The sequence below is a fragment of the Nonomuraea sp. NPDC052265 genome (assembly GCF_044547985.1).
GTDB lineage: Bacteria > Actinomycetota > Actinomycetes > Streptosporangiales > Streptosporangiaceae > Nonomuraea.
The window spans coordinates 111,693-202,991 of the sequence record NZ_JBIUBJ010000017.1; the positions used below are offsets into that span (position 1 = coordinate 111,693).

Sequence of the window (91,299 nt, forward strand, 5' to 3'; positions counted from 1 at the left end):
GCTCCTCGGCACCCGGACGATACCGGTCACGCCCTGGCTGGCCAGGACGCTGATGTCGGCCGGCTGGCACCTGCGGCTGGTGCCCGCCTCGCCCGGCCTGCTCGAACTGGCCCTGCGCATCCCCGTCATGAAGACCGACAGGGCCAGGGACGTCCTGGGCTGGCGGCCGCGGCACTCCTCCTGGGACGCCATGCGCGAGCTCCTCGACGGCCTGCACGACGGCGCCGGCATGGAGACCCCGCCGCTCGCGCCCGACCGCGGCCCGGTGGGCCGGGCCAAGGAACTGGCCACCGGCGCCGGCGGCCGTGCCTGATCCGGGGGTGTAACGTCCCCGGTCCGGGGAAGGGGACGGGCCTCTACGCAAGGTCCAGAGGCGTGGCCTGCGTGTCGTGACGACACGAGGGAGCGCCATGGCCCTTCTCCTGACCCAGCTCTTCACCCTCCACGACGTCACCGAGCTGCGCCGCACGGTCGCCGAGCAGGCCGAGAACTGCGGGCTGCGCGACGGGCGGCTCGACGACTTCGTCCTCGCCGTGCACGAGAGCGTGGTCAACGCCGTGGAGCACGCGGGCGGACGCGGGCAGCTGACGTTGTGGACGGTCGACGGAGTCATCCGCTCGGAGACGGCGGACCAGGGGGCGGGCATCCCTGGGACGTACCTCGACGGGGCCGTCCGGCCGTCCACCCTCTCCCACACCGGCCGCGGGCTCTACCTGATCCGGCGGTTGTGCGACGTCGCCGACTTCCGTACCGGCCCGGACGGCACCACGGTCCGGCTCACCATGCGCCTGCCGCACGCGCCCGCCTTCCCGCGCACCATGAAGCGGATCCGGGTCACCGGGGGCGGTGGGCCGTCCGGGCACTTCCAGGGCTGAGCGCAGGCGCGCCCGACCGCCCCGCCGCGCCCCCAGGTAGGCTCGGCAGGAGACGGAAGGGGCCACTACGTGAGCGGCGGAAACAATCCCCCCGAGATCATCTCCCCGGTCCGCCGCATCGGGCGGCGGGAGTTCGATTTCGAACGCCAGGTCGCCATCATGGCCATCGTCAACCGGACCCCCAACTCCTTCCACGACCAGGGGCGCACGTACGAGCTCGACCGCGCGGTCGCGGCCTGCGTGCGGGCCGTCGAGGAGGGGGCCGACTGGGTGGACATCGGCGGGTTCGCCTTCAGCGCGGCCCAGGCCGCGATCGGCGTCGAGGAGGAGATCGAGCGGGTGGTCCCGGTGATCGCCGAGGTCAGGGCCGCGACCGACGCCGTCATCTCGGTCGACACCCACCGCCCCGACGTCGCCAGGGCGGCCGTCGAGGCCGGCGCCGACGTCATCAACGACACCAACGGCCTGCGCGAGCCCGGCCTGGCCGAGGTCGCGGCCGCGACCGGCGCCAGCGTGGTGGTCACCCACAGCCTCGGCGGCCCCGGCAGGCGGGTCTTCCGCCCGAGCTACGACGACGTCGTCGGCGAGGTCGCCGGCTTCCTGCGCGAACGGGTCGCCTTCGCGCTCAAGGCCGGCATCGCCCCCGACCGGATCATCATCGACCCGGGCCACGACCTGAACAAGAACACCTTCCACTCCCTGGAGCTGACGCGGCGGCTGGAGGAGATCACCGCGATCGGCTACCCCACCCTGGTCGCGCTGTCGAACAAGGACTTCATCGGCGAGACCATCGACCGCCCGCAGGGAGAGCGCAAGGAGGGGACGATCGCCGCGAACGTCGTCTCCATCCTCAAGGGCGCCCGGATCCTGCGGGTGCACGACGTGGCCGCGACGGTCGCGTCCGTGCGCATGACCGAGGCCGTGCTCGGCTGGCGCGGGCCGGTCGCGCCGAGCCACAACCTGGCGTGAGAGGAGCCGTGTCCGTGACCGACCGCAAGCCGCTGGGCATGCCGTTCGAGAGCTGGATCGACAGGCAGATCCGCGAGGCTGCCGAACGCGGGGAGTTCGACGACCTGCCCGGCGCGGGCAAGCCGCTGCCCGGCCTCGACCGGCCGCACGACGAGATGTGGTGGATCAAGCAGAAGCTGGAGAGCGAGGGGCTGTCCATGCCACTGCCCCCGACGCTGGCGCTGCGCAAGGAGGCCGAGGAGGTGCTGCGGCAGGCCCGCGGGGCCAGGTCCGAGACCGAGGTGCGGCGGCTGCTCGAAGAGGTCAACGAGAAGATCCGCGAGGCGATCAGGAAGGGCCTGCCGGGGCCGCCGCTCAACCTGATGCCCTTCGACGTCGAGCGCGTCGTGTCGGAGTGGCGCGCGAGCCGCTGAGCGGCGCGCGAGCCGTCGGGGAAGGGGCCCGGGCTCCGGCCCGGGCCCCTTCCCCGGGCGAGGGGCCCGGGTCAGGCGGGCCCCTCGCCCGGAGGCCGGGGGCCCCGGAGCCCCCGGCCGGCTCAGTGATCTAGCTGACGGGCGGGTAGGCGTTCCTGACCAGCTCCTGGAACTGGGCGGAGAACCACTGGCCCGACAGCGGGGCGCCGGCGAGGGCGCCCGACATGTTGTTGCCGTTGAGGTTGTTGCCGGTGTAGGTCGGGTCGCACATCCGGTCGAACTTCTTGCCCTCGTCGTTCGGGATGTCGGTGCTGGCGCCGTCGGACTCGCCCGGAGGCTTGATCCAGACGTAGGCGTCGAAGCCGGCCTCGGGGCTGGCCGTCGGACGGGCGCCGAGACCCGCGCCGCTCTGGTTGCACCAGTTGCCGGCGTGGATGCGGCGGTCGACGCGCGACTGGTTGACGAACGTGTTCACGTCCGTCGAGCTGCTGGCGCCGCCCGGACGGGCGGCGCCGCCCCAGCCGTTGCGCGAGGTGTCGACCAGCATGCCGAGCCCGGACTTGAAGCCCTTGCTGACCAGCGCGGTGCGCAGCGCCGTGGCGAAGGTGGACTCGTCCACGTAGTAGTTCCAGTCGACCCACTTGGACTGGCGGACGGACTGGCCGTTCACCAGGGTGTTGATCGTGTAGTAGGGCTCCTTGGTGGCGGAGTAGTTGGCGGTGTTGACGATGAAGCCGTCCACGCTGTCCACGCCGGCCGTGGTGCCCGCGGCCATGGTGTAGAAGAGGTTCACGGCGGGGCCGAAGTTCGAGTCCCAGCCGAGCCAGGCGTGGTGGGCGGCGTCCACGTAGGTGTAGACGTTGGTGATCGCGTGCAGCTTGTTGAGCGCGTACCGGACGCCGTCCACGTAGCCGCCGGCCTGGTTGGCCTCGGCGCACTTCGGGAAGTTGTTGATGTTGGTGATCAGGTTGGGCAGCGAGTCGGGCTCGATGATCGTGACGATGCGCAGGTTGGCGTACTTGGGGTCGCGCAGGATGTTCGCGATCACGTCGATGTACTCGGCCTTGTAGCGGTTGAAGCCGTTCTCGGCGATCAGCAGCTCGCCGTTGGAGGCCAGGGCCGAGCAGTCGCGGTTGGGCAGGTCGTAGACGACGAACTGCACGGCCAGCGGGGCCGAGCCGTTGAGGGCGTCCTGGGCCACGGCCTCGTCCAGGTGGGCCTGGAGGCCCATGGCCGAGGAGGAGCCGGCGATGGCCGCGATGCGGTCAATCCACACGGCTGTGGAGGTGTTGGCGACGGCGGCGCCGCCGGGCTCGGCCGCGGCCTTGGCCTTCCACTGCGGGTTCACGTAGCCGGTGGCGCCGGCGTACGGGTTCTCGACGTGGCCGGTGGGCGGCTGGCCGTCGTCGTCGGCCTCGGTGGCGGTGACCGTCTTGGAGGTCAGGCCGGTGGAGGCGACGGTGAAGGGACGGGTGCCGTTGGCCGTGTCGGAGTCCTGCGCGGCGGCCAGGGTCACCGTCTGGGCGGTGTTCCAGTTGGCCGGCGTGAAGGTGAGGCTGCCACCGCCGGAGACGGTCAGGTCGGCGTCGCCGCTGCCCGCCGTCGAGGTGACGGTCACGTTCGCGGACGGCTGCGCGGCCAGCTTGACCGTGTACGTCGCCGTCCCGCCCTCGGGCACGGTCACCGACGTGGGCGTCACGAGCAGCGCCTGCTCCACGACCGCGTCGTCGTCCACCTCGGTCGCGTTGACGGTGGCCGAGGTGACGCCGGTGCCGCCGACGGAGAAGGCCGCCGTGCCCGCGGTGGTGTCGGCGTCCTGGGCGGCGGCCAGGGTGACCGTCTGGGCGGTGTTCCAGTTGGCCGGAGTGAAGGTGAGCGAGCCGCCCGCGCTGACGGTCAGGTCGGTGTCACCGCTGGTCCGCTGGGTGGTGACGGTGACGTTCGAGGAGGGGGCGGAGGACAGCTTGGCGGTGAAGGTGGCGGTGCCGCCCTCGTTGACCGCGACCGAGCTGGCGGAGGTGACCACCGAAGGGGTGGTGGGGGTGACGCCGCCGCAGGTCACGCCGTTCACGGTGAACGAGGTGGGAGGGTTGTTGCCGCCCGTCCAGGTGCCGTTGAAGCCCATGGTGGTGGAGGCGCCGGTGGCCAGGCTGCCGTTGTAGGGCATGTTCGTCGCGGTGACGCGGGTGCCCGACTGCGTCCAGTTGGCGCTCCAGCCGGTCGGGGTGTACTTCTGACCGGTGCTGGGGAAGTCGAAGCCGAGCGTCCACGACGTGATCGGGTCGCCGGTGTTCTTCAACGTGATGTTCGCGGTGAAACCGCCCTGACCGGGGCTGCTCGTCCACGAGTTGGCGGAGTAGGTCACGTCGCAGTTCACCGCGGCGTTGGCGGCCGTGGTCTGACCGGCGACGAGGCCGAGGGCCGCGACGCTCGCGGCGGTCATGGTCACGGCCCATCGGCGCGGGCCGCTGTGGAGTCTCACTAGCGATCATCTCCAGAAACTCAGTTGGCTGGGAGCGCTCCCATAGTGAGACGCCCTCACAGCCCTGTAAATGAGCGCGGCTCCGCGCGGGCCGTCCCCGGGCCACATGCTCGCCGAATGCCCCCGAAGGTGGATGAAACTTTCATCATCGGCAGCCTGGTGAGAGGAAACGCGGGGGCCGCCGGACGGCCGATCCGTTGACATACGCCGCGGGGCACCCACAATCCCCCTTGGGAGCGCTCCCATACCCCCTACTCCCATGGAGATCCCGTGAACCACAGACCTCCTTCCCGTCTCTCCCGATTGTCGAGGCGGCTCGCCGTGGCCACGGCGGTCGTCCTCGCGGCGGGCACGACCACGACCCTCGCGGCGCTTCCCGCGCACGCCGCCGTCGCCTGCGACGTGACGTACACCGCCAACCAGTGGACGAGCGGCCCAGGTCAGGGCGGGTTCACCGCCAATCTGACCCTGAAGAACACCGGCGACCCGATCACCTCGTGGACGCTCGGCTTCGACTTCCCGACCGCGGGCCAGAAGTACACGCCCACCGGCTGGAGTGCCAACTGGACGCAGTCCGGCACCCACGTCACCGCGACCAACATGCCGTGGAACGGCAGCCTGGCCACCGGCGCCTCGACGACGCTCGGCTTCAACGGCACCTGGACGGGCAGCAACCCGAACCCGACCTCGTTCACCGTGAACGGCGTGACCTGCGGTGGCGCCAACACCCCGCCCACGGTCGCGCTGACCTCGCCCACCGCCGGCCAGACGTACACGGCCCCGGCCACCGTGGCCATCGCCGCGAACGCCGCCGACACCGACGGCACGGTCTCCAAGGTCGACTTCTACCAGGGCTCGACGCTGCTCGGCACCGACACCTCGGCGCCCTACGGCTACACCTGGCAGAACGTGGCCGCGGGCAGCTACTCGATCACCGCGAAGGCCACCGACAACGGGGGCGCGACCACGACCTCGGCCCCCGTCGGGATCACCGTCTCGCAGAACACCGGGCCCGCCCTCGTGGTGAGCCCGGCCACGATCTCCGTGCCGGAGAAGGGGACCGCGAGCTTCGGCGTGAAGCTCTCGCAGGCGCCCTCCGCGAACGTGACCGTCACCACCGCCCGCACCAGCGGTGACAGCGACCTGACCGTCGGCTCGGGCGGCTCGCTCACCTTCACGCCGGCCAACTGGAACACCGTCCAGAACGTCACCCTGGCGGCGGCGGACGACGCCGACACCACCAGCGGCACCGCCGAGTTCACGGTGAGCGCGACCGGATACACCTCGGTCAAGGTCACCGCCAGCGAGGCGGACGACGACCTCGGCGGCGACAACGAGTACGTCAAGCGCTTCGTCGAGATGTACAACGAGCTGCACGACCCGGCCAACGGGTACTTCTCGCCCGACGGCGTGCCGTACCACTCGGTGGAGACGTTCATGGTCGAGGCGCCCGATCAGGGGCACGAGACGACGTCCGAGGCCTACAGCTACTACCTGTGGCTGGAGGCGACGTACGGGCAGGTGACCGGCGACTGGGCGAAGTTCAACGACGCGTGGGCCTCGATGGAGAAGTACATCATCCCCTCGACCGCCGACCAGCCGACGAACTCCTTCTACAACCCCTCCAAGCCGGCCACGTACGCCGGTGAGTGGAACGACATCAAGCAGTACCCGACGCAGCTCGACTCCGGGGTGTCCGTGGGCTCGGACCCGCTGGCCAACGAGCTGAAGAGCGCGTACAACACCAGTGACGTCTACGGCATGCACTGGCTGCTCGACGTCGACAACACCTACGGCTTCGGCCACTGCGGCGACGGCACGAGCAAGAACACCTACATCAACACCTACCAGCGCGGCCCGGAGGAGTCGGTCTTCGAGACCATCCCGCAGCCGTCCTGCGACACGTTCAAGTTCGGTGGCCCCAACGGCTACCTCGACCTGTTCACCAAGGACAGCAACTACGCCAAGCAGTGGAAGTACACCAACGCCCCCGACGCCGACGCGCGGGCCGTCCAGGCCGCGTACTGGGCGCAGACGTGGGCCAAGCAGCAGGGCAAGGAGTCGCAGATCTCCGCGTCGGTCGCCAAGGCCGCCAAGATGGGCGACTACCTGCGGTACTCGATGTACGACAAGTACTTCAAGAAGCCCGGCTGCACCAGCACCTCGTGTGCCGCGGGCACCGGCAAGGACGCCTCCAACTACCTGCTGTCGTGGTACTACGCCTGGGGTGGCGCGAGTGACACCAGCGCGGGCTGGGCCTGGCGCATCGGCTCCAGCCACAACCACTCCGGCTACCAGAACCCGCTCGCGGCCTGGGCGCTGGCGAACGTGGCCGAGCTGAAGCCCAAGAGCGGCACCGGCGCGGCCGACTGGAGCACCAGCCTGACCCGCCAGCTCCAGTTCTACACCTGGCTCCAGTCGGCCGAGGGCGCCATCGCGGGCGGCGCGACCAACAGCTGGGAGGGCCACTACGCCACCCCGCCGACCGGCCTGCCCAAGTTCCACGGCATGACCTACGACTGGCAGCCCGTCTACCACGACCCGCCGTCGAACCAGTGGTTCGGGTTCCAGGCGTGGACCATGGAGCGGGTGGCCGAGCTCTACTACGCCTCGGGCAACGCCGACGCCAAGGCGCTGCTGGACAAGTGGGTCTCCTGGGCGATGGCCAACACCAAGATCAACGCGGACGGCACGTACCAGATGCCGTCGACGCTGAAGTGGACCGGCCAGCCCGTCGGCGACTTCAGCGCGGTCAGCGGCATGCCGCCGGCCAACCCCGGCCTGCACGTGACGGTCGCCGACTACACCAACGACGTCGGCGTGGCCGGCTCGTACGCCAAGGCCCTGATGTACTACGCGGCCAAGGCGAACGACACCGCGGCCAGGACCATGGCCAAGGCGCTGCTGGACGGCGTGTGGAAGAACCGGGACGCCAAGGGCGTGTCGGTGTCGGAGACCAAGACCGACTACAAGCGGCTGAACGACCCGGTCTACGTGCCCCCGGGTTGGACCGGCAAGATGCCGAACGGCGACACGATCAACTCCAGCTCGACGTTCATGTCGATCAGGTCCTTCTACAAGAACGACCCCGACTGGCCCGAGGTGAACGCGTACCTGCAGGGCACGGGCCCCGCGCCCACCTTCAACTACCACCGGTTCTGGGCGCAGGTGGACGTGGCCGTGGCCCTGGCCGAGTACGGGCGGCTCTTCCCGTGAGAAAAGCGGCGATGATCGCCGCGGCGTCGCTGGTCCTGCCCCTGCTCGCAGGGGTGGGGCCGGCGGCCCACGCGGCCGCGCCCGCCTTCGCCTACGGCGAGGCGCTGCAGAAGTCGCTGTGGTTCTACGAGGCCCAGCAGTCGGGCGACCTGCCCGCCTGGAACCGCGTCTCCTGGCGCGGCGACTCGGGCATGAACGACGGCAAGGACGCCGGACTGGACCTGACCGGAGGCTGGTACGACGCGGGCGACCACGTCAAGTTCGGCTTCCCGATGGCCTTCTCGGCCACGATGCTGGCCTGGGGCGGCGTGGAGTACCGCGACGCCTACGCGGGCTCCGGCCAGCTCACCCACCTGCTGAACAACCTGAGGTTCGTCAACGACTACTTCGTCAAGGCCCACCCGTCGGCGAACGTGCTGTACGGGCAGGTCGGCAACGGCGGCACCGACCACGCCTGGTGGGGCCCGGCCGAGGCCATGCAGATGAACCGGCCCGCCTACAAGATCGACGCCTCCTGCGGCGGCTCTGACCTGGCGGGGGAGACGGCGGCGGCGATGGCGGCCTCGTCGATCGTCTTCCGCCCGACCGATCCGGCGTACGCCGACAAGCTGGTGACGCACGCCAGGCAGCTCTACTCCTTCGCCGACACGGTCAGGAAGAAGTACAGCGACTGCATCAGCGACGCCCAGGGGTACTACAACTCCTGGAGCGGCTACAACGACGAGCTGGTCTGGGGGGCGATCTGGCTCTACCGGGCCACGAACGACGCCGCCTACCTGGCCAAGGCCGAGGCCGGCTACGACAACCTGGGCAACGAGCCGCAGACCACGACGAAGTCGTACAAGTGGACGATCGCGTGGGACGACAAGTCGTACGGCGCGTACGTGCTGCTGCACAAGCTCACCGGCAAGCAGAAGTACCTGGACGACGCCAACCGCTGGCTCGACTGGTGGACGGTCGGCGTCAACGGCTCCAAGGTCAAGTACTCGCCGGGCGGCCAGGCGGTGCTGGACCGGTGGGGATCGCTGCGGTACGCGGCCAACACCTCGTTCGTCGCGCTCGTGCACAGCGACGCGATCACCGATCCCGACCGCAAGGCCCGATACCACGACTTCGCGGTCCGGCAGATCAACTACGCGCTCGGCGACAACCCGCGCAAGTCCTCGTACGTGATCGGGTTCGGGGCCGGCCCGCCGAAGAACCCGCACCACCGTACGGCGCACGGCTCATGGACCGACCAGATCACCAACCCGGTCGACAGCCGCCACACCCTGTACGGCGCGCTCGTCGGCGGCCCGCCCGACCCCGACGACGTCTACACGGACAAACGCGACGACTACGTCATGAACGAGGTCGCGACCGACTACAACGCGGGCTTCACCAGCGCCCTGGCGCGGCTCTACAAGGAGTACGGGGGAGCGCCCGCGGCGGACTTCCCGCCCGCCGAGACCCCGGACGGCCCGGAGATCTTCGTCGAGGCCGGCGTGAACGCCTCCGGCACGAACTTCACCGAGATCAAGGCCATCGTCCGCAACCAGTCGGCCTGGCCCGCCCGGGTCCTGTCGGACGGCTCGTTCCGCTACTACTTCACCCTCGACGGCTCGACGACAGCCTCGCAGATCGGCGTGTCGTCGGCCTACACCCAGTGCAGGGCCCCCACGCTCGGCTCGGCCGGCGGGAGCGTGTACTACGTGAACATCGACTGCTCCGGGCAGGCCATAGCCCCGGCCGGGCAGTCGCAGCACCGCAGGGAGGTGCAGTTCAGGATCACCAGCGCGGGCGCCTGGGACCCGTCCAACGACTGGTCCTACAAGGGCATCCCGGTCACGCCGGGCGCGACGCCGGTGCTGACGAAGAACATCACCCTCCACAGCGGCGCCACCAAGATCTGGGGTGAGCCCCCGGGTCCGGAGGAGCAGGACACGACAGCGCCCAGCAAGCCGGGCAAACCCGCGGTCTCCGGGATCACGGGCACGACGGCGAAGCTGAGCTGGACGGCCTCCACGGACAACGTGGGAGTGACCGGTTACGACGTCTACCTGGGGTCCACCAAGGCGGGCACGGCCACCGGCACCTCCTTCGACCTGAGCGGGCTCACCCCTGCCACGGCCTACGCCGCCCACGTGGTGGCCCTGGACGCGGCGGGCAACAGCTCGGCGGCCTCCGACGGCACGGCGTTCACGACCGCGGACGCGCCGACCGGCGGCTGCGCGGCCACGTTCAAGGTCACCAACTCCTGGAGCGGCGGGTACCAGGCCGAGGTGACGGTCAGGAACACCGGCGCAGCGGCCGTCACCGGCTGGACGGCCGCCTGGTCGTCGGCCGGCCAGATCACCCAGCTCTGGGGCGGCAGGCTCACCCAGACCGGCTCGACCGTGTCGGTCAGGAACGAGGCGTGGAACGGCGGGCTCGCCGCCGGCGCCACGACCACGTTCGGCTTCATCGCCAACGGCGCCCCCGTCACCCCCGACCCGATCACCTGCACCCCCGTCTGAGCCGAGACCCCGCCCCCGCCGCAACGGCGGCGGGGGCGGTTCCACGGTTCGGTGAAAGGCAGCCCATGCGATCACTGTTCACCGCGCCGGCCCTCGCCGCCGCGCTCGTGGCCGCTTCCTTGATCCTGCCCGGCACTCCGGCGCAGGCCGCCACCGGCATCCACGTGAGCGGCACGAAGATCCTGGAAGGCAACGGCCAGGAGTTCGTGATGCGCGGCACCAGCCACGCCCACACCTGGTACCCGACCCGGACCAAGGCGTTCGCCGACATCAAGTCGCTGAAGGCCAACACCGTGCGCGTCGTGCTCAGCGGCGGCCGGTGGAGCGCCAACTCCGTCTCCGACGTGGCCGACGTGGTCTCCCTGTGCAAGCAGAACAAGCTCATCTGCGTGCTGGAGGACCACGACACCACCGGGTACGGCGAGCAGAGCGGCGCGTACACCCTCGACCAGGCCGCCGACTACTGGATCAGCGTCAAGAGCGCCCTGGCCGGTCAGGAGGACTACGTCGTCGTCAACATCGGCAACGAGCCGATCGGCAACAACGCCACCACCCCCGGCTGGGCCGACGCCACCAAGGCCGCGATCCAGAAGCTGCGCGCCAACGGCCTGCACCACGCGCTGATGGTGGACGCCCCCGCCTGGGGCCAGGACTGGCAGAACGTCATGCGGGACAACGCCACGTCCGTCTTCGACGCCGACCCCGACAAGAACACGATCTTCTCCGTGCACATGTACGGCGTCTACGACACGGCGGCCGAGATCACGTCGTACATGGACGCGTTCAGGACCGCCGGGCTGCCGCTGGTCGTCGGCGAGTTCGGGTTCAACCACTCCGACGGCGACCCCGACGAGGACACGATCATGGCCCAGGCCGTGAGCCGCGGCCTGGGCTACCTCGGCTGGTCGTGGAGCGGCAACGGCGGCGGCGTCGAGTACCTGGACCAGGTCACCGGCTTCGACGTCACCCAGCTCACCTCGTGGGGCCGGCGGCTGTTCAACGGCGCCAACGGCATCGCCGCGACCGCCAGGCAGGCGTCCGTCTACGGCGGCGGCACCACCGACCCGACCCCGCCGAGCGCCCCCGGCACCCCGTCGGCCTCGAACGTCACCTCGTCCGGGGTCACCCTGACCTGGCCGGCCTCCACCGACGACGTGGGCGTGACCGGGTACGACGTCTACACCTCGACCGGCACCCCGCTCGGGGCGACGGCCACGACCTCGATCACGCTGACCGGCCTGTCGCCCTCGACCGCCTACCAGGTGTACGCGAAGGCCAGGGACGCCGCGGGCAACCAGTCGGCCGCCTCGCCCACGGCCTCCTTCACCACCCTGGCCGGCGGCGGCGACGGCGGCTGCACGGCCGCGGGGACCGTCCAGAGCCAGTGGGGCAACGGGTACGTCCTGCAACCCGTCACGGTGACCAACACCGGCACGACCACCAGGAACGGCTGGACGGTGACGTTCACGCTGCCCGCGGGGCACACCGTGACCGGCTTCTGGAACGCCGCGGTGACGGTCAGCGGGCGGACCGTGACGGCGAGGAACCTGAGCTACAACGGCACGCTCGCGCCCAGCGCCGCCACCAGCTTCGGGGTCCAGGCCGGCCGTCCGAACGGCGACACGTCCGTTCCGTCCGGCTACACCTGCGCCGGCTAGAGAAGGAGGAGGTGAGGCCGATCGGCTGACCCAGCCCGCGACACCATCCCGCCCGGATGGGACGGACGCGGCCGGCGAACCCCCAGCCGGCCGCGTCCGTTTGCCCAACCCCACCCCCGCGCCGGGGGGCGTCGGATCAGCGTGGGTCGAGGACGTGGGTGAAGCGGTCGCGGGCCGCGTCGATGGCCGCCTCGTCCGAGAACTCGGCGAACGCCTCCTCGTGATAGCGCCCGGGGATCAGCTCCCTGACCCGCTCGGGATACCCGGGCCCGGCCACCGGCACCTTGACCTGCGGCGGCACGCCCAGCCGTACGGCGATGGGCCCCGACGCCCGTACGGACATGGCCCAGTCGCGGCTCTCGCCGACGATCGCGCACAGATGACGCGCGTAGACCCAGCGCACCTCGGCCAGGCTGGAGGCGTCGGGCGGGTCCGTCCCGAACGGCTCCACCGCGCACACCACCCGCGACTCGAACCCGTGCCCGTGGTCGTGGTGCTCCTCGGGCGTGGCGCGTTCGAGGATCAGCGTCACCTGGGCGGCGAGCTCCTGGTCGAGTCGCGCCGACTTCTGGTGGGCGGCGGACAGCGTCACCCCGGCCAGCGCCAGGCCGGCCAGGGCGACGCCTGCCGCGATCTGCCCGCGACGGGTTCCGATCACGGGCTCGTGCAGGTCAGCACGGGTGCGGGGCTCGGGATCGAGCCGGTGGCGTTGAAGCCGAACGTGGTGGTCGCGTTCGGCGCGAGCTGGCCGTTGTAGGAGGCGTTCTTGACGGACACGTTCGGTGGCTGGGCGGACAGCACGCCGTTCCAGGGCGCGCCTTCGAAGCCCTGGCCGCCGGCGTAGGTCCACTTGACCGTCCAGCCGTTCAGCGAGGCGGTGCCGGTGTTCTTCACCGTCACCTCGCCCTGGAAGTGACCGGCCCAGCCGGTGTCGGTGGCCTTCCAGGTGGCGGTGCAGCCGCCAGGAGGGGGCACCGTCGGGGTGACGGTCGGGGTGACAGTGGGGGTGGCAGTGGGCGTGCCTGAAGGCGTGCCGCCGCCCGGGCCGACGCCGGTGACCTGGCCGTTGCCGCCGTCGAAGACGACGTCGGAGCAGCTGTAGAAGTTCTCGTTGCTGTCGGAGCGGATCCAGTGCGTGTAGATGATGTGGCGCCCGGTCTTGCCGGAGGGGAGCTGGGTGTTCCAGTAGTAGTAATTGAGCGCGCCGGGGCCGCCGCTGGCCGGCGGGTTGGTGACGCTGCCGAACGACTCCAGGTCCGACCACTTGAGCGGGCCGTCGGGGTTCCAGCCGTTCTTGGTGACGTAGTAGACGAACGTGCCGGGGTGCTGGGCCCAGTTGCTGTGCCGCATCTGGATGGTCGCGCCCGAGGTCAGATGCGTCTGCGGCCAGTCGGAGCGTACGGCGTTGTAGGCGGTGAAGTCGTAGGGGCCGCCGGTGCCGCCGCTGCAGAGCTGGCCGTCGGGGATGAAGCCGCTGGTACGCCCGGCGCCGTCGGAACGCAGCACGGCGAACCAGTTGTACAGCGGGGTCGCGCCGCTCTGGGCGACGGCCGCCGCGCAGGCCGGGTTGTAGGACTGGATCTGGCCGTTCTCGCGCAGGCCGTCCTGCCAGCACAGGAAGGTCCGGGCCCCGGGGAACATGGAAACGCCGTGGGCCTGCGCCTGCGGCGGCGCGATCAGGACGGTGGTCAACAGGACCAGGGCGGCGGTGAGCGCCGCCGTTCGGAAGTGTTTCATGGGGATTCCTTCGCACAGGGGAACACAGGAATCTGCCCACGATCAGCCCGCCCGGCCAGCGCATTGAACCACGGCGACCGGCGTCCCGACAACGCGCGGTGAAACTTTCAGCCGATCTCGCAGGATCACACGGTCACCGGCCCCTGGGCGCGAACGTCTCCGTCAGCGGCGGCGTCGTGACCGCGCGGAACCTCTCCTCCAACGGCAGCCCGGCCCGTACCCCTCAGCCGGGCTTCATGGCGCGGTCGATCACCTTGAGTCTGGCCTCCAGCTCCGCGCGGCAGGCGGGGGCCAGTCGTCCCTCCCGGGCCCGGTCGGCGACCTTGCGCCGCAGCTCGGCCATCCCGGTGACCTCGGGGCCGCGTACCACCGAGTCGAGCACCTGTTTGAGGTCGAGCACCACGTCCGCGTCGGTCGCGTCGCACGGCTCGCCGTCTTCGAGCGAGTCGTGGAAGCCGTCCACCGCCTGATCGACGGTGACCGACCCGGCCGGCGAGCTCTCGATCACCCGCGAGGCCGGCGCCGAGGAAGACGGCCCGGCGGATGGCGCGGCGGACGGTGTGGCGGACGGTGTGGCGGACGGTGTGGCGCGCGGCGACAGCACCGGTTCCGGCGCGGACCGCTGGAACCACAGCAGCACGATGAGCGCCACCAGCGCCGACCCCGCCGCCGTCAGGCCGCGCCGCACCTGCCGGGCGATCCCGGCCGTGCCGAGCGCCGAGGTCAGCGCGGCGACGATGTCCTCGGCCGTGGGCCGCTCCTCGGGCAGGTGCGCCAGGCAGTTCTGGCAGAGCGAGGCGACGCCGTACGGCACGCCGGTCACCCGAGGCGGCGGATCGGTCCGGCGTGCCGCCTCGATCTCCTCCCACGTGGTCTCCGGGTACGGGGTGCGCCCCGCGAGCATGGCGAACAGCAGCACGCCCAGGGCGTACACGTCCACGGCCGGGTGGGTGGGGGCGCCGAGGAGGCGTTCGGGGGCGACGTAGGGAGGGGTGCCGCGGTCGTCGTCGGGGTCGCCGGCCCAGGCCGCGATGCCGAAGTCGAGCAGCTTCGGGCCGTCGGCGGTGAGCAGCACGTTCTCGGCGGTGACGTCCCGGTGGACCAGGCCGCGGGCGTGCCCGGCCATCAGCACGCGGGCCAGCCGCAGGGCGATGGCCGCCGCCTCGGTCCACGGCAGCGGCCCCTCGGCGATGCGTTCGGCCAGCGGGGTGCCGTCGAGCAGGGGCATCACCACGTACGCGGCCACGCCGCCCTTGGCGGTGACGGTCTCGCCGTAGTCGTAGATCTCGATCGAGTCCCGGTGGATGAACCGGGCCGCGGCACGCGCCTCGCTGCGCACCCGGACGCGTTCGCCGTGGTCGGTGTGCAGCGAGGCGGTCAGCACCTTGACCGCGACCAGCCGCTGCAACGACTGGTCGAAGGCACGCCAGATGACCGACATGCCGCCGTGGGCCAGCGGGTCCAGCAGCAGGTACCGCCGGGCCAGCACGTCTCCCGGCTCAAGCTGACTCACGGATGACCAGTTCCGTTGGGAGGACGGGGTCGATCCCCGTCGCCCCGGTCAGGAGCAGGCGGGTGGCGACCGTGGCGAGCTCCTCGACGGGCTGGCGGATCGTGGTCAGTGCCGGGACGGTGTGCCGGGCCACGGGGGCGTCGTCGAAGCCGATCACGGCGACGTCCGAGGGGACCTTGCGGCCGGCCCGGCGAAGGGCCTGGATCGCGCCGGCCGCCATCAGGTCGGAGGCGACGAAGACGGCGTCGAGGCCGGGCGCGTGGCGTAACAACCATTGCATGGCGTGCGTCCCCGAGGCCGCGGTGAAGTCGCCATAGGCCACGGGCACGTCGGGGGCGCCGGCCGCCTGAAGGGTGCGGACGAGCCCTTCGAGGCGGTCGCGGGCGGCGGGCAGGGAGGGCGGGCCGCCGATGGCCGCCACGTTCCTGCGGCCCTGTAACAGCAGGTGTTCGGCCGCCTGCCGGCCGCCGTCGAGGTTGTCCACGTCGGCGTAGGGGAGCCTGAGGTCGTGCGGCGGCCGGCCGATGTTGCGGACCGGGATGCCCGCGGTGGACAGCTTGATGGCCAGCGGATGGCGCTCGCGCGCGCCGACGATGAGCACGGCGCCCGACAGCGCCGGGAGCGTCGAGGAGGTGGGCGTCACGGTCGTGACCATGAGATGGGTGCCGTGCTCGGCGATCACCGCTCCGGCGGCGGACAGGAGCCTGGCGTAGTACGGCTCGGAGAACAGGCGGGGGAGATGGTCGCAGATCACCGCCGTGACGCCGTCGGTCAGCGTCTTGGCGGCGCTTCCCCTGGGCGCGCGTTGTCGGACGTAGCCCATGCGGGAGACGGCGTCGTACACTTGCCGGCGGGTCGAGGTACTGACCCGCACCGAGCCCGTGAGGACTCGAGATGCGGTCGCGGGGGAAACCCCTGCAGCGGCCGCCACCTGTGCCAGTGTGGGCTGCTCGGTCATGGAGCACCTCGCGGAAAGATCCTGGGAGCGCTCCCACGTTACCAATGTTTCGCCGCTGTTAATAGGGCCTTTGCAGGGGGTGCGTCCGCTTGTGCGAACGCCCTCCGAATCTGCTCAGGTAGAGGCGGTGGTTACCGTCCGAGGTTTTTGGGCCGGATGTGGATCACGACATATTGCCCATCCGTTAGGGGTATCCGAGACGCGCCGGATACCCCAGACGTCCGTCTCTAGCGCCTGCCCCGGCCGCGCCCGTGGCCGTTGCCGTCGCCGTTCTGGTAGCCCTGGCCGGGGCCGAAGTCGCCGTCGGGGTTGGGGTTGACGTCGACGAGGCCCTGGCCCCTGTCGTCGGGCTCCTGCCTGCGGGGGGCGCAGCCCTGGCCGCAGCCGCCGAAGCGGGAGGAGTCGACCGGGGTGAAGTCCGTCGCCGGGGTGCCCTTGAGCGCTGCCTTCATGGTGGCGTTCCAGATCGGGCCCGGGATGGAGGCGCCGAAGACCGAGGAGTAGTACTGGCCGCCGATGGTGATGCCGTTCAGCTTGTGGGTCGTCGAGCCGCGCGGGTCGCCGATGCTGACCGCGCCGGCCAGGTCGGGGGTGAACCCGGCGAACCAGGCGGTGGCCTGGTCGTCGGTGGTGCCGGTCTTGCCCGCCGCCGGACGGCCGATGCCGCCGACCCCGCGCATCGTGCCCTTGGTGAAGACGCCGGACAGGATGTTCGCCGCCGCGTCGGCGACCTCGGGATCGAACGCCTGCGTGCACTTGGGCTTGTACTCGGTCACCTTGCCGTTGCGGTCGGTGATCTGGGTGATGGCCGTCGGCGGGCAGTACTTGCCGCGCGCGCCGATCGCCGCGTAGGCCGTGGCGACGGTCACCGGGTCCATCTCGTTGATGCCGAGCGTGAAGGTCTCGAACTCCTGGAGCTTGTTGCCGTCGGAGCGCTTGATGCCGAGCGACTTGGCGGTCTCGACCACCTTGCAGAGGCCGACCTTCTGCTCCAGCGTCATGAAGAACGTGTTCACCGAGCCCCACGTGCCGGTGGCCAGCGACTTGAAGCCGCCGCCGCCCTCGTCGTTGGTGACGGTGTGGCTCGGGTCGCCGACGTTCTGGTTCTTGCAGTTCTTGAACGCCCAGTAGTTGGGGGCGGTGTAGCCGCTGCCGACGTTGAAGCCGTCGTTGATCTTCATGCCCTGCTTGAGCGCGGTGAGCAGGGTGAACGTCTTGAACGTCGAACCGGCCTGGAAGCCGATGCCGCCGCCGTGCACCGCGTCGGCCACCACGTTGTACGACATCTCGTGCTTGCGCTTGGAGTTGCCGTACTTGCGGCTGGCGGCCATGGCCTTGATCTCGCCCGTGCCCGGCTTGATCAGCGCCTCGGAGGCCACCGGGTTGTCGGAGGCGAAGACGTGCTTCTTGATGGCCTGCTCGGCGGCCTCCTGCATCTTCGGGTCGATCGTGGTCTTGATCTCCAGGCCGCCCCGGTTGAGGAACTGGGTGCGGGCCTTCTTGGTCTTGCCGAAGGCCGTGTTGCTCAGGATCTCGTTGCGCACGTACATACAGAAGTACGGATACTGGCTGGCGCCGCAGCCGCCGGGCAGCGGGGTGCCCTTGTAGCCGAGCTTCTTGGCCCTGGCCTCCTCGTGCTGCTCAGGCGTGATCTTCTTGAGCTCCAGCATCCTGTCGAGCACCACGTTGCGCCGGTTGAGCAGTTGCGCGCGGGAGTCCTTGCCCAGGTTGGGGTCGGTCCGGTTCGGGTCCTGGACCGCGCCGGCCAGCGTGGCCGCCTGGGACAGCGTCAGCTCGGCGGCCGACACCCCGAAGAAGCGCTTGGCCGCCGCCTCGACCCCGTACGCGCCGGCGCCGAAGTAGGCGATGTTGAGGTACTTGCCGAGGATCTCGTTCTTGCTGTACTTCTCCTCGACCGCCATCGCGTAGCGCAGCTCCTTGAGCTTGCGGGCGTAGCTGGCTTCGAGGGCCGCGTTCTTCTCCTTCTCGGTGGAGGCCGAGTTGAGCAGCACCTGCTTGACGTACTGCTGGGTGATGGAGGAGCCGCCCTGGGCGATGCCGCCCCTGCTGAGGTTCTTGGCGAGGGCGCGCACGGTGCCCTCGATGTCGATCGCGCCGTGCTCGTAGAAGCGGTAGTCCTCGATGGAGATGATGGCCGTCTTCATGATGTCGGCCACCTCGTCGAGCGAGACGTTCTCGCGGTACTCCTCGTAGAACTGGGCGATCTGGTTGCCCTTGGCGTCGAGGACCGTCGTCTTCTCGGCGAGCGGGGGTTCCTTGAGGTCTTCCGGCTTGATGTTCAGTTCCTCGGACGCCGAGACGAACATCGCTCCGGTGCCTCCGACCGCCGGCAACGCGATGGCCGCGGCCACCACTCCCGCGGCCATCGCAGCCCCGGTCAGGCGCACGATGCTCGACATTCGGGAACCCATGCGGAAAAACCTCCCCATCTTGGCATTTGGGTGCATCCTAAACCCGCCCATGACCTGCTCTCTGTAAAAAGACGAAGCGCGCGGCCGACGGTGGATGCCTCTACCCCGGGTGAGACGTCGAAGCACTGCTTTTGGTTCGCCGTGTTTCCCGGTGAATTCGTTTCCTGTGGGTCTGCGGGGATAGGGCGTGGTCATGACTTCTCACCGAGTGATGCCACGCGAGCAGACGCGGGTCCGTGAGCCGGTCACCGCCCCCCGCCGGAGGCCGGTCCTGGACGACACCCTTACCTTGCTGCTCGACCCGTACCGCTTCATCGGAGACCGGGCGCGGCGGCTCGGCTCCGACGTCTTCGAGACGCGGCTCCTCCTCCAGCCGGCCATCTGCATGACCGGGGCCGAGGCCGCCGAGGTCTTCTACGACCCCGAGCTGTTCGTCCGGCACGGCGCCGCGCCCCGCCGGCTCCAGGCGACGCTGTTCGGCAGGAACGGCGTGCAGGCGCTCGACGGCGAGACGCACCGGGCGCGCAAGGCCATGTTCATGTCGCTGATGGGCAGACAGGGCCGCGACCGGCTGACGGAGCTGGCCGGCCGGCGCTGGCGCGAGCGCATCCGCGCGTGGGAGCGCATGCCCAGGGTCGTCCTGTACGAGGAGGTCAGCGAGCTGCTGTGCCAGGCGGTCTGCGACTGGACGGGCGTGCCGCTGCCGCCCGCTCGGGTTCCCGCCGCCACCGCCACGTTCCAGGCCGCCATCGAGGGCGCGGGCGGGCTCGGCGCCCGCTACCTGCGCGGCCGGTACGCCAGGATCAAGGGCGACCTGTGGCTGTCCGGCCTGATCCGCTGCGCCCGCGACGATCCCGGCCGCTTCGCCGGCACGGTGACCGGCCTGATCGCCGGCTACCGGGACCCCGACGGCACCCTGCTCCCGGCCAGGACCGCGGCCGTCGAGCTGCACAACGTGCTGCGGCCCACGGTGGCGGTGGCCAGGTTCGTGACGTTCGCGGCCATGGCCCTGCACGCCCGCCCGGAGTACCACGAACGTGTCCGCGAGGGCGACGAGCAGTTCGTCGAGCACTTCGTCCAGGAGGTACGCCGGTTCTACCCGTTCTTCCCGTTCGTCGCCGCCAAGGTGGCCAAACCGTTCACCTGGAAGGGCCTGGACTTCCCGCGGGGCCGGCGGACCCTGCTCGACCTGTACGGCATCGACCACGACCCGCGCCTGTGGGACCGTCCCGGCGAGTTCCGCCCGGAACGGTTCGCCGAGTGGGACGGCGGCGAGTACGACTTCGTCCCCCAGGGCGGCGGCGACCACTACGAAGGGCACCGGTGCCCCGGCGAGTGGATCACCGTGGACCTGATGAAACAGGCGGTGACCGCGCTGACCCGCTGGATGACGTACGGGGTACCGGCCCAGGACCTGCGCATGCCGTCGTGGCGCGCCCCGGCCGTCCCCAACAGCCGTTTCGTCATCGACCAGGTCGAGGCCGTCTGAGATTCGGCCAGCGCCGGGCAAAGAAGCGTGTTGTCGCGCGGGTGCGCGCGCGAGCGTCTGGCAACGTCTGCCAGGGCGATTCTTCCTGGCCTTGGTGGAGGGTTTCATGCGTCGTGTCGTGGACGACGAGGATCACGTCGATCAGCTGGTCCCGGTCGCCAAGGCGTACTGGGGGGACAGCGCGGGCGACACGGGTTGCGTGGTGGCGGAGGCGTTCGACGAGGACGTCCGGGTGGTGGTGCGTACCGTCATGGTCGCCAAGGCCGTGTGCGGGCTGCTGTCGGCCCGGCTGGTCGTGCTCACCGACCCGCGATGGCGGCCGCTGGCCGAGGCGTTCGGCGCCGCCGCCGATCTCGGGCCGCCCGACGCCCTGGTCACCAGCCGGATGGATCGCGGCGTCCGCACCGACATTCCCGTCGTGCACGTGCACGGCACGGGGTCGTTGCAGGCGTACGCGCTGTTCCCCGGCCAGACTCCCAGTTCCTTCGGCGAGGAGCTGCCCGGCCGGGTCGCGGAGTTCTTCGACCGCTGGGTCTGGCCCAACCGGGAGGTGATCCGGCAGAGCGCCGAGCGTACGGCCTGGCGGGCCAAGGAGGGCTACCAGGTCCGCACGGACACCGAACGCCGCCAGCTCCGCCTGTACGGCTGCTCCAGGCTTCGCCTCGACCCCGGCCGGCCCACGATCACGGTGTTCGGCCACATGCCGGGCCGCGACACCGAGCTGTTCGAGGAGACCGAGCGGTTCGCGGAGGCCGAGGAGTCGGCCAACTGGCTGTTCCTCGACCGCCTCCGGTCCGGTCTGCTGTCGACGAACATCCTGTGGAGCATGACCGACGTCGCGGTCACGTTCGGCGGCAGCGACCTGCCCGCCTTCGGCGTCCCCGTCGTCCAGGCCGGATGGTCGGAGGGCGCCGCCTGCGGGTCCACGTACCACGTGCGCACGCCGGAGGAGCTGCGCGACCGGCTCGGCGAGGCCGTCGCCGTGCACGGCAAGGCGGAGACGATCCTCGGGCCCGAGCAGCGCGAACGCGCCCGCCTGTGGTTGTGGCTGCGCCGCTGCGGCGCCGACGTGCCGACCCAGATCCTGCCGCGCTGGGAGCTCGGCCCCGACTACCCGCGTGCCCTCACGGTCGCCCTGCGGCACGTGGAGCGCGACGGCGATCCCCTCTTCGACGCGGTGCGCCGCATGTGGGAACGCCGCGACCCCGTACTCACCCGATTCGACTTCCAGGACCTGGCAAGGACCACACTGACCCCCGCGAGGAGCGCCCGATGACCGGAACAGGACCCAGCACCGAGCTCGACCCGGTGATCCTCCCCGCGATCCCGCCCGTCCACGTGACCAGCGGGCGGTTCCCCGCCCTGCAGGTGATCGACCGGCTGCATCGCGGCAGCCAGATCGTGGGCAGGTTCGAGACCTCCGGGCTGGTCGGCGTCAAGGTCTCCGCGCAGGGACGGCCGCTGCGGGTGCAGATGTCGCTGTCCATGGACGAGCGGTCGGTCAGCGGCTGGCACAACGGCAGGACCGGCGCAGACCTCACGTTGCCCCGGTGCGTCCAGATCCGTTCCCAGGGACGCCTGCGCCAGTGCGTGCTGCTGCGCGGCCGGAACCCGCACGCCCGCGTGGCCTTCGACCTGACCCCCGAGGAGATCCCCGACGACGGGCTGATCTGCGTCGAGGCCCTGGACATCATGGAGGGCGACGGCGTCTGCGACGAGGTGCGCACGTTCCTGACCGGCCGGGTCCAGGCCGACGGGGTGGCCGGGCTGCGCCTGAACAAGATCGTGTTCGAGGAGCCGCCCGCCGTCGACTACGACCCCGACACGCTCGACGGCGCCCGCTGCGAGCTGTCCTCGCTGATCAGCGGCGGCGGCCTGGCCAACGTCAACCGGCAGGGGGTCCGCGTCCTGCGGTCGGGCATGTTCATGGTCAACCCGGTGCTGCGCGACACGTTCGGGTCCAGCGGCCGGATCACGCTGCGGCTGGGCACGAAGGCGGAGGCGGCCAGCATGATCCCGGCGACCTGGCGGCGGGTCAACAGCGAGCTGCGCTGGCTGCGGCACGCCACCAGGAAGCTGCTCGGCACGGCGGCCCCCACGGTGGAGCAGGTCTACAGCCTCAGGGACGGCGTGGCGGGGCCCTTCGGGCAGACCATCCACGGGAACGTCACCGAGCTCGTGCTGCCGAGCCCCACGGTCTCGCCGTTCCTCGTGGTGATCGAGCGGCTGCCGGGCGTCCTGCCGACGCTGGAGTCCGGCACCTCGGACTAGCGGGAGCTCCGGATCCCTTGGCCCGCTTGACCTGCGACAGCCGGTGAGAATGTGCCATTCTGGCGGGAAAACTGGCGATCACCTGTGAAAACGTCGCTCTGCGGGCAGTTGTCATAGGTGGGCGGGAACGGTTTGAGCATCGAGACGATCCGGCATCTTCAGTGCACGGTCATGCGCGCCACGGGTGAGCTCGACCATGTCGGACGGGTCCGGTTCAGCGCCCACATCCACACGGTGTGGGACTGGTCGCCCGGTCCCGTCCTCGTCTTCGACCTGGCCGATCTCGTCTTCTACGACTCCTCCGTCATCGGCGTGCTGGCGACGGCGATGCAGCGGATGGAGGCGGAGCCGGGCGGCCGGATCATCGTGGTCCGCCCGTCCGAGCACCTGCTGTCGGTGCTGCGGCTGACGGACCTGCTCTCCCACGTCGAGCTGCGCGGCAGCGTCGAGGAGACCGTGGCGGAGCTGATGGTGGACGCCGCGGCGCCGTCCGTCCCCCCGCCGTGGCCCGGGGGGACGTCGGGGGTCGCCTACAACCCGTAGGTCTCCAGCAGGCGCAGCCAGATCTCGCTCACGGTCGGGAACGACGGCACGGCGTGCCAGAGCCGGTCGAGCGGCACCTCGCCGGTGACCGCGATCGTGGCGGCGTGCAGCAGCTCGCCGACGCCGGGACCGACGAAGGTGACGCCGAGCAGCACCTTCCTGTCCTCGTCCACCACGGCCTTGGCACGGCCCCGGTAGCCGTCGCCCAGCAGGTACGCGCCCGACACCGAGCCGAGGTCGTACTCGACCGCGCGCACCCGGAAGCCGGCCTTCCCGGCCTCCGCCTCCGTACGGCCGACCGCGCAGACCTGCGGGTCGGTGAAGACCACCTGCGGCGCGCCGAAGCCGCCGGCGAGGTCGCGCACGGCGGGCAGGTCGTCGCCGTGCGCCCGCGCCGCGATCACGTCACCGCAGATCCTGGCCTGGTACTTGCCCATGTGGGTGAGGAGCGCGCGGCCGTTGACGTCGCCGACGGCGTAGAGCCAGCCGCCCGGCACGCCGGTGGCCCGCATGCTGTCGTCGACCTCGACGGGCGCGTCGTCGGGCAGGCCGACCGTGTCCAGCCCGATCCCGCGCGTGGCGACCTTGCGTCCGGTGGCCACCAGCAGCTCGTCGGCCTCCAGCGGCGGGCCCTCCGACAGGTGCACGGTCACCTTGCCGCCCGGCTCGGGCCGCTCGACCCCGACCACGTCGGTGTGCATGCGCACGTCGATGCCCGCCTCGGCGAACGACCGCGCGAGCAGCTCGCCCGCGAACGGCTCGATCCTGCCGAGCAGCGTGCCGCCGCGCACCAGCAGGGTCGTCTGCCGCGCGCCGAGCCCGTGCATGGCCTGCGCCATCTCGCAGGCGACCACGCCGCCGCCGATCACCACCAGGCGTTCGGGCACCTTCGTCGCGGCGGTGACCTCGTGGCTGGTCCACGGCTTGGCCTCGGCCAGGCCCGGCACCGGCGGGACCGCCGCCGTGCTGCCGGTGGCGAGCACGACGGCCTGCCTGGCCGTGAGCACCCGCTCGCCGCCGTCGGGGGTCGTGACGACCACCCGCCGCTCGCCGTCGAGCCGCCCCCTGCCGCGGACGAACTCCGCCGGCACGCCCTCGATCCAGCCCACCTGCCCGGAGTCGTCGTAGCGCGAGACCGCCTCGTCGCGCCGGGCGAGCACCGCGGCCACGTCGATCGGCCCGAGCGAGAGCCCGGGCACCCGTGACACCTCGCCCGCCAGGTCGACCGGGCGCAGCAGCGCCTTGCTCGGGATGCACGCCCAGTAGGAGCACTCGCCGCCGGCCAGCCGCTCCTCGACGATCGCGGCGCTCAGCCCCCCGCGCACGGCCCTGGCGGCGACGTTCTCGCCCGCCGGACCGGCCCCGATCACGATGACGTCGAACTCCTCAGCCACACTGCCTCCCCACACTCGTCCTCGATCCGCACTCTTTCATGCCCTGCTCGCGCCACCCGAGGTGGCCACGGGCGTGAACCCTTTCGGCCCGCGACGGAGAGACCGGGTAGATGCCCGCGCCGTCCGGGGGAGCCCGCTCGGCACCCTCATGAAGGAGCTTCCCCATGCCGGCGCCGTCTGCTGTGTTCGTGCTGCCCGGAAACGCCCTGGGGCGGCATCGGGCGCTGCTGGTCGCGCTGGTGCCCGCCGTCGCGCTGCGGCTGCTCGCGATGGCGGGGTACCGGCCCGCGCTGTGGTTCTGGGCGGACTCGTTCTCCTATCTGGAGGCCGCGGGCGACCCCGTGCCCGGGACGTTCCGGCCGCTCGGGTACTCGCTCTTCCTGGCCGCGCTCGGGCCCGGGAAGAGCCTGGCGCTGGTGGCCGCCGTGCAGCACGCGCTCGGGCTGGCGCTCGCCGTGGCCGTCTACGCCCTGCTGCGGCGGCGCGGCCTGCCCGGCCGGGGCGCGACGGCCGCCGTCGCGCCGCTGCTGTACGACGAGTTCCTGATCCTGCTGGAACACATGATCATGGCGGACGCGCTGTTCACCGTGCTGGTCACGGCCGGGATCCTGGCGCTGTCGTGCCGGCTCACCCCGGTCACGGCGGCCGCCGGCGGCGTGCTGCTCGGCCTGGCCGCCGTCACCCGCACGATCGGGGTGGCCGTCCTCGTGGTGGCCGCCGCCTGCCTGCTGCTGCGCCGTCCCGGGCCGCGGGCGCTGCTCTGTCTGGTCCTGGCGGGCGCGGCGCCGCTGCTCGGGTACGCCTCCTGGATGTGGGCCACCAGCGGCACCTTCGGCCTGACCAGGGCCGACGGCCTGTTCCTGTGGGCCCGCACGATGACCTTCGCCGACTGCTCGGTCATCAGGCCGGAGCCCGAGCTGGCCCCCCTCTGCCCGAGGACGCCGGTGGCCGGGCGGCCCTCTCCCGCGCACTGGATGTGGGGGCCCACCCTGGCCGCCGTCCCCGGCGACCGGAACGCGCTGGCCGGCCGCTTCGCCCGCGAGGCCGTCCTCGCCCAGCCCGGCGACTACCTGGCCGCCGTCGGGCGCGACCTGCGGTGGCTGCTGCGCTGGGAGCGCACCACGGCCAGGAAGGTGTCGGTCAGGAAGACCAATCCGTACTGGTTTCCGTACGAGGAGCGCCCGCTGCGCGCGTCCGTACGGCGGATCGCCGGGGCGTACGAGGGCGGGCCGGCGGACACGCGGATCGTCGAGCCCTACGCGGGCTGGCTGCGGGCCTACCAGCGCTTCGGCTACCTGCCGTACCCGGTGCTCCTGGCGCTGCTCGGGGGCGCGCTCGCGGTGGCGGCCGTACGGCGGCGGCCGGACGCGCTGCTGCCCGGCGTGGCCGCCGCCGTGCTGGTCGTGGCGCCGTCCTTCCTGAACGGGTACGACGTGCGGTACGTCGTACCGGCTCTCCCGCTGGCCTGCCTGGCCGCCGGGCTGGCACCGGGACGTCCGCCGGAGGTCGGGAGACGTTCACCTGCGGGGCCCGGCGTTCGCGCATGACTCCTTACCCCACGTCGGTGGTGTACCGGGCGAGGGTTATCACACCTTCCGCGGGTCCGCTGGTGACTCGGGCCACATCGACCTGGCGCTCAGGCGGTCGGCCGACGGCGGGCTGACGTGGGGTCCCCTTCAGGTGGTCGCCACCGGACCGCGCCGCGGCACCGTGGGCAACCCCGCGCGGTGGTCGAGGGCAGCGTGCTGTGGTGCGAGCCGCCCGGCGTGCTGCTGTTCTCCGGGCCGGCCGCCCGTTCCTTTCCCCGAGCCCTGTGCTGACACAGGGCTGTGCTGACTACGCTGAGACAACCACTGTGCGACCGCGTGTGCGGAGTGTTCCGTATTACGCGCTAGCATTCCGATCAGCGGAACGGGCGAGGGAGAGTTCAGTGGCTGAGACCCAGTCCCCTGTGGGGAGCGTCGATCGTGCCCTGCTGATCCTGCAGGAGATCGGGAAGCACAGCAGGGGGGTGACGCTCGACGAGCTGGCCACCAGGCTGGGGCTGCCGAAGAGCTCGCTCCACCGCCTGCTCGGGGCGCTGAAGCACCGGGGCTTCGCGGCACAGCCGGAGCCGAGCGGGCCGTACTTCCTCGGCACCGAGATGCTGGCCACGGCCTTCCGGTTCTACGAGACCATGGACCTGCGCACGCTCGTACGGCCGCTGCTGCTGCGGCTGAGCGAGGAGTTCTCCGAGACCGTGCACATGGCGATGCTCGACGGCGGCGAGGTCGTCTACCTGGACAAGGTGGAGGCGGTGCGGTCGATCACCATGACCTCGGTGGTCGGCGGGCGCAACGCGGCCCACTGCACGGGGGCCGGCAAGGCGCTGCTGGCCTGGACGTACCCGACGGACGAGGCGGTCAAGGCGTGGGCCGAGCGCTACGGGCCGCTGTCCACCAGGACCAGGAACACGATCACGAACCCCGCCAAGCTGGCCATCCATCTCGACCAGGTCAGGCGGCGCGGGTACGCGCTCGACCTGGAGGAGAACGAGCCGGGGGTGCGGTGCGTGGCGGCGCCGGTCTTCATGGGCAAGACCGCGCCGGTGGCGGCGGTGAGCGTGACCGCGATCAAGGACCGCATGTCGGTCGCCCGCCTCGAAGAAGTCGGCCACGGCCTCCGCCGCGCCATCTCCGCCCAGGCCTGACCCACCCCGCCCCCGCTCCCACCCTGAGCGCCGGCCCCCGAAGGCCGAGCCCTCGAACGGCGGCCCCAATAGGCGGGCTCCATGAGCCGGGACCCCCAGGGTTGGGACCCCCGGGCGGGTTCCTGGCCACGTTGGGGGCCCGGGAGCCGTACAGGTAGGCGATGTCGGGGTAGGCGTCCGAGGTGAGCGCGGCGGTGATCTTGGGTAGCATGCCGTCTGCGGTCGCGCCGCCGGACTCGGTGCTGACCTTGATGTCGGGGTGAGTCTGGTTGAACCGGGCGACCAGCTTCTCGATCGACTTCGCCGAGGTGTCCTCCTGGCCGTGCCAGATGGTGATCTCGACCGGGCCGCTCGCCCGTTCCTGCCCTCCGCCGCCGCAGCTCGCCGCGGTCAGGGCCAGGGCGACGACGGCCAGCGTCGTACGGGGCCTCATCGGGCGGTCTCGCGGATGTGGTGAATGAGTCGTGCCATGGGGTTCCCTCCACAGAGCACGGCGGGCGTGGCGGCCCGCTGCGTGCGGCGAGTATAGTCACGCATCCACGATGCAGACTAGAGTTCCACCAGACGGAATGAGGGCGAACATGCGAACCATGACTCTCTTAGCTCGGCTGGCCGCGGTCGCGGCCCTGAGCTGCGCGCCGCTGGCGGCGCTCGCCGCGCCGGCCACGGCGGAGGCGGGGCCGTGGCAGCCGCCGCTGCAGAGCCGCTGGCAGTACCAGCTCCAGGGCAACGCCAAGTACGCCGCCACCGGCGGCGTCAACGTCGACATCTGCGTGGTCCCCCAGTCGGGCGGCGCCTGCGTGAAGCCGGCGGTGTTCGACATCGACCTCTACGCCGACGGCGACGTGGTGGGGAACAACACCACGCTCAACACGGCCGCGGTGAAGGCCGTTCACGCCCGCGGGGCGAAGGCCGTCTGCTACGTCGACGCCGGTTCGATCGAGGAGTACCGGCCCGACTACCAGCAGTTCGTCGCCTGGCACAAGAGCCACGGCAACTCCCTGCTCGGCAAGCCGTTCAGCGCGGAGTTCCCCAACGAGCGCTGGGCCAACATCAACAACGACCAGGGCCAGCGGGACTTCCTGCTGAAGATGATGGAGGCCCGGGTCGACAAGTGCGCCCAGGCCGGCTTCGACGGCGTCGAGTTCGACGTCGTCAACGCCCACGAGGAGGGCAAGTCGGTCACCGGCTGGACCGTCAGCCCCGCCACCCAGCTTCTCTACAACCGGGCGCTGGCCGACCTGGCCCACCGCAAGGGCCTGTCCGCGGCGCTCAAGAACGACCTCAGCCAGGCGGCCGAGCTGGTGTCCAGCTTCGACTACGCCGTCAACGAGGAGTGCTTCCAGTACGACGAGTGCGGCGACCTGAGCGTCTTCGTCAAGGCGGGCAAGCCGGTGTTCCAGGTCGAGTACGAGACGGCGCCGGCGTCCTTCTGCCCCAAGGCGGCCAAGCTCGGCATCAACGCGATCAAGAAAGCCGTGGACTACTCGCTGAAGGACACGCCGTACAAGCCGTGCAAGTGAGGGGGCGCGGGACGGGCGGCGTGATCGTCAACATGTCCTCGACCAACGGCCTCGGCGGCGAGGCCGACTACGCCCACTACAACGCCTCCAAGGGCGGCGTGCTGTTGCTGACCAAGACCATGGCCGTCGAGCTCGGCGGGCACGGCATCCGGGTCAACGCCCTGTGCCCCGGCTACATCCGGACCCCGCTCAACGCCTCGATCTCGTCGGGGCTCGCCGACGACTTCCTCTCCTCCTACGAGCGCGAGCACATCCCGCTGGGCCGTGCCGGGCTCGCCGAGGAGGTCGCCGCCTTCATCCACGGCACCGAGCTGGTGATCGACGGCGGGCGGCTAGCGATCATGTGAGTCACCGGGGCGCGGCACCTTCATGGCGATGATCAGGCCGTGCCCGGAGTCGTCGTCGGTGGCCAGGTGGGACAGCTCGACGGTGAGCGGTGTCGGCCGGCCCCGGTCGTTGACCGCGTCGAGCGCGACCCTCCTGGCCCCGGCCCGTCTCGTGCCCCCGGCCAGCGTGTCGCGTACGAGCGGGACGATCATCTCCACCGGTAGCCCCGTGCCCAGCGAGGCCAGCGGACGGCCCACCGCCTCGCCGGCCCGCACCCCCCACAACTCCTCGGCCCCCGCCCCCCAGATGAGCACCCGCATGTCGGCGTCGAGCACCATCACGGCGTCGCCCAGCCCGTGGACCAGCGAGGCGGTGAACCGGCTGACCTCGTCGAGCTCGGCCGTGCGCGCGACCAGCGTGTCGTTGACCCGGCGCAGCTCGGCGGCGCGGGCGATGAGCGTGTCGTTGGTGTGGCGCAGCTCGGCGTTGGCCGACCGCAGCTCCTCGTTCGCGCTCTCCAGCTCCGCGTTGGCCGAGCGGAGCCGGTGGACGATCGTGGACCAGCGGCCGGGTGGCGGCAGGTTCTCCTGGCGGTCGGGCGTGATGGGCGTCTCCTCCCGCTGCGGGCGCAGCCGGCGGATGCCGTGGTGCGCTTCGGCGCGGGGGTCGCGGGCCCGGCGGAAGCACGCCAGATGACGGCTGACCGGTCGGGGCGGCCCGGTCTGCTCGTAGATCTCGACGCCCGTCCCGGCCAGGGCGTCGGGCATCGTGCTGAACAGGGGGATCGCGGTGCCGCCGTGCTCGGTCATGAGCGCGACGAGGCGGCACAGCGCGGGCTGGGCCTCGGCCACGGCCAGATGGCCGCCCTTCTCCTGCATGGCCCGGTGGGTGATCGCGAGCTGTTCGAGGCCGTTGAGGTCGCAGAACCAGAGGTCTCCCGCCGCCACGATCACGTGTTTCACCCGCGAGCGCGGCAGCGGGTCGAGGAAGGCGGCCAGGATGGGGCTGGTGGTCGAGTCGAGCTCGCCCGCCAGGGCGACCACCAGGGTGGTGTCACCGACGGGCACGAGCCGTACAGAGAGCTGCATCATCGGATTCGCTCCTTCCCTGAACTCTGCGTGATCGGAGATCGACGCGCCGCAGGGTCCGGCTGCATGCCCCATACTCCTCCTCCTTCGGGAAAAGAGCCAGGCGCTCACCGTGCGTGAGCGAGGATCCAGGAGGCTCCCTGGGTGAGGGGGTTGGGCAGCGACGTCCAGCTGTCGCCGGGTGGGGAGCCCGCGAGCTGGGCGAGCAGGTGGGCCTTCACCCGGATCCGCTCGCCGAACAGGGCCGCGCGGTCGGCGCGCACGTCGGCGGTGTCGGGGAGCGCGTCGAAGGCCCGCCGCGCGGCCTCCGCCACGACGGCCCACAGAACTGACTCGGCGGTACGGTCACCCTCTCCCAGCAGGGAGACGAGACTGCCGAACGTGGTGCCGACGAGCGAGCCGAAGAGCTTGGCGTGCAGGACCCCGGGGTCGTCGCTGAGCAGCCGGGCGCTGACGGGCGGCGTCCCGAAGCCGTTGCGGGCCAGCCTGGCCGGGCTGATCCTGACGTCGGCCAGGTCGCGGTAGACCAGCTCGACCGGGTGGCCCCGCCGGTCGAGCACGACCAGCAGGTTCTGGCCGTGGGCCTCCAGCGCGACCCCGAGTGCCAGCAGCCCGAGCGCCGCCGCCGTCGCCACGTCGGCGAATTCCGCCAGCCACTCGCGGGCCTCCGCACCTCGTGGCACGTCCCACTGGGCGCCGGCGGTGAGGGCGGCGACGGGCAGCACGGTGTGGCCGGGCACGCGGGGCGTCGGCTCGCGCAGCATGACGGACAGGTCGGCGGTGTGCTCGCCGTTCACCGTCCCCGCGGCCCCGGACAGGTAGCGGGCGATGCGCGGGCGTCCGCCGAGCCGCGCCGACAGGGCGGTGAGCAGGTCCGACAGGGGGACGCAGTCGCGTACCGAGCCGGGCGAGATGTCCCTGACGCCGGAGGTCATCCGGGTGGTGAACGCCGTCTTGAGGTGCGGGCCGCCGTCCAGGGGGGCGAGGGTCCGTACGGACATCAGCGGATGGCAGGGCAGCACGCCCGTCGCGTACGGCCGCACCCCCGGCCCGGACAGCACGTGCCGGGTCTGCCAGGGGTGGACGGGCAGCAGCAGCCGGTCGCCGTCCATGAGCGAGGCCGGCCACGGCCCGGTGACCAGGCATTCGGCGGCGGGCACCGCCGCCAGGTCGAGCGCGACGACGGGCCGGTGCTCCGGCATGTACGCCAGTTGCTCGGCCACCGACACCCCCGGCCGGTTGCGGCAGCCCGGATGGTAGGGATGGCCGTCGACCACGCTCTGCTCGTACCGTTCGGGGCCCGGCTCGCGGACGGGGGAGCCGGACGACAGCGCCGCGCCCGCGCGGGACAGCGCCAGGGAGGCGACGCTGTTGTCCAGGTCGCCGACCAGCCCTTCCGCGCCGGGCAGGCCGAGCGCGGCGAGCAGTTCGGCCGGATCCGGGTACGGGACGCCGTCCAGCAGCAGCACCGGCTCGTCGGCCAGGTCGTACGGCAGCCGGGCCCGCCCCGTCAGGTCGCGCCCGTCCGCGAGCCGTACGCGGAGGTCTTTGCCCGCGGCGACCGGCGCGGCGAGGCCGGGCAGGGGCTCGCAGAGCAGGCTCCGCCACAGCCGGCCCATGACGGCGGCCCGCGCGCCGGGCAGCGCCGCGGCGTAGCCGGGCGAGAGATCCGGGCGCACGGCGGCCAGCTCCGTCGCGAACCGTGCCGTCGAATGCCGCATGAACCCCCCCGTATCCAGGAACATGCCCAGGTGACAACCCTGTGGACACTGATCGGTACAAAAGGGTAGGACAGGTCGCCATGGCATATATCGACGGCCTCCTCCCACCGGCCGGGCCGGCCCGCGAGGCGCAAGACGGCCAGGCGGCGGACGAAGCCGAAACCCTCGCGGTGACGGCCCTGCTCAACTGCGTGCTCCGCGAGGTGGCCGAACCCGCGAGCGGCGGCCTGTGGGTGCTGCCCGCGACCGGGCACGTGCTGCACGTCCGCCCCGGACGCTACCCCGGCGCCCCCGCCCTGGGCACCCCCGAAGGCCCGCGCCCGCTGTCGCTGGCCGGCCTGGTCGCCCTGGCCGAGGACGAGCTGCGGACGGGCACCGGCCACGCCAACCCGTCCCTGGCCAAGGAGATCATGGACAGCAGGGACGTCATGGCCGCGCTGCTGTCGGCCCGGCGGACCGCCATCCCGCCCGCCGACCCGTACCTGCGCTCGGAGCAGGCGCTCGTCGCCGGTCACCGCTACCACCCGGCGCCCAAGGCGCGCGGCGGATCCGGGCCGGACTCCTGGCTGGCCTACTCGCCCGAGGCGCACGCGAGCTTCGCCCTGCCGCTGCTCGGGGTGCCCGCCGAGGCCCTGGTCGAGCAGGGCGACGCGAGCGCGCTGGACCGGCTCGGCCCGCCCGCCCCCGACGGCCTGACGCTGCTGCCCGCCCATCCCTGGCAGGTGGAGCTGCTGGGCGGCCTCAAGGAGCTGCGCCACCTCGGCGTCACGTCCGCGCGGGCGGTGCCGACCGCCTCGGTCCGGACGGTGTACCTGCCGGAGGCGGATCTGTTCTGCAAGTTCAGCCTGGACGTGCGGATCACCAACGACATCCGCCGCCTGTGGCTGCACGACCTGCGCTGGCTGGGCCTGATCGACGACCTGCTGCGCGTGGCGTTCGACGACCTGCCGGCGCACCGGCCGCGGCCGGCCGTCCTCAGCGACCGCGGTTACCGCAGCCTGGAGCTGGGGCTGGACGGCGGCGAGGCGCTGGCGGTGATCGTCCGCGACGGGCTGGGCGGGCACCTGCGGCCGGGGCTGACGGCGCTGCTGACCGCGGGGATCAGCGAGGGCTTCCCCGGCAACCCGCTGGACGGCCTCGGCGCCGGCCAGGCGCTCGTGTGGTGGCGGCGCTACCTCGACCACGTCGTGCCGCCGGTCCTGCACGCCTACTTCCGCCACGGCGTGGTGCTCGAATGCCACCTGCAGAACGTCGTCATCGGCGTGGACGCGCGGGGCCTGCCCGGCCAGGCGATCTTCCGCGACCACGAGGGGGTCAAGCTGACCGCGGACCGCCACAGCCTGCCCGGCGCCCGCACGCCCGTCGTGAGCGCCGCCTACGGCTGGGAACGGCTGCTGTACTGCCTGGTCGTCAACAACCTCTGCGAGATCGCCGGAGCGGTGGCCGAGCGGCACCCGGAGCTGCGGGCCGAGCTGTGGGACCAGGCCAGGTCGGTGTTCACCGGCTGCGCCAAGGACCACGACGAGCCCGAGGAGCTGCGCGAGCTGCTCGCCGGCGCGTCCGTGCCCGCCAAGGCCAACCTGCTGCTGCGCTGGCTGGAGGCGGACGGCGCGGACATGCGGTGCGTGCCGATGCCCAGCCCTTTGCGACTCTTTACGCCATAAGCTATCCTCGCCGAGGAGAACAGTTTACGGCGTATCGAATTCAGGGAGGTCCCCGTGCCCACGGCGACGCTGCACGACGGAAGCACCATCGAGGTGGAGGTCCACGGCGCGGGGCCGGTCCTGCTCCTGGCCGTCAACCCCAAGCCCGTCGAGGGCGCACTGGCCGAGGAGATGCTGAAGTGGGGGGCCGACCCCGCGCTCGGCCGCTCGCTCATCGACGGCCTCTCCGACGCCTTCCGCGTCGTGGCCTTCGACTACGAGGGCCACGTGCTGGCGAATCCGAAGCCGGACACGCTCACGCCCGACAACGTGGCGGCCGACCTGCTGTCGGTGGCCGACGCGGTGGGGGCCGACCGGTTCGCCTACTACGGCTACTCCTGGCTGGCGCTCAGCGGCCTCCAGCTCGCCGTGCGCACCGACCGGCTCTCGGCGCTGGTCATGGGCGGGTTCCCGCCGCTCGGCGGCCCGTACGCCGAGATGCTGCGGGTCACCGAGGCCACGTACGAGATGGCCGTCGCGCCGAAGACCGCCACGCCCCCGGCCACGGGGACGGGCGAGCCGGGGGACTGGTCGTCGACCGAGGTGACCCTCAGCGAGGGGCAGGCCCGGCAGTTCGCCACCCTCTACCGGGCGCTGCGCGGGTTCGACGACAGCCAGGTGCGCCTGTCCTGCCCCCGCCTGTCCTTCGTCGGCTCCGCCGACGAGATCGTCTACGACGAGCGGTGGGGCGGCACCCACGTCAGCATCGCGGGCCCGGTGGTGCGGAACCGGGCCGCCATCGAGGCGCTGGGCTGGGACGTCGAGGTGCTCGACGGCCTCGACCACGCCGGGGCCATGCAGGCGGCGAACGTGCTGCCGATCCTGCGGCCCTGGCTGGGCAGGGCGCTGTTTCTCCCCGCCTGAGCTGGGCAGTTGCCCGGCGGGGAACGGGGGGAACATGGCGAAGGGGAACGGTCACGACGGCGTTCAGCCGGTCGATGAGCCCATCGGGAAGCTGGAACTCGTGCACGCCTTCGGATCCGGTCCGATGCCGACCGGCGTCACGGTCTCGCGCACCGGCCGGATCTTTGTGAACTTCCCCAAATGGGGTGACGACGTTCCGGCGACCGTGGTCGAGCTGCGGGACGGCAAGCCCGTCCCCTACCCGGACCGGGAGTGGAACACCGAGGCGGACGAGCCGTCGAAGTGGCTGGTCTCGGTGCAGAGCGTCGTCGTCGATCCCATGGACCGGCTGTGGATCCTCGACACCGGCAGCCCGATGTTCCGGCCCACCAGGAAGGGCGGCCCGAAGCTCGTCTGCGTGGACCTGGAGACCGACACCGTGGTCAAGGTCATCCTGTTCGACCGCAACGTCGCCCTGGAGACCTCCTACCTCAACGACGTGCGGTTCGACCTGCGCAAAGGGGTCGCCTACCTCACCGACTCCGCCGACAAGGGCCCCAACGGGATCATCGTGGTGGACCTGGCCAGCGGGCAGGCGTGGCGCCGGCTGCACGACGACCCGAGCACCAAGGCGCAGCGTCCGCCGGACTTCCTGCCGATCGTGGAGGGGCGGCCGTTCCTGGAACGGCCGCAGGACGGCCCGCCGTCGCCCGTCCTGATGGGCGCGGACGGCATCGCGCTCCCGGCCGGCGGCGAGCGGCTCTGGTACTGCCCCCTGCTCTCCCGCCGCTGGTACAGCGTGTCCACGGACGCCCTGGTGGACCGCACGCTGGACGACGCCGAAGTGGCCGCGACGGTCAGGGACGAGGGCGACAAGGGCGGCTCGGCCGACGGCCTGGAGGCCGACGACGCCGGGCGCATCTACCTGACCGACTGGGAGCACAACGCGGTGCTGTGCCGGATGCCCGACGGCACGATCGACACGCTGGTCCACGACGCCCGCCTGCTGTGGCCCGACACGCTGTCGGTGGCCGACGGCCACCTGTACGTGACCGCCAACCAGTTGCACCGCCAGGCGAGGTTCCAGGGCGGGCTGGACCGGCGGCGGTACCCGTACGCGCTGTTCCGGGTGCCGATCGACGCCGGGCCGGTCCGGCTGGTCTAGCGCTCGCGGCGCGGGCGGGAGCGGGCCGAGGAGGCCACGACGGCGCCGTACAGGAGGTGGTCGGCCAGCAGGGCCAGGCGCTCCGAGGTGGTGTGGCGGCTGCGGGGCAGGCCGAGCGCCGGGGCGATGCCGGTCTCGAAGGCGGCCCAGGCGAGCACGCCGTAGACCGGGCCGGTCCAGCGCCGTTCGCGCACCGCGCGGGGCAGGAGGCCGAACGCGGCGCCGCCGGCCGCGCCGTACAGCCAGTGGGCCGCCTCCACCAGCGCCGGGCGGCGTTCCGTCGGGACGTCGCGGAAGAGCTGCGGCGCGGTCTTCTGCAGCACCGATTCCGGCGGCGTGCGCTCCACCATCCCGAGCGAGACGGTGAGCTGCCGCAGCCCCGACATGGCCATCGCGCCGACGGCGCCGCCCGCCATGGCGCGCAGGATCGGGTGGCCACGCTTCCCCTTCTCCTCCGGTTGAGCCTCTTCGGACAGCTCAGGGCGGGTGGGCAGGGTCTGGGTCATGGTTTGCCGCCTTCGTCGACGCGGTATGCCCGCTACGTAGAGGTACTGATCGGATACCAAACGACGCCATCGCTAAACCTCTGCAATGGCCACTTGGGGGGCTTAAGGCCGATGAATGCCGCTAAATACGACAGGTTTCCCGACGGCGTGACCGTCCTGGGGGCGTCATGTCGCTGAACGCACGCATCGGCAGGATCGAGAGCCTGCTCGAACGGGCCGAACCGCCCGCCGTCGAGCTGGCCGAGGCCCTGCTCGACCTCTACGGCGAGGGCCTGACGCGGATCATGGCCGCGGCCGACGACGACCTGGCCGCCCGGCTGGCCGCCGACGACGTGGTCGCGCACCTCCTGCTGCTGCACGACCTCCACCCGATCGACGTCCGGACCCGGGTCGAGGACGCGCTGCGCGGCACCGGCGCCGAGGTGGTCGCCGTCGAGGGCGACCTCGTACGCCTGCGGCTCGGCGGCGGCTCGGACGGCGGCGGCTCGGACGACGACGGCTCGGCGGACGCGGTGCGCCGGGCCGTGCGCGACGCGGCGCCGGAGGTGGAGCAGGTCGAGATCGTCCGGTCCGCGCCCGGCGTGGGGGCCGGCAGATGGACCATGTGAGGCGCATCGCCAGGGCCGTCCTCTACGGCGGCTACCTGCTGTGGCCCAGCCGCCGCTCGTCCTCCGACCGGCGGCGCTGGACGTTCGGCGGCGTGCACCCCGAGTCGTACGGCCGGGCGCACGAGGGCAACCCGTGGCTGACCCAGACCCAGTGCCTGCTGGAGGCCGACGCCGACGACGTCGTGGACGTGCACGTTCGCTTCCTGCACCTGGTCACCTGCGAGGTGGCCGTGCAGCGCGAGGGCGAGCTGGTCTGCGTGCCCGAGCTGACCGTCGGCGGCGTCCGCCACCGGCCCAGGGAGGAGGCCAAGGAGCGCGAGGTGGCCGAGACCGGGCTGCGCCTGGCCGACCTGCTGGGCCGTCCGGCCGGCATGGAGATCCACGTGCCGCCGGGCCAGCGGGCCGAATGGCTCGACGGCGAGGGCGTGCTGCTGCGCGGCTGGGAGGCGCTGAGCGGCCGGGCCGAGGTGTTCGCCGAGCGGCTGCGCGAGGGCCTGTTCCGGATCACCGTCCGGGTGGCGAACACCAGCCCGTGGCAGGGCGACTCGCGCGCGGAGGCCATGAAGCACACCCTGATCTCCGCGCACACGGTCGTGAGCTCGCCGGGCGGCCGGTTCGTCTCGCTGATGGAGCCGCCCGACGCGCTGCGCGCGCTCGCCGCGGGCTGCCACAACATCGGCACCTGGCCGGTGCTGGTGGGCGAGGAGGGCGACCGGCACACGATGTTGTCCGCCCCGGTCATCCTCTACGACCATCCCAAGGTGGCGCCCGAGAGCGGCACGTTCGACGCCACGGAGATCGACCAGCTCCTCGACCACTGCGCCGCGCTCACCCCCGAAGAGCTCATGCGCCTGCACGGCACCATGCGGGAGACGTGACATGGACACTCGGTCCCACCCCGAACGGCTCGGCCCGGCCGAGGCGATCGTCGACGGCGTGCGGCTGGCCCCGGGCAGCCGGGTGCGCCTGCGCCCCAAGAGCCGCGCCGACATCCTCGACCTGGCGCTCAACGGCCGCCTGGCGGTCGTCGAGAGCGTCGAGCGGGACGACGACGGCGGCTTCCACGTCGGCGTCACCCTCGCCGGCGACCCGCTGCGCGACCTGGGCGAGTCCAGGCTGCCGTGCCACCGGTTCTTCTACTCGGCCGAGGAGCTCGAACCCGTCGGAGGCGGCTGCCGCCCGCGCTTCCTGGTGGCCGGCATCGGGAACGTCTTCCTGGGCGACGACGGCTTCGGCGTCGAGGTCGTGCGCCGCCTGGCCGACGACGACCTGCCCGCCGACGTGATCGACTTCGGCAGCCGCGGCCTCGACCTGGCCTACGCGCTCCAGCGCGACTACGAGGCCGCGATCCTCGTGGACGCCGCGCCGCGCGGCGAGCAGCCGGGCACGCTCACCCTGCTCGAACCCGACCTGCGCGACCTGCCCGGCCCGGGCGGCGCCGGGGCCGAGAGCCATGGCCTCGACCCGGTCAAGGTGCTGCGCATGGCGCGGGAGCTCGGCCGGGTGCCCGCGCGGGTGCTCGTGCTGTGCTGCGAGCCGGCCCGGCTGGTCACCGACGACGTGCTGGTGGAGCTGAGCGAGCCCGTGCGCGGGGCGGTCGAGGAGGCCGTGCGGATGGTGCGTTCACTCGTCATGGACGTGCTGGCGGAAAGGGCCTGAGCCCGTCCGGTTCGCCGGGCACCGAGCGCATGCGGCCGATGAGGGCGGTCGTCGAGCGGTCGGGCAGGTAGTCGAGCACCAGCACCTCGCCGCCGAGCGAGCGCACCAGCGGCGCCTCGGCCAGCATCTCCGGGGTGTAGTCGCCGCCCTTGACGTAGATCTCCGGCCTGATCAGCCTGATCAGCCGCTCCGGGGTGTCCTCGTCGAACTCGGTCACGTAGTCCACGTCGTTCAGCGCGGCCAGCACCGACATGCGGTCCTCGCAGGGGTTGAGCGGGCGTCCCGGGCCCTTCAGCCGGGTCACGCTCGCGTCGCTGTTGACCGCGACCACGAGCACGTCCCCGAGTTGCCCGGCCTGTTCCAGGTAGCTGACGTGACCCCGGTGCAGCACGTCGAAGCAGCCGTTGGTGAACACGACCCGCTCGCCCCTGCGCCGGTGCTCGTCCAGGAGCTGGGCCAGGCGCTCGGGCGCCTGCACGGTGCCCTGCTGGCGGCGCAGGGCGCGCAGCAGCTCGTAGCGGGTGCAGACGGCCGTGCCGGGGCGGCGGACGACCACGCCTGCGGCGGCCTGGCCGGCCTCGGCGGCCTCCTCCGGCGTCGCGCCGCCGGCCAGCCAGAGCGAGAAGGCCGCGGTGAAGGTGTCGCCCGCGCCGGTCGCCATGTGCTGCGGCGCGGGCTGGGCGTAGGTCCGGTACGGCGGGCGGCCGGCCCTGTGCAGCAGCGTGCCCTCGCCGTCCACGGTGGTCACCACGATCCGGGCCCGGGTGGCGGCCAGGATCCGCTCCGAGCGCGCCATCAGGTACGCCGGCCGGTCGGCCGCGTCGTCCACCTCGCCGAGCAGGCGCACCACCTCGGCGTAGTTGGGCAGCACCGCCGCCGGGCCGCACTCGCCCCAGGGCGCGACCGCGTGCGCGTCCACCACGAGCAGCGGCAGCCCGGCCAGCGCCCGCCGCACGGCCGGGGTGAACACGCCGCCGCCGTAGTCGCAGGCCACGACGACGTCGGCGCCCGTCACGGCCTCCGAGAGCCGGACCAGCAGGTCCCGTTCGGTCTCGGGCGGGATGACCTCAAGGTCCTCCTCGTCGTAGCGGGCGGTGAGCTGGCCGCTGGTGACCAGGCGCCGCTTGTGCGCGGTACGCCGCCCCGGCACCGTCAGCAGGTCCGCCTCCACCCCGAGCAGCCGCAACGCCTGGACGAGCTGGTCGCCGCAGGAGTCGTCGCCCATGACGCCGAAGAGCCGGACGCGGGCGCCGAGCGCCACCAGGTTGGCCGCCGTGTTGGCGGCCCCGCCCGGCGCGTCCTCGACCGCCTCCAGGTTCATCACGGGCACCGGCGCCTCCTGGGCCAGCCGCTTGGCCGAGCCGAGCAGCCACGAGTCGAGCATGACGTCGCCGACGACGACCGCGCTGACCGTCTCTTCCCTCTCGGTGCCCATAGAGGGCGAATACCTGCGAAAGCCCAGCTCAAACGCGTATCGGCTCAAATAGGTTCGTCCCATAACCGAAGTTATGGGCCATCCCTGCCGGGTAGCCCGGCCAAGGACCGGCCGGCCGTGGGGGAGCTGGGCTGCGGGCTGCCGACCACCGTTGTGGACAGGAGCGCGGAATGCTACGACTACATGCCGGAGACCCGATGACGGCCCGGCCCGGCCTGGTCGGGGACGTGCGGAGCATCGCCGTCCTGCGGGCCAACGCGATCGGCGACTACCTGCTCGCGCTGCCGGCCATCGAGGCGATCGAGCGTGCCTACCCCGAAGCCGCGATCACCCTGCTCGGCACGCCGTGGCACGCCGAGTTCCTGTCCGGGCGGCCGGGGCCGGTGGACGACGTGGTGGCGCTGCCGCCGATCTCGGGGGTCTCGACGTCGGAGCCCGGGTACCCGGTGCCCGACGAGACCTGCGCCGAGCTGCGGGAACGGGAGTTCGACCTGGCGGTGCAGATCCACGGCGGCGGACGCTTCTCCAACCCGTTCCTCCGGTCGCTCGGGCCGCGGGTGACCGCCGGGCTGCGCTCCCCGGACGCCGAGGAGCTGGACCGGTGGGTGCCGTACACGTACTTCCAGCACGAGACGCTGCGCTTCCTCCAGGTCGCCGAGCTGGTCGGCGGGCTCGCCGAGCGGCTCGAACCGCGGGTCGCCGTCACCGGCCGCGACCGGGCGGAGCTGGCCGAGTCGTTCGGCGAGCCGCCGTCCGGGCTGGTCGCGCTGCATCCGGGGGCGACGGACCCGCGGCGGCGCTGGCCCGTCGAACGCTTCGCCGAGGTGGCCGACCGGCTCGGCCGGCCCGTCGCGGTGACCGGGAACTCGGCGGAGAAGGACCTGGTGGAGGCGACGATCGCGGCCATGCGCGGGCGCGGGTACCCGGTGATCCCCGTCGTCGGCACGCTCACCCTCGGCGGCCTGGCCGCCCTGTACGAGCGCTGCGACGTGGTGGTCGCCAACGACACCGGCCCGCGCCACCTCGCCGCGGCCGTCGGCACGCCCACGGTCGCCGTCTACTGGTGCGGCAACCTCATCAACGCGGGGCCGCTCACCAGGACCGCACACCGGCCGCTGGTCTCCTGGACCACCCGGTGCCCGTCCTGCGGCGTGAGCGGCGTGGACGTGGTGGCCGAACGCTGCGAGCACGACGGGACATGGGTCGCGGACGTCTCGGTGGACGACGTGACCGAGCAGGCCGAAGACCTACTGAAGGAGTACGGAAATGGCTGATCAGGCTGTGCTGGACGAGCTGCAGGAAGCCCTGGACGAGGCGTTCCAGGGGCGGGACCGGGTGGCGATGCGCGAGGTGTACGCGCGGGTCTCCGCGCACGTGCGCCTCCCCGCCGACATGCTGGCCCATCTCAACGAGCTGCCCGAGGGCAGCTACTCCAGGGAGGAGATGGCCGAGGCGATCAACGACGTCATCAGGCGGCGGGGCGAGCAGGACAGCCTCGGCCTGCTGCGCATCCCGCGGCAGCGGCCCGTGGAGGAGAGCGCCGCCGCCGAGCGGGCCGTCGCGGACGACACGCCGCTCGACTCCCTCAACCCGCCCCCGACCCGGCCGGACGACGGCCAGGCCCCGGAGTTCCGCGAACCGGGCGCATAGAGCGGCAGGCTAATTAGACCGTTCGTTCTTGAATGTGGTAACTTCGCCGCGTGGCACGGAGCAAGGAGTTCGATCCCGAGGTCGCGCTGGACCGGGCGCTCGACCTGTTCTGGGAGCGCGGTTACGAGGCGACCTCGATGGCCGACCTGGTGGAGCGGCTGGGGCTGGCGCGGGCCAGCATCTACGGCACCTTCGGCGGCAAGCGGGAGCTCTACGTCAAGGCGCTGGAGCGCTACCTGGCCCGGCGTAACGTGGTCGAGCCGCTGGCTCAGCCGGGGCCCGCGGTGCCGGCCGTACGCGCCTTCCTCGACGCGTACGTGGCCGAGATCCTCGCCGACGAGCTGCGGCGCGGCTGCATGGTCGTCAACACGGCCGTGGAGTTCGCCTCCCGGGACGCCGAGCTGTCGCGCCGGGTGACGGCGAGCTGGGCCGAGCTGGAGACGGCGCTGGCCGCCGCGCTGGTCCGCGCCCGCGCCCAGGGGGAGATCCCCGAGTCGAAGGATCCCTACGCGCTGGCCAGGTTCCTGCTCGTGCTGCTCCAGGGGCTGCGCGTGCTCGGGCGCGCCGATCCGGACCCGCGCCGCCTGCGTGACGCGGTCGAGCAGGCTATGGTTGCCGTCCAAATTTGAGACCGATCGTTCTAGGAGTTTGCGGTGTTTGAAGGAAAAGTCGCGCTTGTCACCGGGGCCACCGGGGTCGTGGGCCGGGCCGCCGCGCTGGCGTACGCCAGGAAGGGCGCGTCCGTGCTGGTCGCCGGGCGGGACGCCGGACGGCTCGGCGAGGTGGTCAAGGAGATCGAGGCCGAGGGTGGGCGGGCCACCGGTTTCACCGCGGACGTCACCGACTCGGCCTCCGTCGCCGCCATGGTGGACGCCGCCGTCACCCGCTACGGCGGGCTCGACGTGGCGCTGAACGCCGCGGGCGTCTTCGGCATGCTGGCCCCGGTGGCCGACTACGACGAGGACACCTGGGACACCGTGCTCGCGGTGAACCTCAAGGGCGTGTTCCTGTCGATGAAGCACGAGATCGCGTACATGCGCGAACACGGCGGCGGGACGATCGTCAACGTGGCCAGCAACCTGGGCGCCCACTGGCGCCTGCCCGGGGCCGCCGCCTACGCCGCCTCGAAGGCCGCGGTGAGCCACCTGACCCGCACCGCCGCCCGCGACCACATCGCCGACGGCGTCCGCGTCAACGCCGTCAGCCCCGGCCCGATCGACTCGCCCATGTCCATGCGCCCCGGCGAGACGCCCGCCGAGCGCGACGAGCGCATGCGGGACGCCCTGCCGATCGGCCGCGTCGCCACCCCGGAGGAGATCGCCGCGGCCGCGCTGTGGTTGTCCTCGCCGGAGTCGAGCTTCGTCGTCGGCCAGGACCACGTGATCGACGGCGGCGCCACGGCCTGACTCAGCCGGCCGCCGCGGGCGTACGGGTCTCCTGCATGGCCGGCACCGCCACCAGGCTGATCAGCCCGACCCCGGCCATGTACGCCGACACCGACAACGACGTGCCGGTCGACTCGTGCAGGGCCGTCGCGACCAACGGGGCGAACCCGCCGCCGAGCAGCGCGCCGACCGCGTACGAGAAGGAGACCCCGCTGTAGCGGTAGCGGGCCTCGATCATCTCGGCGAACAGCGCCGACCGGGGCCCGTACGTCGCGGCGAGTCCCAGGGCTCCTGTTCCGTTCGCGATCACCCTACAAGCGAACCTGGAACGCCACCCCGCACCGCAGGATCACGTTCGCGTACGGCGTGGCCTCCCCCGTGCGGACGGCCAGCCGCACCCCCGCCGACAGCCGCTTCAGCTCCTCGTGCGGCACGTACGCCAGCCCCGGCAGCCGGGCCGAGAGCAGCTCGGCGCAGCCGGGGTTGCCCGCGCGCACCTCCTCGGCCGCCGTGCCGCCCTCGACGACGAGCTCGGCCAGCAGCCCGTCGAGCACGTCGGCGAAGGCCGGGATGCCCGGCAGGAAGGCCAGGTCGACGACCCGCACGCCGGGCGGCACGGGCATCCCGCTGTCACAGACCAGCACCTGGTCGGTGTGGCCGAGCCGGGCCATGGCCCCCGCCAGCTCGGCGTTCAGTATCCCCGCGCGTTTCACTGGAAGTCCGCGACGTTCTCCTTGGTCGCCACCTTGACGGGCACGGCCACCGTCTTGTCGATGGTCTCGCCCTTGGCGGCCTTGACCGCGGCCTGCACCGCCTGCTGGCCGAGCAGCGACGGCTGCTGCGCGACGCTGGCGGCCAGCGTGCCCGCCTGGACCGCCTTCAGGCCGTCGGGGGTGCCGTCGAAGCCGACGACCTTGACCTGCTGGCCCGCCTTGGCGCCCAGGGCCTTGATCGCGCCGAGCGCCATCTCGTCGTTCTCGGCGAAGACGCCGGTGATGCCCTGGTTCGACTGGAGCATGTTGGTCATGACGTCCAGGCCCTTGGTGCGGTCGAAGTCGGCCGGCTGCTTGGCCACGACCTTGATGTTCGGGTACGCGGCGATGCCCTCCGCGAAGCCCTGGCCCCGGTCGCGCGAGGCGGACGTGCCCGCCGTGCCCTGCAGCACGACCACGTCGCCCTTCTCGCCGAGCTGCTTGGCCAGCTCCTGGGCGGCCAGCTTGCCGCCGGCCACGTTGTCGGAGGCCACGGTCTGGGCCACCTCCGCGCCGTTGACGCCACGGTCGGCCGCGATCACCGGGATCTTGACCCGGTCCGCCGCCTTGACCGCCGGGGCCGCCGCGTCGGAGTCGACCGGGTTGACGATGATCGCCTTCATGTTCTGGCTGGTGAAGTTCTGGACCTGGTTCACCTGCTGGGAGGCGTCGTTCTGGGCGTCGGTGACGGTCAGCGTGACGCCCTCCTTCTTGGCCTCCGCCTCCGCGCCGCTGCGCAGCTGCACGAAGTAGGGGTTGTTCAGGGTCGACACCGACATGCCGATCTTGATGTCCCCGCCCCCCGAGGACGTGCCACCGGAACCGCCGTCGCCGGAGGAGCCGCAGGCGGCCAGGCCGAGCGTGAGCGCGGCACCGGCCATGACAATCGCGGGAATCCGCATGATCTTTACTTCCTTTTCCTAGTTCGTTCCCCTGCGCCGCAGGGTGTCGACGAGGACCGCGAGCGCGATCACCACGCCGATCACGACCTGCTGCCAGAACGCCGAGACGGACAGCAGGTTCAGCCCGTTGCGCAGGACGGCGAGGATGAGCGCGCCGACGAAGGTGCCGAGCGCCCTGCCCTTGCCGCCGGACAGGCTCGCGCCGCCGATGACGACGGCCGCGATCGCGTCCAGTTCGTAGCCCGCCGCGGCCTGCGGCTGCGCCGAGGCCAGTCGGCTGGCCAGGACGATCCCCGCCACCGCCGCGAAGACGCCGGACAGCGCGTACGTGATGAGCTTCTGCCGGTTGACCTTGATGCCGGACAGCCGGGCGGCCTCCTCGTTGCCGCCGATGGCGTACATGGCCCGGCCGGGGTACGTGCGGTTGAGCACGACGGCCGCGATCACGCCCATGACCAGCATGACCAGCACCGGGATCGGCAGGTAGTCGCCGAGCGTGTCGCCCAGGTGCGAGACCGAGTCGGGCATCGCGATCGGGCTGCCCTGCGAGATGACCAGGGCCAGGCCGCGGGCGATGCCGAGCATGGCCAGCGTGGCGATGAACGGCGGCAGCTTGCCGTACGCGATCAGGGCCGCGTTGACCAGGCCGCACACGACGCCGACGGCCAGCGAGACCACGACGGCGACCGGCCACGGCAGCCCGGCGCTGGTGGCCGTCCAGGCCAGCACGATCGCCGACAGCGCGGCGACCGAGCCGACGGACAGGTCGATGCCGCCGGTGACGATCACGAACGTGGCGCCGAAGGCCAAAATCGCGGTCACGGCCGCCTGGACGCCGACGTTGAGCAGGTTCGTCACGCTCAGGAAGTCGGACGACAACAACGACAGCGCCACGACCAGCACGACCAGCGCGGCGAGCGCGCCGTTCTCGGCGAACCAGGCCGCGGCGGGCGACCGGCGGCCGGTGAGCTTGTTCGGAACGGTGCTACTTGGCACGGGGACCCTCCACATCCGTGACCGCGAGGGCCATGACGTCGTCTTGCGTGGCCCCGGCCGCGGGCAGCTCGCCGACGAGCCTGCCGCGGGCCATGACCAGAATGCGGTCGCTCATGCCGAGCACCTCCGGCAGATCGCTGGAGATCATGAGCACGGCGTGCCCGGAGGCGGTGAGCGCGTTGATGAGCTGGTAGATCTCGACCTTGGCCCCGACGTCGATGCCGCGGGTCGGCTCGTCGAGGATGAGCACGCCCGCGTCGGCGACCAACCACTTGCCGATGACGACCTTCTGCTGGTTGCCGCCGGACAGCGTGCGGACCTCCTGGTCCAGGCCGGTCATCCGGATGCCGAGCTGCTCGGCCACCTTCCCCGCGGCCTTCCGCTGGCCGGCGCGGTCGACGAAGCCGGCGCGGGTGGCGGCGCGCATGGTGACCAGGCCCAGGTTCTCGGCCACGTCCGCGCCGAGCACCAGGCCCTGGCCCTTGCGGTCCTCGGGGACCAGCCCGAGCCCGGCCTCCATGGCGGCGTGCACGTCGCCGGGCGTCAGGCGCCTGCCGCGCACGACCACCTCGCCGGCGTCGTAGCGGTCGGCGCCGAAGACGGCCCGCACGACCTCGGTGCGGCCGGCGCCGACCAGCCCGGCGACCCCGACCACCTCGCCCGCGCGCACCTCGAACGACACGTCGTCGAAGACGCCCCTGCGGCCGAGGCCGGAGACCTTGAGCAGCGCCTCGCCGCGTTCGGCGGCCCGGCGCGGGAACTGCTGGTCGATCGGGCGGCCCACCATGAGCCTGACCAGCTCGTCCTGAGGGGTGTCGGCCGGGATCTCGGTGACCGACCTGCCGTCGCGCAGGACGGTCACCCGGTCGCCGATCTCGGCGATCTCCTCCAGGTGGTGGGTGATGAACACGATCGACACGCCCTCGTCGCGGAGCTGGCGGACGATCGTGAACAGCTTGGCGACCTCGCCCGAGGTGAGCACGGCGGTGGGCTCGTCCATGATGAGCACGCGGGCGTCGAGCGCGAGCGCCTTGGCGATCTCCACCATCTGCATGCGGGCGATGCCGAGCCGGGCGATCGGGGTCGCCGGGTCGACGTCCACGCCGACGCGGTCGAGCAGCGCCCTGGCCTGCCGTTCCATGCGCTTCTTGTCCACCAGCCCGAACCGGCGCGGCGGGCGGCCGAGCGCCAGGTTCTCGGCGACGGTGAGCTGGGGGACCAGGTTGAACTCCTGGTAGATGGTGGCGATGCCGAGCCCCTGTGCGTCGCCCGCCGTCCGGATGTCCACCGGCTGCCCGTCGACGGTGACGCGCCCGCCGTCCGGCCGGTACGCGCCCGACAGGATCTTGATCAGCGTGCTCTTGCCCGCGCCGTTCTCGCCGAGCAGGACGTGCACCTCGCCGCCGCGCAGGCTGAGATCGACGCCGTCGAGTGCCACGACACCGGGAAAGACCTTGCGCAGGCCCTCGGCCTTGAGTATCTCCGCGCTCACTCCATGATCCCTTTCCGCTCGCAAGACCGGCGAATCACCAGGCGCGCGGGCAGGACGTGCGAGTCGGCCGCCTGCCCGCTCTGGATCCGGCCGATCACGAGCCGCACGGCCAGGCGCCCCATCTCGGCGGTCGGCTGGGCGATGGCGGTGATCGGCGGGGCGGTGTGCTTGAACCAGGTCACGTCGTCGAAGGAGGCGACGGCGACGTCGGCGGGGATGCGCAGGCCCCTGGCCTGGATCTCCTCCAGCCCGCCCAGCGTCATCAGGTTGTCGCCGAAGAAGATGGCCTCGGGCGGCTCGGGCAGGTCGAGCAGCTCGGCGGTGATGCGCCGGCCGCTGCCCTCGCGGAAGTCGCCGGGGCGCACGTACTCGGGGCGCACCTCCAGGCCCTCGGCGGTCATCGCGGCGGCGAAGGCGGCCGTGCGCTCGCGTCCGGTGGACAGGGTGGCCGGGCCGGAGGCCAGGGCGATCCGGCGGTGGCCCTGCTCGCGCAGGTGGCGGACCAGCTCGGCGATCGCGGCGGCGCCGTCGGAGCGTACGGAGGGCACGTCGAGCCCGGAGATCGTGCGGTCGAGGAACACCACCGGCCGGCCGGCCTCGGCGAGCTGCTGCACCAGCGGCGTGACCTCGGCGGTCGGGCAGATCAGCAGCCCGTCCACGCGCTGCTCCAGCAGGGTGCGCACGTAGTGGTCCTGCTGGTCGGCGCGCTCGTCGGCGTTGCCCATGACGACCGTGAAGCCCTCGCGCCTGGCCTCGTCCTCGACGCTCCTGGCCAGCTCGGTGAAGAACGGGTTCAGGACGTCCCCGATGATCAGGCCGATCGTCCTGGTCGCGGTCGTGCGCAGGGAGCGGGCGACGGCGTTGGGCACGTAGTTGAGCGCGCTCATCGCGTCGTAAACTCGGCGCCGGGTCTCCTCGTTGACCGAGGGGTTCTCGTTGAGCACGCGGGAGACCGTGGCGACGGAGACACCGGCCTGGGCGGCGACATCCTTGATCCTTGCCATCGTTCCTCCGTGTAATCGATTACACGGCAGCTTATGAAATCGATTACATGATTGGCAAAGTGAAATGGCTCACACCCCCGGGGGAGAGGGTGTGAGCCGGCTTTCCGGAGTGCCGGGCGGTCAGACCTTGCTGATCCGCACCGCGTCGGCGATGACGAGGCCCGTGCCGGCGGTCCACCGGCTGATGCCGACGACGTTGTAGGTGCCGGCGTTCAGCGAGAAGGTGCCGATGCTGCGCCAGCCACCGCCGCCGGACCGCTGGTCGACGTAGACGGTCTGGTTGCCGCCCGAGGCCGCCACGATGTACGGCGCCGAGCTGTTGTAGCCGGGATCGGCCGGATACCAGACCTCCACCTTGTACGTGCCCGCGCTGGGGATCGCGGCCTGGTACCAGGCCGGGTCGCTGGAGGCGACCGGGTCGGCGAAGCGGTAGTCGGCGCCGTAACGCTGGCTGGAGTAGGCGGAGGTGCCCCAGTTGGCGCTGGCGGTGAACTTGCCGGAGGTGGCGTTGTCCACCGTGGTGGACCACGAGGGCGTGCCGCCGCCGGTCACGTAGTTCATGTACGTGGTCCAGTTCCAGTACGGCCCCGGATCGGTGTGGTCGGCCCCGGGAACCTCGTTGTGCCCGATGATGTGGGCGCGGTCCTTCGGGATGCCGTACTTGTCGCAGATGGCCTTGGTCAGGGCCGCCGACGCGCGGTACATGGCGTCGGTGAACCACGAGGACTCGGTGACGTAACCCTCGTGCTCGATGCCGATCGACCTGGTGTTGTAGGTCCAGTTGCCGGCGTGCCAGGCGATGTCCTTCTCGCGCACCATCTGGGTGATGGCGCCGTTGGACGACTTGACCACGTAGTGCGCCGAGACCTGCGCGGCGGAGTTCTGGAACCAGGAGATCGTCCCGGCGTACGAGCCCTGCGTCACGTGGATGACCACGCGGTCGATGGCGTAGCTCGACGGCCGGCTGGAGGCGGTGTAGTTGCTGGAGCTGGCCGGGACCCAGGCGGCCGGGCCGTAGTCGGTGCTGAGCACGCCGACGTCGGAGCGGGCGCTCAGGTCGGGGGCCTTGGCGTACTCGCCGCGGTCGGCGGTGACCTCCTGGGGCTTGACCGTCACGCCCCGGGCCTTGATGCCCAGGCCGAGCTGCTCGTAGACCGAGTCGGCGTACAGCCGGGCGATCTCCGGCGAGGAGGCGTTGCCGTACTTGGCGACGGCCTGGTACCAGCGGCCGGCGTCCTTGCGGGCGGCCTCGTCCAGGCCGAGCTCGTCGGCGTAGGAGCGGAGCACGGCGGCGCCGCCCAGGATGTTGGACTCGTTGTCGGAGCGCAGCTTCTCGACCGGCAGGCTGGTGAGTTCGGCGGCCTTCTCCAGCGCGTGCGCCGTGGGGTTGCTGACCAGGTGCATCAGGCCGTAACCGCCGCTGGCGCTGGGTTTGCCCTGGTGGTCGTCGAGGTGGGTCTCGGCGTAGGCGAGCGCGACCAGCAGGTCGCGGGGGACGTCACTGGCCGAGGCGGCCTTGGCGAACGCCGCCGGCAGCGCGGGCTCCCTGGCGGCCTGCGCGGCGGGCTGGCCCGCGGTGATCAGTGCGACGGTGAGGGCGGAGGTGGCGAGGGCAGCTAATCGCGTGCGGGCGAGAATCATGGGGGCGCTCCTCGTTGGGGGGTGACGGTGGAACGCGGGCGCGGAGCCGCGGCCCGCGTTCGGCGCCGAATGCGGCCCAACGTACGTCAGCTCTGACACAATGTCGATAATTGACATTACAGACGTGTTAGGTGAAACTTTCCGCCCGCCGTCCAGGGGGCGGCGCGAAAGTTGGGCCCCTGAAAACTATTGCGCTTTGCGGTTTGGGGACTGAAACTTCCCTTCGTGACCGCGCTCCTGCGTACCGTCCTGGCGGCGCTCACCGCCGTTGTCGTCACCGCTGTCGTCACCATCGTGGCTGCCGTCCCCGCCTCCGCAGCCCCCTCCTTTGCCTCCGCAGCCGCCTGCGCCACCGATCCCGCGACGCCCAAGCGGCAGCTCCGGGCCATGTGGATCTCGTCGGTCGCCAACATCGACTGGCCGAGCCGTACCGGGCTCAGCGTCTCCGCCCAGCAGGCCGAGTTCCGGGCCTGGCTCGACCTGGCCGTCGCCAAGCGCATGAACGCCGTGATCGTGCAGGTCAGGCCGACGGCGGACGCGTTCTGGCCCTCCCCGTACGAGCCGTGGTCACAGTGGCTGACCGGCACCCAGGGGACGAACCCCGGCTACGACCCGCTGGCGTTCATGGTCGGCGAGGCCCACGCGCGGAACCTGGAGTTCCACGCCTGGTTCAACCCGTACCGGGTCGCCAACAACGACGACCCGTCCAAGCTGATCTCCACGCACCCCGCGCGGCAGCACCCCGACTGGCGCTTCGCCTACGGCGGCAAGCTCTACTACAACCCCGGCATCCCGGCGGTGCGCGACTTCATCGAGGACGCGATCATGGACGCCGTCACCCGCTACGACGTGGACGGCGTGCACCTCGACGACTACTTCTACCCCTATCCGGTCAGCGGCCAGGCCATCCCGGACTCGGCCGCCTACGCCCAGTACGGCGGCGCGTTCCCGAACATCGCCGACTGGCGGCGGGACAACGTCAACCTGCTGGTCCGCGAGCTCGGCCAGCGCATCCACACCGCCAAGTCGTGGGTGTCGTTCGGGATCAGCCCGTTCGGGATCTGGCGCAACTCCTCGACCGACCCGCTCGGCTCGCGTACGTCGGGTCTCCAGTCCTACGACGCGATCTACGCCGACAGCCGGCAATGGGTCAAGCAGGGCTGGATCGACTACCTGGCACCGCAGATCTACTGGCACATCGGGTTCTCGACGGCCGCCTACGACGTGCTGACCGCGTGGTGGTCGGACGTCGTGCGCGGCACCGGCGTGCAGCTCGTCGTGGGGCAGGCCGCCTACCGGGCCGGCGCCTCCGGCCAGGAGGCCGCCTGGCAGGACCCGGCCGAGCTGAGCGACCACCTGTACGACAACAGGAAACATCCCGAGATCGCCGGTGACGTCTACTTCAGCGCCAAGGACGTCAAGGCCGACCGGATCGGGGCGATCACCAAGCTGGTCACCGACCACTACGCCAAGCCCGCCCTGCTGCCCGCCCGGGGCTCCGGGGCCGCGCCCGCCGCGCCCACGATCACCGCGGCCACCGCGGGCTCGAACGGCGTCCAGCTCACCTGGACGGGCTCCGGCACGGCGTACGCGGTCTACCGCGTGGCCGGCACGCCGCCCTCGGCCGATCCGTGCTTCTTCGCCGACGCCCGGAACCTGATCGGCACGACCAGGCAGAAGTCCTACACCGACCCCGGCGGCGGCGCGTCCACCTACTACGTGACCGCGCTGAGCAGGACCCATCAGGAGAGCGCGCCGAGCGCGGGCCGGGCGGCGGGCGGCACGGGCGGCTTCAGCGTCGTGATCGACAACGCGGACGCCGCTTTCACGGCCTCCTCCGCCTGGGGCACCTCCAGCTACTCCGGCCAGGCGAACGGCGCCGACTACCGCTTCGCCGACCCGGTCGCGGCCAGCGATCCGGCCTGGTTCCGGGCGGCGATCCCGAGCGCGGGCAGCTACCGGGTGGAGGTCTGGTACCCGGCCAACGCGGGGTACAACGGCTCCGCGCCGCACATCGTGGCGGCCTCGGGCGGCAACCAGACGGTCAACGTGGACCAGCGCACCGGCGGCGGGGTGTGGCGGGTGCTGGGGACGTACACGCTGGCGGCCGGGACGTACAACGTGGTCGGGGTGAGCCGGTGGACCTCGGCGACCGGCTACGTGATCGCCGACGCCGTCCGGATCACCAAGGTCTGACCCTCAGGAGCGGGCCTTCGTCCAGGCGGGGCTGTCGAGGAAGTGGTTGTCGAAGCGGTCCTGCGAGGCCAGCAGCTCTTCGAGCGTGGCCTCGCCGGTCTTGAGCCGGGCCAGCAGGCGGAAGTACTCGAACCGTTCGACGCCCGGCGTGATGACGATCAGCAGGTCCGCCTCGGAGCCGGGGGCCGCGGCGAAGGCGTGGGCGACGTCCGGCGGCACGACGGCGACGTCGCCCTGCTCCAGGGTGATCACCTCGTCGCCGGACAGCACCTGCGCCCGGCCGTCCAGGACGTAGAACATCTCGGACGCGGTGGTGTGGGTGTGCGGGACCGCGCCGTCGGCGCCCTCGCCGAGGGTGATGCGCATGGTGCTCAGGGCGCCGCCGGTGGCGCTGGAGTCGAGGAGCATGCGGCCCGTGCTGGGCGGGCCGCCGATGACCTCGGCGTCCACGGAGCGGATGACGGCGGTGGTGCGGGGGTCGATGAGCGACATGGTGTTATCCGTTCTCAGGGGTGGCGCCGCGGAGGGCAGTCTCCGCGAGGCGTTCGGCGTAGGCGCGGCCGACGGGAAGGCCGGTGATCAGGACGCGGTAGTAGAGGGCCCCGGCGAGCTGGTCGAACAGGGCCTCGACGTCGAGATCGGCGCGTAGCTGGCCGCGGTCCCTGGCCTTTTCGAGCAGGGCGCGGGCCAGGGTGTTGCGGCGGGCGTACATCTGGCGTTCCAGCTCGCCGACGTCGGCGTGGCGGGCGGCGGCGGCGACGAGCTCGGCCACCGTGCCCGCCGACGCGTCCTCGTCGCCGGGCGCGCGGCCCGCCGCGCGCATCCGGTTGAGCCCCGCCGCGATCTTCTCCAGGTACGCGGGCAGGTCGCGCCGGATGTCACCGGTGTCGGTGATCTCGTCGTGGTCCTGGAGCCGGTTGACGACGGCCACGGCCAGGTGGTCCTTGGTCGGCCAGCGGCGGTAGAGCGTGGTCTTGGCGATGCCGGCCCGCTCGGCGACCTCGTCGGGGGACAGGCCGGCGTAACCGCGGGTGAGCAGCAGCTCGGTGGCGGCCTTGATCACGCCCTCGTCGATGTCACTCCTGCGCGGCCGTCCCGCCATGCTCCCACGTCCTTTCGCTACTTGGGTAGCGTAATAGGGGTGGCCGCCATTACGCAACCCAGGTAGCGAAATTGGTCAGGAGCCGTAGATCACCGCCAGGAAGCGGAGGAGGACGGCTTCCCTGGTCTCGGCCGGGAGGGCGTCCAGGACCGCGTTGACCACCGCCATCTCCGGCTGGCCCGCGCCGGGACGCAGGTCCACGCCCACCGAGGCGGCCAGTTCGGCGAACGTCGCGTCGTCCAGGGCGTCCAGGTCGAGGCCGGCGATCAGCTCGACCAGCCCGTCCGGCACGAGCGCGGGGCCGCGCCGGCGGGCCGCCTGCGCCGAGTCGGCGATCATCTTGAGCATCGCCTCCACCCCGGCCAGCGTCACGCCGGTGACCGTGACGTGCAGGTTCGCGGGGATCCCGGCGTACGAGAGCTGCGGTTGCAGGAACCAGCCGCGCTCGCGGGCCGCGTCGGCCAGCACGAACACGTCGATCCCGTCCCCGGCGAAGGCCACCAGCGAGGACTCGGGCGCGCCCAGGACCCGCAATCCCGGGATCGCGGCGATCCCCTCCCGCAGCCGGGCCGCCGCCTTGAGCGTGGCGCGGCCGAGCTCCACGTACCCCTCCCGGCCGAGCGCCTGGAGCGTGGCCCACGCGCCGCCGAGCGGCCCGGCCGACCGGGAGCTCTGCACGGTCGCGTTGATGATCGTGTAGCCCGGCCAGGCGGCCGAGGCGAAGTACGCCCCGCGCCGCGTCGCCGGGTCGGCGAACAGCACCACCGAGGCGCCCTTCGGCGCGTAGCCGAACTTGTGCAGGTCGCAGGAGAGGGACGTGACCCCCGGCACCGACAGGTCGAACGGCGGCACGTCGGCCCCCGCCTCCCGCAGCCACGGCAGCAGCCAGCCGCCCACGCACGCGTCCACGTGGCAGGCCACGCCCGCCTCGGCCGCCACGGCGGCGACCTCCGCGACCGGGTCGATCACGCCCTGCGGGTACGACGGCGCCGAGACCACCACCAGGACCGTGTCCTCGTCGATCGCCGCCGCGACGTCCTCCACCCGCACCTTGTACGTCTCCAGGTCCACCGGCACGGCCTTGACCCGCAGGCCCAGGTAGTGGGCCGCCTTGTGGAAGGCCGGATGGGCGGTCACCGGCAGCACGAGGTTGCCGGCGGGCCGTCCGGCCGCGTCCCGCGCCGCCTTGACGGCCAGCATGATGGACTCGGTGCCGCCGCTGGTGAAGATGCCGTGGCCGCCGCCGAGCAGGTCGGCGACCGCGCCCACGACCTGCTTCTCCATCTCGACGATGCTGGGGAACGCCGTCGGGTCCAGGCAGTTGACCTCCAGCATCTCGAAGTACGCGCGGGCCGCCGCCTCGTGCACCTCCGCCCGGCCGGTGTCGTAGACGTACGCGGTCACCTGCCCGCCCCGCACCGGCAGGTCGTGCTGTTTCATCCTGGCCACCTCGGCGAGCAGGTCCTCGGTGGTTCTTCCGGTCAGGGGGAGGGTCACACGGTCTCCTTGGCGAGGGCGAGGGCGGGGGCGAGGGCGAGCCTGCCGTACCGGACGACGAACGGCAGGCTGATCAACATGAGCAGGGCGGGCAGCGCGGTGAAGCCGAGCAGCAGCCCGGTCAGCGCGCCGGGCGGCTGGGCGACGGGCGACTCCACGGGCGCGGAGACGAACCCCGACAGGGCCAGGACCAGCGCGAACAGGCCCGGGCCGAGGGCGAGCCCGGCGGTCTCGCCCGCCGTCCACAGACCGGTGAACGCGCCGGCCTGAGCATGGCCGGTACGGGCGGCGTCGGCGTGCACGGTGTCGGGCAGCAGCGACAGCGGCAGCAGTTGCAGCGCGGCGTAGCAGACCCCGGCCAGCGCCGTCAGCGCCAGCGTGGCGGCCAGGCTGCCCGCCGCGATGGCGGGGACCAGGGCGAGCGCCACGGCGGCGAACCCGGCCGAGGCGGCCAGGTAGCAGCGCACGGTCCCGTACGCGCGGGCCAGCCGGGCCCAGCCGGGCACCGCGAGCATGCTCGGGCCCACCAGGCAGACGAACATCACCGAGGTCAGCCCGTAGTCGCCCAGCCGGTACGAGGCCACGTACGGGGCGCCCGCCAGCATCACCGCCACCCCGAGCGCCTGCGTGACGAACGCCGCCAGCAGCGCGAAGAACGGCCGGTTGCCCCTGGCCAGGCGGAAGGCCGCCGCCGGGCCGAGTTGCCGGGGCCCGGGACGCGAGGACACCCACCGCGTGCCCAGCGTCGCGGCCACGAGGACGCCGGCCATCACGGCGCCGATCGCGACGCCCATGACCGCGTACCCCGTCCGGCCGCCGCCCGCCAGGTCCACCACGGCGGGGGCCAGGCCGCCCGCGACCAGGATGCCGACGGTCAGGCACACCACCCGCCACGACATGATCCTGGTCCGCTCGGCCGGGCTCGCCGACATCTCGGCGGGCAGCGCCACGTATGGCACCTGGAAAGCCGCGAACGCGGTCGCGGCCAGCAGGAACGCCACTCCCGGCCACGCGGCCCCGGCCACGCCGCCGGAGACGCCGCCGGGCACGGCGAACATCAGCGCGAACGCCACCGGCAGCGTGGCCGCGCCCACCGCCAGCAGCCGCGTCCGGCGGCCGGTGCGCACGGCCTCGCGGTCGCTGGCGGCGCCGACGAGCGGGTTGAGCAGCACGTCCCAGATCTTCGGCGCGACCAGCACGGCGCCCGCGACGGCGGCGGGCACGCCCAGCATGTCGGTCAGGTAGTAGAGCAGCAGCAGGCCGGGGACGGCGGAGAACACGCCCGTGCCGACCGAGCCGACGCCGTAGCCCAGCAGCCGGCCGCGGCCCAGCCGCCCGGCGCTCGCGAGGGCCGTCGCGGGGGACCCGGTGCCGGTCATCGCGGGTCGCCGGGGAGTGAGCTTTCCGGGTCGCCGGACAGGGGTCTTCGCGGGTCGCCGGGCAGAGGTCTTCGCGGGTCGCCGGGGAGGGCGAGGGTGCGGTGGAGGGTCAGGTGGAGGTGGGCGCGGAAGCGGCGGAGCGCGGCCCGGTCGCCCGCGGCCCGGCGGTGGCCCTCGGCGTCGAGCACGCCGCCCTTGGCGAAGCCGTGGATCGACCAGATGACCGTCCACATGGCGTACTCCAGATCGACCGCGCCGTCGATCACGCCGGCCTCGACCGCCGGGCGCAGCGCACCGGTCACGGCGGAGACCAAGGGCTGGACGTACTGGCGTTCCAGCTCGGTGATGTCGCTCGCGTCGGAGAGCCAGCGGTGCATCCACAGCGCGGGGATCTCCGGGTTGTCCACGCAGAAGTCGAGGTAGTCGTCCACCAGGCCGTGGATGGAGGCGACCGGGTCGTCACCGGGCAGGCGGGCGAGCGCCTTGTCCAGCGCCGCCTTCTCCGCCCGGTGCGCCCGTTCCATGACGGCCAGGTACAGCTCCCGCTTGCCGCCCACGTGGTAGTTGACGGTGGCGATGTTCATCCCCGCCGCGTCGGCGATCTGGCGCGTCGAGGTGCCGTCGTAGCCGAGCGCGGCGAAGAGCTGCGTGGCCGCCTTGAGGATCACGGCCGGCTGTCCGCTGTCGGCAGGTCTCATACGACCGACCGTAGTTCCGTCCGCGCCTATTGGTCAATCGCTTGATGGAGAGCTTTCCGGGTCAGTCCGGCGCCCAGTACTTGACGAGGACCTTGTCCAGGTGCGCCACCACCGGCTTCCAGGAGCGCGGCAGCGTGTACCGCGTGGCGTGGTGGCCCTTGTAGGTCAGCGTGTACTTGAGGAAGTCCGCGCCCTGCGGCGGACGTTCGGACCGGCCGATCCTCAGCTCCTTCAGGTAGCCGCGGAGTTGACGCTCTTCCTTGGCCGTGAGGCACTTGGCCACCGCCGGCCCGGTACGGCGGCTGAGCCGGAAGCAGCCGTCGGTGTAGACCGTCACGCGGTTCAGCAGCCCCGCGAAGCCGCCCTCCTCGCGCAGGTCGACCAGCACCTTGCGCTGCGCGGTCACCGCCTCGGCGGGCAGCGCGGAGGCCGTGACGGCCAGCGCGAGCGCGGGCAGAAGCACGATTCGCCAGATCTTCATACCTCTATGACGTACGGGAGCCCCGGACGGCTCACTTGCCGAGGCCGGCGTCGCGGGCGCGGACGATGGCCTCGGCGTGGTCGGCGACGTGCAGCTTGGCGGAAGATGTCGGCGCGCTCCTCGCGCTGCGTCCCGGGCTGACCGACTAGGCCGGCGTGAGCGGCAGAACGGCGGTCACCTCGGTGCCGCCGCCCGTCCGGGGGCCGATCGCGCAGGAGCCGCCGATCTCGGCCGCCCGCTCGCGCATCGACGTCAGGCCCACGCCCGGCGACGGCTCGTCGGGCAGCCCGGTCCCGTCGTCGGCGACCGACACCCGCAGCGCCGCCGCCTCCCGCCGCAACGTGACCAGCACCGACGTGGCCTGGGCGTGGCGGCGCGCGTTCGTCAGCGCCTCCTGCACGATCCGGTACGCGGCCGTCTCCACCGCCGCCGGCAACCCGTCGAGCACCCCTTCGGACCGGCCGCGGTCCTCCTCGGGGTCGCCGGACGCGCTCTCGGAACCGTCGGGGGCCGGGGGCACGGTGACCTCGACGTGGGGGCCCGGGGTCCGGCCGAAGGCGCGGAGGGCGCCCGCCAGGCCCAGCTCGTCCAGCACCGGCGGCCGGAGGCCGTCCACCAGCTCGCGCACCGACATCAGCGTGCTGGTCATCTCCTCACGCACCCGGACCAGCAGCTCCTCCACCGCCCCGGGGTCGCGCTCCAGCCGCCGCCGCGCCTCGTCCAGGGTCATCGTCACGCTGGTGAGCGTGGGGCCGAGCCCGTCGTGCAGCTCCCGGCCCAGCCGGCGCCGCTCCTCGTCGCGGGTCGCGCTGATCCGCTCGTGCGAGTCCCGCAGGTCGGTGCTCAGCCGTACGGCGTGCGCCAGCTCGGCCAGGTGCTTGGCCATGACGTCCAGCGGTTCGCGACCCGGCCGGGCCCCGGCGATCCGCAGCCGCCCGACCGGCTCACCGTGCCAGGTCAGCTCGACGGACCGGGGCCGGGCGCCCAGCTCGCCGTCCACGAACGACAGCGCGGGCTCGCCCGGCACCTCCACGCCCACCCCGCGGGCGACCAGCGACGTACGCACGACGGAGATGGCCTCGGCCAGCGCCCCCGCCGGGTCCCCGGCCCGCTGCACGGTACGGCTGAGCAGGTCGGCCGCCCGGTACGGGTCGCGTTCCACGTCGAACAGCCGGTCCACCGAGCGCTGGAGCCGCAGGCGTACGGGATGGAAGGCCGCGCCGGTGACCATCGCGGAGGCGAGCCCGGCCGCCGCGCCGTAGTCGCCCGCCACGCTGTTGGACGCCCAGATGAGCACCGAGTACGTGAGCCCGGCCCCGACCGCGAGCGTGCCGTACACCAGCGTGCGGTTGAGGATGAGCCGGATGCCGTAGAGCTGGTGGCGCAGCACGGCGGCGATGATCGAGATGGGGATGCCCGCGGCCACGAAGACCCGTACGGTGATGATGAAGGTGTCCTGGGTGCCCGCGCTGACGATCCAGTAGACGACGAAGATCGCCATGGCGTAGAAGTACCAGGTGATCTGGCGGCGCACCTCGGGCGTCGCCGCCCGGTACCGGAAGCCCAGGGAGACCAGGCCGAGCAGGCACAGCAGGATCATCGGCGGCCCGATCCACGACTCCACGACCTCGGGGACCTTCCCCAGCGCCGCCACCCCGAACGGGTTGCCCACCGGCACGCCCAGCTCGAACGACGGGTCGGGGGACAGGCCGAGCAGCAGCGAGTGCCCGACCATGAGCGTCACGTTGCCGTAGAGCACCGGCCGCCAGCGCCTGGACGGCAGCCGCCCGTCGGGGAAGAGCAGCGGCATGATCCCCGTGAACGTGGGCACCGCCAGCAGCCACAACCAGATGGCCGGCCAGGCGACGTAGGGCAGGAGCGGGCCGGGCGCGTGGACGTACATCCAGCCGGTCAGCGCGAACAGCAGCGAGTACGCCGACCAGACGACGCCGGTGGCCCACATGAGCCACGGGAACGGCAGCCGGGGCCGCCGGGAGATCAGGAACGCGCCGGCGAGCGGGAACATCAGCCCGATCGGGTCGAGCCCCTGCGTCGCGGTCAGCCCCTCGACCTGGGCCGACAGCACCGCCGCCACCAGCACGGCGGTCACCGAGGCGCCGGCCGGCACCCACACCGCCGCCATCACGGCCCGCCGCCGCCACCCCCTCGCCCGGCCGTGCCCATCCGCGCCGGACCCTGTGCCGGGGTTCGTGGGGGTGGGGGCGTTCTCCGGCGTGGGGGTCATCGCTGCTCCCTGATCGGCAGTCTCGCGACGACCTCGGTGCCGCCGCCGGGGCGGACGTCCAGCTCGCAGACGCCGCCCACCTCCTCGGCCCGCCCGCGCATCAGGGCGGCGCCCTGGCGGCGCTGCTCGGGCAGCCCGATCCCGTCGTCGGACACCGTCAGCCAGAGCGCGTCCCGCCGCTCCACCCTGATCAGGGCGGTGGTGGCGCGGGCGTGCCTGCGCACGTTCGCCACCGCCTCATGCGCGATCTTGTACGCCGCCACCTCCACCGCCGCGGGAAGGTCGGCCAGCGAGCCCGTGACCACCACGTCCACCCTCGGGCCGGGCGCGTCGGCGAGCAGCCGCAGGGCGCTCTCCAGGCCGAGCTCGTCCAGGCCGGCGCCGTCGAGCGCGGGCGGGCGCAGGCCGTACACCAGGTCGCGGACGTCCACGATGGCCTCGGTCATCTGCCTGCGTGCCGTGCTGAGCAGCGGTTCGACCGAGCCGGGGTCGCTGGCCAGGCTGAGCCGGGCCTGGTCGACGCTCATCGCCAGGTTCGTCAGCGTCGGCCCGAGCCCGTCGTGCAGGTCGCGGCGGAGTTTGTGGCGTTCCTCCTCGCGGGTGACCATCATGCGCTCGCGCGAGCGTTGCAGGTCGGCGCTGAGCCGTACGGCGTGGGCGACCTCGGCGAGCTGCCTGGCCAGCATGTCCAGCAGCGCCCGGTCGCGCGGCTCGCCGGCGACCGACAGCCAGCCCATCGACTTGCCCTGCCACACCAGGCGTTCGACCGAGGGGGCAGGGCCGACCTCGCCCGCGATGACGCTGCGCACCCGCCCGCCGGGCAGGACGACCTCCACCGCGACGCCGCGCGCGCCCAGGGCCAGCCGGACCGCGTGGGCCGCCGACGCCAGGGCCTCGGCCGGCCCCTTGGCCTCCTGCACGCTCCGGCTCACCCGGTCGGCCAGCCGGTACGGGTCGCGCTCCCACTTGAACAGCCGGTCCACCGCGCTCTGCAGGCGCAGCCGTACGGGCTGGAACAGCGCGCCCGCGGCCAGCGCGGCGATCAGGTCGGACCACGAGCCGAGCAGGCCGTCGAGCGCGCCGACCCCGAAGTAGACGGCGCCGACCACGGCGGTCAGCCCGAGGTAGACCAGCGCCCGGTTGAGCAGGACGAGGGTCCGCTCGCGTCCGCGCAGCCCGGACAGGACCGCGGCCTTGACGAGCAGCGGTCTGGCCGCTCTGAGCAGCACCAGCCGGACGTTTTTCCCCATATGTCGGGCACATCATAAAGTGGCGGGACCGCTATCGCAGAGAGTCCACCGGCTGCATTTTCGCCGCCCGCAACGCGGGGTAGAGCCCGGCCAGCAACCCCACCACCGCCCCGGCCACCGGCGCGGCCAGCGCGAGCCGCGCGTCGAGGAGCGGCGTCCACTCCCTGGCGGCCGAGACGGCGACGACGGCGACCACGCCGAGGCTCGTGCCGATCACGCCGCCGGCCAGCCCGACCAGCGTCGACTCCAGCAGGAACTGGGCTGCGATGTGCCGCCGCGCGGCGCCGAGGGCCCGGCGCAGCCCGATCTCGGGGACCCGTTCCATCACGGTGACGAGCGTGACGTTGGCGATGCCGACCGCGCCCACGACGAGCGAGACCAGGCCGAGGATCAGGAACAACGCGTTGACGTCGTCCTGGGCGGCGTCGCGGGCCCTGGTCGGGCCGGGCGGCGCGACCACCTGCAGCATGTCCTCGTTGCCGGGGCTGAGCGCGAGGGGCGTCTGGCCCGCGACCAGCGCGGTGGCGCCCAGGCCGGTGTTGACCAGCACCCTGGTGACCGTCCGCAGCCCGAACCCGGCCCCGGCGGTCGGCGGCACGAACACGGCCGCGCCCAGGTCGCGTTCCCGGCGCAACTCGCCGAGCACGCCGATGACCGTGTACGGATGCCTGCCGATGAAGACCGCGGGCGCCCCGTCGAGCCGGGTGATCCCGAGCAGCCTGGCGGCCTGGTCGCCGAGCACGGCCACCCGGTCGCCGCGCCGGACGTGCCCGGCGTCGTAGAACCTGCCGCGCAGCATCGTGCCGCGCAGGGCCCCGGGAAGGCCGGTGGTCGCGGCCACCACGGGCAGCGACTGCGTGGTGATGCGCGCCGGGTCGACGATGTCGTTGGAGCGCACGGACAGGTTCGCGGTGTCCTCGCTCTCCGACAGCGCGGCGGCCGACTCCACTCCGCGCAGCCTGGTCAGCCGGTCGACCGCGTCCCAGGTCACCAGGGGCGCGCCCGGCGAGCCGGGCACCTCGACGGTGATCGCCGTGGCCACCAGCGCGTCGAAGCGGCCCACGACCTGGTTGCCCGCGGTGGCGGCCACGCCGAGCGTCACGACGAGGGTGGTGATGCCGAGCACCGTGCCGAGCGTGGTGAGCGCCGCGCGCAGCGGCCGGGCCAGCAGCCCGGCGACGGCCTCGCCGGCCAGGTCGCGCAGATCCATCACTCCTCCACCAGGACGCCGTCGGTGATCCGTACCCGCCGCTCGGCGCGCGCGCCGACCTCCTGCTCGTGCGTGATGACCATGATGGTCAGGCCCTGCTCCCGCAGCTCGTCGAACAGGTCGAGCACCGCCTCGGTGTTGCGGCTGTCGAGGTTGCCCGTGGGCTCGTCGCACAGCAGCAGGGACGGGGAACCCATGAGGGCCCTGGCGATGGCCGTGCGCTGACGTTCGCCCCCGGACAGCCGGCCCGGCGCGAACGCCGTACGGTGTCCGAGGCCGACGCGGTCGAGCGCCGCCAGGGCCCGCTCCCGCCTGCCCTTGCGTGCATGCCGGGTGTAGAGCTCGGCGAGCATCACGTTCTCCACCACAGTGCGGTGGGCGAGCAGGTGGAAGGACTGGAAGACGAAGCCGATCCGGTCGCCGCGCAACCTGGTCCTGGCGCCGTCGGGGAGCGTGGTGGTCTCGGTGCCGTCGAGGCGGTAGCTGCCGGAGTCGGGCCGGTCCAGCAGGCCGAGCACGTTGAGCAGCGTGGACTTCCCGGAGCCGGACGGCCCCATGACGGCCACGTAGTCGCCGCCGCCCACCCGCAGCGAGACGGCGTCGAGCGCCCGGACCGGCGGCTGCGCGGCGTACAGCCGGCACACCCCCGTGAGCTCGATGACCGGCTCGGCCGGCCGCTCAGGCATCGCCGACCACCACCCTGTCGCCCTCCTTGAGGGCGCCGGTGACCTCGACGTTCCCGTCGGCGGACAGGCCCGTGCGGACCTCGACGTCCCTGGTGCGGTCGGTGGCGTACTCGACCCGCACCCTGGCCCTGCCGTCGGCCGAGGTGATCACGGCCGCCACGGGCACCACCAGGACCGGGTCCTTCGTCGCCCCCACGGTGATCCGTGTCGTCACCGCGGTCCCGGCCTTCAGCCCCTTCGCCGCGCGCGGCGTGATCAGGACGGGCTGCGCCCCGGCCTCGACCGCCCCGGAGCCCGGCACCCGCGCCTTGTCGCCCACGGCGGTCAGCCGGGCCGGGGACGACCGGCCGGTGTCCAGCTCGACGGTCGCGGGCATGCCCGCACGCAGCAGCTCGGACTCCGCCGCCTCGACCGACGCCGTGACCGCGAACGACGAGCTCGTCACGGTGGCGACCTCGCCCTCGACGCGCTGCCCGGCCTTCACCGACACCTTGCGCACGCGGGCCGGCAGCTTCGGCAGGAACACCACCTCGCCGGGCGGGATCGAGACCCCGTACGTGCGGGAGAACTCGGCCAGCATCTCCTCGGCCGCCGCCACGTCCGCCCGGGCGCCGGTCACCTTGAGCCGGGCGGGGGAGAGCTGCCTGGCCTGGCGCAGCGCCTGCTCGGCGGTCGCCAGCGTCTCCTCGGCGGTGCGCACGGCCGCGCGCAGCTCCTCGATCCGGGCCGCGCGGGTCTGCCCGGCCTCCTTCAGGATCAGGTCGCGGGCCTCCTGGGCGGCCGACAGGTCGGCGTGGGCGTTGGCCACCCGCAGCTCCAGCAACCGCGTGTCGGCGGGCGGGGCCGTGGGCTGGGGAGCGGCCGTGGTGGTGGCCGCGGGAGTCCCGGTCGGCGCGCTGGTGGGCGCGCTGGTGGGCCGGGTCCGGGCGGCGGCGAGCGCCTGCTCGGCCTCCAGCAGCTTCTCCTCGGCCGCCCGCACCGCCGACTCGGCGGCCGACAGCCGGGCCTCGTCGGCGGGGGTCACCTCCTGGGAGCGGGCCTCGGCCAGGGCGTGGCGGGCGGCCGTGAGCCCGGTCCTGGCGTTGGCCAGCTTGAGCTTGAGCGGCAGCACGTCACGCCCCCGGTCGAGGGCCTGCTGCTCGGCCGCCAGGGTCTCCTCTGCGGTCCGTACGGCCTTGCGCAGGGTCTCGTACGTCTGCCGGTCGCCGAGGGCGGGCCGCTGGGCCTCGTAGCCCTTCGCCGCGTAGAGCGCGGTGAGGGCGGCGATCGTGGCCCGGTCGAACACCCCGGTGGACGGCGCGCGGTGGCCCAGCCTGCGCAGCGCCCGCTGCAACTGGGTGACGTCGTCGCCCTCGCTGCCCGGGGTGATCGTGCGGTGCATCGGCACCGAGCCGCGCAGGACGAACACCGGGCGGCCGTTGACCTCCATCAGCACCGCGCCCTCGGCGATCCTGCCGGGCCGCGGCGCCCTGGTGGCCCGCTGGAGCTCGGACGCGCCGCCGACGGCACCGGCCAGGCCGACCGGCAGCGGTGAGCCGTACTCAAGGGTGCCGTTGACCACCACGGTGCTGACCAGCCTGCGGCGCTCGACGGCGGCGGTGACGAGGGACGGCTTGGGCGCGGCGCGCCTGGCCGCCTCGTCGGCCGGCGAGCGCAGCCGGGTGCTCACCGCCCACCCGGCCGCGGCGACGAGCACGACCCCGGCGAGCACGACGGCGAGAAGCCTGCGTGGGGATCTCATGAGGACGTCAGAACGCGAACTGTTCGTTGATCTTCCGCTGCACCGCGGTCTCCTTCGGCGTGTAGGCCGCGTAGAAGTCCTTGCCGCATTCCAGGTCGTCGAGCGCCGCCTTGACCTCCTGGACGAGGTACGGCTTGGCGGCGTCGGGGGTGAGCTCCGGCATGTGGAACTGCTCGGTGTCCTTGGTCATCTTCGGGGTGTCGGGGAGGTTCTTCTGCTGCTGGCGGCCCAGCTTGTCCTGCCGGCGCATGAACTCCCGCTCACCGCGCTGGTTGAGCGCCGACGGCTTGGCGTCGGCCACCGAGTAGCCCTTGCCCTTGAGGCAGGTGGCCATGGGGCCGGCCAGCTCGACCAGCTCGGGGTCGCCGTCCAGCTCGGTGGCCTTCGCCCGCCTGTGGGCGATGGCCATCTGGGAGAAGTAGTCGATGTTCGACTTCAGGGTGAGGCCGAGGACCTGCTTGCCGGCCGTGACGACGCAGGCGTCCTTGGCCTTGTGGTAGGCGCCGAGCTGGGCGGTGGAGAGGTCTGCCTGGATCTTCATGTTGGGATCCGGGTCGGCCTTGCCGCCCGGACCGTTCAGCTCCCCGGGGTAAACCTGCAGGGCGAACACGCCGAATCCGTATTTGGCGCGGTATTTCTTCATCGCCTGGTAGTCGCCGGAGGAGCGCTTGCGCTCGTCCTCGTTCTTGTCCTCGGGCTTCACGTACGGCATGTACGTGAAGCCCTTCTGCTTCATGCAGTCGGCCTTGGCGGCCTCGAACTGGTGCTTCCTGTCCTTGGCGGCCGTCGGCGACGGCCGCGCGGCGCCGGTCGTCCCGGCGGCGCCCCCGCAGCCGCAGAGCACGGCCGCCGACAGCGACATGGCGATGGCCAGGCGGGATCTCTTGAGCATGGCGGAGACCATACTCCGTTCAACGGAGTATGGTCAATCCAGGCAGTGCCGCCGCTGGCGGAAGGGCGCGAAGGCGGCCCCCACGACCAGCAGCGCGAGCACTCCCCAGTAGGCCAGGTGCTGCCGGGTCAGGGCGCTGGAGTGCAGCACCAGCGCGCCCGACGTCGTCGCCAGGTAGATCGCCGCCGCCAGCGTCCACCGGTGGTCGCGGGCCAGGTAGGCGCTCCCCGCCGTCAGCCCGAACGCCACCACCTCCACGACCAGCCTGCTCAGGCTGATCGGGAGCACCGAGGAGTCCTCCATCCACTCGGGGCCCGCCCAGCTCGCCGCGACGACCGCCGCCCACCACCACCACGACCTCGTGCGCGGCGCCCGCCGCAGCACGAGCAGGCCGGCCAGTGCCACCGCGTAGGTGCCCGCCACCAGGTACGGGTCGCTGTCCATGAACAGCGGCCGGACCTGGAGGAACGTCGGATAGACCGGTAACAGGGTCGCGTCGACCGGCTGCCACCCGCCGGCCAGCGCCACCGCCTTGGCCCCGGTGAGCAGCGTCAGCGCCGCCGCCGTGCGCAGCCGTCCCCGCGCGGTCGCCAGCAGCGTGAGCGCCGACAGCAGCGTCCAGAGCGGCAGCGTGCCGGCGTAGGGCAGCAGCGCGGCCAGGTTCGCCGCCGCGATGGCGGTGACGGCGAGGTGCACGCCGTCCGCCCAGGGGCTGCCGCTCGCCAGATGGACGATCCGGCTGCGCACCCCGCCCCTGAGCAGCCCCCACGCCTCGCGCGGCACCGGGACGCGCCGCCCCGGCGCGGCCGATTCGAGCAGCACGTCGAGCAGCTCGTCACCATGGGCCGCGCGGTAGGTCCTGGGATAGGCGAGCAGGAGCTTGCGGTAACGCCGTTCGAGCGCGGACGCGGCTCGCACGGACCCGATCGCCGTCATCCGGCCGACGGCCGCAGGACGAGTGAGGCGGCCGCCTGCATCCGCCTGGCCTCGGCCTCCACCAGCGCCTGGCCCTCGTCGGTGATCCGGAAGTAGCGCCGGTTGCGCCCGTTGACCGTCTCCTCGCGGTCGACGGCGATGACGCCCCGCTCGTTCAGGCGTTCCAGGATGCCGTAGAGCGTGCCGACGGAGGGCTGGACCCGGCCGCCGGACAGCTCCTTGACCGACTTGCTGATCGCGTGGCCGTGCAGCGGGCCGGCACGCAGCGCGGCGAGCACGAAGTACATCGGCTCGCTGACCTCTGAGGTTCCCCTGGGCATGGGGGAGACATTATTCCGTTCAACGGAGTGTGGGCAACGCGGGCGGACCCGGGAAGGGGCCGCCCGCGTCGCGCGTCACCGGCAGCGGTCGCCGTTGAGGCGGAAGACCTCGGGGGCGGGGTTGGGCCCCGAGGCGTGCGTGCCGACGAAGCCGAACGTCACGGACCCGCCGGGCCTGATCCGGTCGTTGTGGCCGAGGCTCGTGGCCGTCACCACCGCGCCGGACTGGCCGAACTCTGCCTCCCAGCCCTGCTTGATCCGCTGGCCGCCGGGGAACGACCAGCTCAGGGTCCAGCCGTTCACGCTCTCCCTGCCGGTGTTCTCGATCACGATCTGGCTGGTGAAGCCGCCGGGCCACGAGCCGTGCGCCGAGTAGCGCACCCGGCAGGCCGACCGCTCGCCCTTGTCCGCCAGGAACGCCGACACCCACGCCAGCGGCGAGTTCCAGTTGATGGTCAGCTCGTTGGTGGACCAGGACTCGATGTCGTCGATGTAGCAGAACTGCGGCTTGCAGCCGCGCAGCAGCCGCTGGGCGACCGGGTCCTGGACGGCGGAGTTGGGGCCGCCGGCCAGCGAGCCGCGCGGCGGGTGGGGCAGGGCGTGGTCGAGCTGATGGGCGTACCAGCGGCTGTGCTGGTTCTGGGCGGAGACCTCGCCGTAGCCGGTGACGTAGGAGAGGTTGAGCGCGTTGCGGCCGAGCAGGTAGTCCATGCCCTCCCGGACGGCGGCCCGGTACTTCTCCTGGCCCGTCAGGTCGTAGGCGGTGGCCGGCACGACCAGGTTGTTGAGCACCAGGTTGTTGGAGCCCCAGTCGAAGTCCGCCGGCGCGTACGGCAGCCCGTACGGGTGCGCCCGCTGGATCGCCAGGTACTTGTCCGCCCCCGCGACCACCGACTGCCGGACCTTGTCCCGCCCCGGCAGCGCGTTGGGCACGGTCGCCAGCTCCAGGCGGCCGAGCTGGGCGGTGTTGCCCCAGTCGAAGCCGCGCTCGCGCCAGATGTCGCCGGTGTGGTGCGGCGAGGCCAGCACGAAGTCCGCGAACTCCTTCTCGCCCGTCGTGAGGTAGAGCTCGGCCGCCGCCCAGTAGAACTCGTCGCTCACGTCGGCGTCGTCGTAGGCGCCGCCGCCCACGCCGTCGGCGGGGTCGGCGTACCGGGCGGGGTTCGCCTTCGCCGCCGCCCACGCCCCGCGCGCGGCCTTGAGGTTGCGGGCCGCGAACGCCGCGTCGTAGGGCGCGAACAGCCGGGCCGCCTGCGCCGCCGTCGCGGCCAGGTTGAGCGTCGCGGCCGTGGACGGCGGGTGCAGCTCGCGCTTCTGCGGGTCGAGGTGCGGCAGCAGCGGCAGCCCGGTCCAGTTCTGGTCGTGCACCTTGTGGTGGGCCATGCCCGCGTACGGCTTGCCGTCCGGGACCTGCATGCTCAGGATGAACTCCTGCTCCCAGCGGGCCTCGTCCAGCACGTCGGGCACGCCGTTGCCGCTCTCGGGGATCCGGAGCTGGCCGTCGGTGAAGGCGGCCCGGTCGCGCTCGTAGGCCGACATGAGCTGGTGGACCGAGATGCCGCCGTTGACCACGTACTTGCCGTGGTCGCCGGCGTCGTACCAGCCGCCCTTGACGTTCAGGGTGTAGTCGCAGACGCCCGGCCGGCAGGGGACGTCCGTGTCGCCCTGGTTCGGGGACGCGCCCGCGTGACCTGCCGGGCGTCCGTAGCCGGGACGCAGGCTGTCGAGGATCTCGATGCCGCTGCGCTGGGTGTAGTAGAACTTCAGCGCGTCCGTGGGCAGGGAGTCGTACACGTGCGCGCCGATGTCGAACGGCCTGCTCGTCTCGCCGTCGGCGGTCAGCGTGTAGCCCTCGCCGGGCTTGGCGTAGGCGCCGAAGTCGATGGTGTGCACGTTCTGGCCGGAGCTTGCGTCCACGCCCCTGGGGTCGGTACGGCCGTTCGCCACCCGCTCCTTCGCCGCGTCGCGCAGCTCCCAGTCCAGGGGTGTGGTGGCCCCGGTGACCAGGGTGGCCTTCTTCGGGCCCGAGGGGAGGTAGCCGACCATGTTCACCCGGACGCGCGGGCCCGTGTCCGGCTCGTAGACCTCGGGCTCGGCGCCGCCCTTCAGCGACACGTCGTCCATGCAGAACCTCCAGGGCTCGGCGCTGCCGCCCAGCTGGAACGCCACCTGGGCGTTCGGCAGCGAGACCGGCGCGGTGAAGGTGTAGGAGTAGGCGTTGCCCGACACGCTCAGCTCCGGGGCGGCCGACAGGTACTGCGTCCACGGGTCCACGGGGAGCTGGATCAGGGCCTTGCCGACCTTGGCGGGGGTGGCGGAGGCCGTGAACCGATAGGCGTAGGCGTCGCCGGCGACCAGCGGGACGTCGTCCTGGCCGATGATGACGTCCCAGGGGTTGGCGGTGCCGCCGGGGACGTCCGCGCACAGCCTGCCGCCGTCCACGGCCAGGGTGGTGTTGCCGGTGCTCCACCAGGGGGCGGTGCCGGCGTCGAAGGTGCCGTTCACGATCTGCTCGGGTCCCTCGTCGGCGGCGCGGGCGGACGCGGCGGGGGACAGGGCGACCATGGTGAGGAGGGCCAGCAGCGCGGCCCGGCATCGGGTCATGGAGGTCCTTCGGGGGGTTGGGAGCGCTCCCACTGGAGCGATCCCGATCCTCCTTGCCCACCGCTGCCCCGTCAACGGGTGCGCCCGATCGAGCACGAAGACCCTGAAACTTTCACGGTCGGGGCCGCTCACGTGCCGGGGGGATCGGATGTCAGGTGGTGGAGGAGGCCTGTGGCCCTGCGGCGGTCCGTAGGGGGTGGCCAGGCGGTCTGCGGCGGCCCGCGCCTGTCTGGCGGCCCGGACGGCGGCCCGGACGGCGGCCCGGACGGCTGCCCTTCTTCTGCCTGCGGCGGCCAGCACCAGGGCGCGTGCCCACCCGATCCTGGCGGCCGCGCCGGGGTTGCGGGCCAGGTAACGGGTCAGGTGGGTGTGGAGACGGCGGGCGGTCGCGCGGTCCACGTGGTCGCGTACGTGCCACAGCAGCTCCGCCAGCCCCGACCAGCACTCCAGCATGCCGGGCTGCGCCGACGGCAACCCGTCCGCCAGCGCGAGCGCCCGAACCAGCGCCCCCCGCACCTCGGCAACGGCGACCGCCGTCGGGACCTCCGGGGCCGCCGCACCCGCCGGGGCCGATGTGGCCGGGAACGCGGAGACGGCCGGGGTGGCCGGGGTGGCCGGGATGGCACAAGTGGGCGTCGGCCGGTGGAGAGAGGGGGTGGCGGTGGTCAGGCGGGTGGTGGCGGTCAGGAGGCGTAGGGACTGGATGGTGTGCAGGGACGGGCTGTCATGGAGGCCGAGCCGGGCGGCGAGGGCACGCCGCCGTTCCGTGGACGCGCGGGCCGCCGCCAGCACCTCCCGGGATCCGCTCGGCGGGCACGCCGTCGAGCCGCAGCAGTGCCTCCGCGCGGCCCGCCAGGCACCAGTGGCGGCCGATGTCGTCCCCGCCCACGCGCCTGACCGACAGCTCCTCGGTCTCGGCGAACAGCTCCGCCGCCTCGGCGAAATCCCCCTCCCACAAGGCGGTCTCGGCCAGCATGCCCGCGCAGTTCTCCGCCATCCGGGGGTCCAGCGACGAGACGGACTACACCTACACCGTCCGGCTCAAGCTGACCAGGCAGTGACCCGAAGTGACCTGACCTGCGCAAGGCCCCGCCGCACGCCGGCGGGGCCTTCACTGACGCCGGATGTTCTGGGAGGGTTCGGAACGTGGTCCCTGCCCTCACCCTGGCCGGCTGCGTCGCGCACGAGTTGCTCGAACGCCAGACCGCCAAGCTGGCCAGGCAGCTCGTACGCGGCTTCGCCGAGGAGATCCCCCTCTACCGGCGGCTGCCGAAGGAGGAGCTCGACGGCGAGATCACCGTCATCACCGAGCACAACCTGCGGCTGATCGCCCGGATGTTCCGCGACCGCCGCCCGCCCACCAGGGCCGAGCTGGCGCCGCTGCGCTCGTCGGCGGCCCGCCGCGCCCAGGAGGGCGTGCCGCTGGAGGCCCTGCTGGCCGCCTACCACCTGGGCGCGCGCAAGGTGTGGGAGCACCTGTTCGCCGAGGCCACGCCCGCCGACTTCGCGGACGTGCTGGCGGCCAACCGCCTCATCCTGCTCTACACGGAGTCGGTGACGGCCGCCGTGTGCACCGCGTACCTGGAGGAGCGCGAGGGCATGCTCAGCCACGAGCAGCACGCGTTGCACGCCGCCGTGTCCGCGCTGCTCGGCGGCGACCGGGCGGCGCTGGCCGGGGTGCGGCTGGCCCCGCGCTACCTGGTGCTCGCGCTCGCGGTCGGCCGGCATCCCGACGAGGAGAGCGACGAGCCGGGCGGGTCGATCGCGGGCCGCCGCAAGCTGCACCGGATCAGGACGGCGCTCCAGCGGGGCGCGGCCGAGCCGGTGCTGTCGGTGCTGGACACGACGGGCGGCCTGGCGTTCGTGCCGATCACGGGCGAGGACCCCGACTGGTACGAGGTCGGCGAGACGGCCGCCGGGATGGCCAAGGCGGCCGGCGTGCCGGTGTGGGCGGCGGCCGAGATCGCCCCGCCCGCCGGGGTGCCGGAGGCCGTCAAGCTGGCCGAGGAGGTCCTGGAGGTGGTACGGGTCTTCGAGCAGCCGCCGGGCGCCTACCGGCTGGCCGACGTGCTGCTGGAGTACCAGCTCACCAGGCCGAGCCAGGCCACCGCCGTGCTCGCCGGCCTGCTCGACCCGCTGCTCGACAACCCCGACCTGCTCAGGACGCTCACGGTCTACCTGGACACCGGCCTCGACCGCCGCCGTACGGCCGAGCTGCTGCACGTGCACCCCAACACGGTCGACTACCGCCTGCGCAGGGCCGTCAGCCTGACCGGCCTCGACCCCGTGGACCCGGCCCACCTGCAACGCATCGGCGCGGCGCTGGCCGCCAGGCGCCAGCACCGCAAGTGAACGGGAGCCGCCCCCCGGCAGGGACGGCTCCCGTCGCTCGATCGGCTCAGAGCGCGCCGGACACCGCGCCGGACACCGCGGCGGTCACGACGGTGGCGAAGTTCCGCATCCCGAGACCGTTGGGGTGGAAGGGGGCGGCGGGCGAGGCGGGCACGTACGGCTCGATCCAGCGCACGCCCGGGGCCTTGCACGGGTCGTGGCCCACGCTCGGCGTCTGGAGGTCGACGAACGCCACTCCCGCGGCGGAGGCCTGCTCGGCCAGCATCCGGTTGAAGTACTGGAGCGTCGCGCGGATGTAGTTGGCGTCGGCCTTGATGATCGGGACGGTCGGGTAGCAGCCGTTCGGCGGCGCGTAGGTGGCGTAGCCGACCATGAAGATCCGGGCGCGCGGGGAGCGGGCGCGGATGTCGTTCACCAGCGTGGTCAGCTTGGACCGCAGCGCGTCGGTCTTGACCCGCCAGGAGTCCTGGCCGTCGACGATGTAGTCGTCGTTGCAGGCGTCGCCGACGGGCGGGGGCAGCAGGTTCAGGCAGTCCTCGATGAAGCCGGTCAGGCCGACGTCGTTGGCGCCGATCTGCACCGTGACCAGGGTGGTGTCCGCGCTGAGCGCGTCGAGCTGGGGCGCGACGCTGCCGAGGTCGGTGCCCTGGGAGTTGTACATGTCACGGGTCTTGGCGCCGGAGCAGGTGACGTCCCTGAAGGTGGCGGCGCCGATGGCCCGGGCGGTCAGGTGGGCGTAGTTGTGGTCGGAACGCCAGCAGCCGAGGTCGGGAACCACCTGGTTGGGCACCAGGGGACCCGACGCGGCGGAGTCGCCGAGCGCCACGTACACCTCGCCCTGGGCGGCGTGTGCGGGCGGCGCGACGCCGAGCGCCAGGGCGGTCGCGGAGAGCAGGACGAGCAACCGTCGGACCATTGAGGACTCCTTCGGCGGGGGTGGGGGTGCGGAGGCCACGCTGGTCAGCGGCTCCGGCGGGGGGTGGAAGCAGTGCTGGTCAGCGGCGGAAGGGCCCGGTCACCTCGTACGTGATCCCCCCGGTCCCGGCGGTCTCGCCGCTGGTGCCGCGCTGGGAGGAGAAGTAGAGCCGGGTGCCGTCGGGGGAGAACGCGGGGCCGGTGATCTCCGACTTGGCCTGGCCGTCCAGGCGCATGACGGGGGCGACCACGCGGTCGGGCGTGATGATGTTGATCTCCATGTTGCCGCCGTCCTCGGCCACGTACAGGTCGCCGGACGGGCGGCCGGTGATGTTGTCGACGCCGTCGAGGGTGCCGCCGCCCTCGTAGATCGCGGTGACCGTCTGCCTGGCGGTGTCGTAGGCCCAGACCTTGCGGTCGCCCTTCGCGGTGAAGTAGCAGATCCCGGCGGCGTAGTGGCAGCCCTCGCCGCCGCTGAAGTGGCGGGCCGCCGAGACCTGGTGCCTGGTCTGCGTGTCGAAGACGCCGGGCGTCGCGTCGGGCACCGGCCGCCACTCGACGCTGTCGCCGCCGAGCCCGCAGAGCACGTCGAGCCGCCCGCTGGACAGGTCGCCCCAGGTGGTGGGGGTGAAGCGGTAGAAGCAGCCGTCGCCCTCGTCCTCGGTCAGGTAGACGACCTTGTGGTCGGGGTCGCAGGCGGCGGCCTCGTGCTTGAACTTGCCCATGGCGGGGCGCTGCTGGGCGGAGCGGTCGCCGTACGGGTCGGTCTCGTAGACCTTGCCGCGGAAGATCTCCTCGCAGGACAGCCAGGTGCCCCACGGGGTCGCGCCGCCCGCGCAATTGAGGTTCGTGCCGCTCAGGATCCGGTACGCCCGGTCGATCGAGCCGTCGGCCCTGAACCTGATCGCCGAGGTCCCGCCCACGAGTGGCACCTCGGAGTTGGACACGTAGATCCAGCCGGAGCCGTCGGCGAAGCACGCGCCGCCGTCAGGAGCGGGGTGCCACAGCGTGCCGCCGACGACCCGGCCCGACCTGGCCACCACCCGGCCGGTGAACCCGGCGGGCAGCGCCATGCCGTTGGCGTCCGGGGCGCCGAGCGGCCCGTACGGGCTCACGCCCGCGCCCGCCGCGGAGGCCACGGCGTCGTGCCACATCGCCCCGGAGAACGCGACCGCCGCGGAGACGGTCCTGATGAAGGTACGGCGGCGCATCATGTCTCCACGTCGTTCGCGTCGGCTGATGTCGTTTGGATTCGCAGACATGACGATGAGCCCTGCTCGTCCTTCTGTGAACTGGACAGGGCAGTAAATCCGGACGGTCAAATCTGTGACGCCTCACAAATCTGAACGGCATTCCGTGAAGCCATTGACGGCGGCCCCGGGGCGATCCACCATGGCCCGAACCCCCGGCCTCGATCAGCTCCCGAGGTGCCCGTGCGCGTGCTTCCCCGTCTCCTCACCGTCCTCGCCCTGGCCTGCGCGACGCTTTCCGCGCCGGCGGCGTCACCGGCTTCGGCGGCCTCCGATCCGTCCGGCTGCGACCCGATCGACCCGGCGGCCTGCCTGCTGCCGTTCCCGAACGACTGGTTCACCGTCGCCGACCGGGGCACCGAGACGGGCCGCAGGGTGGCCTTCGCGGCCGGGTCCACGCCGGTCTCGGCCGCGGGCGTGCCGATCGCGCCCGCCGAGTGGAACAGGAACGACGGCTTCTCGCCGGGCTCGATGCTGCTGGCCAGGGTGCCGGGGCTGGACCTGGCCAGGACGGGGGCCGCGCCGATCACCGACATCGGCAGGTCGCTGGACCGGGACGCGCCCGTCGTGCTGCTGGACACCGTGACGGGGGAGCGGTGGCCGTACTGGGCCGAGCTGGACGCCAACGCGCCCGCCGGCCGTCAGGCCCTGATCGTCCGCCCGGCCCGCAACCTGCGCGAGGGCCACCGGTACGCGGTCGCCCTGCGCGACCTCCGCGACGCCGCCGGCGTCCCGATCCCGCCGAACCCCGCCTTCGCCGCGGTCGCCGGCCCGCCCCTGCCGCCGGGCCACGACCTGTACGACCGCCAACGCCGCCTCCAGCCCGCCTTGTCCGCGCTGCGCCGCGCCGGCGTCGGTACCCGCGGCCTCTACCTGGCCTGGGACTTCACCGTCGCCGGCGCGCGCGGCCTGGCCGGCCCGGCGCTGGCCATGCGCGACGACGCCCTGCGCGCGCTGCGCGGCCACGCGCCCGCCTTCGAGGTCACCTCGGTCACCGACCTCACCCCCGAGCAGGACGCCCAGATCGCCCGCCGGGTCGAGGGCACCTTCCGCGTGCCGAGCTACCTCGACCGTCCGGGCGGCCCGCCCGGCTCGGCGCTCAACCGCGGCCCCGACGGCCTGCCGGCCCGCCTGCCCGGCAACGAGCAGGTGGCGCCCTTCCGCTGCGAGATCCCCCGCGTCGCCTTCGACCACCCCGCCCGGCCCTCCCTGTACGGCCACGGCCTGCTCGGCAGGCACTCCGAGGTGGGCGCGTCGAACGTGAAGACCATGGCGCAGGAGCACGGGTTCCTCTTCTGCGCCACCAAGTGGATCGGCATGGCCGACGAGGACATCCCGCACGTCGCCTCCGTCTTCACCGACATCTCCAGGTTCGGCACGATCCCCGACCGCACCCTTCAGGGGTTCCTCGACTTCATGTTCCTGGGCCGCGCCATGACCGTCCCCGACGGCTTCGCCGCCCACCCCGCCTTCCGCACCGCCCGCGGCCGCCCGCTGATCGACCTGCGCAAGGGCCTGGTGTACGACGGCAACAGCCAGGGCGGCATCCTGGGCGGCGCGCTGGTCGCGCTGTCGACGGACATCGAGCGCGGCGTGCTCGGCGTGACCGGCATGAACTACAGCACCCTGTTCAATCGCAGCGCCGACGCCGCCCCCTTCCAGGCCGCCCTCGACCAGGCCTACCCCGACAAGCTGGACCAGCAGCTCATCCTGGCCCTCATGCAGATGTTGTGGGACCGCGGCGAGGCCGACGGCTACGCCGCCCACCTGACCGACCGCCCCTACCCGGGGACGCCGCGGCACCGGGTGCTCATGCACGTCGCCTTCGGCGACCACCAGGTGGCCACGGTCACCGCCGAGGTCGAGGCCCGTACCGTCGGCGCCCGCCTGCTGACCCCGGCACTCGCCCCGGGGCGCAGCCCGGACGCCGTGCCGTTCTGGGGGATCCCCGCGATCCGCGGCCGGGCCCACCCCGGCTCGGCCCTGGTGATGTGGGACGGCGGCGCCCCCGCGCCACCGCTCACCAACACCCCGCCCACGCAGGGCGAGGACCCGCACGAGAAGCCCCGCAGGACCCCGGCCGCCCAGCTCCAGAAGTCGGTGTTCCTCAAGACCGGCGTGGTCGCCGACGTCTGCGACGGCCCCTGCCTCACCCAGTGACGCCGGGCCGCCACATGGGCCAGAACAGGGTGCCGTCGGGCAGCGCGAACGGCTCCTCGGCCTGGTAGCCGTGCCTGGCGTACAGGTCGCGGCTGCGGGCGCTGCTGGCCTCCAGGTAGGCGGGCGCGCCGTCCAGCAGGGCGTGGTGGCGGCGGAGCAGCGCCGACCCGAGGCCCCGGCCCTGGTGGTCGGGGTGCACGGCCAGGAACGCCAGGTGGTGGTACGGCGGCTCCGGGTGGTGCCGCTCGAACAGCTCGTCCAGGACCCGGAACCGGTCGGCCCACCTCCCGGTGGCGGCGGCCAGGCGGCGGTCGTAGTCGGGCGGCTCGGGCGGCGCGTCGGCGGTGTGCGGCACCCACACCGCGACCGCCCGGCCCTCGTCGAGGAGGTCGACCTCGCCGTGCTCGATGGCGTGCGAGACGAGGATCAGGAAGTCCGCCACCATGATCTCGTGCCGCCCGGCCGGCTCGGGCACCAGGTACGACACCGCGGGCAGCCGCGCGAACGCGGTCGCCACCAGCTCCGCGACCGTCCCGGCGTCCCCGGCCGTCGCCCGGCGGACGTCGTGCGCCGCCACCTCCTGCGAGCGCGTCAACGGACGGCCTCCGGCGTGGCGGCGGCCTTGGCGCCCATGCCCACCAGCGAGTACACGCTCGGCTGTCCCGAGCGCAGGACCAGCGCCCAGCCCACGCCGAGCAGGGCCGCCACCGCGTACACGACCGGCAGGATCCAGGCGAGCGGATCGCCCTCGGGCACCCCGAGCAGCGTCGAGAAGTTGTCCAGCGCCAGCCACACCATGACGGCCAGCGCCAGCGCGGCGGGCACGGGGGCCGCGAAGCGCCGCGCGAGGCTCTCCCCGCTCGGCTGCCGGGCGAAGAAGACGACGATCGCGATCGAGGTCACGAACACCAGCAGCAGCACCCCGAACCCGCCGAACGAGCCGCCGTAGAAGAAGAGCTGCACCAGCGGGTCGAGCCCCAGGACCGCGTAGACCACGATGACGACCAGCCCGAGCACGGTCTGCGCGATCGAGCCCGACCGCGGCGCGCCGCTGCGCGGCCGGGTGCGGCCGAAGAAGGCGGGCAGCACCCGCTCGCGCCCGAGCGCGAAGAAGTACCGGGCGGTGGTGTTGTGGAAGGAGATCATGGCGGCGAACACGCTGGTGACGAAGAGCACCCGGGCGACGTCCACGACCGCGCCGCCGAGGTGCTGGTTCGCGATGATGAAGATCGTCTCGGCCTGGTCGCGGCGCGCGGCGGCCACGATGTCCGCCGGTCCCGTGGCGACCGTCATCGCCCACGACGACAGCGCGTACAGCCCCGCGATGATCGCCACCGACGAGTACGTGGCCAGCGGCACGGTACGCCGCGGATCCCGGCTCTCCTCCGAGAACACCACGGAGGACTCGAACCCGACGAACCCGAGCGTCGCGATGACCAGCAGCGCCCCCACCCCCGGCACGAACAGCGCCGCGGGCGCCAACGTCTCGGCCGAGAACCCGGACGGCGCCGGGTTGACCAGGTCCGCCAGGTCGAACAGCAGGATGACCGCCACCTCGGCGGTGAGCAGGACGGCCAGCAGCCGCCCGTTGACGTCCACCCGCATCAGGCCCAGGACGCCCACCAGCGCCCAGGCGACCAGCGAGATCGCCCACCAGGGCGGCGCGCCGCCGAACCACCGTTCGAGCAGCGGGGTGGCCGCCGCGCCGAAGGCGCCGTACAGGCCGACCTGCAGCGCGTTGTAGGCGATCAGCGCCACCCACGCCGCCGCGATGCCCGCCGGACGGCCGAGCCCCCGGCTGACGTAGGTGTAGAACGCGCCGGCGTTGGCCATGTGGCGGGCCATCGCCACGTACCCGACCGCGAACACCGCCAGCACCACGCCCACGACCAGGAACGCGATCGGCAGCCCGGTGATGCCGGTGACGGCGTAGCCGGTGGTGATCACGCCGGCGACGACGGTGAGCGGCGCGGCGGCCGACAGGACGAAGTAGACGACCGAGGGTGCGCCGAGCCGGTCGGCGGCCAGGGCGCCGGCGATCGGGTCGGGCGCGGCGCCGGATCTCGCGGAAGGCATCGCGTTCCTTTCTGGGGGGGTTCAGGTGCGACGGGGGCAGGGTGGGTGGTCCGGGGTTCCGTGTGATGGGGTCACGTCCGGTAGGTCAGGACGGCGTCGCCGACGGCCGCGCTCACCTGGCGGCCCAGGTCGCTCAGCGGTTGCGGCATCGCGGCCAGCACCGTGGTCAGGTACTGGTGGGCGCCGCGCCGGTCGGCCGGGTCCTCGACGACGACGTCGGTCAGGTCGCAGGCCTCGGTCAGCGCCGCCAGCGCCATGTCGTGCGGGTCCAGCGGCTGCCACTTCACCAGCGCCAGCCGCAGCCGCGCGGCGGGCCACATGGCCCGATTGAAGTCGTTCGAGAAATAGCGGACTTGTTTGCGTTTGAGCAGCCTCGGGGATTCGCGTTCTACCAGGCCATTACCCATCAACCGGCCGGTGACTTCGGTGACCGAGCGTTGCGCGAGGTAGGCCAACCAGGTTCGCACATCGGTGTGCTGAGGGGAATTGCCGATTTCGGTCAGCACCTTTCCGGCCAGCTCGTCCCGGACCCGGCGCCGGTCGACCACCCGCAGCCGCACCCCCTCGACAGTGATCCGCTGCTCCAGCACCAGTTCCGCGAGCAGCGCCCCGGCCAGGCCGAGCGCCACGCCGGCGACGTGCAGCCGAGGCTTGCCCGAGCCCGTCGCGTCCCAGCAGACGAAGAAGAAATCATCGGCAAGCAAAAATCGGCCCGCTCACTATAGGAATTGGTGGATGACCGGTTCAGGAAGCAGCGTGTAGCCGCCAGCGGCAATTTCTACCAAGAACCACATCTCCGGGCTAGACCCTATTTATCGGGAAATAAAAAGAGCACCGGCTTCGCGGAGAAGCCGGTGCCGCCCGTTCAGGGGCCCGTCAGTCGATGATCGCCTGATGGGCGGGCTGCCGCGGTCGCGACCGGATCGCGTGCGCGCCCGCCTGGAGCGATCGAGTGACGTAGATCACTCTCAGGGTTTCGGCCGGGCCGGTCGTCCACATGCGGGACGGGGACGTCGCTAGTTCGCGCAGTCCTGCTTGTCCAGGGCCAGGCCCATCTCGTAGATCTTGCCCTTGGAGAGCAGGAAGTAGTAGTGGGCCTTCGGGTTGCCCGGCACGGCGACGTACGGGTAGCCGCTCTCGGCCGTCCGCAGCTTCTTCGCGTACGCGCTCTTGAGCTGGGCGCTCGTCGAGCCGATGCCGATGCCCTGCGGCGTCTTGACGCCCTTCGGCGCGAAGATGATCGCCACGCCCTGCTTCTTGGAGATGAAGAGGCCGACCGTGTCGCGGGCCGTCTTCCGGGCCTTGAGGTCCCAGCCGGAACAGCTGTCGGAGTCGAGGCCGGGCTTGTGGACGATCTTCCCGGTGGCCTGGGCGGCCTTGGCGCTCATGCCCAGCGTGACCCCGCCGTACCCGAGCGGGCCGAAGGTCGGGGCGGCGAGCGCGGGGGAGGCGATCCCGGCCAGCGCGACGCCCGCCGCGAGGGTCGCCGCCGCGATTGTGTGCTTCATCGTCATGCAGGGTTTGACTGCGCTTCCGGCCCACAAGTTCTGCCGGGTTCGCGGGCGGGTCCGGGCTGACGTGTCCGTTACGCGGTTGAGGGATGGTCTTGTCCGAGGTCCGGGTACTGGTGCCGGTGATCACAGCCCAGGAGGCACCAGAGATGACGGATGTTCCTATCGTTGTCGGTATAAATCGTACTCAGGATGGTTCTGTTGCTGTCGCTGTGGGCGAGTCGGGCATGTACAGCCTGCAGAAGGAGCGCATCAGCCGGCGCAGGCATCACTGGGGCCGTCTCGGCGACCTGCCGGACGTCTACCTGCCCGAGATGCCGCTGCTCAAGGAGCCCGTGGACCTGGTCGTCGAGGGATACTCCGCCGACACCGAGATCGAGCACAAGGACGCCTACGAGGAGGAGCTGCGCGAGACGCTGAGCCTCAAGGAGGACGCCCGGGTCGTCCGGGTCTCCCACCATCTCAGCCACCTCTACAGCGCGTTCCCGCCCTCGCCGTTCGACCGGGCGGCGGGCCTGGTGATCGACGCGCAGGGCAGCCGGGTCAGGGACTTCACCGAGCGGGTCGCGCTGCCGAAGGGCACCCGCGACGACATGCTGGAGGTCGCCTCGTTCTACCGCTGCGAGCGCGGCGGCGAGATCGAGTGCCTGGCCAAGCAGCTCTGGGACGGCGACTGGTCGCGACCGGCCGGCCTCGGCAGCTTCTACGCGCTGCTGACCAAGCTGCTGTGGCCCGAGGGCGAGGGCCACGAGGACAAGGTGACGGCCCTGGCCCCCTTCGGCGACGCGTACGTGTACGGCCTGCCCGACCTCGACGTACGCGGCCACGAGGTGTTCATCCCCGAGGAGTGGATCGAGACGTTCGCCCAGCGGGACGCCTACGTATACGAGCCCGGCGGCGAGCGCTTCTCCCGCGCGGCGGACCTGGCCGCGGCCGGCCAGCGGGCCTTCGAGAACGCCCTCGCCCAGGTCGTCGCCTGGCTGCACGGGCAGACCGGCCTGGACCGGCTGGCCTTCGCCGGCGGCACCGCGCTCAACTGCTCGGCCAACGGCCGGATCCTCCGCGGGTCGCCGTTCCGCGAGGTGTTCGTCCCGCCGAGCCCGCACGACGGCGGCACCGCCGTGGGCTGCGCCCTGTACGGCCTCATCGAATGCCTCGGCGTCGAGAGCCGCTTCCGCTGGACCGACGACTTCCTCGGCCCCGACCCGGACGAGAGCGAGATCACCGCCGCCGTACGAAGCCTGCCCGACGGCCTGGTGGCCGAGCAGCCGCACGACCTGGTCGGCGCGATGGTGTCGCTGCTGGAGAGCGGCCGGGTCGTGGCCCTGCACCAGGGCCGCAGCGAGTCCGGCCCGCGCGGCCTCGGCAACCGCAGCATCCTCGCCGACCCGGCCAGACCGGACATGCAGGACTACGTCAACTTCGAGATCAAGGGCCGCGAATGGTTCCGCCCACTGGCCCCGCTGGTGCTGGCCGAGCACGCCGAGCGCCTGTTCGACGTCGACCGCCCGGCCCCGTTCATGCAGTACTCCGCCGACGTGCGCCCCGAGCACCGCGCGAGCCTGCCCGGCGTGACCCACGTGGACGGCACGGCCAGGCTCCAGACCGTGGAGGAGCCGGCCACGCCGTTCCTGCACGCCCTGCTGACGAGGTGGCATGCGGCCACGGGCTCCCCGGTGCTGGTCAGCACCTCGCTCCACGGCCCCGGCGACCCGCTGACCGAGACGCCCGAGCAGTCGATCGACACCCTGCTCACCACGAACCTGCACGCCCTGGTCATGCCGCCCTACCTGATCCGCAAGCACGAGGAGCCGCCGATACCCGGCGTGACCTGGGACCGCGACTAGCCCGGCCGAGCACGCCGACGGTGACGCGCCCGACGCCCATTCCGCGAAACCCAAATCCAGGTCATTGTTGCCGCAGGTCAGAGTGGGTGGCGGAGCCCGCGGGCCGGACCGGGTTACGGTCGGACGCATGCGCGTTCACCCAGCGGTCCCCGTGGTGCTGACCGCCCTGGCCGCGCTGTCGGCGGCCTGCGGCGGCGGCCCCGTGCGCACCACCCAGGGGGTGGTCGTCACCTCCGCCTCGCCGTCACAGGGGACGCGGAACGCGCTGGCCGGGAAGACCGTCGTGCTCGATCCGGGGCACAACGGCGGCAACGCCTCCCACCCCACGGAGATCAACCGCCCGGTCGACGTCATCACCAGGCGCAAGCCCTGCAACACCACCGGCACCCAGACCGGGGCCGGCTACCCCGAGCACGCCTTCACCTGGGACGTCGCGCTGCGCCTGAAGCCGCAGCTCGAAGGCATGGGCGCAAAGGTGGTGCTGACCAGACCGGACGACACCGGCGTCGGCCCCTGCGTCAACGAGCGGGCGGCCATCGGCAACAAGGCGCGGGCGGACGCCGTCCTGTCGATCCACGCCGACGGCGCGCCGCCGGCCGGCCACGGCTTCCACGTGATCATGCCGGGCCTGGTGCCCGGCCACAACGACGCGATCATCCAGCCGTCCCGGAGGCTGGGCGTCGCCGTCCGGAACGCCTTCCGCGACGGCACCGGCATCCCGTACGCCACCTACGTCGGCGAGCAGGGCCTGCAGACCCGCACCGACCTGGGCGGGCTCAACCTGTCCACCCGCCCGGCGGTGTTCATCGAGTGCGGCAACATGGCCAACCCGGGCGACGCCGCCAAGATGTCCGACGGGGAGTTCCGGGAGGAGATGGCCGGCTCGCTGGCCGCCGGGCTCAAGCAGTTCCTGACCGGTTAGGCGCCGTAGGCGCGCAGGAACACCTCCACCGCGGCGTCGGCGAGCCGGTCGAGCTCGGCCTGGGTGTGGTGGTCGCCGCCGCCCGAGAACATCACCTTGTTCACCGGGATCCACAGCAGCAGGCCGACGAAGTGCTCGGCGGCGAGCCGCGGATCGTCCAGGGGACGCAGGCCCGCCCCGGCCAGCCGCCCGAAGGCCGTGGACATCGCCTCCAGCGAAGGCTCGAAGCCCTGCCGGTACCAGGCGCGGCCGAGGCCGGGGAACCGGTCGGCCTCGGCGATGATCAGCCGCCGCAGCCGCAGCACGTCGGGCTGCATGATCGAGGCCAGGAACTCGTGGGCCAGCTTGCGCAGCCCCTTCTCCAGGTCCTGGTTCCCCTCCAGCGACTCGCTGATCAGCTTGGCCAGGACCTCGATCCGGCCCGCGGTGTCGAGGACGATCGTGGTGAAGAGCTGTTCCTTGTCGCTGAAGTGCTTGTAGACGGTCTGTTTGGAGACCGCGGCGATCGAGGCCACCTCGTCCATGCTCGCGCCCACGTAGCCGTTGCGCAGGAACACGGCGTGGGCCGCGTCCAGGATCTGCCTGCGTTTGCGGGCCGTCCGCCCGTCCTCTTCCGCCACCGACGCACCAATCTTTCGATCATGTGTTCCCACAGTACTGGACAGTTCCGTACTTATCTGAGTACTGTACCGTCCAGTTTCCTAAGCCGACAGGAGTGACGATCTCATGACCGATCTTCAGCAGCAGGTGCAGCAGACCGCCGACAAGCTGATCGAGTCGGGCGCCGAGCGCGGCCTGCAGGTGGCCGTCTACCGGGACGGCAGGCAGATCGTGGACGTGGTGGCGGGCGTGGCCGACCCCGAGACCGGCCGGCCGGTCACCTCCGACACCCCGTTCTACAACTTCTCCATCGGCAAGGGCGCGACCTCGACCGTCGCCCACATGCTGGCCGAGCGCGGCCTGTACGACTACGACACCCCCGTCGCCGACCTGTGGCCAGGGTTCGCCGGGAACGGCAAGGAGGGCGTGACCGTCCGCCACGTGCTGAGCCACACGGCCGGCGTGCCCGGCGTGCCGCTCGACACGACCCCCGAGGACGTCTGCGACTGGGACAGGATGGTCGCCGCCCTGGAGAACGCCGAGCTGTGGTGGCAGCCCGGCACGAAGATGGGCTACCACGCCTACACCTTCGGCTTCCTCGTCGGCGAGATCGTCCGCAGGACCACCGGCAAGCGCATCTCCCAGGTGCTGCTGGAGGAGGTCTCCGGCCCGCTGGGCGTGGCCCGCGAGCTCTACTTCGGGATGCCGCCGGAGGAGCAGCACCGCCTGGCCCGGCTGGAGGACGAGCCGATGGACCCGTCGGCGTTCGGGGACATGCCGGCCGACCTGCCGATGTTCAGGGCCGGGCCGATGGAGCTGATGCCGAACGCCGCCCTCGGCAGCAGGCCCGACTACCTGACCGCCGACATCCCGGCCGGCGGCAAGACCTCGGCCAGGGCCGTCGCGCGCATGTACGCCGCCCTGCTGGGCGAGGTGGACGGCGTCCGGCTGATCTCGCCGGAGCGGCTGCGCGAGGCGACCGCGGTGGCCTACAGCGGCCCGGACGAGGTCTTCGGCATGCCCTCGACGTGGGGTCTGGGGTTCACCATCGGGCTTCCCGGCGGTTCGCCGCAGGAGAGCGCGACGGCGTTCGGCATCGGCGGGGCGGGCGGCAGCTACGCGTGGGCCGACACCGCGACCGGCACCGCCGTCGCCCTCACCAAGAACCGCCTCACCAACGACTTCAGCGCCGTCGGCGAGCTGGCCGCCCTGGTGGCCAGGTCCTGACCGTCGCCGTGCGCGGCGGCGCTCCCGGGGGCGGGCGTCAGCCGTCGCGGCACAGGGGCCGGCCGCCGACCACGCAGGCGATGCCGTCGAGGTCGCAGCTCAGCAGGGTGCCGTCCATGCCGAGCACGAGCACGAGGTCGCGCCTCGACCGGTGGGCCAGCATGATCCGGCCGACGACACCGTTGTCCAGGACCACGGTCGGGCGGGTTGCAGTGCTGTCCATGGGCTGGCGACTCCTCTCGGGTTCACAACAGGCCACGCGCCGGACCCGTCCCCACCAGGATGCACAGCCTCCGCCTCCGGCGCATCGGTCATCCGGCTCTACTTTCGTACGGATCCTGCGTTGTCCCCCTCCCGCCATGCCTCCGGGAGGCGTGGTGCGAGACTGGCAGCGGCAGGCGACGAGGAAGGGGACCGGCGTGCGGACGTGGTTGACCGAGCGGTTCGGACTGACGGTGCCCCTGGTGGGGGCGCCCATGGCCGGGGTGGGGGCGGGCCGGCTGGCCGCCGCCGTCTCCGCGGCCGGCGCGCTCGGCGTGATCGGGGTCTCCTCCGCCGCGCCCGCCTCCTGGATCGAGGCCGAGGCAGCCGTCGCCGCCGAGAGCGGGCGGCCGTACGGGATCGGGCTCATGGCCTGGGCGCTGCCCGGCAACCCGGCCCAGTTCGAGGCCGTGCTCGCGGCCCGGCCCCGGCTCGTCTCCGTGAGCTTCGGGCCGTACCGGCGGTACGTGGAGGAGCTGCGGCAGGCCGGCATCGCGGTCGTCACCCAGGCGGGCACCACCGACGAGGCCCGCGCCGCCGAGCAGGCCGGCGTGGACGCGGTCGTCGCGCGCGGGGCCGAGGCGGGCGGGCACGGGCGCGCCGACGTGGGCACGCTGCCGCTGCTCCAGAGCGTCCTGGACGCCGTCCGGATCCCGGTGCTGGCGGCGGGCGGCATCGCCACCGCCCGCGGGCTGGCCGCCGTGCTGGCGGCGGGGGCCGAGGGGGCGTGGGCCGGCACGGCGTTCATGGGCTGCGCGGAGACGACCCTGTCCGGGACGGCGGCGGCCCGCGTGCTGGCCGCGGCCGAGACCGACACCGCCTACGGCCGCGTCTTCGACGTGGCACAGCGTCTGGACTGGCCGGTCGAGTACGGCGGCCGGGCCCTGCGCAACGCCTTCTTCGACCGCTGGGCCGGCCGCGAGGCGGAGCTGGCGGCCGACGAGGAGGCCGCGGCGCGGATCGCCGCCGCCCGCCGCGACGGCGACTTCGACACCGCCTGCATCTACGCCGGCCAGGCCGTCGGGATGGTGCGCGAGGAGCGCACGGCCGCCGACGTGGTGGCCGGTTTCGCCGAGGCGGACGCGCTGCTGCGCCGCTTCGCGACGCCCGATGGATGACGCCGGTCCTGGCCTGATGCATCCTCTTGTGCCATGACAAATCAGACGTTGCCCGCTGCGCACTCCGAGACCGCGGTACCGGAGACCGCGTCCGTCAGGGGCAGCGTGCTGGAGGTGATGGAGAAGATCGGCACGGTCGTCGTGCCGATCGCCGTCGCCGTGTACGCCCTGCTCTACCTGGGCTTCGAGAGCGTCTACGACACCTTCGGCATCACCCCTGAGCAGGCCGGGCTCACCCAGGCCGGTATCTTCGGCCATCTGGTGGCGACGCTGGTGCTGCTCTTCCTGACCCTGCTGCCGCTGCTCGGCCTGGTCGTGGGCGCCTGGTGGCTGCTCGACCGGATCACCCGCGGCGCCGCCGGACGGGCCCTCGACCGGGGACGGGAGCAGCCGTGGCTGGCCGCCGGGGTGGGCGCGGCGCTGTCGGGCGTCGCGTACTGGGGGATGCTCGGCATCCTGGACATCACCGGCACGCCGGTGCTGATCACGGTCGTGGTGGTCGGGCTGTTCTGCCTGCTGGTGCCGTACCGGCTGCTGCGGGCGCGGCCCACGGGCCGGGCCGCGATGCGCGTGCTGACGGGCGCGCTGGTGGGGGTGGGCCTGGGGTTCGTGCTCGTCGGCTGGATGACGCGGGGGGCCGAGGCGGTGCACGACCGCGGCGAGGCCAACCTCGTGCTCCAGCTCACCGGGTTCTCCAACCAGTGGGCCGAGGTCCGCGACGACGGCGGCAGGCTCCTGTCGAAGGGGGAACGCTGGCTGGTGCTCGGCCAGGACTCCGGCGCGTACGTGTTCTACGACTGCGCCACGGCCGGCACGATCCGCCGTCCGATCGACGCGACGGTCCTGAGCAGGATCGAGCTGGACCCCGAGCTCGACGACCCCCGCTCCTGCGGCTACGCGGCGAAGTAGAACGTGTTCCGGTATATCGGAACTTCCCGGCCGGCCCAGAAGTTACCGAGTAGTATGGCCGTTGAACATTGGTAGGCGAGGGAATGAGCCGCCATGTCTGAGCTAGAACGTGTTCCGTCCGGAGTTGACCCCAACGTCCCGAGCTCCGCCCGGGTGTACGACTATCTGCTCGGCGGCAAGGACAACGTCGCCGTCGATCGCGCGGTGGCCGAGAGGCTGCTGGCCGTCGCGCCCGACGCCCGCGCCGTCGCCAGGGCCAACCGCCGCTTCCAGATCGAGGCCGTGCGCCACGTGGCCCGGCAGGGCGTGCGCCAGTTCATCGATCTCGGCACCGGCATCCCGACCTCGCCCAGCATCCACGAGACCGTCCGCGAGGTGAGCCCGGCCTGCCGGGTGATCTACGTGGACCACGACCCGATGGTGCGCCTGCACGCCCAGGTGATGCTCGCCGACCAGCCAGGCGTCGCCGGCATCCAGGCCGACCTGCGCAGACCGGCCGACGTCCTGGCCGACCCGCACGTGACCGGCCTGATCGACTTCGACCAGCCGGTGTGCGTGCTGATGGTCGGCGTGCTGCACTTCGTCATGGACGACGAGGACCCGTCCGGCATCGTGGCCGCCTTCAGGAAGCCCATGGCGCCCGGCAGCCATCTGGTGCTCTCCCACGCGATGGCCGAGAGCTCTCCCGAGGCCATCGCCCAGCTCCACCTGGCCACGGCCGGCTCGCCCGCCCAGGGCGCGTTCCGCAGCCACGGCGAGGTGCTGCGGCTGTTCGACGGGTTCGAGCTGATCGGGCCCGGCCTGGTGCCCGTCCAGGACTGGCGGCTCGCGGACGACCACCTCCCGCTGCTGGACGGCGCCCCCCGGCTCCGGCTCGACGCGGGCGTGGGCCGGGTGCCCGTTCAGTAGTCCTTCAGCGCGATGTTGGTGGCGAACATGTCGGTCACCTTCATCATCAGGCCGAGCAGGAAGCCGAACTTGAAGGTCCAGTTCCGCATGCGGATCCCGGCGGGGGTGCCCGGAGCCAGGAAGGTGCCCGCGTTGTTGCCGCTCCTCGTGACCTTGGAGTAGCGGCGCATCTGGCCCTCGTACTCGGCGAAGGCCGCGCGGTGGTCGCCGCCCGCCGCCGCCAGCTCCCCGGCCAGCACGTACGCGCCCACCAGCGCCAGCCCGGTGCCGAACCCGCCCAGCGTGTTGCCGTACGCCGCGTCGCCCAGCAGCACCACCCGGCCGCTCGCGTACCGGTCGATGCTCACCCTGCTGATCGAGTCGAGGTAGACGTCCTTGGCGCCGCGGACCGCGTCGAGGACCTGCGGGGTGCGCCAGCCCATCCCGGCATAGGCCCGCGCCAGGATCGCCTTCTGCTGCTCGACGTCGTAGCGGTCGTAGTCGAGCCGCTCGGAGGCGAAGACGAAGAACGCCGTCGCCTTCGGGCCGCCGACCGCGACCATCCTGCCGGGCTCGTTGTACATCTGGCTGTCGGGGCCGAAGTCGGCGTCCAGCTCAACCAGCGCGTAGTAGTGGCCGAGGAAGTCCACGTAGTCGGCCTCGGGGCCGAAGGCGAGCCTGCGGACGTTGGAGTGGATGCCGTCCGCGCCCACGACCAGGTCGAACGTGCGGGGGGCCGAGCGTTCGAAGGTGACGTGCACGCCGCTGGGGGTCTCGGTGAGCGAGGTGATCGAGTCGCCGAAGACGTACTCGCAGGTGGAGGCGGTGCGCTCGTACAGCAGGTTGGCCAGGTCGCCGCGGCGGATCTCGATGTCGCCGCCGGTGAACTCGCCGGGCATGACCGCGAGCGTGCGGCCGGAGGCGTCCACCATGTGCTGGTCGGTGCCGCCGGTCTGGAGACGGCGCACGTCGTCCAGGATGCCCATGCGGGTCAGGACGGTGTGGTGGGTCTCGCCCTTGAAGTCCACGGCCTGGCCGCCCTCGCGCAGGGCCGGCGCCCTCTCGACGACGGTGACGTTGCAGCCGTGGCGGGCGAGCCGGAGGGCGAGCGCGGGGCCGCCGATGCTGGCGCCGGAGACGAGGACGTTGGTGTTCTTCAGGTTGTCTCTCATGTCGGCAAGCGTCGCCGGGAGCGCTGACAACCCGGCGACGACCGGCTGACAGCCGCCGTCCCGGCCCGCGCGGACTGTCAGGGAAGGGCCGCATTCCCCGCCGGACCCCCCGTCAGGGCAGGGTCGTGGACAGGGCCTCCTGCCTGGTCATGGCGGCGCCGCGGGCGTACAGGGCGGCGAAGCGCTCCGGGCCGAGCACGGCCGTGGCGGCGGCGGCCGTGGCGGCCACGTCGGGGTCGCCGGTCACCGCCATGCCGCGCAGCGCCACCCCGACGCCGAGCAGCAGCGCGGCCCGTTCCGGCGCGTCGAGCAGGGCGGCCTCGGCCAGGCCCTCGGCGGCGTCGGCGAGGTCGCTGCCGATCGCCGAGCGCCGGGCGGCGGCCACCGCCTCCCGGTGCCGGGCCACGGCCTCGCCCGCCTCGCCCGCGGCCTGTGCCAGCCGGCCCAGCGCCGTGGACACCTGCGACCAGGTGCCTCCGGCCGCCGGGGCGCCCTGACCGGCGGCGGCCTGCGCGTCCCGCAGCCGCTCGGCGGCCTCGCCGAGGTCCCCCTCGATCCTGGCCAGGTCGCCCAGCCCCACGTGCACGGTCACGGTCAGCTCCGGACGGCCCACCTCGCGGGCCAGGTCGCGGGCCCGCAGGTAGTCGGCCCTGGCCGCCGCCGGGCCGTCCGCGCGCAGCCGGGCGCGGGCCCGCCGGCACAGCACGTCGACCAGCTCGTCCAGCGCCCCGAGCTCGTCGAGCAGGCCGACCGCCTCCTCCCACAGCTCCATGGCCCGTGCCCACTCGCCGCGCCAGCCCGCGATCAGCGCCAGCCAGTCGAGCCCCTGCGCCTTGCCCCAGCGCTCGCCCAGCCCGGCGAACGCCGCCAGGACGGGCTCCAGCTCCCGTTCGGCCGCCACGACGTCGCCGTTCAGCAGGGTGAGCAGCGCCTCGCTGAGCCGGCCGAGCGCCAGGCTCCACGGGTCGCCGCCGAGCCCACGCCGCCGCGGCCCGTCCGCGCCGGGCTCGGGCGGGCCCGCGGCCATGCCCCACATCGCGGCGGCGAACCGGTGCCGCATCGGCCGGCCGGTCTCCGACATGATCGCGCGGGCCCGCGCCCAGTGCGGTGACCCGGCGCCGGGGACGGCGTGCAGGACGGCGAGCACGTACTCGTCGGCCAGGTCCGCGGGCGGCTCGTGGCCGATCGCGTCGAGCAGCCGCCCGGCCGGCTGGACGGCCCGGCCGCGGCGCCCGCTCAGCCACCAGTACATGGCCAGGGCGGCGACCAGCCGCAGCGCGAGCGGCGGGTCGTGCTCGACGCTCCAGCGCAGCGCGGCCCGCAGGTCGGCGTCGTCGGCCCCGAGAACGGCCAGCCATTCGAGCTGCTCGGCCCGGTAGAGATGGGGTTCGGCGCGCTGGGCGTGCTCCAGGTGCCAGGCGGCGTGCGCGGCGCGCATCCGCTCCTCCTCGCCGGCCTCGGCCAGCCGCTCGGCGCAGAACAGCCGGATGGTGTCCAGCATGCGGTAGCGGCCACCTGCGGTCTCGACGAGCGACTTGTCCACCAGGTCGGCCAGGAGCACGGCGCTGTCCTCGCCGCACACCCGCTCGACCGCCTCCAGCCGGGCGCCGCCGGAGAACACCGAGAACCGCCGGGCCAGCACCTGCTCCTCGGCGTCCAGCAGGTCCCAGCTCCACTCGACGACGGCGTGCAGCGTCCGGTGCCGGGCGGCGGCCGTCCGGTCGCCGCGCGAGAGCAGCCGGAACCGGCCGTGCTCGGCCAGCCGCGCGGCGATCTCCTCCACGGAGAACGTGCGCACCCGCGCCGCGGCCAGCTCGATGGCCAGCGGCAGGCCGTCCAGCGCCGCGCAGATGCTCTGTGTCGCGTCGAGGTCCAGCTCCAGCCCCGGCCGTACGGCGGCGGCGCGGTCGGCGAACAGCCTGACCGCCGGGTAGGCGAGCGCGTCCCCGGCCGGGGTGCCCGGTGGCGGGGTGCCGAGCGGCGGGAGCGGGACCAGGTGCTCGCCGGTGATGCCAAGCGGCTCCCTGCTGGTCGCCAGGACGCGCACGCCGGGGCAGCCGGACAGCAGGCGGCGGGCCAGCGTGGCGGCCTCGGCGACGACGTGCTCGCAGTTGTCCAGGATGAGCAGCAGGTCCTGCTCGGCCAAGGCGGCGACCAGGCGTTCCGCGGGGTCGGCCAGGCCGGGGACGGTCGGGCTGAGCGCCGACTCGCGCAGTCCGAGCGCGTTCAGCACCAGCAGCGGAACCTGCCCCTCGCCGCCCGCGGGCGACAGGTCCGCGAAGCACGCCTGCGTCCCCTTGTCGCGGGTGGCGGCCTCGACGGCGAGGCGGGTCTTGCCGGTGCCGCCGGGGCCGGTGATCGTGACCAGGCGCTCCCCGCGCAGCGCGGCCAGGCGCGCCAGCTCCTCCTCCCGGCCCACGAACGTGGTGAGCTGGGGCGGCGGCGCCGACCGCGTGGGGTGGGCACGCCGCTGCTCGCCGCGCAGGATCGCCAGGTGCAGCGCCGCCAGCTCGGGCGACGGGTCGGCCCCCAGCTCGTCGGCGAGCAGCCGCCGCGCCTCGTCGTAGACGGCCAGCGCCTCGGCCTGCCGTCCGGCCGCGTGCAGGGCGCGCATCAGCAGCGCGCGCGGGCGCTCCCGCAGCGGGTGGGCGGCGACCAGCTCGCGCAGCCCCGCCGCGGGCTCGGCCTCGGGCAGGTGGAGGTCGGCCTCGTACAGGTCCTCCCGGGCCGCGAGGCGCAGCTCCTCCAGCCGGTCGGCCTGCCCCGGCGCGTACGCGGCCTCGCGCACGTCCGCGAGCGCCGGGCCGCGCCACAGATCCAGGCTCTCCCTGAGCGTGGCCGCCGCCGCCGTGTGCCGGCCCGCCGCGAGCAGCCGCCGGCCCTCGCGGGCCAGCCGCTCGAAGCGGTGGGCGTCGACGTCCTCGGGCGGGACCGCCAGCCGGTAACCGGCGCCGTGGAACTCGATCAGGTCGGCGGGCAGGTTGCGCCGCAGCCGGGAGATCTGCGCCTGTACGGCGTTGGCCGCGCCCGCCGGTGGGCTCTCGCCGTACTGGGCGTCGATGAGCCGGTCGACGCCGACCGTGCGGCTGGCCTCCAGCAGCAGCAGGGCGAGCAGGGCACGCGGTCGCGGACCGCCCACGGCGATCGGGTCGCCGCCGGCCGATCGCACCTCCACGGGGCCCAGAATGCCGAACTGCACGTGCCCGATTGTCCAGCATCGCGTGCACTACCCGCACGTGGACGGGTGTGACCAGCGGTAACAGAAATGTCGGTATGCCTACCGATGAACATACGTATTTTCGAGCAGTCAACAAGCGCTT

80 protein-coding genes (1 of these 80 cut by a window edge) are annotated in these 91,299 nt (G+C 72.5%); 35 read left to right on the plus strand and 45 right to left on the minus strand.

Annotated features, from left to right (window positions below; translation table 11 throughout):
- The 4 genes from ACIHAD_RS36550 to ACIHAD_RS36565 all read left to right on the plus strand — a co-directional run.
- Positions 1-313: the final stretch of an NAD-dependent epimerase/dehydratase family protein gene (locus ACIHAD_RS36550; protein ID WP_397359288.1), read on the plus strand. The gene continues 737 nt to the left of window position 1, outside the view; only the last 313 of its 1,050 coding nucleotides appear in the window; its start codon lies off the left edge, out of view; its stop codon occupies positions 311-313.
- A 97-nt stretch (positions 314-410) separates the two neighbouring features.
- Entirely contained in the window at positions 411-875 is a 465-nt protein-coding gene (locus ACIHAD_RS36555) for an ATP-binding protein (protein WP_397359289.1), read from the plus strand.
- A 69-nt stretch (positions 876-944) separates the two neighbouring features.
- The gene (folP, locus tag ACIHAD_RS36560; protein ID WP_397359290.1) at positions 945-1,844 is read left to right on the plus strand and encodes a dihydropteroate synthase; all 900 of its coding nucleotides are present in this window, start codon (positions 945-947) and stop codon (positions 1,842-1,844) included.
- Positions 1,845-1,858: 14 nt separating this feature from the next.
- Entirely contained in the window at positions 1,859-2,257 is a 399-nt protein-coding gene (locus tag ACIHAD_RS36565) for a DUF1992 domain-containing protein (protein ID WP_397359291.1), read from the plus strand.
- A 130-nt stretch (positions 2,258-2,387) separates the two neighbouring features.
- On the opposite strand, the gene ACIHAD_RS36570 is transcribed toward ACIHAD_RS36565, so the two are convergent.
- Positions 2,388-4,739 carry a glycoside hydrolase family 6 protein gene (locus ACIHAD_RS36570; RefSeq protein ID WP_397359292.1) on the minus strand — a complete coding sequence of 784 codons (2,352 nt, stop codon included), beginning with the start codon at positions 4,737-4,739 and terminating at the stop codon, positions 2,388-2,390.
- Positions 4,740-5,060: 321 nt separating this feature from the next.
- On the opposite strand from ACIHAD_RS36570, the gene ACIHAD_RS36575 reads away from it, so the two are divergent.
- From ACIHAD_RS36575 to ACIHAD_RS36585, 3 genes are all read left to right on the plus strand, one after another.
- Entirely contained in the window at positions 5,061-7,955 is a 2,895-nt protein-coding gene (locus ACIHAD_RS36575; RefSeq protein WP_397359293.1) for a glycoside hydrolase family 48 protein, read from the plus strand.
- Between the two features lie 11 nt (positions 7,956-7,966).
- The gene (locus ACIHAD_RS36580; RefSeq protein WP_397359294.1) at positions 7,967-10,450 is read left to right on the plus strand and encodes a glycoside hydrolase family 9 protein; all 2,484 of its coding nucleotides are present in this window, start codon (positions 7,967-7,969) and stop codon (positions 10,448-10,450) included.
- A gap of 65 nt (positions 10,451-10,515) precedes the next feature.
- Positions 10,516-12,108, plus strand: coding sequence for a cellulase family glycosylhydrolase (locus ACIHAD_RS36585; protein WP_397359295.1), 1,593 nt, complete (start codon positions 10,516-10,518; stop codon positions 12,106-12,108).
- A 136-nt stretch (positions 12,109-12,244) separates the two neighbouring features.
- Here ACIHAD_RS36585 and ACIHAD_RS36590 read toward each other — a convergent pair whose 3' ends face one another.
- The 5 genes from ACIHAD_RS36590 to ACIHAD_RS36610 all read right to left on the minus strand — a co-directional run bounded on the left by ACIHAD_RS36590 (position 12,245) and on the right by ACIHAD_RS36610 (position 18,736).
- Positions 12,245-12,766, minus strand: a complete 522-nt coding sequence (locus tag ACIHAD_RS36590; protein ID WP_397359296.1) for a hypothetical protein — start codon at positions 12,764-12,766, stop codon at positions 12,245-12,247.
- On the minus strand, positions 12,763-13,845 hold the full coding sequence (locus ACIHAD_RS36595) for a lytic polysaccharide monooxygenase (RefSeq protein ID WP_397359297.1): 1,083 nt from the start codon (positions 13,843-13,845) through the stop codon (positions 12,763-12,765). The genes ACIHAD_RS36590 and ACIHAD_RS36595 overlap by 4 nt, the downstream gene beginning before the upstream one ends.
- Before the next feature lie 223 nt (positions 13,846-14,068).
- Positions 14,069-15,358: a protein kinase gene (locus ACIHAD_RS36600; RefSeq protein WP_397359299.1), complete on the minus strand. Its 1,290-nt coding sequence runs from the start codon at positions 15,356-15,358 to the stop codon at positions 14,069-14,071.
- Entirely contained in the window at positions 15,345-16,316 is a 972-nt protein-coding gene (locus ACIHAD_RS36605; RefSeq protein ID WP_397359300.1) for a LacI family DNA-binding transcriptional regulator, read from the minus strand. Before ACIHAD_RS36605 ends, ACIHAD_RS36600 begins: the two co-directional genes overlap by 14 nt.
- Before the next feature lie 227 nt (positions 16,317-16,543).
- Positions 16,544-18,736 (minus strand): transglycosylase domain-containing protein, encoded by a 2,193-nt coding sequence (locus tag ACIHAD_RS36610; protein ID WP_397359301.1) that lies wholly within the window; start codon positions 18,734-18,736, stop codon positions 16,544-16,546.
- 205 nt (positions 18,737-18,941) lie between these two features.
- Here ACIHAD_RS36610 and ACIHAD_RS36615 point away from each other — a divergent pair, with 205 nt between their 5' ends.
- The 4 genes from ACIHAD_RS36615 (at position 18,942) to ACIHAD_RS36630 (ending at position 23,051) form a co-directional block, all read left to right on the plus strand.
- Entirely contained in the window at positions 18,942-20,237 is a 1,296-nt protein-coding gene (locus ACIHAD_RS36615; RefSeq protein WP_397359302.1) for a cytochrome P450, read from the plus strand.
- Positions 20,238-20,343: 106 nt separating this feature from the next.
- On the plus strand, positions 20,344-21,513 hold the full coding sequence (locus ACIHAD_RS36620) for a hypothetical protein (protein WP_397359303.1): 1,170 nt from the start codon (positions 20,344-20,346) through the stop codon (positions 21,511-21,513).
- A complete protein-coding gene (locus ACIHAD_RS36625; RefSeq protein ID WP_397359304.1) occupies positions 21,510-22,508 on the plus strand; it encodes a hypothetical protein in 999 nt (332 codons plus the stop codon). Before ACIHAD_RS36620 ends, ACIHAD_RS36625 begins: the two co-directional genes overlap by 4 nt.
- A 132-nt stretch (positions 22,509-22,640) precedes the next feature.
- Complete coding sequence (locus ACIHAD_RS36630; RefSeq protein ID WP_397359305.1) at positions 22,641-23,051, plus strand: STAS domain-containing protein; 411 nt, start codon at positions 22,641-22,643, stop codon at positions 23,049-23,051.
- Here ACIHAD_RS36630 and ACIHAD_RS36635 read toward each other — a convergent pair.
- Positions 23,039-24,445, minus strand: coding sequence for a dihydrolipoyl dehydrogenase family protein (locus ACIHAD_RS36635; protein ID WP_397359306.1), 1,407 nt, complete (start codon positions 24,443-24,445; stop codon positions 23,039-23,041). The two genes, ACIHAD_RS36630 and ACIHAD_RS36635, sit on opposite strands and share 13 nt — an antisense overlap.
- 164 nt (positions 24,446-24,609) lie before the next feature.
- Here ACIHAD_RS36635 and ACIHAD_RS36640 point away from each other — a divergent pair, with 164 nt between their 5' ends.
- Both ACIHAD_RS36640 and ACIHAD_RS36645 read left to right on the plus strand, forming a co-directional pair.
- Complete coding sequence (locus ACIHAD_RS36640) at positions 24,610-25,992, plus strand: hypothetical protein (RefSeq protein WP_397359307.1); 1,383 nt, start codon at positions 24,610-24,612, stop codon at positions 25,990-25,992.
- A 383-nt stretch (positions 25,993-26,375) separates the two neighbouring features.
- Positions 26,376-27,134 (plus strand): IclR family transcriptional regulator, encoded by a 759-nt coding sequence (locus tag ACIHAD_RS36645; protein WP_397359308.1) that lies wholly within the window; start codon positions 26,376-26,378, stop codon positions 27,132-27,134.
- Here the strand turns inward: ACIHAD_RS36645 and ACIHAD_RS36650 are convergent.
- A complete protein-coding gene (locus ACIHAD_RS36650; protein ID WP_397359367.1) occupies positions 27,058-27,471 on the minus strand; it encodes an extracellular solute-binding protein in 414 nt (137 codons plus the stop codon). The two genes, ACIHAD_RS36645 and ACIHAD_RS36650, sit on opposite strands and share 77 nt — an antisense overlap.
- On the opposite strand from ACIHAD_RS36650, the gene ACIHAD_RS36655 reads away from it, so the two are divergent.
- From ACIHAD_RS36655 to ACIHAD_RS36665, 3 genes are all read left to right on the plus strand, one after another.
- Positions 27,404-27,595, plus strand: a complete 192-nt coding sequence (locus ACIHAD_RS36655) for a hypothetical protein (protein WP_397359370.1) — start codon at positions 27,404-27,406, stop codon at positions 27,593-27,595. The two genes, ACIHAD_RS36650 and ACIHAD_RS36655, sit on opposite strands and share 68 nt — an antisense overlap.
- Positions 27,596-27,724: 129 nt before the next feature.
- Positions 27,725-28,657: an endo alpha-1,4 polygalactosaminidase gene (locus ACIHAD_RS36660; RefSeq protein ID WP_397359309.1), complete on the plus strand. Its 933-nt coding sequence runs from the start codon at positions 27,725-27,727 to the stop codon at positions 28,655-28,657.
- The gene (locus ACIHAD_RS36665; RefSeq protein WP_397359310.1) at positions 28,654-29,004 is read left to right on the plus strand and encodes an SDR family NAD(P)-dependent oxidoreductase; all 351 of its coding nucleotides are present in this window, start codon (positions 28,654-28,656) and stop codon (positions 29,002-29,004) included. Before ACIHAD_RS36660 ends, ACIHAD_RS36665 begins: the two co-directional genes overlap by 4 nt.
- On the opposite strand, the gene ACIHAD_RS36670 is transcribed toward ACIHAD_RS36665, so the two are convergent.
- On the minus strand, positions 28,990-30,075 hold the full coding sequence (locus ACIHAD_RS36670) for an STAS domain-containing protein (protein WP_397359311.1): 1,086 nt from the start codon (positions 30,073-30,075) through the stop codon (positions 28,990-28,992). The genes ACIHAD_RS36665 and ACIHAD_RS36670 overlap by 15 nt on opposite strands.
- Before the next feature lie 104 nt (positions 30,076-30,179).
- Entirely contained in the window at positions 30,180-31,793 is a 1,614-nt protein-coding gene (locus ACIHAD_RS36675; protein WP_397359312.1) for an IucA/IucC family protein, read from the minus strand.
- Between the two features lie 80 nt (positions 31,794-31,873).
- Here ACIHAD_RS36675 and ACIHAD_RS36680 point away from each other — a divergent pair, with 80 nt between their 5' ends.
- The 3 genes from ACIHAD_RS36680 to ACIHAD_RS36690 are packed head-to-tail and all read left to right on the plus strand — an operon-like array spanning position 31,874 to position 35,504.
- Positions 31,874-33,457: an IucA/IucC family protein gene (locus tag ACIHAD_RS36680; RefSeq protein ID WP_397359313.1), complete on the plus strand. Its 1,584-nt coding sequence runs from the start codon at positions 31,874-31,876 to the stop codon at positions 33,455-33,457.
- A 54-nt stretch (positions 33,458-33,511) separates the two neighbouring features.
- Positions 33,512-34,360 (plus strand): alpha/beta fold hydrolase, encoded by an 849-nt coding sequence (locus ACIHAD_RS36685; RefSeq protein ID WP_397359314.1) that lies wholly within the window; start codon positions 33,512-33,514, stop codon positions 34,358-34,360.
- A 34-nt stretch (positions 34,361-34,394) separates the two neighbouring features.
- Complete coding sequence (locus tag ACIHAD_RS36690) at positions 34,395-35,504, plus strand: L-dopachrome tautomerase-related protein (RefSeq protein WP_397359315.1); 1,110 nt, start codon at positions 34,395-34,397, stop codon at positions 35,502-35,504.
- On the opposite strand, the gene ACIHAD_RS36695 is transcribed toward ACIHAD_RS36690, so the two are convergent.
- Positions 35,501-36,010, minus strand: coding sequence for a hypothetical protein (locus tag ACIHAD_RS36695; protein WP_397359316.1), 510 nt, complete (start codon positions 36,008-36,010; stop codon positions 35,501-35,503). The genes ACIHAD_RS36690 and ACIHAD_RS36695 overlap by 4 nt on opposite strands.
- 167 nt (positions 36,011-36,177) lie before the next feature.
- On the opposite strand from ACIHAD_RS36695, the gene ACIHAD_RS36700 reads away from it, so the two are divergent.
- From ACIHAD_RS36700 to ACIHAD_RS36710, 3 genes are read left to right on the plus strand one after another with little or no spacing between them, the layout of a single operon-like run.
- Positions 36,178-36,618 (plus strand): hypothetical protein, encoded by a 441-nt coding sequence (locus ACIHAD_RS36700; RefSeq protein WP_397359317.1) that lies wholly within the window; start codon positions 36,178-36,180, stop codon positions 36,616-36,618.
- Entirely contained in the window at positions 36,606-37,496 is an 891-nt protein-coding gene (locus ACIHAD_RS36705; RefSeq protein ID WP_397359318.1) for a hypothetical protein, read from the plus strand. The genes ACIHAD_RS36700 and ACIHAD_RS36705 overlap by 13 nt, the downstream gene beginning before the upstream one ends.
- Position 37,497: 1 nt before the next feature.
- Positions 37,498-38,277, plus strand: a complete 780-nt coding sequence (locus ACIHAD_RS36710) for a hydrogenase maturation protease (RefSeq protein ID WP_397359319.1) — start codon at positions 37,498-37,500, stop codon at positions 38,275-38,277.
- Here the strand turns inward: ACIHAD_RS36710 and rfaE2 are convergent.
- Positions 38,249-39,712 carry a D-glycero-beta-D-manno-heptose 1-phosphate adenylyltransferase gene (rfaE2, locus tag ACIHAD_RS36715; protein ID WP_397359320.1) on the minus strand — a complete coding sequence of 488 codons (1,464 nt, stop codon included), beginning with the start codon at positions 39,710-39,712 and terminating at the stop codon, positions 38,249-38,251. The two genes, ACIHAD_RS36710 and rfaE2, sit on opposite strands and share 29 nt — an antisense overlap.
- A gap of 170 nt (positions 39,713-39,882) precedes the next feature.
- On the opposite strand from rfaE2, the gene ACIHAD_RS36720 reads away from it, so the two are divergent.
- Genes ACIHAD_RS36720 through ACIHAD_RS36735 form a run of 4 tightly spaced genes read left to right on the plus strand, consistent with a single transcriptional unit; the run spans position 39,883 to position 42,768 of the window.
- Positions 39,883-40,986 carry a glycosyltransferase family 9 protein gene (locus tag ACIHAD_RS36720; RefSeq protein WP_397359321.1) on the plus strand — a complete coding sequence of 368 codons (1,104 nt, stop codon included), beginning with the start codon at positions 39,883-39,885 and terminating at the stop codon, positions 40,984-40,986.
- Entirely contained in the window at positions 40,979-41,362 is a 384-nt protein-coding gene (locus tag ACIHAD_RS36725; protein WP_397359322.1) for a hypothetical protein, read from the plus strand. Before ACIHAD_RS36720 ends, ACIHAD_RS36725 begins: the two co-directional genes overlap by 8 nt.
- Positions 41,363-41,412: 50 nt before the next feature.
- Entirely contained in the window at positions 41,413-41,991 is a 579-nt protein-coding gene (locus ACIHAD_RS36730; RefSeq protein ID WP_357707065.1) for a helix-turn-helix domain-containing protein, read from the plus strand.
- A 24-nt stretch (positions 41,992-42,015) separates the two neighbouring features.
- Positions 42,016-42,768 (plus strand): SDR family NAD(P)-dependent oxidoreductase, encoded by a 753-nt coding sequence (locus ACIHAD_RS36735; RefSeq protein WP_397359323.1) that lies wholly within the window; start codon positions 42,016-42,018, stop codon positions 42,766-42,768.
- Between the two features lies 1 nt (position 42,769).
- Here ACIHAD_RS36735 and ACIHAD_RS36740 read toward each other — a convergent pair whose 3' ends face one another.
- The 7 genes from ACIHAD_RS36740 to ACIHAD_RS36770 form a co-directional block, all read right to left on the minus strand.
- On the minus strand, positions 42,770-43,057 hold the full coding sequence (locus tag ACIHAD_RS36740) for a hypothetical protein (protein WP_397359324.1): 288 nt from the start codon (positions 43,055-43,057) through the stop codon (positions 42,770-42,772).
- A 1-nt stretch (position 43,058) separates the two neighbouring features.
- Positions 43,059-43,460, minus strand: a complete 402-nt coding sequence (rbsD, locus tag ACIHAD_RS36745; protein ID WP_397359325.1) for a D-ribose pyranase — start codon at positions 43,458-43,460, stop codon at positions 43,059-43,061.
- A complete protein-coding gene (locus ACIHAD_RS36750; protein ID WP_397359326.1) occupies positions 43,457-44,401 on the minus strand; it encodes a substrate-binding domain-containing protein in 945 nt (314 codons plus the stop codon). The genes rbsD and ACIHAD_RS36750 overlap by 4 nt, the downstream gene beginning before the upstream one ends.
- 18 nt (positions 44,402-44,419) lie before the next feature.
- Positions 44,420-45,397 carry an ABC transporter permease gene (locus tag ACIHAD_RS36755; RefSeq protein WP_352358766.1) on the minus strand — a complete coding sequence of 326 codons (978 nt, stop codon included), beginning with the start codon at positions 45,395-45,397 and terminating at the stop codon, positions 44,420-44,422.
- The gene (locus tag ACIHAD_RS36760) at positions 45,387-46,889 is read right to left on the minus strand and encodes a sugar ABC transporter ATP-binding protein (protein WP_397359327.1); all 1,503 of its coding nucleotides are present in this window, start codon (positions 46,887-46,889) and stop codon (positions 45,387-45,389) included. The genes ACIHAD_RS36755 and ACIHAD_RS36760 overlap by 11 nt, the downstream gene beginning before the upstream one ends.
- On the minus strand, positions 46,886-47,893 hold the full coding sequence (locus tag ACIHAD_RS36765; RefSeq protein ID WP_397359328.1) for a LacI family DNA-binding transcriptional regulator: 1,008 nt from the start codon (positions 47,891-47,893) through the stop codon (positions 46,886-46,888). Before ACIHAD_RS36765 ends, ACIHAD_RS36760 begins: the two co-directional genes overlap by 4 nt.
- Before the next feature lie 120 nt (positions 47,894-48,013).
- Complete coding sequence (locus ACIHAD_RS36770) at positions 48,014-49,534, minus strand: N-acetylmuramoyl-L-alanine amidase (protein WP_397359329.1); 1,521 nt, start codon at positions 49,532-49,534, stop codon at positions 48,014-48,016.
- A gap of 225 nt (positions 49,535-49,759) precedes the next feature.
- Between ACIHAD_RS36770 and ACIHAD_RS36775 the strand changes: the two genes are divergently transcribed.
- A complete protein-coding gene (locus ACIHAD_RS36775; RefSeq protein ID WP_397359330.1) occupies positions 49,760-51,730 on the plus strand; it encodes a family 10 glycosylhydrolase in 1,971 nt (656 codons plus the stop codon).
- Between the two features lie 3 nt (positions 51,731-51,733).
- Here ACIHAD_RS36775 and ACIHAD_RS36780 read toward each other — a convergent pair whose 3' ends face one another.
- From ACIHAD_RS36780 to ACIHAD_RS36855, 16 genes are all read right to left on the minus strand, one after another.
- Positions 51,734-52,222, minus strand: a complete 489-nt coding sequence (locus ACIHAD_RS36780; protein ID WP_397359331.1) for a cupin domain-containing protein — start codon at positions 52,220-52,222, stop codon at positions 51,734-51,736.
- Between the two features lie 4 nt (positions 52,223-52,226).
- The gene (locus ACIHAD_RS36785; RefSeq protein WP_397359332.1) at positions 52,227-52,832 is read right to left on the minus strand and encodes a TetR/AcrR family transcriptional regulator; all 606 of its coding nucleotides are present in this window, start codon (positions 52,830-52,832) and stop codon (positions 52,227-52,229) included.
- 75 nt (positions 52,833-52,907) lie between these two features.
- Positions 52,908-54,329 (minus strand): pyridoxal phosphate-dependent decarboxylase family protein, encoded by a 1,422-nt coding sequence (locus ACIHAD_RS36790; RefSeq protein ID WP_397359333.1) that lies wholly within the window; start codon positions 54,327-54,329, stop codon positions 52,908-52,910.
- Complete coding sequence (locus tag ACIHAD_RS36795) at positions 54,326-55,708, minus strand: MFS transporter (protein ID WP_397359334.1); 1,383 nt, start codon at positions 55,706-55,708, stop codon at positions 54,326-54,328. Before ACIHAD_RS36795 ends, ACIHAD_RS36790 begins: the two co-directional genes overlap by 4 nt.
- Entirely contained in the window at positions 55,705-56,406 is a 702-nt protein-coding gene (locus ACIHAD_RS36800; RefSeq protein WP_397359335.1) for a TetR/AcrR family transcriptional regulator, read from the minus strand. The genes ACIHAD_RS36795 and ACIHAD_RS36800 overlap by 4 nt, the downstream gene beginning before the upstream one ends.
- A 61-nt stretch (positions 56,407-56,467) precedes the next feature.
- The gene (locus tag ACIHAD_RS36805) at positions 56,468-56,887 is read right to left on the minus strand and encodes a hypothetical protein (protein WP_397359336.1); all 420 of its coding nucleotides are present in this window, start codon (positions 56,885-56,887) and stop codon (positions 56,468-56,470) included.
- Positions 56,888-57,032: 145 nt separating this feature from the next.
- Positions 57,033-59,132, minus strand: coding sequence for a sensor histidine kinase (locus ACIHAD_RS36810; protein ID WP_397359337.1), 2,100 nt, complete (start codon positions 59,130-59,132; stop codon positions 57,033-57,035).
- Positions 59,129-60,382 carry a sensor histidine kinase gene (locus ACIHAD_RS36815; protein WP_397359338.1) on the minus strand — a complete coding sequence of 418 codons (1,254 nt, stop codon included), beginning with the start codon at positions 60,380-60,382 and terminating at the stop codon, positions 59,129-59,131. Before ACIHAD_RS36815 ends, ACIHAD_RS36810 begins: the two co-directional genes overlap by 4 nt.
- 31 nt (positions 60,383-60,413) lie before the next feature.
- Positions 60,414-61,592: an ABC transporter permease gene (locus ACIHAD_RS36820; protein ID WP_397359339.1), complete on the minus strand. Its 1,179-nt coding sequence runs from the start codon at positions 61,590-61,592 to the stop codon at positions 60,414-60,416.
- Positions 61,592-62,278, minus strand: coding sequence for an ABC transporter ATP-binding protein (locus ACIHAD_RS36825; RefSeq protein WP_397359340.1), 687 nt, complete (start codon positions 62,276-62,278; stop codon positions 61,592-61,594). Before ACIHAD_RS36825 ends, ACIHAD_RS36820 begins: the two co-directional genes overlap by 1 nt.
- Entirely contained in the window at positions 62,271-64,019 is a 1,749-nt protein-coding gene (locus ACIHAD_RS36830) for a peptidoglycan-binding protein (RefSeq protein WP_397359341.1), read from the minus strand. The genes ACIHAD_RS36825 and ACIHAD_RS36830 overlap by 8 nt, the downstream gene beginning before the upstream one ends.
- A gap of 7 nt (positions 64,020-64,026) precedes the next feature.
- The gene (locus tag ACIHAD_RS36835; protein WP_397359342.1) at positions 64,027-64,911 is read right to left on the minus strand and encodes a hypothetical protein; all 885 of its coding nucleotides are present in this window, start codon (positions 64,909-64,911) and stop codon (positions 64,027-64,029) included.
- A gap of 33 nt (positions 64,912-64,944) precedes the next feature.
- On the minus strand, positions 64,945-65,829 hold the full coding sequence (locus tag ACIHAD_RS36840; protein ID WP_397359343.1) for a hypothetical protein: 885 nt from the start codon (positions 65,827-65,829) through the stop codon (positions 64,945-64,947).
- A gap of 14 nt (positions 65,830-65,843) precedes the next feature.
- On the minus strand, positions 65,844-66,167 hold the full coding sequence (locus ACIHAD_RS36845) for a PadR family transcriptional regulator (RefSeq protein ID WP_364332320.1): 324 nt from the start codon (positions 66,165-66,167) through the stop codon (positions 65,844-65,846).
- Positions 66,168-66,242: 75 nt separating this feature from the next.
- On the minus strand, positions 66,243-68,771 hold the full coding sequence (locus ACIHAD_RS36850) for a glycoside hydrolase family 9 protein (RefSeq protein WP_397359368.1): 2,529 nt from the start codon (positions 68,769-68,771) through the stop codon (positions 66,243-66,245).
- Positions 68,772-69,495: 724 nt separating this feature from the next.
- Positions 69,496-69,768, minus strand: a complete 273-nt coding sequence (locus ACIHAD_RS36855; protein ID WP_397359344.1) for a hypothetical protein — start codon at positions 69,766-69,768, stop codon at positions 69,496-69,498.
- Positions 69,769-69,917: 149 nt separating this feature from the next.
- Here ACIHAD_RS36855 and ACIHAD_RS36860 point away from each other — a divergent pair, with 149 nt between their 5' ends.
- Positions 69,918-71,123 carry a PucR family transcriptional regulator gene (locus tag ACIHAD_RS36860; protein WP_397359345.1) on the plus strand — a complete coding sequence of 402 codons (1,206 nt, stop codon included), beginning with the start codon at positions 69,918-69,920 and terminating at the stop codon, positions 71,121-71,123.
- A 46-nt stretch (positions 71,124-71,169) separates the two neighbouring features.
- On the opposite strand, the gene ACIHAD_RS36865 is transcribed toward ACIHAD_RS36860, so the two are convergent.
- Positions 71,170-72,039 (minus strand): SGNH/GDSL hydrolase family protein, encoded by an 870-nt coding sequence (locus tag ACIHAD_RS36865; RefSeq protein WP_397359346.1) that lies wholly within the window; start codon positions 72,037-72,039, stop codon positions 71,170-71,172.
- Between the two features lie 79 nt (positions 72,040-72,118).
- Positions 72,119-73,249, minus strand: coding sequence for an alkaline phosphatase PhoX (locus ACIHAD_RS36870; RefSeq protein ID WP_397359369.1), 1,131 nt, complete (start codon positions 73,247-73,249; stop codon positions 72,119-72,121).
- A gap of 228 nt (positions 73,250-73,477) precedes the next feature.
- On the opposite strand from ACIHAD_RS36870, the gene ACIHAD_RS36875 reads away from it, so the two are divergent.
- Entirely contained in the window at positions 73,478-75,448 is a 1,971-nt protein-coding gene (locus tag ACIHAD_RS36875; protein WP_397359347.1) for a hypothetical protein, read from the plus strand.
- On the opposite strand, the gene ACIHAD_RS36880 is transcribed toward ACIHAD_RS36875, so the two are convergent.
- The 4 genes from ACIHAD_RS36880 to ACIHAD_RS36895 form a co-directional block, all read right to left on the minus strand.
- Positions 75,438-76,043, minus strand: a complete 606-nt coding sequence (locus ACIHAD_RS36880; RefSeq protein WP_397359348.1) for a GNAT family N-acetyltransferase — start codon at positions 76,041-76,043, stop codon at positions 75,438-75,440. The two genes, ACIHAD_RS36875 and ACIHAD_RS36880, sit on opposite strands and share 11 nt — an antisense overlap.
- Positions 76,040-77,524 carry an APC family permease gene (locus ACIHAD_RS36885; protein ID WP_397359349.1) on the minus strand — a complete coding sequence of 495 codons (1,485 nt, stop codon included), beginning with the start codon at positions 77,522-77,524 and terminating at the stop codon, positions 76,040-76,042. Before ACIHAD_RS36885 ends, ACIHAD_RS36880 begins: the two co-directional genes overlap by 4 nt.
- Positions 77,525-77,595: 71 nt before the next feature.
- Positions 77,596-78,228: a GPP34 family phosphoprotein gene (locus ACIHAD_RS36890; protein ID WP_397359350.1), complete on the minus strand. Its 633-nt coding sequence runs from the start codon at positions 78,226-78,228 to the stop codon at positions 77,596-77,598.
- Between the two features lie 312 nt (positions 78,229-78,540).
- Positions 78,541-79,032 (minus strand): hypothetical protein, encoded by a 492-nt coding sequence (locus ACIHAD_RS36895; RefSeq protein WP_397359352.1) that lies wholly within the window; start codon positions 79,030-79,032, stop codon positions 78,541-78,543.
- A 230-nt stretch (positions 79,033-79,262) separates the two neighbouring features.
- On the opposite strand from ACIHAD_RS36895, the gene ACIHAD_RS36900 reads away from it, so the two are divergent.
- Positions 79,263-80,882, plus strand: a complete 1,620-nt coding sequence (locus tag ACIHAD_RS36900) for a carbamoyltransferase C-terminal domain-containing protein (protein WP_397359353.1) — start codon at positions 79,263-79,265, stop codon at positions 80,880-80,882.
- A gap of 127 nt (positions 80,883-81,009) precedes the next feature.
- Positions 81,010-81,804: an N-acetylmuramoyl-L-alanine amidase gene (locus tag ACIHAD_RS36905; RefSeq protein WP_397359354.1), complete on the plus strand. Its 795-nt coding sequence runs from the start codon at positions 81,010-81,012 to the stop codon at positions 81,802-81,804.
- Here ACIHAD_RS36905 and ACIHAD_RS36910 read toward each other — a convergent pair.
- On the minus strand, positions 81,801-82,424 hold the full coding sequence (locus ACIHAD_RS36910) for a TetR/AcrR family transcriptional regulator (RefSeq protein ID WP_397359355.1): 624 nt from the start codon (positions 82,422-82,424) through the stop codon (positions 81,801-81,803). The two genes, ACIHAD_RS36905 and ACIHAD_RS36910, sit on opposite strands and share 4 nt — an antisense overlap.
- A gap of 106 nt (positions 82,425-82,530) precedes the next feature.
- Here ACIHAD_RS36910 and ACIHAD_RS36915 point away from each other — a divergent pair, with 106 nt between their 5' ends.
- Positions 82,531-83,631, plus strand: coding sequence for a serine hydrolase domain-containing protein (locus tag ACIHAD_RS36915; protein WP_397359356.1), 1,101 nt, complete (start codon positions 82,531-82,533; stop codon positions 83,629-83,631).
- Between the two features lie 37 nt (positions 83,632-83,668).
- Here ACIHAD_RS36915 and ACIHAD_RS36920 read toward each other — a convergent pair whose 3' ends face one another.
- Positions 83,669-83,854 (minus strand): hypothetical protein, encoded by a 186-nt coding sequence (locus tag ACIHAD_RS36920; RefSeq protein WP_397359357.1) that lies wholly within the window; start codon positions 83,852-83,854, stop codon positions 83,669-83,671.
- Between the two features lie 196 nt (positions 83,855-84,050).
- On the opposite strand from ACIHAD_RS36920, the gene ACIHAD_RS36925 reads away from it, so the two are divergent.
- The 3 genes from ACIHAD_RS36925 (at position 84,051) to ACIHAD_RS36935 (ending at position 86,828) form a co-directional block, all read left to right on the plus strand.
- Positions 84,051-85,010, plus strand: coding sequence for an NAD(P)H-dependent flavin oxidoreductase (locus ACIHAD_RS36925; RefSeq protein WP_397359358.1), 960 nt, complete (start codon positions 84,051-84,053; stop codon positions 85,008-85,010).
- A gap of 33 nt (positions 85,011-85,043) precedes the next feature.
- Entirely contained in the window at positions 85,044-85,919 is an 876-nt protein-coding gene (locus ACIHAD_RS36930) for a hypothetical protein (RefSeq protein WP_397359359.1), read from the plus strand.
- A 93-nt stretch (positions 85,920-86,012) separates the two neighbouring features.
- A complete protein-coding gene (locus ACIHAD_RS36935; RefSeq protein WP_397359360.1) occupies positions 86,013-86,828 on the plus strand; it encodes an SAM-dependent methyltransferase in 816 nt (271 codons plus the stop codon).
- Here ACIHAD_RS36935 and ACIHAD_RS36940 read toward each other — a convergent pair.
- Complete coding sequence (locus ACIHAD_RS36940; RefSeq protein WP_397359361.1) at positions 86,822-87,979, minus strand: FAD-dependent monooxygenase; 1,158 nt, start codon at positions 87,977-87,979, stop codon at positions 86,822-86,824. The genes ACIHAD_RS36935 and ACIHAD_RS36940 overlap by 7 nt on opposite strands.
- A 112-nt stretch (positions 87,980-88,091) precedes the next feature.
- Positions 88,092-91,178, minus strand: coding sequence for a BTAD domain-containing putative transcriptional regulator (locus ACIHAD_RS36945; protein WP_397359362.1), 3,087 nt, complete (start codon positions 91,176-91,178; stop codon positions 88,092-88,094).
- Positions 91,179-91,299 lie beyond the last annotated feature (121 nt).

What these genes read in the sequence shown, in the direction of transcription:
- ACIHAD_RS36845 (WP_364332320.1), bottom strand. Translation starts at nt 66,167, where the DNA reads ATGCCCAGGGGAACCTCAGAGGTCAGCGAGCCGATGTACTTCGTGCTC.
- ACIHAD_RS36615 (WP_397359302.1), top strand. Translation starts at nt 18,942, where the DNA reads ATGACTTCTCACCGAGTGATGCCACGCGAGCAGACGCGGGTCCGTGAG.
- ACIHAD_RS36780 (WP_397359331.1), bottom strand. Translation starts at nt 52,222, where the DNA reads ATGTCGCTCATCGACCCCCGCACCACCGCCGTCATCCGCTCCGTGGAC.
- ACIHAD_RS36850 (WP_397359368.1), bottom strand. Translation starts at nt 68,771, where the DNA reads ATGACCCGATGCCGGGCCGCGCTGCTGGCCCTCCTCACCATGGTCGCC.
- ACIHAD_RS36915 (WP_397359356.1), top strand. Translation starts at nt 82,531, where the DNA reads ATGACCGATCTTCAGCAGCAGGTGCAGCAGACCGCCGACAAGCTGATC.
- ACIHAD_RS36905 (WP_397359354.1), top strand. Translation starts at nt 81,010, where the DNA reads ATGCGCGTTCACCCAGCGGTCCCCGTGGTGCTGACCGCCCTGGCCGCG.
- ACIHAD_RS36690 (WP_397359315.1), top strand. Translation starts at nt 34,395, where the DNA reads ATGGCGAAGGGGAACGGTCACGACGGCGTTCAGCCGGTCGATGAGCCC.
- ACIHAD_RS36870 (WP_397359369.1), bottom strand. Translation starts at nt 73,249, where the DNA reads ATGCGCCGCCGTACCTTCATCAGGACCGTCTCCGCGGCGGTCGCGTTC.
- ACIHAD_RS36610 (WP_397359301.1), bottom strand. Translation starts at nt 18,736, where the DNA reads ATGTCGAGCATCGTGCGCCTGACCGGGGCTGCGATGGCCGCGGGAGTG.
- ACIHAD_RS36885 (WP_397359349.1), bottom strand. Translation starts at nt 77,524, where the DNA reads ATGCCTTCCGCGAGATCCGGCGCCGCGCCCGACCCGATCGCCGGCGCC.
- ACIHAD_RS36855 (WP_397359344.1), bottom strand. Translation starts at nt 69,768, where the DNA reads ATGGCGGAGAACTGCGCGGGCATGCTGGCCGAGACCGCCTTGTGGGAG.
- ACIHAD_RS36700 (WP_397359317.1), top strand. Translation starts at nt 36,178, where the DNA reads ATGTCGCTGAACGCACGCATCGGCAGGATCGAGAGCCTGCTCGAACGG.
- ACIHAD_RS36710 (WP_397359319.1), top strand. Translation starts at nt 37,498, where the DNA reads ATGGACACTCGGTCCCACCCCGAACGGCTCGGCCCGGCCGAGGCGATC.
- ACIHAD_RS36695 (WP_397359316.1), bottom strand. Translation starts at nt 36,010, where the DNA reads ATGACCCAGACCCTGCCCACCCGCCCTGAGCTGTCCGAAGAGGCTCAA.
- ACIHAD_RS36810 (WP_397359337.1), bottom strand. Translation starts at nt 59,132, where the DNA reads ATGACCCCCACGCCGGAGAACGCCCCCACCCCCACGAACCCCGGCACA.
- ACIHAD_RS36705 (WP_397359318.1), top strand. Translation starts at nt 36,606, where the DNA reads ATGGACCATGTGAGGCGCATCGCCAGGGCCGTCCTCTACGGCGGCTAC.
- ACIHAD_RS36555 (WP_397359289.1), top strand. Translation starts at nt 411, where the DNA reads ATGGCCCTTCTCCTGACCCAGCTCTTCACCCTCCACGACGTCACCGAG.
- ACIHAD_RS36605 (WP_397359300.1), bottom strand. Translation starts at nt 16,316, where the DNA reads ATGACCGAGCAGCCCACACTGGCACAGGTGGCGGCCGCTGCAGGGGTT.
- ACIHAD_RS36900 (WP_397359353.1), top strand. Translation starts at nt 79,263, where the DNA reads ATGTACAGCCTGCAGAAGGAGCGCATCAGCCGGCGCAGGCATCACTGG.
- ACIHAD_RS36640 (WP_397359307.1), top strand. Translation starts at nt 24,610, where the DNA reads ATGCCGGCGCCGTCTGCTGTGTTCGTGCTGCCCGGAAACGCCCTGGGG.
- ACIHAD_RS36795 (WP_397359334.1), bottom strand. Translation starts at nt 55,708, where the DNA reads ATGACCGGCACCGGGTCCCCCGCGACGGCCCTCGCGAGCGCCGGGCGG.
- ACIHAD_RS36580 (WP_397359294.1), top strand. Translation starts at nt 7,967, where the DNA reads ATGATCGCCGCGGCGTCGCTGGTCCTGCCCCTGCTCGCAGGGGTGGGG.
- ACIHAD_RS36895 (WP_397359352.1), bottom strand. Translation starts at nt 79,032, where the DNA reads ATGAAGCACACAATCGCGGCGGCGACCCTCGCGGCGGGCGTCGCGCTG.
- ACIHAD_RS36620 (WP_397359303.1), top strand. Translation starts at nt 20,344, where the DNA reads ATGCGTCGTGTCGTGGACGACGAGGATCACGTCGATCAGCTGGTCCCG.
- ACIHAD_RS36820 (WP_397359339.1), bottom strand. Translation starts at nt 61,592, where the DNA reads ATGGATCTGCGCGACCTGGCCGGCGAGGCCGTCGCCGGGCTGCTGGCC.
- ACIHAD_RS36595 (WP_397359297.1), bottom strand. Translation starts at nt 13,845, where the DNA reads ATGAAACACTTCCGAACGGCGGCGCTCACCGCCGCCCTGGTCCTGTTG.
- ACIHAD_RS36800 (WP_397359335.1), bottom strand. Translation starts at nt 56,406, where the DNA reads ATGAGACCTGCCGACAGCGGACAGCCGGCCGTGATCCTCAAGGCGGCC.
- ACIHAD_RS36675 (WP_397359312.1), bottom strand. Translation starts at nt 31,793, where the DNA reads ATGCGGCATTCGACGGCACGGTTCGCGACGGAGCTGGCCGCCGTGCGC.
- ACIHAD_RS36805 (WP_397359336.1), bottom strand. Translation starts at nt 56,887, where the DNA reads ATGAAGATCTGGCGAATCGTGCTTCTGCCCGCGCTCGCGCTGGCCGTC.
- ACIHAD_RS36765 (WP_397359328.1), bottom strand. Translation starts at nt 47,893, where the DNA reads ATGGCAAGGATCAAGGATGTCGCCGCCCAGGCCGGTGTCTCCGTCGCC.
- ACIHAD_RS36930 (WP_397359359.1), top strand. Translation starts at nt 85,044, where the DNA reads ATGACAAATCAGACGTTGCCCGCTGCGCACTCCGAGACCGCGGTACCG.
- rfaE2 (WP_397359320.1), bottom strand. Translation starts at nt 39,712, where the DNA reads ATGGGCACCGAGAGGGAAGAGACGGTCAGCGCGGTCGTCGTCGGCGAC.
- ACIHAD_RS36940 (WP_397359361.1), bottom strand. Translation starts at nt 87,979, where the DNA reads ATGAGAGACAACCTGAAGAACACCAACGTCCTCGTCTCCGGCGCCAGC.
- ACIHAD_RS36720 (WP_397359321.1), top strand. Translation starts at nt 39,883, where the DNA reads ATGCTACGACTACATGCCGGAGACCCGATGACGGCCCGGCCCGGCCTG.
- ACIHAD_RS36660 (WP_397359309.1), top strand. Translation starts at nt 27,725, where the DNA reads ATGACTCTCTTAGCTCGGCTGGCCGCGGTCGCGGCCCTGAGCTGCGCG.
- ACIHAD_RS36625 (WP_397359304.1), top strand. Translation starts at nt 21,510, where the DNA reads ATGACCGGAACAGGACCCAGCACCGAGCTCGACCCGGTGATCCTCCCC.
- ACIHAD_RS36865 (WP_397359346.1), bottom strand. Translation starts at nt 72,039, where the DNA reads ATGGTCCGACGGTTGCTCGTCCTGCTCTCCGCGACCGCCCTGGCGCTC.
- ACIHAD_RS36670 (WP_397359311.1), bottom strand. Translation starts at nt 30,075, where the DNA reads ATGATGCAGCTCTCTGTACGGCTCGTGCCCGTCGGTGACACCACCCTG.
- ACIHAD_RS36750 (WP_397359326.1), bottom strand. Translation starts at nt 44,401, where the DNA reads ATGCGGATTCCCGCGATTGTCATGGCCGGTGCCGCGCTCACGCTCGGC.
- ACIHAD_RS36835 (WP_397359342.1), bottom strand. Translation starts at nt 64,911, where the DNA reads ATGCTCAAGAGATCCCGCCTGGCCATCGCCATGTCGCTGTCGGCGGCC.
- ACIHAD_RS36830 (WP_397359341.1), bottom strand. Translation starts at nt 64,019, where the DNA reads ATGAGATCCCCACGCAGGCTTCTCGCCGTCGTGCTCGCCGGGGTCGTG.
- ACIHAD_RS36585 (WP_397359295.1), top strand. Translation starts at nt 10,516, where the DNA reads ATGCGATCACTGTTCACCGCGCCGGCCCTCGCCGCCGCGCTCGTGGCC.
- ACIHAD_RS36815 (WP_397359338.1), bottom strand. Translation starts at nt 60,382, where the DNA reads ATGGGGAAAAACGTCCGGCTGGTGCTGCTCAGAGCGGCCAGACCGCTG.
- ACIHAD_RS36725 (WP_397359322.1), top strand. Translation starts at nt 40,979, where the DNA reads ATGGCTGATCAGGCTGTGCTGGACGAGCTGCAGGAAGCCCTGGACGAG.
- ACIHAD_RS36935 (WP_397359360.1), top strand. Translation starts at nt 86,013, where the DNA reads ATGTCTGAGCTAGAACGTGTTCCGTCCGGAGTTGACCCCAACGTCCCG.
- ACIHAD_RS36825 (WP_397359340.1), bottom strand. Translation starts at nt 62,278, where the DNA reads ATGCCTGAGCGGCCGGCCGAGCCGGTCATCGAGCTCACGGGGGTGTGC.
- ACIHAD_RS36785 (WP_397359332.1), bottom strand. Translation starts at nt 52,832, where the DNA reads ATGGCGGGACGGCCGCGCAGGAGTGACATCGACGAGGGCGTGATCAAG.
- ACIHAD_RS36770 (WP_397359329.1), bottom strand. Translation starts at nt 49,534, where the DNA reads ATGATTCTCGCCCGCACGCGATTAGCTGCCCTCGCCACCTCCGCCCTC.
- ACIHAD_RS36920 (WP_397359357.1), bottom strand. Translation starts at nt 83,854, where the DNA reads ATGGACAGCACTGCAACCCGCCCGACCGTGGTCCTGGACAACGGTGTC.
- ACIHAD_RS36680 (WP_397359313.1), top strand. Translation starts at nt 31,874, where the DNA reads ATGGCATATATCGACGGCCTCCTCCCACCGGCCGGGCCGGCCCGCGAG.